Genomic DNA, 115,343 nt, shown 5'->3' with positions numbered 1-115,343 from the left:
TTCGACTCTTTTTTTGACTAATTGAAATATTCATAACTATTCCTAATGCTAAAGACAGTACAATCATACTTGAACCACCATATGAGACAAATGGAAAAGTAACACCTGTGATTGGTAATAGGCCATTCACTGCCCCAATATTAAATAATGTTTCAATTGCCATAAAAGTTCCCACACCATAACAAATTGTCGTTTCATATGGTTTGTTAGATCTAATACCAATTAAAAAGATTCGCAAAACAAGCCATACAATCAAAAGAATCACTACCATAACTCCAATTGCGCCCAATTCCTCACTAATAATAGCGATAATAAAGTCTGTGTATGGTTCGGGCAAATAACCTCTTTTTTGTACACTATTCCCCAGTCCTACACCAAATAGCCCACCGTTACTAATCGCATAATAGGAATTAATCAGTTGTTGACCACTTGTTGATGAGACCTTAAACGGATCATAAAAAGCTGCTAATCTACCATACATATATTCAAATTTGGTTCCCTTCAAAGGATCCCAAAATCTCATTAATTGAACACTAACAATAATTAAACCCAAAATTCCTAACAATTTAATCAACGCTTTGCGATAATTTTTTCCATTTCCAAAATACATAACTATAGCGATAAAAGCATTAATTGAAAAGCCACCTAAATCTGGTTCAATTAACACTAAAGCAAGCAAAATAAACACTAATACGAGCGGTCTCCAATTTGTCCTATTGGCAACATAAGTTTGACTATTTTCATGATTTAATGTAATTTGTGCCATAAATAAAACTAGGTAAAGTTTACATAATTCTGTAGGCTGAAAACTGAATAGTTTAAGATTAATCCAGCCATTTGCTCCGTTAATAGCTGTTGTAAAAAACTTAGCATATAATAGTAATATCATCATTACAAAAAAACTAATAATTATAAAGTTTCTATTTGCCAACTTTCTAGTTGGTACCATCATTGAAAAAATAACGCACCCTACACCCATAACAACGTAAATAAGTTGTTTGGTCAAATACGTATTTGTCGCCGCTCCGGCATACGAAAGATTTATTGAACTTGCTGAATAAACCATAACGGCACCAATACAACATAAAACTATGTAAGGTATAAACAGGTAAAAATCAAAGTATTTCATCTTTTCCATGAACTTTCTCATAATAATCAGAATCTACTCATCCTCTCCTACCGATACATATATATCAGAAAGTAGTTGTTCTAAGTTCTGAATCATTTGATGAGCTTCAGATGCAGTTATCAATCCGCAACGTCTAGCTAAATGGACCTCTTTGGAGAATCCAAATAGTTGAGTGTCCGCAACTTCTTCAAAAGCAGGACACTGAGATAAACACAAAAAGTTACGTTGTTTATTCAATAATTTCTGAATTTTATCGGAATCAGATTGTAACATTTCCAACATATCTGACCTTGAAACAAATTCTTCCAATGTCTCTGCCACCTCCCTAAAACATAAAACAATTATATCATACTAATAATTTTCTTGAAATATTGCAAACATTAATAGTTGTTCATTAACATGCAATTCTCGTGCTTTATTATCCAACCAAAATCATAATTTTTCAATCAATTCACAACAAATAAATTATTAATTACTTTAATTTTTAGTTTTTAAATTCCTAAGCCGTAATTTGGATGAAAATACTGTGTATAATTCTTTGAAATCAAAAAAGACCAAATCAAAAGATAACTTTGACTCGGTCCATTATTTAACTCAATTAATCTTTGCGACTAGCAATTTTCTTTTGTTTAGCAGCCTTTTCACGTGCATTCGTCTCTAGAATTCTCTTACGTAGACGAATACTTTCTGGCGTAATCTCTAACAATTCATCCTCATTCAGGAATTCAAGGGATTCTTCCAGAGTAAAATGCGTTGGCTTCTTTATCGAAGCAGTTTGATCTTTGTTAGATGAACGAACATTCGTCATATTCTTACCTTTAGTAACATTAACTGAAATGTCACGTTCACGTGAACTAGATCCCACAATCATACCTTCATAAATTTCGGTACCGGGATCGACAAAAATCGTACCACGATCTTCTACACCCATGATTGCATAAGTTGTTGCTTTACCACGATTTATTGATACTAAAGCACCATTACGACGCCCTGGTTCCCAATTACGAATAACTGGTTTATATTCAGAAAATGTATGGTTATAAATACCGTATCCACGCGTCATTGAAAGAAATTGTGAATCATATCCAATTAATCCACGAGTAGGAGCAGAAAATGTTAATCTTGTTTGGCCATTAGCATTTGTCTCCATGTTAACCATTTCACCCTTACGCTGTGCCATAGAATCAATAACTGCACCTGAATACTCATCTGGTGTATCAATGATAACATTTTCGTATGGTTCACAAGTTTGTCCGTCAACATCACGATAAATAACTTGTGGACGTGAAACTGCTAATTCAAACCCTTCACGACGCAAAGTCTCAATTAAGATTGATAAATGTAATTCACCACGTCCAGAAACTACCCATGCATCAGGAGAATCAGTATCTTCAACTCGCAATGAAACATCAGTATGCAACTGCATCTTCAAACGATCCTCAAGCTTACGAGCTGTAACAAAGTCCCCTTCTTGCCCAACAAAAGGTGAATCATTAGTTCTAAATGTCATCTGAAGTGTAGGTGGATCAATACGTAGCACTGGTAATGCGTCAACAGCATCAACTGGACAAATTGTTTCACCAACAAAAATGTCTTCCATTCCAGAAACCGCAATCAAATCTCCCGCTTGTGCTTCATTAATTTCTAAGCGCTTCAAACCAAAGAAACCGAATAACTTAGTAACTCGGAAGTTTTTCTTAGAACCATCAAGTTTCAAAACAGTAACTTGATCTCCAACCTTTATTCTTCCGCGGAATACTCGTCCAATACCAATTCGGCCAACAAACTCATTATAATCAAGCATTGAAACTTGGAATTGCAATGGCTCGTCCGAATTGTCAACTGGGGCTGGAATTGTTTCTATAATTGAATTAAAAATAGGATCCATTGTGTGTTCTTGTGTTGATATATCAGAGTCTAACGATGAAGTCCCATTAACAGCAGATGCATAAACAACGGGAAACTCTAATTGATCTTCTTCAGCACCAAGTTCAATAAACAAATCAAGAACTTCATCTACAACTTCTTCTGGTCTAGCGCCTGGGCGATCAATCTTATTAATTACAACAATTGGTGTTAAATGTTGTTCTAATGCCTTTTTCAAAACAAAACGAGTCTGTGGCATCGTTCCTTCAAATGCATCAACAATCAATAAAACGCCATCAACCATCTTCATAATACGTTCAACTTCTCCACCAAAATCAGCATGTCCTGGCGTGTCTAAAATATTAATTTGTTTACCTTTAAATTCAACAGCTGTATTTTTGGAAAGGATTGTGATTCCACGTTCCTTTTCAATTGCGTTCGAGTCTAAAGCACGATCGTCAATTTCAGTATGTTCATCTAAAGTATCCGATTGTTTTAATAACTCATTAACCAAAGTTGTTTTACCATGGTCAACATGGGCAATAATAGCAACATTGCGGATATCATCACGTGTTTTCAAATTTATTTCTTCCCTTCAATTTATGTCTCGACTTGCTAGCTTCATACTCGCACTTTTAATGTCCAATGAAACTATTTCCTTACTTTCATTGATTAGCATAAAAAAACTGTGACCTGAGTCACAGCCCATGACCAGCTAACTCTTTTTTACAAGTTTTGCTATGTCTTTTTGAGCATTCTTAGTAGCTACTAGTACATCACTAGATGTTAACATATTAAGTGACTTCCCGTCAATCGTTTTCACACTCAGGCCTAGTGTTTCTGCTAAAACTTTACCTGCTGCAAAATCCCAAGGACGTAAGTAGGAAACATATCCTACACATTTACCTTCAATAACATGTAAAATCTGAATTCCAGCACTTCCATAAATTCGGGTACCACTACTTTGCAAGGCCACTTTTTGTAAATTGCGAAAATTGTGAATTAAGTATGGTGCCCCAATGCCAATTAAGCCATCTCTTAATGAAGTATTGATTGGGGGAGTTAATCGGTCATTATCACAAAAAACGCCAATATCTGGTCCTCCCCAAAATATTTTATTCCTCATTACATCAAAAATATATCCTCTAACTCCACAACCATTTTCATAGATAGCTATCATAGTAGCAAAATGTTCCTTTTGCTTTACAAAGTTCATTGTACCGTCAATTGGATCTAAATACCATGTCACCCCATTCAAGTCCAAATCATCATTGCTAAACGTTTCTTCACCAATAATAGTTGCCTCTGAATCAAAATGATGAATTTTCTCAATATAAAAATTTTCAATTTCCTTATCTATATTAGTTACCAAATCATTTCTTCCACTTTTGGTCCAAACATCAATTTCATCATTAAGAGCTTTCAGAATTTTCAACCGAGCTTCTTTCATCCATCCCTTCACCATTTTATCCAAATCTGAAAATGACTTATCCAATGTAAATCCCCCCACACTACATCACATTATAAATGTAAAATTTGTTTGTTGTTATTTTGAACAAACTTGGTAGCTTTATATATACTCATTCCTGTTTCTAGGAAAAACTCCTGATCAATTTTTTTCTGATCCATCTTCATTGGCACAACATTCTGATAAGCATTATACTTTTCTAGAAAATCCGCACGGTTGACCTTAGATGTATAAATCAATTCAACTATTTGATAAAAATCAGTTGCTACTATAATTTCTTCAGTGTTCCATTCTGGCAATAAGGGATAATTAAAATTGTTTGGTAATTGCATACTTTTTTACTTCCTCCAGTTATTCTTTCCCCCAATTATACACATACAATTAGGCTAATAATATAAATTACTAATTTGCAAAGAAAATATTTTATAATTGGCCTCAAATAAGTTATACTTACAATGATTAGAAAAAATGGAGGCATTTATTTTGATAACCATGGATAATATTATTCGTGAAGGTAATCCAACATTGCGAGCTCGTGCAAAAACAATTACTTTCCCGATGAATAAGGAACAAAAAGAACTTGCATCTAGCATGATGGAGTTTCTCGAAAATAGTCAAGACCCTGAAATTGCAAAAAAATATAAATTACGTGCTGGGGTTGGTTTAGCAGCACCTCAGGTAGATGTTTCTTTACGCATGACAGCCGTTCTTGTTCCAAATGAAAATGATGAACCAATTTTCAAAAATGTATTGGTTAATCCAACTATTTTAAGTGAATCAGTTCAAATGGCTGCACTCTCAGAAGGAGAAGGATGCCTATCAGTTGATCGAGAGGTCTCCGGATACGTTCCACGCCATGACCGAATTACTCTACGTTGGTATGATTTAGAAGGTAACAAGCACATCGAAAAACTACGTGATTATGTCGCTATTGTTTGTCAACATGAAATTGATCACTTAAATGGTATTCTTTTTTATGACCACATAAATAAAGAAAATCCATTTGAAACAGACCCATCAACAATTTTAATCGGTTAAGATTAAATTCAGAAGTAATGGACCCATACAAAAGATATTTTTGGTGGGTCTTTATTTTGTTACGCTTTTTTTAAAATACGCTTAGTTCATTTTAAATCCACTCTACTAACATCTTTCAAATAATTGATTGTTTTTTCATTGGCTGTATAAGTAATATCAATTTTTAATATTTCATCTTCTTGCCATAAATCTGAAATGACAAAAACAGGAACATCACCAATTGAAATTAAATGGTTTTGTTTTGCGTATTCTTGTAGATACACAAACAGTTTTTCCTTGAATTTATCATCAGCAACCTTATCTTGCATTTTGACCTCATATTCATATGCCATTATTCCACTTCCCCAAACATCCGAAAGTCGCGATGTACTTATTTCAAAACTAATTTTATTCTTTGAAAGTCCGAGCCGTCTAAGAGACTCTGCCAAGGCTGCATCTGTTAATTTTTTATTTGTCTGTTGTAATTTAGTACGTTTTATTTTTCTTACATGTTGAAAAATAAATCCACCTGTGGCAATAATTAAAAAAAATATTATTAAAAAAAATACTGCATTTTGCAATTTTATCACCTTACCTTTAAACCCAATTATAACATGGCAAATGTATGGTGCTATTTCTAAATATTAATTTCAAAAACTAAAGACTCATTTGTATACTTATAATTGAGTATATGCTAAGATAGATGTAATTATTGTGTATACAATCCATGTTCGGAATTACAATTAAAAGAATTACCCTACTGTGTTTTGCTAAAGGCAAGAACAGTAGAATTTAATATATTTAAGGAGTTATTATTTATGATTTACAAAGTATTTTATCAACCAACTATGAAAATTAATCCACGTCGAGAAAACACGCAATCACTTTATGTTGAAGCAGATTCCGAAGTAATTGCAAGAAGTACTGTGGAAGAACAAACAACTTTTAATATCGAATATTTAGAAGAGTTAAGCCCCAAAGCTCTCGAATATGAACAACAAAATCCATCGTTCAAGATAACGGAGTTCAAGAATGAAAAAGCCTAATGTCAAAAACAATGAGACTGCTGTTTTTGCCGTTGGTGGACTAGGTGAAATTGGAAAGAACACATATGGGGTCCAATTTCAAGATGAGATTATTGTGATCGATGCAGGAATTAAATTCCCAGAAGACGAATTACTAGGAATTGATTATGTTATCCCCGATTACCAATACCTTGTTGCAAATCAACAAAAAATTAAAGCTCTTGTTATTACACATGGTCATGAAGATCACATAGGTGGTATTCCTTATTTTTTAAAACAAGTTAATGTTCCTATCTATGCCGGTCCTTTAGCACTTGCACTCATCAAAGGAAAACTCGAAGAACATGGATTGTTAAGAACTACCGAGCTACATGAAATTGATGAGGACACAGTATTAAAGTTCCGCAAAACGAGTGTTTCGTTTTTTAGGACCACTCATTCTATTCCCGATACATTAGGTGTTGCCGTTAAGACACCCAGTGGAACAGTTGTTGTAACTGGTGACTATAAATTTGACTTAACACCAGTAACGAATCAGCCGCCCAACCTACAACGTATGGCTAAATTGGGAAGCGATGGTGTTTTATGTCTGTTATCTGATAGTACTAATGCGGAAATTCCCAACTTTACAAAATCAGAACGATGGGTTGGTAAATCTATTCGTCATATTTTTGAAAAAGTTGAAGGAAGAATTATTTTTGCAACTTTCGCATCTAATATTTCTCGTGTTCAACAAGCTGCTGAAGCTGCGCTTGCTAAGGGACGTAAAATTGCAGTATTTGGGCGCAGTATGGAAGCAGCAATTATTAACGGTCGTGAGTTAGGATATCTTAATATTCCAGATGATGCGCTTGTTGATGCACGTGAAATCAATAGTCTACCTGCTAACAAAGTAATGATTCTTTGTACTGGATCCCAAGGTGAACCAATGGCTGCACTAAGTCGAATTGCTAACGGTACACATCGTCAAGTTGCCATTCAACCCGGTGATACAGTTATTTTTTCAAGTTCTCCTATTCCTGGTAATACCTTGAGTGTTAATCATGTTATTAATGAGCTTGAAGAAGCTGGTGCAGAAGTTATTCATGGTAAAATAAACAACATTCATGCCTCCGGTCATGGTGGCCAAGAAGAACAAAAACTAATGTTGCGTTTAATGAAACCCAAATATTTTGTACCAGTTCATGGTGAATACAGAATGTTGAAAATTCATACTGAATTAGCAGAAAAGTGTGATGTTCCACTTGACCATTCCTTTATTATGGACAATGGTGATGTTTTAGCTTTAACAAAAGACTCTGCACGTATGGCCGGTCATTTTAATGCAAATGATGTCTACATTGATGGATCTGGCATTGGTGACATTGGAAATATTGTGCTCCGGGATCGTAAAGTACTTTCAGAAGAAGGCCTTGTTATCGTAGTTGCTACAATTGACCTTGCCAAAAAAGAAATCCTCGCAGGACCCGATTTATTGTCAAGAGGCTTCATTTATATGCGTGAATCAGGTGAACTAATTGAAAGAGGTAGGAAACGACTTTTCCATGTTATTCGTAAGAATTTAAGTAAAAGTAATTTAAGTGAAGCAATGCTAAAAGATGCCATCATTGATGATTTAAAATCATTTTTATTTGAGCAAACAGAGCGCTATCCAATGATTATCCCAATGCTTGTAATTGTATAGTCATGTTTTGCATCACCTAATAAGCCGATTGTTGTTCTTAAATCAATCGGTTTATTTTTATGAAAAAATAAAGATATCAAGGCCCTAATATTTCGATAAACAGTTATAATATTGAACGTAGGTAAATATACCATTTAGAAAGGAGGATTTATTTTGAAAACCTTTTTCTTCGTTATTGATAATCAACTTCTAAAAATTGATTCCGGCAGTGTTTGGAATAATTTAGAAAGCGAATTGAAAAAGCAATTAATTAAATATGACACTTTAATTATTAATGATTATCAACAAATTGAATACAACTTAAAGAAAAAAGTAGTTTCTGATAATTTAAAAGATTGTGTTGTTGTATCAGTTGGAAATTCTTCTTTTTTTCTCAACGTTCTAGCAAAATTACGTAAAATTAGTCTCTCAGAAATTCCTGTAGCTTTTATTTTGATAAATGAAAAGACAACGTTTTCTACAAAAATTGGAGTATCTACAAATCCTTTAATTGCCCTAAAACAAATTTTAAACACAGTCAGTCCAACTTTATATAATTTAGGTTCTGTTCATAATATGTTAACTTCTGATGAACAAATTTTTACTGATGAACTTGTTATTGGTTTTAACGCTTACGTAACAAGTATCGTAAAAAATTCTAAATTGTATAGTCTTTTTGTGCAATATCACTTGCCTCTTCTTGCTGATTTTTGCGCAATGACTGAGGCATTTATAAATCAAGAAGCTTTTTCAGTTACAACTAGACTCTCGGAAAAATATAACTTTTTTAAAAATGCATTTTCAATACGTGTCAAAAATCTGTCGCTTTTACCTGAAGGTAATTCTTCCAAAATAAATAATCTTCAACTTGAAGTAATTACAAATTTAAATCCATTTTCCTATTGGGTCATTTTTTTAGCACGAAAGTTAAACATTTTCGCTAACTTTCCTTTTATTAGTATTTATAGCCAAAAACAAATTCACTTGGTCATAAATTCCCTCGAGTTCAGTCAAATTGATAATAAACAATTAATTAACAAATTTTATGATGCTCAATTAAAGTCTTTCTCTTATCCTTTTTGGATAGATACTGATAGTGTATCAATTACAGAAAAAACCAATTCGAAAAAATAACACAATGTTTAGTACTGTAAAAAAGGACCAAATCAAAATCTAATTTTGAACTAGTCCTTTTTTATATTCTTGAAATATATGATTCTCAGATTAATGCCACAACTATGGCTTAATTTGCTTCATTCCTATCATTGGATCAATTTTTCCATCATTTATTAATGCTGTTGTCAGAATATATTTTTTTTCATGGTTATTGTATTCTAACTGATCCTCAAAAACACTCTCTTCCACCCCACTATTTTGTTTTTCTTGAGAAAAAATATTTTTTAAACGTTCAACCAGAGTAGTCTTACGATTAACCGCAACTTGTTGAACGCTATTAGAATACGCACTAGTTTCTCCTAATAAAATTAAAAAATTTTTAGCGCGAGTAATTGCAGTATATAATAAATTTCGATTAAGCATTCGGGTATACTGTTGAACCATTGGCAAAATTACCATCTTGAATTCACTACCTTGTGCTTTATGTATTGACATGCAATAAGCTAATCTAATTTTTATCCAATCTTTTCTCTTAAATTCTACCTCATTGCCATCAAAATCAATAATCAAACTTTCTTGATGATCCTTACTTTCTTTACTTGTGATAATTCCAACAATTTCTCCAATATCACCATTAAATACATTATTTTCAGGAGAATTGACCAAATGCAAAATTTTATCCCCTATACGAAAATATTGCTTATTAAATTCAACTTGTTTTTTCCCAGATAAATAAGGATTCAAAATTTCTTGTAACATCTGATTTAGCCTATCAATACCGGCTGGCCCCTTGTACATTGGTGCTAAAACTTGAATATCTCTTACCTTAAATCCTTTTATTACAGCTTTTTGAACAACTTGACGAACAACACCCTCTATTTGATATGGATGACATTCAATAAAAGATCGATCTGATCTTGGAAATTTAAAATCAGTCGGCAAATTACCCTCTTTTATCGCATGCGCCAACGTAATGATTGATGATTCATTTTCTTGACGATAAATAGCTTTCAGTTCTATTTTAGGAATTTCTGAGCAAACCAATAAGTCAGCAAAAATTTGTCCTGGCCCAACCGATGGAAGTTGATCTTTATCACCAACAAAAATAAGTTGCATATTATTTGGAATCGCATCCATCAAAATATCTAGCAATGCTGTGTCCACCATTGACATCTCATCAATAATTAATAAGCTACCTTCCAATTGATTATGCTCATCAATTTCAACCTCGTCTCCGCTATTAAGTCCTAACAAACGATGAATTGTACTTGCCGGAAGACCTGTTGTTTCATTCATTCTCTTTGCAGCTCTACCAGTTGGTGCTGCCAAAATAATTGGAAACTGCTTATTTTTGTATTCATTGATATCAAGTGAAATATCCTTTAAAGCAGCATAAATTGCCACAATTCCATTAATAATAGTTGTTTTCCCTGTCCCTGGTCCACCTGTCAATAAAAAAATTTTTGACTGCAGAGCATCTTTTATAGCTTTAACTTGATCTTTGCCGTAATTGATTCCTAGTTGACTTTCAACTTTCTCTAATAAACTAGTAAAGTTGCTCTCAAAATTATTACCCAGAAACAATTTTTTTTCTTTGATTGTTTTTATTTTTTCTGCTATTCGCCATTCAGATTCATAATACTTACGCAAATAAATTCGTTTTTTTTCCGCAACAATAATACCTTCATTTGCTAATTCTAATAATTGATTAGCCAGCAAGTCTGGTAATAATTCGACCTTCCTACTACTACTTAATAATATCATTGTCTGATCTAAAAGTTGTTTTGCATCTGTATAGGTATCTCCTTTTTCTTGACAAATATCATAAATCCCTTGCAATAATCCAGCTTTAATTCTTTGTGGTGCATCTGCAGCCAACCCAACCTTTTCAGCAATTTGATCCGCTCTTTTAAACCCAATCCCAGCAATTTCGCGTGCCAAACGGTAAGGATCTTCATGTAAAACATCCAATGTTTTTTCGCGATATTTATTGTAAATTGCTGATGCCATTTGACTACCAAAACCAAAGCTATTCAATTCAATTACAATTTGTTGAGTTCCATTATTTGCTTTTAAATTATCTATTAATGACTCCTTTTGTTTATTACTTAGCGAAATTTTGTTTAGAACACTTTCATCCGCTAAAATTTTTGCAATTGCGTCAACTCCAAGCCCCTCCACAATTTTAGTTGCCGTTTTTTGACCAATTCCTACAAATGAATCACTTGCTAGATATGCTATCAAACCATTTTTACTAGAAGGCAGCTCAGTTTGATAATTAAAAACTTGAAATTGCTTCCCATATTTCGGATGTAACACAAGGCTACCTACAAAAAGGTATTCGACTCCTTCAGTAATATCAGCAAAACTCCCAGTTGCCACAATTGTCTCTTCTTGCCAGTCAAAATTATTTTTTGTAATTTTAATTTGAATGACTTTATAAAAAGTTTCGGGACTTTCAAAAAAAATCGCATCTACCTTCCCTAAAACGGATTTTTCTTCATCAAATTTACCTTCTGGTAAAATGCTTTGATTCATTTTTTTGAACCTCCCTTCTTCTTTGCTTGAATAATAAGAGCCTCTTGGATTTCTATTAGCCTTTCTTTCATTTTAAAAAATTTATTTTTATCAATTTGTTTTGCTTTTCCAAAATATACATTATCTTCATTTTCATCTAAAACTAACGCTACCACTCCTCTTTGGAACCATGCATCAAAATCTTTATCGTCCAATACTAAAAATTCGTCAAGATACTTTTTGGCATTTTTAAAATCTCCAAGAGCTATAAAATTTTTTGCAATAAGCAATTTTGAAGAAGTATTTTGTTGCATTTTCTCCGAGACAGTTAGCGCGAATCCCAAAGATTGTTGATATTGTTCTTGGGCATAAAAACACTGTGCAATCATCAGATAACTCTCACTAAGCAATTTTGGTCCTTTAATTTTTCTAAAATATTTCATTGCGTTTGTATATTCATTTGCACTATACAAAACATTTCCCAATCCATAAAATAATAAATCACATTCTTCTACTGATTTAAATCTACTCAATGCCTTAATAAATAATTCTTCTGCCAACTGAAACTCTTTACAATCGGTTAATAAAACACCTAGTTCGTAATACCCTTTAACATCATCTGAATGCAATTCAATTTTCTTTATATTTTGTTTAATTAATTCATCAAGTTTTTTTTCGAGTTCTTCTTTTCTCACAAAATCACTTCCTAAACTGTATCACTTACATCTAATCTACGCTTCAAATAATCGGTTTGATTCCATACTAGGCATCTAAAATTCATTCCATCAGTCGTTTCGAGAATCGTTGTACTTGTATTTGACAAGCCGCCATCTTTTCGTAAATCTTCTAAAGAATATCCTAAAAGGTATCTTATTTCTGCACAAAGAGCAGCACCATGACCTACCACAATTACATTTTCATTGGGATTTTCCTCACAAATCTTTCTAATTGTTGGTGTCATTCTTGCAAATAATTCTGTAAAACTTTCCCCTTTGATATTTTTTGCATTATACAAATTCGGATGATTGCGAAAATTATCTAATTCTTTAGGATACTTCTTTGCAACTTCTGAAAATAACATTCCTTCCATCATACCTAAGTTAAATTCTTCTAAATTTTTATTCGTTTCAACTTCAAGATTTTGTGAAAGATTTTTTGCTAATTCATTTGCTGTTATAATTGCCCGTTTAATGGGACTACTATAGATTTTTGCAAATTTTTCCTTTTTTAAAAAAAGTGCTAGTAACTTTATCTCATTGAAACTTTCAGGTAGTAAGGGGGAATCTCCATTAGCTCCCTGATATCTTCCTTCCAAATTCCAAAAAGTTTTACCATGCCTAACAAAAAATAATTTTGTCATTGACCTTATTCTCCTTTATAAACTTACACTTAATTATGCCATTAATTCTGTGTATTATCATGTTATTAACAAAATAATTTTCATTTTAAAAAAATAAGCTCTCAAACGAAATTATCTTTCTCGATTGAGAGCAGCACTATTTAAAAATTAAAGAATCAAGTTACTTTTTAATTAAACATACTGGAGCACTTCTTTTTTTTGATAAGCATAGTCAATTGTTGCACTACCAAGACATTCAGCACCATCATAAAAAACGACTTCTTGACCTGGTGTAATTGCACGTACTGGTTCATCAAACTCAACATAAACTTTTGAATAATCAGAATTCAAAAAAACTGTTACACCAGTATCCTTTTGGCGATATCTGAACTTAGCGGTACAATGAAACTCCAACCCTCGATCTTCAATAGGTGCAATAAAGCTCACCTTACTACCATCTAAACTGTCAGCATAAAGGCGTTCATTATGGTATCCTTGCCCAACATACAAAGTGTTTGTTGCTAAATCTTTCCCCACAACAAACCACGGATCATTGCTTATACCATCGCCACCAATACCAAGCCCTTTACGTTGACCAATAGTATAATTCATTAGTCCATAATGGTTACCTTTGGTTTCACCATCAAAAGTTTTCATTAAACCTGGTTTTGCTGGTAAAAATTCATTTAAAAATTTGCTAAAATTACGTTCACCAATAAAACAAACACCTGTCGAATCTTTTTTCTTTGCAGTTGCTAAACCGGCTTCTTCAGCAATTTTACGAACCTCTGATTTTTCAAGATTCCCAATCGGAAACATTGCTTTATCAAGTTGTTCTTGTGATAACTGACTCAAAAAATAAGTCTGATCTTTATTTTCATCAGCACCTCTCAGCAAATGAACGTGCCCATCTGTATCTCTTTCAAGTTGTGCATAATGTCCCATTGCAATATAATCAGCATCAAGTTGCATCGCATAATCCAAAAATGCCTTAAATTTAACTTCTTTATTACACATTACATCTGGGTTTGGAGTTCTTCCATTCTTATACTCATCCAAAAAATAAGTAAAAACACCCTCCCAATATTCCTTTTCAAAATTTACGGAATAGTAGGGAATTCCAATTTTGTTTGCAACCTTAGCAACATCTTCATAATCTTCTGTTGCTGTACAAACTCCACTATCAGTAGTATCATCCCAATTTTTCATGAAGACACCGACAACATCATAACCTTGTTGCTTTAGCAAATAGGCAACTACAGATGAGTCAACTCCGCCACTCATGCCAACAACGACACGAGTCTCGCCATTATCTTTCATAATATTTTCACCATCATTTCAATATAGATTCTGAATCTCTACGAGTTGAAGGTCGTATTATTTCAGTAAATTCCATTATATCTATTACGCTATCTTTTGACAAGTTATACTCTTTACATTTCACTTAAAATATCTCTTTGTTCAAGATTATCAAGCAAAAAGTTTAATTGTTCCACATGATCAGAAACAACATTATTATTAAAAATATTAATTTCTTTTAGACCATTTGCACTAGTTACCCCAATTTTAAAAGATTTCAAATCACTACTGATAGTGACTTTTAATTTAATACTTGCACTATAAGGAGAATTTCGATCAAGTGGTCGCTCCAAAACAAACTTCCCACCGTTTGTTTCCATAAACCCAATATCTCTGAGTGTATATTTCTTGATTCCAGAACTCAACTTAAAAGTACGGCTATCCCCTAAAATTTTTGCTTCCGATGTATATGCCATTATTAAACTCCTCCCCAAATTATTTTTTTATAATTTTTACTAATTTTTGAATCAAATAATCAATGTCTTCTGCAGTATTTTCAACACCAAAACTAAAACGTAATGATTCCTCAATTCTTGGGCTATCTTCACCATACATTGCTGTAAGTACATGTGAAGGTTCCACACTTCCCGCAGTACATGCTGAACCTGCTGAAGCTGAAATTCCATTCAAATCAAGGTTTGTTAGTAATGCATCTCTTTTACAACCCTTAAACCAAATATTAATCACATGCTGCAAGTTTTCCCTTGAGACTTCACCATTAATAGCAAAATCAATTCCATTTTTCCTTAGTCCATTAAGCAATTGTTGTTTAAAATTGTAATATTTTACCTGTCTTCTTTCTTTTTCTGGCGTATCAACTAAGCTAACGGCTTTCGCAAATGCAGCAATTGCAGGAATATTTTCAGTTCCTGCCCTTCTTTTTAATTCTTGATCTCCACCCTTCAATAAAGACGGAATAATAACTTTTTCTGAACGATATAAAAATCCGAGAAATTTTGGACCATTTAATTTGTGAGCTGAAGTGGATAATAAATCGATATTATCTTCTTGTACATCTATTTCAACTAATCCATATGCTTGCACTGCGTCCGTATGAAACCATGCATTTGTTTCTTTAACAATCTCACCAATTTCATGTATTGGTAGATAACTCCCAACTTCATTATTACCCATCATTATGGAAACCAAAATTGTATCTGGCCTAAGTGCTTTTTTCAAATCTTCTAGAGAAATCATACCCTTTTCATCAACCGATAAATAAGTTATTTCAAAACCTAATGTTTCTAAATATTCCATTGATTTTAAAACAGCCTCATGTTCAATTGCTGTAGTTATTAAATGCTTCCCAAAGTTTTGTCTAGCTAGAGCAGTCTCAATAATTGCTGTATTATCGCTTTCAGTTCCTCCACTTGTAAAAACAATTTGGTCATCCTTTTTTGCATTGATAGATTTTGCAATCAAATGCCTACTATCATCTAAAACCGCACGTGCTTTTCGACCATAAAAATGTGTACTTGATGCATTTCCAAAAACATTCTTCATTGTCTCAATCATTGTTTCGATAACTGGTGCAGTCATAGGTGTTGTTGCTGCATTATCTAAATAAATATGTTTCACTTTCATCCTCCTACTTTGCTAAGAGGTTTAAAATCATCTGTGCAGACTTCTTACCCGCCTCAATTATAAATTCATCAAACGAGACATTAGCATCTTCATCACCAGTGTCAGACATTGCTCTAATAACTACAAAAGGAATCTTAAATTGAAATGCAACCTGTGCAATTGCTGCTCCTTCCATCTCACAACAAAGTACCTCTGGGTACATGTCTTTAATTTCTCTGATTTTTAACGAAGATGCAACAAATTGGTCCCCTGTCACAATTAAACCTAATCTAACATTTTGTTGGTTCTCTTTAGCTGCTTGTTCAACTTTAACAATCAACTGTTCATCAGCCACAAATTTTTGTGGTTGTTGTGGTAATTGCCCTGGTAGATAACCAAAAGCAGTTACATCAACATCATGATAAGCAACCAAAGTAGACAAAACTACATCTCCTACATGCAAATCATTGCCAATTCCACCAGCAGAACCAGAATTTATCACAACTTCTGCACCAAACTTTGCAATTAAAAGACCTGTTGTCATTCCAGCTTGAACTTTTCCAATCCCAGACTGAACAAGAACAACCTCATTAGGACCAATCTTTCCTTCATAAAAAATAGTCCCAGCTATTTCAGTTTGTTTTGCATCAACCAATTCTTTTTTTAATGCCTTTATTTCTTCATCCATTGCACACAAAATACCATACTTCATTTTTCTACACCATTCCTCTATCAAAAATTTACATATACCATAAAAAGATAAACACAAATAATTGCAACAATTAAACAAACAATCATCCAGTTCAATCTTACCGATAATTTTCTTTTCTTTTCATCCGCCAATTCAGTTTTTAGATTTTTTCTTTGCTGAGCACGACTTGTAACTTCTTCATTGACTAATTCATCATCAAAGCTTTTTTCATTTTTGTCAGCAAAGGAATCTGTTTTCCCTTCTTGCGAATGTCGTCCACCATTTCTTAAAAACTTTTCTTTTAATCCCAAATCAACTTCTCCTTAATTCTTGTAACTCCCATTGCCAAACAGCCATAATTGTTTTACTATCACATATTAATCCAGCTTCAATTTCCTTTTTTGCTTCTGCAAGTGTTAGTTCCACAACGTTCAAAAACTCATCTACATCTTGTGGTAATTTCGTTAAAACAGGTTTTAAATCAGATGCATAATATAAAAACATGTGTTCATCTGCAAATCCTGGTGATGTAAAGAAATCAGCAAGCAAATCTAATTTTCCAGGATGCAATCTAACTTCTTCATTAAGCTCACGAATAGCTGTATTCTCAGGGTTCTTTTCATTGGTTTCTATTTTTCCAGCAGGAATCTCTAAGGTTACTTTCCTCATAGGTTCTCTCCATTGTTTAACAAAAATCATCTTTTTTTCAGCTGTTACGCACATTATGGCTACTGCACCATGATGCCGGACAATTTCCCTTTTAGCCTGTTCACCGTTAGGCAACTCCACAGTCTCTTCTTCGAGATCAATTACTTTACCCTGGTATACTTTTCTTGAATTTACTATTTTTTCTTCATATCTCATAATTATAAATTTCCTACAAAATTTTCATAAGCAGCCTGTTCACTTGTTTCTATCCACTTAACATCCGCAAAATCACCAATCAATGCTTGATCTTGCGATAGCTCAACTTCTGCAGTAAAGGTAGCATTCCCAATTAAAGACATCCAGTAAGATCCATTTTTACGAACATGAACTCTTGTATTAACCATGCCACCAGGGTTTAGCACCTCTATTAAATCATCAAAATTTGTTTGCTCTGGATAAAGTAGTGAATATATTAAAGAAGAGGCAGACATAGCTGTTCCACAGGCATTTGTAAAACCAACACCTCTTTCAAATGTTCTTACAAATATTTTTTTATTGGCAAGTACTTCAACAAAACTAACATTCACACCATCAGGAAAAATCGGATTTTTACCATCGTTCAAATATTTAGCAATTCTTCCTAGCTCAGGCCCCATCAGTTCTTGATGATTAACAAAAGTAATTAGATGTGGATTAGGAACTGCAACAGCTGAAAATTTAAAAGTGGGTGACAATGTTGGTATAATTTCATTGAACAGTTTTTCTTTGACATCAATATTCATCTTTAAATCACTAGCCATAAAACTAACTGGTGAAATTTCTGCATCAAATGCAATTACATCAGGTGCAATATTTTGGGCTTTTTTTACTTCTAAATCTGCATACATAGTTTCTATTTTAAAACTACTGAGATGGTTTTCCTCACTCAAATATCTTGCAACTGTCCTAATACCATTACCGCACATGCTAGCCTCACTACCATCTGCATTAATCACACGCATTTTGCCAACTACCGAATCATCATGACCACTTGTAATATACAAAATCCCATCAGATCCTCCATGTAATCCAGATTTACGATCACATACATACTTGGCGAGCGTCCTTAATTCTTCTTCAGATAATTCCTTATCTAATTGCTTCTCATCCAAAATAAAAAAATCATTTCCCGAACCATGAACTTTCTTCATCTTCATAAGAATATCCTCCTACAACTTATCAATATCTTACAACTATAATAGCAGAATTTATGCGATTTAGTCTTACTAATAGTAATTATTCAAACTTTATTTACAATTTTTCTTATGTCTTACATACTCTTTCTCACGAATGAATGATTTTTATACTTTAAAATACAAAAAAAATAGGCTAAGTTCATAACCTACTTTTCGAATAGATTTAACTTTACTCAACTATTCTTTGATCTATTCCTCTAATCCTTCACTAATGGCTTCTGGAAACCCATTTTTTACAATTGTTGCACAACTCTCACAAAGTGTTGCAAATTGATCATCACTTCCAACATCTTCTTTAATCATTCGGCAACGTGGACATACTTCTCCAGCTGCATGTTCCACAGAAATTGCAATCTCATCTGTATATTTTTCTACATCAGCTGATGCATCTGAAAGAGGCTTAACATCTAATGCTGACACAATCAATGCTTGTCTAACATCAATGTTAACTTTTCCAAGCAATTTAAGAACATTTTCCGAACCATAAAGTGTAACATGTGCCTCAAAAGACTTACCAATTAGCTTTTCGTTACGTGCTTTTTCCAATGCTTTGAAAACTTCAGAACGAATATTCATAAATTCTGCGAAATTTTTTGAAATTTCAGTTTCTTGATTATTATGAATTACTAATGGCATTTCAGATAATTGAGCATATTCTTCAGGTTCTTTTAGATACTCCCAAACTTCTTCAGTTGTATGTGGTAATACAGGGGTCAATAATTTTGTTAATCGAACAACAATATCATATAAAACAGTCTGCATTGATCGACGTTTATGACTGTTTTGTCCCTCAATGTAAACAACATCTTTTGCAATATCCAAATAAAAAGCAGACAAGTCGACAGATACAAAATTAATAAGTTTTTTGTATATATCCATGAAATTATAGGTTGCATAAGCATCCAAAACATCTTTAGTAAATTCATTGATTTTGATTTCCATGTACTGATCTAAGGATTCCATATTGTCAAATGCAACAGAATCAACAGTTGGTTCAAAATCACTCGTATTAGCTAACAAAAAACGTATTGTATTTCTAATTTTTCTGTATGATTCAGAAATTTGTTTAAAACTATCCATGGAAACTCGCACATCTGCAGAAGTATCAACACTTAATACCCACAGACGAATAATTTCTGCTCCCATTTGCTTGATAACCTTTTCAGGAGCAATGGTATTTCCAAGCGACTTACTCATCTTACGTCCTTCCCCGTCAAGTGTAAAACCTTGTGAAAGAACTTGTTTATATGGTGCTTTTCCTGATACAGCAACACTTGTGATTAAACTTGAATTGAACCATCCACGATACTGGTCTGATCCTTCTAAATACATATCACTAGGATAATTTAAGTTCTCGCGTGCTGCTAAAACTCCTTGGTGAGAAGAACCTGAATCAAACCAAACATCCATAATGTCTGTTTCCTTAGTAAATTTACCATTTGGAGAATGTTCGCTTGTAAAACCATCAGGTAATAGCTCTTTTGCTTCTTTTTTGAACCAAATATTTGACCCATTTTTTTCAAATAAATCGGCAACATGATCCACAGTTTCCTTTGTGATAATTGCTTCTCCATCTTCTCCATAAAAAATTGGAAGCGGTACACCCCAAACACGCTGTCTTGAAATTACCCAGTCGCCACGATCACGAATCATATTGTATAAACGTTTTTGTCCCCAATCCGGGAAGAATTTAACATCATCGATTGCAGATAAAATCTCATCACGAATCTTATCTACAGAAGCAAACCATTGCGGAGTAGCTCTGAAAATAATTGGCTTTTTTGTGCGCCAATCAAATGGGTAGCTATGTTCAATAGGCATATATTTAAGTAACAAATTAGAACTTTTTAATTTATCGAGTGAGATTTGATTTGCATCTTCATAAAATACACCTTCAAAATCACTACCTGCCTCAGAAGTCAAATATCCCTTATCATCAACAGGTACAAAAATATCTAACCCATACTGCATACCAACATTAAAATCATCTTCACCAAAACCAGGAGCTGTATGCACAAGACCAGTACCTGAATCTAACGTTACAAAATCACCAATCATAGTAACTAACTTACGCTCTGGAAAGAATGGGTGTTCAGTCAATACATACTCTAAATCAGCACCTTTGACAGTCTTCAACGTTTTATATTCTGTCCAACCAAATCTTTCTGCATTTACCTCAACTAAATCAGTAGCAATTACAAACTTCCGCTTTTCTCCAGAAGGTTGAACAACTGAATAATCAAAGTCTTTATCAACCGTTATTCCTTCAGAACCAGGAATTGTCCAAGGTGTAGTCGTCCATACAACCATATAAGTGTCATCATCTAAAACACCTTTTCCATCAATCACATGCTCGCCGTAAAATGCTGAAGGAGATGTTACATCATGGTATTCAACTTCTGCTTCAGCTAAAGCTGATTCAGACGACCAAGACCAAAAAACAGGTTTTTTCCCTTTATAAATTAAACCACGCTCAGCCATCTTGCCAAACACTCTAACTTCTTGCGCTTCAAAAGTTGGATCCAAAGTTACATACGGATTATCCCATTCACCAGCAACACCTAATCTTTTGAAGTCTTTGCGCTGCTTATCAACTTGTTCAAGAGCAAATTCGCGACATTTTTCCCGAAATTCTGCAACGGACATTGTCTTACGATCAACACCTGCTTTTTTCAATTGTTGCTCAATTGGTAACCCATGAGTATCCCATCCGGGAACATATGGTGATCTAAAACCCATCATTGATTTAGATCTCACAATAAAATCCTTTGAAATTTTATTCATTGCATGTCCCATGTGAATGTTCCCATTAGCATAAGGGGGGCCATCATGTAAAACAAAAGTCGGCTTCCCCTCGTTTAATTTTTGTCTTTTTTCATAAACTTTATTTTCTTCCCAAACATTTTGACGTTCAAGTTCGCGTACAGGCAAATTCCCACGCATCGGAAATTTTGTTTTACCTAAATTCAATGTTTCCTTGATTCTCATGATAATAATCTCCTTTGAATATATTATTTTAAACAAAAAAAGACCTCATCCCAAGGGACGAAATCTTTCGCGGTACCACCCAAATTAAGAAGATACTAAAAAGTATCATTCTATCTCTAATAGCCACTTAACGATTGCTAACCGTATAAACCTACTTTAATTTCAGTTTACATCTAAAAAAGAGGATAAGCACTAAAGAATTGAATGTCAAACTTTCACCATTATATTGACTCGCTGCTTCAGGAACTTCAGTTGCCCTTGTTCTTTTTTATTTAAAATCATCTGTAGAAGATTCTTCATCAAAATGTTGGCCCTCATCATCTTCTGGGAAAATCACTACTGCTTTTTTTTCACTCCCAACACTTTCGTTTGAATCATCTTCTATTTCAATATTCGAAAATGATTGTACTTCCTTTGCAGCATCTTTGTCAAGGTCCGATTCTTTTCTGATTGCTTCTTGAATTTCTTCATAGCTACTTGTATCACCTTGGCGCAAAATTTCGTCCCATTCGCTACCCTTTACAACTTCAAGTTGAGATTCCATCATGACTTGAAGTTTTTGCCTAAATATCCGCGCTTGTTTCTTCAAATCATCTGTTTCAAAAGTTAATCGTTTTGCTTTTTGCGAGGCATTCTCTATAATTTTACGAGCCTTTTCATTTGCCTCATCAACTATATCTTTTGCCTGTTTTTGAGCTTCATGATTAATTATTTCAGCTTCACGTTGAGAATTTGCTTTGACCTTATCAGCAGCTTCTTGTGCCACAATAATTGATTGATTGAGTGAATCTTTTAAATCATTGAAATATTTTAACTTTTCTTCATTCTGCTTCAATCCCTCAGCAAGACGTTCATTTTCTTTAATATTTAATTCGTAATCTTTAATTATTTGATCCAAAAAATCATTTACTTCATCTTGATCGTAACCACGTAATTTAACACGAAATTCTTTGTTATGAATATCCAATGGGGTCAAAGTCATATCCCCAACACCTCCATGTTATGTATTATTTTTTTAAAACATCAACTTCCATACGAATTTTACCTTTTTTTGAAACTCCTTGCAGAGTATTCAGCCTAAATCTCCCATAACCTCTTACTGAAATAATATCATGTTCTGCAATTTCAGCATCAGGCTTTTCAATATTCATCCAATTAAGGGAAATTTTTTTTGACGCAAGTAAATCCTTAACATGCTTTCGCGATAAATTATATACTCCCGCAATCAAAGCATCTAGTCTTAATGAACTCACAGACATTTGTATACCTTGCCATTCATCAACAGCTAAAATAGAATTATTTCTTGCAATCTCTTCTAAATGTACTTTAACTTTTCCAACCTGTTCAATCTGTAATTTAAGAAAATTAACCATTTTTGCAGTCGTCACAAATTGCCATTTTTCTCCATCACTCACAATATCCCCAAGCAAGCTACGGTCAATTCCAACATGCATCAAGGCTCCTAAAATTTGACTATGTTTTAATGTTGCAAATTTAATGGGATACTTTATCCAAACCAAAGCTAGATCAAAATCATCTTCATTAGGAACATAATATTCCGGATAAAAAAGAATTCGCTGCCTTTCAGCTTTTGTAAAAAGGCCATCTGTCTTCATCTTTATTCCAGGTTCAATATTTAATATTGTCTGTGCAATATATACTTCACGCGGATTTAAAAAATTCGTCAAAACCGGACGGTATTCCGTAGAAGCTTGCGAAATAAAACTAATTAGTTCATCAATCACAGGTGTCTCTTCACTTCTAAAATGTTGATATATCAGTTGCTTATCCATCTTAATTACTTACACCAGAGCTAGCAAAAAGCCAAAAAAAGAGGTGAAAATATAGTTAAATCCATTTTGAATAAATTGTAACGCAATTAACCCAACAACTGGTGAAAAGCTAATGCCTCCAATCGTCGGAACAAACCTATCAAATATGGAAAGATAGGGTTCACATAATCTACCTAAAATCTCTGCTAATTTAGATCCTTGTGCAGCTGGAAACCAACTTATTAATACATACACCAACAGTGCTAATGAATATAGTTGAAAAAGTCTGTTAATAATAAACAAAATAATATACATATATAACTCCTTGAATTAATTAAAGTCTGTTTCTGCAAATTCAGCTGTAACATTACCTTCCACAACAAACCCAGCAGGTGTGCACAAAAAAATACGATCTCCAATTCTTTGAATTTCTCCATTGATTGCAAAAACTGTACCTGTTAAAAAATCTACAATTCGTTTTGACTGTTGCTCGTCCATACGCTGAAAGTTAATAACAACTGCTTGATTATTTAGCAAACGAGTGGCTATAGACTTAACATCAGAATAAACTCTTGGTTCAAACAGCGCAATTTTTTTCTCAGCCACCGCGTGCCTCTTTCCATCAATCGAAACAACTTTTTCATTTGAACTACCTTGTGAATATTTTTGATCTTCATATTGAAAATCTTCATCTTCTTCAGACTGATTATCAATCATCCCAAAAAATTTACCAAATTTTTCTCCTAACGCCATTCCTTCACCTCCTAATCATTGTTGAAATTTATTTACGACGGTGACGGAAAAATGGTGGTGTACTTAAGCCATCCTCATCATTTTCATCTTTTTCTTTTTCCGTATCCATTTTGAAAATGTCAAATTTCTTTTTTTCAACATTTCTAAATTCATCTGTCCTAGTATTAGAACTCGGTCTTTCTTCTGATATTTCCCGGCGTAAATCCCAATCCTTCAACGGATCATTACTTTCAGATTCTCTTTTTTTCTCACTATTTTCTGTGTCGCCAACGGTACCACGAATATCTTGATTGATTCTAGTTCTTCTAGTATCTTGCTTTTTTTTATCTATTCCAGTTGCAATAACAGTAACAATTACCGTATCTTCAAGATCTTCGTTAATTGACGTCCCAAAAATAATATTTACATCACTTGTTGCAGCTTGAGCAACTATATCTGAGGCATCCTGAGCTTCAAATAAGCTAAGATCTGGCCCACCTGTAATATTAAGTAATACTTGTTCTGCACCATCAATTGAAACTTCTAATAAAGGTGACGAAATTGCTTTTTTAGTAGCTTCCGCAGTCCGATTTTCCCCATTAGCTGAACCAATCCCCATTAAAGCAGAACCTTGGTTTTCCATAACCGTTTTTACATCTGCAAAGTCTAAGTTAACATATCCTGGTGAAGTGATTAAATCTGAAATTCCTTGAACACCTTGTCTTAAAACATTATCAGCTTCTTTAAAAGCCTCCATCATTGGAGTCTTTTTGTCAACAATCTCAAGCAATCTGTTGTTAGCAATAATTACAAGTGTATCCACATGTTCTTTCATTTGTGCTACACCTTCAGCAGCAAAGCGAGCTCTTTTTGGCCCTTCAAAACTAAATGGTCTTGTAACTACACCAACAGTTAAGGCGCCTTGTTCTTTAGCTACTTTGGCAATAATAGGTGCTGCTCCAGTACCTGTGCCACCACCCATTCCAGCAGTTACAAAAATCATATCAGCCCCTTTAAGAGCCTCAGCAAGTGCTTCTTCGCTTTCTTGTGCAGCCTTGTCACCAACTTCTGGGTTAGATCCTGCACCTAACCCTCGAGTTAGTTTCGGCCCAAGCTGAATTTTTGTCTCTGCTTTAGAACTTTCTAAAGCTTGAACATCTGTATTAGCTACAATAAATTCGACACCTTTAACGTCATCAGCTATCATTCGATTGACAGCATTACCACCAGCGCCACCGACACCAATAACTTTGATTGTTGCTCCTTTGTTTTCATTTGCATCAAGTGAAAATTCCATTGCATTCCCTCCAAATTATTCTCAGTCAAAAAAGGTATTGAAGAAATTTTTAAATCCTTCAAGAGAATTATTCTTTTTTATTTTTTGTTTTTTTGGTTTAATACTTTCATTGTATTCTTCTTTTTCTTGAACTCGATTTTCTTTTAAACTATCAATTTTATCAACACTTGCTATATTGTCGCTTAAAGAAGCCTTAACAACTCTTTCAATTTCACTCTGTTTAGTCATATAACTAACTAATCCAATTGCCTGTGTAAAAGAAGGGTGACGTAACCCCATCTGTTGTGGAATAAATAATTTGATATTTGTTTCAAAAATATCTTCCGCAAGTTCCTTTACTCCAGGTAAAGCAGATACTCCACCTGTAATTACAATTCCTCCCGGAAGTTTTAGTGCATCAATTCCTTGTAAAACGTCACGTAATTTCAAAAAAATTTGTGTCAAACGTGCCTCAATGATTTCACTCAAATACTCTCCACTCACTTGAATCGGTTCTGCTTTTCCAACTACCTCTACTGGAAAAACATCATCTTTTGATGCCAAATAGCTAGCAGCATATCCAAAGTTACGCTTAACCTTCTCGGCATTTTCAAGCGATGTATTTAAAACGACAGAGATATCTTTTGTAACAAATTCCCCGCCTTCTTGATCAACGTATGTATATTTTAACTTGTGATCATGCACCACAGAAGCAGTTGTCTGTCCCCCACCTATATCGATTAAAATAGCTCCAAAATCTTGTTCACCATCGCTAAGTGCTTGTGTTGCAAGTGCTAATGGTGCAACAATTGTATCCTCGACTTCCAATCCTGCTCTTTGAACACACTTAATAGTGTTATGTAGCACAGTTCTTGGCCCAGTATACAAAACACCGTTCATCTCAAGACGAACTCCTACCATCCCCCGCGGATCCTTTATGCCATCAAAACCATCCACTATAAATTCATCGGGTATAACATCAATAATATCTCTTTCTGGTGGAAGTTTCTGAATAAGTGCTGCCTTTGTCACTCGAAATACATCATTACTATCAATTTCCTTAGAATTACCGCTGTCATCACCAACAGCTATCATTCCAGTGCACGGAACAATCTCTAAAAGATTTGCTGGAATACCAATTGTTACTTTCGAAATTTGAATGTTTGCTTTTTGTTCTGCTTGATCAACTGCTTTTTTTATTGCAAACACTGCTCTGTCAATATCTACAATAACTCCCCTACTCAACCCATTAGAGCGCTCACTGCCTACTCCAATAACATTAAGTTGACCTTTGACAAATTCTGCTACGATTACCTTAATCGAAGTAGTTCCAATATCAAGTCCAACGTAAATTCCTGAATTGTCCATTGGTTGAGCTCCCTCCTAAAATCAATAAATAAAAATTTCATTGTCAATATTTTACTCAAACTAACAACTAGAATTTTACCACAACACACTTAATTTATACACTTTTCAACCCTTTTATTGTACTAAATTATTAATTTTTTACTTTAAATTAGTGGAATAAGCTCCAACCTCAAAATCAATTTTAATTTTTCCAGTTGATTTTGCTTTAATTTGTGGATAATATTGCATTTTTTTGGCAAAAGTCGACAAAGTTGCAATAATCTCATTTCCATCATTCATATAAACTTTGATTCTCTCAGGATTAACATTTACTGGTGTGGCATCAATTTCAGATATTCCGTCTAATAAACTAGGAGTCAATCCATTCATCTGAACAGCTAAAAGTTTTATCTCAGAAGAAGATTTAAAATTAGTTAAGATAGGTACGTTCCCTTCTGGTGTTGATCGTTGAACTATTGAAGCACTACCTTTATTGTTTAACGCAAAATAGTTGTTATCTCTTTCTAGATATCCAATAATTTTGGCCTTTACAACTTTTAAAATAACAAGTCTACCAGCTATAGAAACGTTTGTTTGTTTAACTTCACTAACTTTTTTTTCGATTCTCATTGACAGATTTTTCTTTTCTAGGCCAATTTGAAATAGATAGTCATCTTTACCAATATTGCTTGCCTGCCTTATTGCCTTTTGTGTAACCTTGTCAACACCAATCACTTTTACTTCCTTAACCTTACTTATAGGTAATATAAAATAAAGTGAAGCTAGCGTAATAATTCCAAAAACAACGAAATTAATTATTAATTTCTTTTTTAATTTTGATTTGCGTTGTGCAACTAATTTAGGTAACTTAGTTCCTATTCTTTTCTTTTTGCTACTCTTCTTTGAAAAATTTTTTTCTCTTTTTCTTTGTGCCTCTTCCCACGGAGTAAGAGGTTGATTAGTCTTCTTTTTTCCATCAAAAAAAATATTCAATTTGGATTTCATATCAACCTCCAGTTAACCCTATTTGCTAGTAATCAAAGTATTTAGTACTCTTTCAATTCGATCAGATGCATCTGGAATACCAGCTTTTTTAGCATTCATCGCAATTTGAGTTCTTTTTTTGTCATCTTGCATTAAATCATTGACTAAGTCAGCCAATTTTTCCTTATTTAGTGTATCTTCTCTAATCATAACTGCTGCATTAATCTCTGCCAAACTACGTGCATTAAAAGTTTGATGATCATGTGTTACATTTGGACTAGGAATTAAAATTGATGGAATTCCAAGAGCCGTAATCTCGGCAAGACTTGTTGCACCTGAACGACCAACAATTAAATCAGTCTCTGGCAAAATAGATGGCATATCTTGAATATATGGTTTAATAACAATATTTTTCAAATTACTTTTTTTTACATCTTCTTTTATCTTTTCATAATATATGCCACCAGTTACAAAAAGAATTTGATATTCATCAGTCTTAAATAAATCAAGTGCCGCAACTGTTGCATCATTAATTCGCTTAGCTCCACGTGAGCCACCGAATATTAGAACTGTTTTTTTATTTTCCTTCAGTCCTAAGTTGCCAATACGACCTGTTGCCTTGATATTTGCAACCTGTTGAGCACGAGGGTTACCTGTAAAAACAACCTTTTGGCTTGGAAAATCTTTTCTTGCTGCCTCAAAACAAATTCCAATTTTGTCAACAAAATGACTTAAAAATTTATTTGTAACACCTGCAATACTGTTTTGTTCATGTATAAATGTTGGAATGTGCATTTGAGATGCTGCATAAACTACAGCGCCACAAACATACCCTCCAGTTCCAACAACAACATCTGGTTTGAATTCTTTAATTAATTTCTTTGCTTCATGCACACTCTTTAAAAAAAGATAGATTGTCTTAAAATTTTCTAAGGACAATGATCTTTTAAAACCTTGAATTTCAAGCGTTTTAAAATCAATGCCTGCATTAGGAACAATCTTACTTTCGAGCCCACGACTAGTTCCGACATACAAAAAAGAACTATTCTCATCATCTTTTTTTAGAGTATCAATTAATGCTAATGCAGGATATATATGACCCCCGGTACCTCCACCAGATATTAGTAATCGCACTTTTACATCTCCAATTCTTTTTTTAAATCTTCTACTGCATCAATGAACATATCACCGCGTACCTCAAATGTCGGATATTGATCCCAACTTGCACATGCTGGCGAAAGTAAAATAATATCATTCTCATTACTCATTTCATATGCAATTGGAACAGCCAATTTTACATTTTCAGTTTTTATTATTTGTGAAACCCCAGCCTCTCTGGCAACTTTGGCTATTAAATCAGCAGTTTCTCCAAAAAGAATTATACCTTTTACATTTCTAAAATATGGAATAAGTCTCTCAAATGTAAACCCTCGGTCAAGGCCTCCTGCTAACAATACTATCGGATTATTAAATCCAGCTAAGGCTTTTTCAGTTGCTTCAATATTAGTTGCTTTTGAATCATTATAGAACTTCCGATTGTTAATTTTGGTAACAAATTGTGTCCGATGTTTTACACCAGAAAAAGTCTTTAGGACCTCTACAATGTTTTCATTTTCTTGTCCCATTAATTTAGCAACAGCTAGTGCTGCTAGTGCATTTTCAATATTATGGTCTCCAGGAATTTTTATTTCAGATGCTTTCATTATTTTTTCACTTTGATAAAAAAGCCAGCCATTTTTTTCATAAGCCCCATCTTCGCTAGTGCCTTTTCTTGAAAAAGGAATAATTTTAGCTTTGGATTGCTTACTTAAAGTACGCCACTCTTCTGAATCCCAATTAACAATAAAAAAGTCATCTTCGGTTTGATTTTTAGTGATATTCATTTTTGCCTTAATGTAATTATCACGAGTTCCATGATAGTCAGTATGTGCTTCGTAAATATTTGTCAACACAGCAATATGCGGTCTTAGTTTTGTTATTCCCATTAATTGAAAACTAGATAGCTCAGTAACCATAACATCATTTTGTGTTATTTCTTGTGCAACTTGTGTAGCAGGTATCCCAATATTTCCAGCAACATAAGCTTTCCCCGTAGATTTGCCTTGATTTAACATCAATGAAATTAGAGTTGTTGTTGTTGTTTTACCATTTGTACCAGTTACCCCAATCATAGGTGCATCCAAAATTTCGAATGCAAGTTCAGGTTCAGTTATAATCGGAATTTTACGTTTCAGTGCTTCAGCAATCAAAACATTGCTATATGGTATCCCTGGATTTTTTACTATTAAATCAATTCCATTCAAAAGATTAAGTGGATGACTTCCTGTTATGACCTTAATTTGCTCAGCATTTAATTCCTTTAAAACATCTGCAGGAGCATCTTTTAAATCATTAACAATCACATCTGCGCCCAATTTATGGAGAAGTTTTGCAGAATTTACGCCACTCTTTCCTAATCCAACAACAAGCAATTTTTTATTTTCATAATTTGCTATTTTTTTCATAATGAACATCCCTTTTCCACAAAAGTCTAAAGTATCACTATAAGGCTCAAAACACCTGCCACAATCCCTACAATCCAAAATGTTAAATCAATTCGCCACTCACTCCAACCACACAATTCAAAATGATGATGGATAGGACTCATTTTAAAAATTCGTTTGCCTGTTAATTTAAATGAAGCAACTTGTAACATTACACTTGCTGTCTCAATTACAAAAATAATTCCAATCACTAACAAGGATAACTCATGATGTAACAACAACGAAACTGCTGCCAAAGAGCCTCCAAGTGCCAACGAACCCATATCTCCCATAAAAATTTTAGCTGGTTTGTGGTTAAATAACAGAAATCCTATTAAAGCACCAATAACAGCTAAACAAAAGGATAGAATATCACCTTGTTTCTGTGAAAAAGCAATTACTGCATAAACCCCAAAAGCAATAATACCTTGCCCAGCAACTAGCCCATCAATTCCATCTGTAAGATTTACTGCATTTGAAAAACCAACTAACCAGAAAATTACAAAAGCTACGAAAAAAAATCCAATGTTAATTTCATTTCCGAAAAAATGAATAGCTAGAGGAAATTTTTCATGCCAGTATACAAATGTAAAAATAAGTCCGCCGATTATTTGTCCAAGCAATTTTTGCCAAGCTTTTAATCCTTCATTTTGTTTTTTCCATAACTTAATGGAATCATCCCAAAATCCTAATAGTCCATATAATAATAATATAAAACATAGGACTAATAGTTTTGCAGTTATTTGCCCATAAATAATTGGAATAAAAAGCGAGGTTAATAAAATCGCAACGTTAAAAATCAGTCCTCCCATAGTAGGTGTCCCTGATTTTTTTTCATGCCATTTAGGACCTTCTTCTCTAATCATTTGCCCTTGATTTTTTTTATGTGCATAGTTAATAAAGACTGGTAAAAATACTACAGTTATTATAAAACTAGTTAATATGATAAGAATCATTTCTCCTACATTCATTTAATCCATTTGCTCCTTTAACTCAAACGCTTTTTTTACTTCCTCAGCGTCATCAAAATGATATTTTGTCGCACCAATTATTTGATAATCCTCGTGCCCTTTACCCGCAACTAAGATAATATCTCCTGGCTGTGCCATCGAAACCGCAAAATTAATTGCCTCACGTCTATCAATAAAAGTTGGAATTTCTTTCAATTCTGGAATACCTGCCAACATCTCATCAATGATTACTTGTGGATTCTCTGATCTTGGATTATCAGAAGTAAAAATCGCAAAATCACTGTTTTCTACAGCAATCTTCCCCATCTTAGGTCTCTTAAACCTATCTCGGTCCCCACCACATCCAATAATACAAAATACTTTACCTTTTGCAAACTCATTGATTGTTTCAAGTGCATTCAATAATCCATCCGGTGTATGTGAATAATCAACAATCGCAGAAACCTTATTTTGGGAGGTTAATAACTGTAATCTTCCTTTTACACCTGAAAATTGTTCAAGTGCTTTGATTATTTTTTCTGGACTAACACCACATGCATACGCTGCAGCAAATGCTGCCAAAATATTATATACATTAAACATCCCCACCATTTTAACAGTCACGGAATATTTTTTATTGAAAACAGTCAAATCAAAATTAGTTCCTTGCCCATGTATTTCTACGTTTGTTGCACGAATCATTGCATTATTTTTAATTCCATATGTGATAACCTCTGCTGCAGTATCTTCTTCAAGCTGTTTGCTTAAAGAATCATCATTATTTAAAACTGCTACTTTATGATCACCTGAATGTGCATATTTATTACCCAGTTGTGAAAACAAAAGACTTTTAGCATGCGCATATTCAGCCATCGTTTTATGGTAATCTAAATGATCTTCGGTCAAATTTGTAAAAACAGCTACATCAAAATCAATTCCCCATACTCTTCCTTGTACCAAAGCTATTGAAGACACTTCCATTGCAACAGTTGAAACTCCTTTTTCAACCATTTTATTCAAGGTACGTTGTAATGTAATTATATCTGGAGTCGTATTTTTAGTCTTTAAAACCTCATCACCAATTTTTCGATACATTGTACCAATCAGACCCGTATTTTCATTTAAACTACTAAAAATTGCCTCAATAATATGCGTAACTGTGGTCTTTCCATTAGTCCCAGTCACCCCTATCACCCGAAGTGCTTGACTTGATGCTCCATAAAAAAAGCTACTTAAAATAGCCATTGCTCTGTTTGTATTTTGAACATACACAACAGGAATTGTCATGTCAGGCAAGGGTTCTTGTGCAATAATCATTGCTGCGCCATTTTTCTTTGCCTCTTGTACTAATTTATGTCCATCAATTCTTGTACCCTTAATGGCAACAAAAATACTTCCTGCAATAACCTCACGCGTATCTTGTGTCAATAAAGACACCCTAAAGTCTTCAAAAAGTTCTGGCACAATTCTCTTAAATTTTATATTTTCAATCAATTTACTTGCTTGCATAATTTCACCATACTATCCCTATTTAAGCTTCACACTAATATTTTTAATTCCATCCAGTGATTTATTTGCAACTACACTTTGTTGATCCACATATCCAGATCCCTCAATATCAAAATTAATCCCTAATAATTTACCAAGCTTTACAACATCGTTTCTCGACCACCCTGATAGATCAGGCATTAACTTATCCCCATTTGTCAATAGAATAACTCTTTCGCCTGATAAAGAAGTACTACCTGCCGTCTCTGATTGATCAATTATTTTACTACCACTTCCTATTTCAGTTACCAATAATCCCTCACTATTCAACGAATTCTTGATTTTTGTTGAGTTTTTACCAATATAATTTCCAATTGTCACCTGTGTATTACTTGTTATTTGTGTTACATTCTCATCCAAAGCTCTCTTCAAGAGTGGATTAAATACACTAGCTAGCATTTCTCCTGATGTTCCACCTGCAAAAGTTGTTGGCTGTTTCATTGTAATATACAAAATGTATTTAGGATTGTTTGCAGGAGCTACCCCCGCTACTGAAAAAATATAATTCATCTCACCCTTTAAGTACCCAGTTCCTGTACTATCACCAATTTGAGCAGTCCCTGTCTTAACACCAATTCGATACCCATTAATTTTAAAGGCACTCCCTGTTCCATTTGGATTATAGACAACATCTTGCATCATACTCAATACTTTTTTTGCTGTAGACGACTTAATTGGAGTCCCAACAACTTTTTTATTAAATTTATAAACAATTTTACCACTATTTGGATTTACAATTTTTCTGACTAACTGTGGCTTAACCATTTTACCATTATTAGTAATTGCTGAGAATGCTTGAAGCATTTGAAATACTGTAACATTGATTCCTTGTCCGTATGCAGTATTAGCCTGTTCAATTGGATATTTATATTCTATACTTCCTTTGGCTTCGTTTGGAAGACCAGAATCAGTTGACTTTAATAATCCAAAACTCTTAATATATTTTAACCAAGTTTTTGCTCCCATAATTTGTTCTAAATGAGCCATTCCGACATTTGAGGAACGAATAAAAGCATCACGATAAGTTATATTACCCCAACCACTTGTATTCCAATCACTTACCGTTTGGTTATTAATTTTGTATGTTCCTGACTTATAAGTTGCATTTGCATTATAGTTGCCGCTATTAATTGCAGCTGCCATTGTTAATATTTTCATAGTAGACCCAGGTTCAAACCCATCTTCAACTAAGATGTCACGCCACATATCACTCAGCCCAACCTTCGTTTGTGCATTAAAAGTAGGCCTTTGAGTTGCCGCTACAATAGCTCCGGTTTTTGCATCCATTAAAACGGCTGTCATTTCCTTTGGCTGATACTTACTTTGTGCCTGAGACATTAAAGTCTCTAAATAAGTTTGTAATCTTGAATCTAGTGTTGTATATATATTATCTCCATTTCTTGCTTTTTTTGACTTAATTTTAGCACCCGGTATAGGCGTGCCCGTAATATCCTTTTCAAATTTTTTAACGCCATTCACACCTGTTAATAATTTATTATATTGGCTTTCAAGCCCCATTACACCGACTAATTTACCAGCATTATTCTCAGCAATTCCCACTAATTGTGATGCAAATGTTCCATTTGGATATAAACGAGCTTGCGATTGTGTAAAATCAATTCCCTTTATATTAGCAGCTTCAATTTTGTTTTTCGTTTCTAGAGAAATATTTTTTCCTGCTGTTCCAAGCTCTACTTGATAAACATCTTGATTTTCTGGATTCAAAATCTTCTTTACTTGTTCATATGAAATTGAAAGGTTCTTACTCAAAACTTCTGCTGCTCGATCCTTGTCTTTGTTTGCCAAATACTCTCTTTTCCCGAATGCTACAGCTGTTTTTGACAAAACAATATATATTGAATATGTAGATGTATCTTCAGCAATCGGTTGATTATCAGAATCATATATTGTACCACGCTGTGCTTTGATTTCTGTCTTACTTGCATAAAGCCTTTCGACACTTTTTCTCAAGTTAACATGATTAGCCGTCTGAAATATCGCAATATAAAAAAAACGGCCGATAAACATCGCGAAAATAATTGCAACGCTAAAGAAAATCCATCTACCGAATCGCTTTCTATTTTGTTGTCTTCGCTGCGCTGTTTGCCGTCCATTGTTTTTTGTCATTTTGAAACATTCCTTATTGAGTTATCATTCATCGTTAAGCCTGCATCTTGTGCAATCTTCATCAACCTACTTTTACTAGAAAGTTCACTTATATCTTGTTTTGTATTTACATTACTATTTTGTATATTAACAATTTTTTGGTTCAAATTTTGTAGCTCATATTGAGCACCTGAAAGGCTCACTTTAGTCGATATTAAAAAAATGGTCATTGCCATAAAGAGAACGCTTAATGCTACCGCACTTGTTATTTCAAAGCCAGAAAATGGAACCTTTAGGCTTTTATTTTTTGAATCAGTCTTATGTATTGGTACTTCTTGTTCTTTTCTTTTAGGAATTGCATTTATTTGTCTTGCCGCATTATTTTGTACCATTTTCTTCACATCCTTTAAAATTATTTTTTTATTCGCTCAATTATTCTTAGTTTTGCGGAATGAGCACGATGATTATTATTTAATTCCTCTTCACTTGGTAATATTGGTTTACGTGAAATCAGTCTAAATTTTGGTTGATATGCTTCTGGAATTATTGGGAGCCCATGTGGTAAATCTTGAATTTCACTTTTTTCCTTAAATAAGGATTTTACTAGCCGATCTTCTAGCGATTGAAAAGTAATAACACTAATTCTGCCACCAACATTAACTAATTCCAACGCTTCTTCAAGTGACTGTTCAAGTGCACCAAGCTCATCATTGACAGCTATTCTAATTGCCTGAAATACCTTTTTAGCCGGATGACCTCCTGTACGTCTAGCCTTAGCAGGAATTGATTCTTTAATTAATTCAACCAGTTGCCCAGTTGTTTCAATAGTTTCATTTTGCCTTACTTTTTCAATTCTTCGAGCAATTGACTTTGCATATTTTTCCTCACCATATCTGAAAAAAATGCGTACTAGATTTTCATACGACCACTCGTTAACAATTTCTTTAGCAGTCAATTCTTGATTCTGATCCATTCGCATATCAAGTACAGAATCATAGCGATAGCTAAATCCACGTTGTGCGTTATCAAATTGCGGTGATGAAACTCCTAAATCATATAAAAGTCCATCAACACCACTAACCTCTTTGTTCATCAACTCTTTTTTTAGGAATCTAAAATTTGACTTTATAAACACAATTTTTCCAGTTAGTAGCTCCTTTGAAAATTTTTCCTTATTATATGAAATTGCTGTTTGATCTTGATCAAACGCAAATAGTTGTCCACTATTAGAAAGCTTAGAAACAATCAAACTACTGTGTCCACCACCACCTAAAGTACAATCAACATAAGTACCATCAGCCTTAATTGCTAAACCTTCTACTGCTTCATTTAATAAAACAGTTACGTGTTCAAAATCTGCCACAATATACCTCCATCATTAAAGACCAAAATCAATCATATTTTCTGCTATTTCATCAAAATTACTTTCAGCAGTTTCCGAGAAATCATCCCATCGCTTTTCAGACCATATTTCAAATCTATTTGAAACTCCAACCACGACACACTTTTTTTCAAGTAAAGCATGATCGCGCAACGATTTTGGAATGCTAACTCTTCCTTGTTTATCAAATTCACATTCAGTAGCAGCGGAGTAAAAAAATCTTACAAATGCACGGGCATCTTTTTTAGTTAGCGGAAGTTTTTGTAATTTTTCTTGTAAAACAGCCCACTCATTTTCAGGATAACCAAACAAACATCCATCCATTCCACGAGTTATTACAAATACTTCTCCTAAGTCTTCACGAAACTTCGAAGGAATAATTAATCTTCCCTTCTCGTCAATAGCGTGTCGATATTCACCCATAAACATGTAAGACACCTCCTTTGACACTACTGTAACTTGATATTACCACATCCCCCCACTTTAAACCACTTTTTTACCCCTTTTTTCCACTTAATAAATAATTATCTTTTAGTTCCCTTTGGAGCTCCAAAAACACTTTAAAAAAAATAAATATTTGCACAAAAAAAGTAGGTTATTTTTAATAACCCACTTTTTCAATAATCATGCTTCTTAGTACAGCAATAATTATTTTATATTTAACAAAAACATTGGTATAAAAAGACCATATACAGTGATAGAAAAAAAACGGAAATATACTTTGAAGAATACACGATAAATTATTTCACCTTCAACATATGCATATACAATGGTCATCATTATTCCGAGTAACCCTAATCCAAAAGTTAGAAATGGAATAATTGAAAGTTCTAATTGCGTTAAAGATGTTACCAACACACAATACACTACGGGAATAACCATTAGATTATATATTTTTATCTTTTTTCTCATATTTCTAGGTGCCATTTTCTTCATAATCACTAGCACTAGGAAAACAACAACAAGCAATAATAGTTGATAATACCAAATCATCTAATCACCCTTCTTTTAATCTTTAAGCAAAAAGGTATCATGTAAAGCATTCACTGAAACTTCTAAATCATCTTCTTGGACTAACACCCATATTGTTGTATAGCTGTCTGTTGTTTGTAAGATTTTAACGTTATTACTTGCCAATGCAGATACAATTTTTGCAGTAATTCCCGGAGTTCCCATTATCCCAGCACCGACAATTGAAACTTTGGCACAATTTTCTACCAAGGTAAAAGGAATCTTTTTATTTTGCAATAATTCTTTTGCAATCTTTGTTTCTTCATGATTTAAATTAAAAACGACTTTTTCAGGCAAAATATTAATAAAGTCAACACTTAAACGATTATCAGCAAGCAAATTAAAAACTTGGTCTGCGGAGAATTCTTTTGTTAATACACTAAACTGTGTTAGCCCGACTTGATGGGCAATTCCAGTCACACTTCGATAATCTTGAAGAGACAGATTTTTGTCTGAAATCAATGTTCCAAGTTCATCGACATTATCCCAAGTGGAACGAATTCTCAGCGGAACATGGGCTTGTTGTGCTATTTCAACAGCACGAGGATGAATAACTTTTGCTCCTTCATGAGCCATGTTAGCAACCTCTTCATAGCTTACATTCTTCAAAAATTTAGCTTTTTTCACAAGTCTCGGATCACCTGTCATCATTCCCGACACATCTGTAAAAATATCAACTCGTTTAGCCGATAATGCAGCTCCTAGAAGTGCAGCTGAAGTATCACTTCCACCCCTTCCTAAAGTTGCCATGTGACCTTCTCTTGAAAGTCCTTGAAAGCCAGCGACTACAACTACATCATTATTAGAAAATGCTTTATTAATATTGTCAGTTTTAACATCTAAAACTTTAGCATTTTGATAGTCGTTATTTGTCCTGAAGCCTGCATCTGGTCCTGTCATTGCAGTTGCCAAAATACCCTCTTCTTTTAATAATTGGGTAAACACTGCAGTTGAAATAATTTCACCCACAGAAACAATCATGTCTAGCTCCCTTGGCGACAGTTTTGTTCGTTCAGCATCTACAAGATTTAAAAGTGAGTCAGTCGCGTATGGTGCTCCCTTTCTTCCAATTGCAGAAACAACAACCACCACTTTATACCCTTGTTCAATCGCATATTTAACATGTTGTAATGCTTTATGTCTTGCTTGATCATCTTGAACAGATGTTCCGCCAAATTTTTGTACCATAATTTCCATTAAAACTTACTCCATTCCAATCCACTTATTTAATTTATATCATTACAAATAAATGAAATTCTATCATTATGTTTACTCATACAATTATAATTGTTAGTTTATGCAAATTCAATTTGTTTTAAAAAGTTTTTTTATACAAAAATAGAAGCCAGTTTGACACAGTTCACTGTAAAAAGTATAGTATAGATTATATGATGATTATGAAAGGTGAATTTTGTTGTGGCAAAGAAAAAAAAGACTCGCTTTCAAAAAATAACTATGGTAGTTGTTTGGATGATGATTATTGTGACACTAGGCACTTTAATCATGACTGCTATTTTTTCCGTAATGGGATATTAATTTTTTTACTTTTAAGTTGGCTACATTAAAAAAGACATGTTCAAAAATGAACATGTCTTTTTTTGCGCAACTGTTATTGAAAACAAATGAACATACGCAACAAATATGTTGTTTTTTTACAAATCAAATTCCAATATATTCACATATTTTTTTTATCCATTCATCTGTGTTTTCTGTTGGGGCAACTCGGCCATTGATAAGTTGATTTACATAGGGTTTAGACAGCCCAAAATGAGTAGCAATATCAGACTGCGAACTTGGCTTTTTTTTCATTCTCTTATTTTTTTTCAACCCTAACAATATTGCATCCGTTAAATCATAGTCCAAATCAGTTCACTCCAATTCGATAATAAATTAACTAATTTATTTGACGATTAACTATTCTTATTATAAAATCGAACTATTAATATCAAAATAATTTTCCCTAACTAACGTAAATTATCAAACGTAATTCACATTATGTTAATAGATAAATTATACTAACTTATACGTTAGTTTTCAATCTTTTTTCTAACTTTTTAGTTATAATAAACCTAACAGGAGTTTCAAAATGTATACAGTAAAGATAATAAAAGCTCTAGCAAAAGAAAAAAATATGTCTGTTTATGAACTAGAAGAACAATTAGGTTTTGGAAAAAATACAATCTACCAATGGTCACATCGAACTCCTTCTGTTGAAAGGGTTCGAAAGGTCGCTGATTTTTTCGGAGTTTCTTTAGACTATTTATTAGGACGAACCCCTGAAAAGAAAATAAATGAAATTGATTTGGCAAACATCCCCGATGGCGTACTTACATTTGAAGGAAAAGTTATTCCTGATGATGAACTTGCAATAATTCGTCATTTATTGCGTAGCAAGTCTTCTAAGTAATCTAGGGGGAGAACCACCATATGGAAAGATTGTTGGAATTAGCTAAGAAAGAAAAAATACAAGTAATTTGGACAGATAAGTTGTCTCAAACAACTCCACCTGTTGTTTCCATAAAACAACATTGTATCATTATGAACTCGAATTGGAAAAACCATAAACAAACAATTTTTCAATTAGCACACGAAATAGCACATATAATTTATTGCGATCCGACTGATTTATACTTATATAACCGTACCCCTGCTCAGAAATTAAAAATTGAGTCTGCTACAAATAATCGGGCACTTAAACTCATGTTAGAAATTTACGCACTTCCACCTATTACTAATATTAATATCATAAATTTCATGCAAGATTATCAAATTCCGGCTCATCTAGAATCTCATTTATGCTCCCTAATCAAAAATATGTGTTAATTTTAATGTGTTAATTTTAATGTTTTAAAATCAGTTCTCTGCTGGATAATGGAGAAACTCCTTATTCTTTAACATGATTTTAGAATATTTTACATCAGTTTTTTTCTATTTATCTAGCACAAAATGAACGCAAGAATATCACTATACTTCAAATTTATATCTTATATGTAATTATTCAGAAAACAAAAAAAAGCCTTGATATACAAGGCTTTTTTTCTAATCTACTTACTACGACGCTTTTCAGGAATACGTGCTGCTTTACCATGCAAGGCGCGTAAGTAATACAACTTAGCACGACGAACACGGCCTTGGCGAATAACTTCAATCTTATCGACACGTGGTGTATGGATTGGGAATGTACGTTCAACCCCAATACCACTACTAATCTTACGAACAGTATAAGTCTCACTCACACCTTCACCTCGACGTTTGATAACAACCCCTTCAAACATCTGAATACGTTCACGAGTACCTTCAACAATACGTGCATGAACACGTACAGTATCCCCAGGACGGAAATCAGGAATATCGCTACGCAATTGTGATTCTGTAATTTTTTTGATCAATGGATTCATTTTATTTCTTCCTTTCGCCGACATTCTTGTCCATCAACAGCGGAATATCGTTAATTGTGGCATACAGCCAATATAGATGATAACACAGTATCAAGTTAATAACAAGGTACTATTTTTTTAAGTCCTTCACAATTTTCGCTAACATTTTTTCTTGTTCCTTTGTCAATTCCAGTTTCTCCAATAAATCTGGACGGCGCAAAAAAGTCCGTTTTAGTGACTCATATTCTCGCCACTGCGCAATTTTTTGATGATTCCCACTTGTAAGAACTTCGGGAACCTCCATTCCTCTGTATGAAGCTGGTCTTGTATATTGTGGATACTCCAGCAATCCTGTCGAAAATGAATCTCCAATTGCAGAACTGTCATTCCCTAATGTCCCCTGTAATAGCCTTACAGTTGCATCAATAATAACCATTGCTCCAAGTTCACCGCCAGTTAAAATATAGTCACCTAAAGAAATTTCGTCTGTAACTCTTTCTCTAATCCGTTCATCATAACCTTCATAGTGTCCGCATATAAATGTCAAATGTTGTTTTGTAGCCAACTCCTCCGCAACTTTTTGATTAAATTGTCTTCCTGCGGGATCAAGCAAAATTACACTACCCAAATCACCATGTTTTTCTTCTACAAAATCAAGTGCATCAAAAATGGGTTGGGCTTGCAATAACATTCCTGCTCCACCACCATACGGATAGTCATCAACATGTTGTTGCTTATTTTTCGTGAAGTTTCGATAATTCGTAATCTCAACATCAATAATTTCTTTTTCAATTGCTTTACCAATTATTGATTCTTGAAGTGGTCCTTTAAACATTTCTGGAAATAGACTTAAAATATCAACCCTCATTAATCATCCAACCCATCTAGTAACTCTACCAAAACTTTTCCATTTTCAATATCGACCTTCTTTACAACATCATGAATCGCTGGTAGTAACAGGTCTTTTTTTCCGATTCTTCTAACTACCCACACATCATTAGCACCTGGGCTTAAAATCTCAATGACTTGTCCAAGCTCATTTTGGTTTTCATCAACAACCTTAAGTCCTATAATTTGATGATAATAAAAGTTATTTTCTCCAAGTTTTTGCTGTTGCTTTTCATTGATTCCAAGTTTCATTCCTTTGTAACGCTCAACAAGATTAATGTCATTATATCCCTCAAACGTCAATAAATAAAACTGCTTAATTGTTCGAACATCACTTATCTTTAATTCCAGATATTCATTTGGCATCAATAAATATACTATTTTTCCTTTTTGAAAACGTTCTTGTGCAAAATCAGTAATAGTCTTAACTTTGACTTCACCACGTATTCCATGAGTATTTATAATCTGTCCAACTTCATAAAAATCCATTTTTTCACCTCTCAAAAGAAAAATCCCCTAAAATAAAACATCGCTGCTTCATCAAGAGGATTAATGGGTATATAAAATTCTAAAGCAAACAATTGTACTAAATAAATTAACACAATATTCATTTACTAAATCTACAACTACAGATCTTAATTATTTACTAAGCTTTGCATCATGAAATTTCTTCATGACACCATTCTTTGAAAGAATATTGCGTACTGTATCTGAAGGTTGTGCACCATTACCCAACCAGTTTAAAATATTTTCTTCCTTAAGTGTAACACTTTCAGGTTCTGTTAATGGATTGTATGTTCCAACTGTTTCGATGAAACGGCCATCACGTGGAGAACGTGAATCTGCAACAACGATACGGTAAAATGGACGCTTCTTAGAACCCATACGTTTTAAACGAATCTTAACTGACATTAACTACACCTCCTATAACTTTCTTAACGTTAATAATATACCAGTAATTTTGCTCGGTGTAAAGGATTATTTCTTGACAGACAAAATTATTTTTTTCGCTTCTTATTTTTTAATCTTTTAAGTTTCCTTTTTTTATTTTTACGAGCCATTGAATTCATTGACATTTTAGCTAACTTTCCAGATAATCCGTTACCAAACATTCCATCCATTCCTTCAAAGTTTCCTTTTGACACCTTGCTCATCATTTTTTTCATTTCATTAAATTGCTTGATCATACGGTTAACTTCATGTATTGGTCGCCCAGATCCAGCAGCAATCCTTCTCCTACGGCTCGGATTAAATAAATCAGGATTTTCACGTTCTTTATCTGTCATAGAGTAGACAACTGCCTTAATATGATCAATATCTTTTGGATCAACTTTTAAATTCTTAAGAGCAGGATTATTTGCCATTCCAGGAATCATCTTAATAATATCTTCCATTGGCCCCATTTTTTGAACTTGTTCCATTTGATCAATAAAGTCATTAAAGTCAAAACTATTTTCACGCATTTTTTCCTGCATTTGTTGCGCTTTTTTCTCATCAAAATCTTGTTGAGCCTTCTCAATAAGGGTCAACATATCACCCATACCTAAAATACGTGAAGACATACGATCAGGATAAAAGACATCTAAATCTGTCATTTTTTCACCCTGACCAATGAATTTAATAGGTTTACCCGTAACGGCCCTAATAGATAACGCCGCACCACCTCTGGTATCCCCATCAAGTTTTGTTAATACGACCCCTGTTACATCAAGTTGTTCATTAAATCCTTTAGCAACTTCGACTGCGTTTTGACCCGTCATTGCATCAACAGTTAATAATATTTCATTCGGTTGAGCAAGTTCTTTTATTTGAGCTAGCTCATCCATTAAAAGTTCGTCAATTTGCAAACGTCCTGCAGTATCAATCAACACATAATCATTTTTTTTCTCAGCAGCTAAAGCTAACCCTTGTCGAACAATTTCCACCGGCGAAATATCTGTTCCCAATGCAAAAACTGGAATATCAATACTTTTCCCAAGTATTTGCAGTTGATCAATCGCAGCAGGACGGTAAATATCTCCCGCAATCATTAAAGGACGGGCATTTTTTTCACTCTTCAATTTAAGTGCTAATTTACCAAGCGTCGTTGTCTTCCCGGCCCCTTGAAGCCCAACCATCATGATAATAGTAGGTATTTTATCTGATTTATTAAGTTCAACTGCTTCTTCACCCATGACCTTAGTCAATTCATCATTAACAATCTTGACTATTTGTTGTGCGGGAGTCAAACTCTCTAAAACCTCAGCCCCAATTGCACGAGTTCTAACCGTCTTTACAAAGTCTTTAACTACCTGGAAATTTACATCGGCTTCAAGTAATGCAAGACGAATTTCACGCATAACCTCACGCACGTCTGCCTCACTAATCTTACCTTTTTTCCTTAATTTACCAATTGCATTTTGGAGTCTTTCAGTCAATCCTTCAAATGCCAATTAAATCACCAACTTTCATTCTTCTAACAGCTCCAATTGTTCAACTAAGTCTCGTAAAACACTATCATTTGGATACTTACTTTCAACATATTCCAAAAGTTCATCTGTTTTAGTACTCTGTTCTTGAAACTGTTGAAATAGATGTAACTTTTTCTCGTAAGATTCTAGAATCATTTCTGTTCTTCTTATATTATCATAAACTGCTTGACGCGAAATTTGATAATTTTCAGCAATTTCACCCAATGAATAATCATCACGATAATATAAAGCAATATATTCTACTTGCTTACTAGTTAATAATGGTTCATAAAATTCAAACAACGCATTAATTCTGTTTGTTTTTTCAATTGCCATCTCTAATCACCTTTTCAACTAGCTTATTTTTCTTCATTAGGAGTATCTACTAACCCATTAAACAAACCATAAACGAATTCCATAGGTTCAAAGTCACGTAAATCATCCATTTTTTCTCCAAGGCCAACCAACTTAACAGGTAAATGCAATTCATTTCTGATTGCTAACACAATACCACCCTTAGCTGTTCCATCTAACTTAGTCAAAACAATTCCTGTTACTTTTGTCACATCTTTAAATTGTTTGGCTTGCGTCAACGCATTTTGACCAGTTGTTGCATCTAGTGCCAACAGTACTTCTTGTGGAGCTTCCGGTAATTCTCGCGTAATTACTCTTGCAATTTTCCCCAACTCATTCATTAAGTTAACCTTATTTTGAAGACGTCCTGCGGTATCAACCAATAAGATGTCATAATCTTCTTCTTTTGCTTTTTTTACTGCATCAAAGACAACTGCTGCAGGGTCACTCCTTTCAGGTTTACGAACAACTTCAACATCTACACGTCTCCCCCACTCAACCAATTGTTCAATTGCGCCAGCTCTAAATGTGTCCGCAGCAGCTAGCAATACCTTTTTACCTTCTTGTTGATAACGATGTGCTAATTTACCAATGGTCGTTGTCTTTCCAACACCATTAACACCAACAAAAAGAAAAACCGTTGGACCTTCTACAGAAAAATGCAACGTATTATCTTCTTTTTGGCCTTCTTCTTCATATAACGCTACCAATTTTTCAATAATTGCATTTGAAACATCTTTTTTATCTTTAGCATTCCTTAATTTTACTTCTTCTTGCAACTCTTCACTTATCCTAACTGCTGTCTCAAAACCGACATCAGCCTCAATTAACTTTTCTTCCAATTCTTCAAAAAAGTCTTCATCGACACTTCTAAAATTTGCAAAAAGTTCGTTAAGTTTATCACCAAATGTTTTTCGTGATTTTTCAAGTCCTTTTTCATATTTTTGTTCCTCAATGGTCTTAGATTCTTCTTCTTGACCACTAAAGACATGTTTAAGTTTATCAAAAAATCCCATCTTTATCCCCCTTCAGAGATGCCTTCATCAAGCATACTTTCTAATGATACTGAGACTGTTCTAGAAATCCCAGACTCCTGCATTGTAACACCGTATAAGACATCTGCACGAGCCATGGTCCCTTTTCTATGTGTAATAATAATAAATTGTGTTTGATCATGAAAATTTTGTAAATAATTTGAATAACGATCAACATTTGCATCATCTAAGGCCGCCTCAGCCTCATCTAAAATAGAAAAAGGTACTGGCTTAACTTTTAAAATTGAAAACAATAAGGTTAAAGCTGTCAATGCCTTTTCTCCACCAGATAGTAAAGATAACTTCTGTAACTTTTTCCCTGGTGGTTGTGCCATTATTTCTATTCCAGTTGTCAATAAATCGGTTGAATCAGTTAATTTCAAAGCTGCTTTTCCACCGCCAAACATCTGTGGAAAGACTTCCGTAAATGCATCTGCAATACTCTTAAAAGTATTACCAAATCGTACCTTTACCTCATTATCCATTTCCTGCATACTATTTTGCAACTGTTTTTTTGCTTCTAACAAATCATTTTGTTGCAACGATAAAAATTCAAAACGTTCATCAATACGTTTATATTCATCAATAGAACCAATATTTACTGGTCCTAATTCCTGAATACCAAGTTTTAGTAATTTTAACTTTTGCATTACTTTATTCAAATCAGTTTCTTTATTTTCAATTTTTGCTGCTTCAAAAGTTAATTCATAATTTTGCGAAAGCTCACTTAAGTTTTGATCAAGCTTTCCATTCACATGACTTAATTTAATACTTTGTTCGCGTTGCTCGCTGAAATTTACTTCTTGCATTTTATTAACTTTTGTTAACTTAATTTCAATTTCTTGTAACTCTTCGTGGATTGATGCGCGCTTTTCTTTACCGTCTAATAATTTCTTACCCAGTTCTTTTTGTCTTTCATTTATCTGCATAATTTGGCTATTTATCTCATCTGTCCTCAACAAATTAATTTTTTCTTTTTCATTAATTTCGCTAAGGACTTTAGTTGCTTCTTTTATTTCAGATGTATAATGAGAAATTTGATTCTTAGTTTCATTCAATCGAATTTCAAGTGAACCTAATCTCTCCGTAAGGATTGCTAAGCGTTGCTTTAAGTCACTATTTCTTTGTACACTTTGTTCTTTTTGCTGATCCAGTTGTATCAATTGTTTCTTCTTGTCTTCAAATTTTTGTTTGAGCCTATCTATACTCTGACCTAATTCCTGTTGACTTTTAATTATTGATGCGTGGGTTCCATCTAAAGATTTATCCACTACTTCTTCCTTAAAATCACTTTCTTGTAACGCAAGGCTATCTTTTTCATGCTTAATTTGTACTTTCACTGACATAAGTTTTGCTTCAGTATCAGTTTTTTCTTTTTCAACTAATTCGAAGGATGTTGTTATCTTCTGAACTTCGAATTCAACTTGCTCATGCTTTTTTTTCGTCCTAGCACCAAGCACCTCCATTTCTTTCATTTTTTCATTCATCTTTTCAAGATCAATTTCCAGATCTTTAATTTGCTTTTTTTGTTCTATTAATCCACTATTTTGTTGTTTATTGGTACCACCTGTCATTGACCCTCCAGGATTAATGACATCACCCTTTAAAGAAACAATTTTCAGACTATGATTGATTTTTTTAGAGACATTCACTGCAGTATCAATATCTTCAACAATAACCGTTGATCCAAGCAAATAATTCAAAATTGGCTGATTATCCTTAGCACATTTAACTAAAGTATTACCTGTCCCTAATACTCCTGAAATATCCGCTAAAATACTATTTTGATATTCATTAATCTTCCGTTGTCTTACTACATTTCTAGGTAGGAATGTAACTCTTCCTAGACGATTTTTCACTAAATAATCAATGCCATATTTTGCCGCATTCTCATCATCTACTACAATATTTTGCACTTGGCTCCCAAGCGCAATTTCAATTGCGTACGCGATTTTTGATGGAACATCGAGTAACTCTGCAACAGAGCCAATGATTCCTGGAAATTCATTCCTTTTCTGCAGTATTTCCTTTACGCCTCGATAATACCCCGAAAAATTATCCTCAATATTTTTTAAACTATCATGTTGTGCTTGCGCTTTTTGAACAATTTCAAGTGCTTTATACCATTGTTCCTTCTTATGTTGTAAGTCCGCCTGTAAATTTGTAAGTTTATCTTTGGAATTTACAATTTGTTCTTTTAATTTTAAAAATTGACTATTCTTTTTTTCATAAGCAATAGTTAGTTCCTGTTTTTGCTGTTCTAGTTCGAATATTAAATTACGTTGCTTTTCAGTTCTTTTAATAAAAGCATCTTTACTAGCTGCCTGTTTTTGTTGTTCTTTTGCAAGATATACAAGCTGGTTTTTCAACGAGGTTTGTTCTTGCATTTTATCAATAATCTGTTGTCGTAGTTTTTCAATGCTATTTGAAAGTTGAATCTTATCAATACCTTGAGCTCCAGTTACAGCAGCAATTTCTTCTTCCAAAGTCATTCGTTCTTTAGAAAACTCTTGTATCTGCTCTCTTAATTGAGATAATTCAATTTTTAACCCACTTAATTTTTTTTCATTTTGCTCTTTTTGTTGTTTAATTTCTGTAACTTTTTGTAATTGAAAATCCTTTTCCTTTTGAGATACTTCCTTTTTACCACTATAACGTTCCTTTTTCCCTGACAAAAGTGCTGATTCTTCTTGTAAAGCGTCAAGTAACTGATTTAGTTCCTCTTGTTTCTTGTGTAAGGTGCTAATTAACTTTTCAAACGAAACAATCTCTTTTTTATTTCTAGAAATAGTATCTTCTACCCTTGCCATTTCACTTTCAAATTCCGTCTTTTTACCAGTATCTCTGTCAATTTCCAAAACTAATCGATTTAAATTATAATAATCAAAATCTTTTTTCTGTTCTAGATAATCTTTTGCAATACTACTCTGTTTTTTTAATGGCTCTCGCTGTTTTTGAAGTTCAATCACAATATCAGCCACTCTATCTAAATGATCAGCAGTTTCAAAAAGTTCTTGTTGTGCCTTTTGCTTTTCTTTTTTATATTTCAAAACTCCAGCTACTTCTTCAATAATTATCCGTCTTTCTTCAGGCTTACTATTAAAAATTGACTCCACACGTCCTTGAGAAATAATTGAAAATGATTCCCTTCCAAGACCTGTATCCATCATCAAACTAGTTATATCTTTTAAACGAACCGGTTTACCATTCACCAAAAATTCGCTGTCCCCATTGCGATAAATCCTACGAGCAATCACAATTTCATCTTCGTTTATCGGCAAATAGCGATCTTTATTATCAAAAATAATTTCAACTTCGGCTCTATTAAGGGGTGCACGATTACTTGTTCCTGCAAAAATTACATCCTGCATCTTTTCGCCACGCAAATTTTTGGCAGACTGTTCCCCTAAAACCCACCTGATTGCCTCAATTACATTACTTTTCCCACTTCCATTTGGACCGACAACCGCAGTTATGCCATCTTGAAAATTAATTTGCGTTTTATCTGCAAAAGACTTGAAGCCATTGATTATCAGTGACTTTAACTTCATACATCACTGCTCCTTTACTTCTTTACTAAATGTACATTACTTCAGAGTTTTTAATGCAACATTTGCAGCTGCTTGTTCAGCTTCTTTCTTTGAGTGTCCATTACCTTTTCCTAAGACCTTGCCATCTGCACTAACTGTCATAGTATACATTCTATTATGCTCTGGCCCGAGATTTTTAACCTCATCATAGGTAATCGTAACTTCCCCTTTTTCTTGCAATAATTCTTGCAATTCAGTCTTATGATCTAACAAATGATCAAACCAGCCGAGATCTAACTTAGGAAAAACAACTTTAGCAATAAAGGATTCTACTATCTTTTTGCCTTGATCTTGGTACAAGGCACCAATAAAAGCTTCGAAAATGTCACATAATAATGCTGGCCTTTGCCTTGCGTTTGCTTTTTCTTCACCTTTTCCTAATCTAATATATTCATCAAAATTACACTCTTTGGCAAATTTGCTAAAACTATCCTCACACACCATTGCCGCACGTAAGCGTGACAGTTTTCCTTCGGGCATTCCAGGATAACGACGATACAGATATTCAGAGACACATAATTGCATAACAGCATCTCCTAAAAACTCAATTCGCTCATAATATTTAAGATGTTCTCGTGGGTGTTCATTAACGTATGAAGCATGCGTAAATGCCTCATCGAGTAATTCTGCATCTTTAAAATCAATTCCAAAATCCATTTTTAATTTTTGTATTAATCCAATTATCAATTATTGTCTACTCCTTTTTTATTATCACGTTTTATTATACCCTTACAACTCTCTCTAAACAAAATTTGACTAACTAATTTAAAAAAAATAGATTACCAACCAGTCTCTTTTTCTGGCGCAACCTATCTCTTACAAATTCTAACATTTTAATTTTTATTGATGATTTGCAATATATTTTACTGCATCAGCGACAGTATATAATTTTTCTGCATCTTCATCAGGAATTTCAGCAGAAAATGTATCTTCAAGTTCAAGTACAAATTCTACAATATCAATCGAATCTGCATTTAAATCTTTTGAAAAATTCAATTCTGGTGTGATTTTTTCTTCAGCAACATCAAATCGCTCATTAATAATTTTTACTATTTTAGTATAAATTTCTTTTTCTGTCATCGCCTATTCCTCCAAATTATCCACTTTTTTAATTGCTTCTTCTTCGAAATACGCAACTAAATCCGGAATCATCTTTTCTTCTAACATTTTATGAATTTGTTTTAATGTGTAGTAAACAGTCTCACTATCACTTGACCCATGAGCTTTTACAACTGGGGCCTTAACACCAAGCAATACAGCACCACCATATTGAGATTGATTCATTTTATTTTTAAGTTCACCAAAGGTGCTTTTTAACAGCAAAGCACCTAGTTTACCTTTCAAACCACTGTTCATTATTGAGTCCTTCAAAAGATGCAATGTGGCAGAAGCAGTCCCCTCAATTGCTTTTAAGACCGCATTTCCAGTGAATCCATCAGCAACTACCACATCAGCAACATCTTTTAGAATTGCATTTGATTCAACATTGCCCACAAAGTTCAATTCCTTATCAGCTTTTAAAAGTTGGTAAGCTTCCTGTGTAGTTTTACTTCCTTTATGCTCTTCCGTTCCGTTATTTAATAATCCTATTCTTGGGTTTTCGATTCCTCTAATTTTTTGTGCATAATATTTTCCAAGAATTGCATATTGATAAAGATGTTCAGCTTTATTTTCTGCATTTGCCCCACTATCCAAAAGGTTAAAAGCTCCTTGTGCTTTTGAAATCATTGGTAACGTAGATAGTAACCCAGGTCGGCTAATTCCCTTAATTCTTCCTACTATTAATAATCCAGCCGTTAATAACGCCCCAGTATTCCCACACGAAAAAACAGCATCTGCTTGACCCTCTTTAACAGCTTTAGCAGCCAAAACCATAGACGCATTTTTTTTCTGACGAACAGCTCGTACTGGCTCATCATTCATATCTATTTTTTCATCGGTATGAATAATATTAATTCTTGATTCATTTTTTAAAAATTTTCTTATTTCCTTTTCATTACCATAGAGGTTAAACTCGAGATCACTATATTCATTTCGAGCAAGTTCTACCCCTTCAACAACGGTTCTAGGCGCATTATCCCCACCCATAGCATCAACTGCAATTTTCATTAACTTCATCCCTTTTAATCAAATGAATTTTCTAACAGAGTTTGGTTTAAATACTTCATTAGTTCTTCGTTTTCTTTTTTTTGTTTGAAATCCTCAGCACTAACTACCTGATGTGCTTCTTCTTTTGCAATTTGCAATATTCTTAAATCTGCAATTGGGTCTCCTAATTTGAAATCTGGAATTCCAGATTGTTTATTACCCAAAATATCACCTTGTCCTCGAAGCTCTAAATCTTTTTGAGCAATTTCAAAACCGTCATTTGTATTAATCATGACTTGCATCCTAGCAATCCCATATTCATTTTTAGGACTTGCAACTAACAAACAATAGGACTGTTTATCGCCTCGACCAACTCTTCCACGTAATTGGTGCAACTGAGCTAATCCAAATCGATCAGCATCAAGAATAAGCATAATAGTAGCATTTGGCACATCGACACCTACTTCGATAACAGTAGTAGAAACCAGTATATCGATTGCATGTTCCTTAAAGTCTAACATTATATTTTCTTTTTCATTACTATTCATTCTACCATGAAGTAGCCCAACATGATATCTCGAGTCAAAATAATCACTTGTTTTTTTATATATTTCCTCGGCATTTTTTAAGTCCATTACTTCAGACTCTTCAATTAATGGACTTACAATATAAACTTGTGCATGATTCCTTAACTCGCGTTCGATAAATTCAAAAGCTGACATCATTTGATTATCCTTAAGCCACTGCGTTCGAATTGCTTTACGACCTTTTGGTAACTCATTAATTGTTGAAACATCCATCTCTCCATATGTTGTTAACGCTAAGGTTCTGGGAATTGGTGTGGCAGTCATCATTAATACATCCGAGGTACTTCCTTTTTCCCTTAAAATTTGACGCTGTCCAACCCCAAATCGGTGCTGTTCATCAGTCACAACTAATCCTAAATTTTGAAATACAATGTCTGGTTGAATCAAAGCATGTGTTCCAATGACAATGTTAACTACTCCATTATTCAGATTACGTAATAATTCTCTTCTTCGAGCAACTTTAGAAACAGTTGAACTTGTCAATAATGCAACATTCACTCCAAACGGTTCAAATAACTCTGACAATTTTTTAGCATGTTGTTGTGCTAAAATTTCAGTGGGCACCATCATAGCTGCTTGCACACCTGCTGTAACAGCCGCATACATTATAATTGCTGCAACAATTGTTTTCCCAGATCCAACATCCCCTTGCAACAATCTATTCATATGATTTTTTGAATGAAGATCATGACAGATTTCATTGACAACTTTTTTTTGCGCTGTAGTCAATTCAAAAGGTAACTGTGCAATAAAATTTTTTACCTTTTTTAAATCATACTCTATTTTTTTACCTTGATTAATACTTTGATTCTCTTTAATATATTGCAATCTTGCTTGAAATAAAAAGAACTCTTCAAATGTGCCGCTTCGTCGTGCTAATTTAGCAGCTTTTTGATTAGTTGGAAAATGTATCTCTCGAATAACTTCTTTACGAGGCAACAAGCGATATTTTGTCATTATGCTTTGAGGAACTACATCGACAATTACATCAGCATATTCATTATATGCAACTTCAACTATTTTTTTTACTTGGGATTGTTTTAAATCTTTTGAGGAACGATAAACTCCACCCAATTCAGTATTTGCTTCCTGCGAAAGAATTTTGATACCTGCCAAACTTTGTCTCTTATGATTCCATTTGCCATAAACTATCAGATTTTTCCCCAACTCTATTTTGGATTGCAAGTAACTTTGATTGAAGAAAGATACCATAATTACATCATGGTCAATTAAAAATCTAAAATTCAACCGATTTTTTTGGCGCCCAAAACGACTTAATACCGGTTCAGTTGCAACAGTTCCTTTCAATGCTACTTTTTCTTGATCACTAATCTCAGACAATTTACGTGTAGCAAAATCATCATATCTAAATGGGAATGCTGTTAATAAATCTTCAATTGAATTTATTCCTAATTTGTTTAGTGCCGCTACTTTTTTTGGACCAACGCCAGTCAACACAGCAACAGAATCATTTAAATTCTTCGACATTTGCTTCCCTTCTATCCTAATGAATTAAAAATCTGATCAATTCTCAAAAACAGAATTAATCAGATTACAGTACACTTTATTATTCAACAGAAATAAGATATGGATATACTGGTTGATCTCCTTGATGAATTTCAATCTCTAGGTCTTCATCAATATCCAAAATTGCAGATTTAATACTTTCTGCCTGATCAAGTGTTCCTTCTTGCCCCACAATTATTGTGACAATCTCACTATCTCCATCAAGCATCTTTTCAACCATTTGAATAGCAACCGTAACTCTATCAACATTTGTTAATTCGATTTTCCCATCAATAATTCCCATATAATCATCTTTTTTTATCTTGATACCTTCAATCGTAGTATCACGAACAGCAATTGTGACTTGACCGGATTTTACTGAGTCCATTTCATTAGACATATTTTCTACATTTTCTTCTATTTCTTCATCAGGATTAAATGCAATTAATGCCGTCATTCCTTGAGCAATTGTCCTACTAGCCACAACTTCAGCTGGTATATTCACTACTTTTGCAGCTTGTTGTGCAGCTAGAAAAATATTTTTATTGTTTGGTAAAATTATCACTTTTTTTGCTTTTATTTCTTCAATCGCATCCACAATATCCTGCGTACTTGGATTCATTGTCTGACCACCACTCAAAACATAAGTTGCTCCTAAACTTTTGAACAAGTTAGTCAATCCTGCACCAGAAGCTATCGCAATAATTCCGTAATCCCCAACATTTTCTGCTGCAACTACTTCATTTTTGGTTTCTTCATTATCGTGTTCTAAAATTGTTTCATGCTGTAACCGCATATTGTCAACTTTGACTTTGATTAGAGACCCAAAATGTTGCCCATACGTCATTACACTACCAGGTTGTTCAGTATGCACATGAACTTTCACGATTTCTTCATCTGCAACTACAAGAAGTGAATCGCCAATTTCATTTAAATGATTTCTAAATTTTTCGTAATCAAATTCTGAATCAACTAATCTTCCAGCACCAAGTTTAACCATTATTTCAGTACAATATCCGTACTTGATATCCTCAGTATTAAGTTGACTTTGAACACTCTTATGATGTTCAGCGTTAACCATCTCTTCCATTTCTTCAACACTAGGCTGATGAGAATCGTCATTAGCCCGTTCATTACCTGAGAGTGCATCAAAAAAGCCTTCATATACAAAAGTAAGCCCTTGGCCTCCAGAATCAACTACACCAACTTCTTTTAAAACTGGTAGCAAATCCGGAGTGCTTGCGAGTGCTTTTTTAGCAGCTTCGTATGCTGCCTCCATCACAACGACCGTATCATCGCTTTGACTAGCTGCTTTTTTGGCAGCTTTAGCCGCTTCTCTTGCAACCGTTAAAATAGTTCCTTCGGTTGGCTTCATAACTGCTTTGTATGCTGTTTCAACCCCTGTAGTTAATGCAGTAGCTAAATCATTAGCATTTAAACTTTCTTTCTTTTCTGCGCTCTTATAAAACCCTCGAAATATTTGTGATAGAATCACTCCAGAATTACCCCGAGCACCCATTAACAATCCTTTTGCTAAGGAAACAGTCAATGCGCCCACACTACTAGCCGTAGACTCTGAAACATACTTTGCTCCACTAGTAAAAGAAAGACTCATATTCGTTCCGGTATCTCCATCTGGAACAGGAAAAACATTTAACGAGTTTATAAATTCAGCATTATTACTCAATCTCTTTGAACTGACCGCCACCATTTTCCTAAAGTGCGTTTCAGTTATCTCTGTGACTTTCAAATCAATTATCCTCCTTGGCCCCCACAATAACTTAACTACTCTTCAATCACTCGTACACCTTGCACATAAACATTAACTGAATTAGCTGTTATTCCTAGCATGGTTTCCAAATTATATTTAACTTTATCTTGAACATTACGGCAAACTTCAGAAATTTTAGTCCCATAACCAACAATTATATATACATCAACTGCAACTTTATCATCTTCTTGGCGTACAATAACTCCTTTTGAGTAATTGTCGCGCTTTAAAATCTCATTTAAATTGTCTCTTATTTGATTTTTACTTGCCATTCCAACGATTCCAAATATTTCAGTTGCAGCGCCACCAACAACTGTTGCAATTACATCATTGTTGATATCAATGTTGCCAAATTGCGTTCTTATTTTTACAGCCATAAAAAAATAGCCTCCTTAATTTTACACACAATTACTATTGATATTCTATCATAAAATATACCAAATCACTATACCGCATGATTGCCTCGATTTCAATCAAAGTACTTGATTTATCTGCCAAGTTATTTTACTTTACAGAAAATCCTTGCAATCAAACGCTAATTATGATAACTTAATTTAGTGAGTAAGCAGTACGTATGCTTTGAATCCTATCATTAAAGGAGGAAATTATATTGGCAAAAGACTTTATTACTGGCCGCAAAACAACTTTCGGAAAGAAACGTTCACATGCTTTAAACCAAACAAACCGTTCATGGAAACCAAACCTTCAAAAGGTTCGTATCTTGATTGACGGTAAGCCTAAAAGAGTTTGGGTTTCAGCTCGTGCGTTGAAATCTGGCAAAGTTACTCGAGTTTAATAATTTATCATTGTGTATTAAGAATCAAATTGAAGCTAATACACATAAAAAAAGTCTGAGGGAAACCTCAGGCTCTTTTTTTGATAACAAATTGATTCTTTTAAAATTTAATCTTTGCTTTGAATTACACAAACAATTCCAGTTTCAAAGCTAAAACTTCCAGTTTCACCTATAAATTCATTGCTCGCTAACGAGACTGGAAAATTAAAATCTTTCTGACTAAGCTGATACTTCTCGTCTATTAAAGTTAATTTTTTTACAGTCGTCAATGGAACAAATGCCAAATATTTTTTATCTTCTTCTTTTTGGAGCATATAGCTTCCCGGTTTAAAAAAATTTATAGTATTAAAGCGATCAAAAATAAAAATTTTATCCGTGTAATCACAAAAGGGACTACGTAAAACAAAAAATAAATTAGCCAAAAGATGATCGATTCTACCACCAGTTGCCCCAAATATATTTATGCGACTAATTTTTTCAAAACTTTGAAAAATAATTTTAAGTGCAAGTTCTGTATCCGTATCATCTTTTTCTGGCTTTGCTGTATATACCTTTTGACTATTTTGGTTAATTAAATTACGTTCCTCCACAGATGAAGAATCAAAATCTCCAATCGCAATCGTTGGATGAATACCATTTTTTATCAGCCATAATGCACCTCGATCAGCCCCGACCCATACCTTTTTATCAGCATTCTTAAACAAATTACTTGGCCATTCACTGCTAGGTCCACCCACTAATAAATTTATCTCCATTTTAATTAATCCCCCGTAACTTTGTGTAATACCTTAATTTTGTTCATTGGGTTGCTATCATTAAAGATGTAAGAACCTGCAACTGCTACCGTAGCTCCCGCTTTTTGACATTCTTGAATTGTCTGTTCATTAATCCCACCGTCAACTTCAATTTCAAAATCCAATTTTTGCTCTGTCTTAACTTGACTTAATCTTTGAATCTTCCCAATCATATTTGGTAAAAATTTTTGGCCTCCAAAGCCAGGATTAACAGTCATTACTAAAACAGCATCTACAAAAGCTAATATGTCAGTTAGCACTTCAATTGGAGTTCCAGGATTAAGAACAACTTCTGCTTTACAACCTACCTCCTTTATTTTTTGTAAAACACGGTAGATATGCGGTGTTGATTCATAATGAACACCAATAATATCTGCACCAGCTTCAGCCATAGGCACAATATAATCTTCTGGATTCTCAACCATTAAATGACAATCAAAAATTTGATTAGAATATGGTCGAACTGCTTTCAAAATAGGCTCCCCAAATGAAAGATTCGGTACAAAATGACCATCCATTATGTCGATATGCAAATATTCTGCACCGGCTTTTTCCGACATTTCAATATCTTTTCTTAAATTTGCAAAATCTGCACTTAAAATTGATGGTGCAATTTTCATATAATCACCTCATTTTCGATATTTTACTCTTTGATTACTCAATTCTTTTTGAAATTGTTGATAATTTTCATACCTTGTTTTTGCTATTTCCCCGTTATTCACTGCAGCCTTAACATTACATCCAGGTTCATTCAGATGTATGCAACTTCTAAACTTACATCCACTCGCATAACTTTGAAAATCTGGGAAGTATTTTGCAAGCTCTTCTTTTTTCACATCTAATATGTCAAAAGAAGAAAAACCTGGAGTATCTGCAATTAAATTTTCCAAAATCGGCAGTAACGTTGTTTTACGAGTTGTATGTTTCCCACGACTTAACGCCTTTGAAACTTCTCCTGTTTCTAGCTTCAATTCCGGTTTAAGATTATTTAATAATGTTGATTTTCCAGCTCCTGTTTGCCCCATTACAACTATTACCCTATTTTGAATATTATTCAGCAGGGTTATAACTGAATTTAAGCTTGCTAATTGACAATTATATATTTTTTGATAATTAGCCACAATTTGGTTCATTTGCTTTAGCTCTTCATCGGATAATAAATCACTTTTTGAAAAAAACAACAATGGAATTATTCCATTTTTTTCAAGCATCACTAATTGCCTATCTAGTAAATTTGCTGAAAAATTAGGCTCTTTGCAAGCCGTAACAACAATTGCATAATCAATATTAGCGACAGGTGGTCTCACTAATATATTTTTGCGTTCTCTAATTTTTAAAATATATCCTTCAGTCTGATTATCAGCCTTGAACTCTACCCAATCACCGACAAGAGGAGTCTCACCTTTTTTTCTAAAGTTCCCACGCGCTCTCGTTCGATAAGTAATCCCCTCTACGTCAATATCGTAATATCCACTCAGTGATTGTCGAATTTGACCTATTAACAATATCTCACCTTGCCTTTCAAAATTTACACCTAGTTAGTAATATTTGTTTTTTCTGCAATAACCTGGCCATCTCTGACAATTTTATATTTTCCAGTATCTGAACCACTTAGTGTGAAGGGCAGAGTAACACTAGTATCAGAAGAAATCGTAAATTCCTGATAAACATCACTATAATTATGATTATCATCTTGCAAGTATATCTGAACTGTATTCAGTGCACTCGAACTTGAAGAAGAACTCGTTGAACTAGTTGAACTAGTTGAAAGCGATTGATATGGGATAGTAACATTTAAAGAAAAGTTCTTCGCTGCACTACTTTCACTATCTTCTGAACTACTATCCGATTCTGTAGCATTTGTCGCAGATGAGGCATCAACTGAACCTAAAACAACATTTAAAGTATCTCCAACTTTAACTCGTGTATTTGCGGCAGGTTCTTGTGAAATAACTAGTTCTGAATCACTTGAATCAGTAGAAGAACCATTTTCAACATTTAATACTAACCCTAACTCTTGTGCATAATCTTCAACACTTTTTTCAGTATATCCTGTTAAGTCTCTTAGAGTAATAACTTTGGCTCCTGAACTAACGATAAATTTAACAGTAGTTTGTTTCCAGATAACCTTCTTTTTAGCTGCCACGCTTTGCTTTATTATTTCACCTTTTGCAATTGAATCAGAAGCCCTTGTTTCTTTGATAACAGTAACACCTTTATTCTCAAGTAATTGTTTAACTTTTGCATATGATTGACCTTTGTAATTTCCAAAAACATTTTTCTCAGGCCCATTTGAAATCACTAAAGCAACTTTAGAATTTTGTCGTACGGTTGATCCTTGGGTTGGACTAGATAAAATAATTTGTCCTGAATCATATTTACTGCTACTTCGATATTTTATATCACCAATTGTTAATTTCTGCGCCTTCAACGCTGTTTCAGCCTCTGCTTTATTCATCCCTTGTAAGTCAGGAACTGACACATTTTTAGGACTTACAGCTATTGCTACGATAAAAGCAATAAATAGTATCAAAGCTCCTATAATCGAAATCCAAACAATCCATTTTTTCTTCTTACTCCATTTTTTCTTAGCATTTTTTTTCAATGTCTTTTCCATAACATCAGAATCAGATGCTTTCTTGACTTGCTTTTCTTGTATGGGTTCTAAAATTCTAGTCTCATCTTCAACTAGATTTGTTGGCTCCCATTTTTTTTCTCCGTTTCTTGTATACGATAAAGAAGTCTCAATATCATCTTTCATTTTCGAAACTGATTGATAACGATCGATTAAATTTTTTGCAGTTGCCTTCAATACAACATTTTCAAGAGCTTGTGGAATTTGACTATCAATGTCCCTTACAGAAGGCATATCATTTTGAAAATGTTTCAATGCAATTGACACAGCTGTTTCACCCTGATATGGGACTCTACTAGTCAATAATTCAAACAAAATAATTCCTAATGAATAAATATCAGATTGTTTTGTTACTACACTTCCTCTTGCTTGCTCAGGGGAAAGATAATGAACTGATCCCATCAAAGTATTAGTTTGTGTTAGGGAATATTCTGAAGCTGCCAAAGCTATTCCAAAATCAGTTATTTTTACTTGCCCATCTGCATTAATTAAAATATTTTGAGGCTTCAAATCACGGTGAATAATATCATGTGCATGCGCTTCTTCAACTGCTGAAAGCACTTGATCCATAATATTAACCACTTTTTCATATCCAATTGGATAATTTTGGGCTATGTAGCTTTTTAAATCCATCCCTTCAACATATTCCATTACTAAAAATTGTGTCCCATTATCTTCATCAATATCATAGATATTCACAATATTAGGATGTACAAGTTCAGTTAAGGAAATTGCTTCACGTCTAAATCGTCTAATCGCTGCTTCATTATCACGCAAATCAAGGCGCATTAACTTGACGGCAACATCTCTTTTCAAAATTAAATCATAGGCCAGATAGACATTTGCCATACCACCTTCACCTAATGTTTGTACAATCTGATAACGTCCACTAAGTATATATCCCGATTTCATTGCTCATTCCTCCTTTCAGAAGAAGGTGAAGCAAGTAGAAGTGTTATATTATCCTTTCCACCAGCCTCATTTGCTAAAACAATCAAATCCTTACACTTAGTTACAAAAGAGCTTTCATTTGACAATATCTTTTGGATTGTTTGATTATCAACCATGTTGCTAAGTCCATCAGAACAAAGCAACAAAATATCGTTGCTCTCTAGTTTTATTATTTTTTCATCAATATTCGCATTCTCTGAAATTCCTAAGGTTCTAGTAACAATATTTTTTTGCGGATGGTTTTTAGCTTCCTCTGTACTAATCTGTCCACTCTTTAATAATTCATTCACTAAAGAATGGTCCTCAGTGAGTTGCGTTAAATTGCTATCTCGCAGTAAATAGCCTCGACTGTCTCCAATATTTGCAAGCAACACTTCGTCACCAAAAAAAATGGCGCACACTATTGTAGTCCCCATTCCATTCAAATCATCATATTGATTTGAACGCTCAAGAATCAATTTATTTTCTCGTTGTACCTCATTGACTAACCAATTTGCTGCAACATCAATCGACTCAATTGCTGTCTCCTCAAAACGAAAACCTAAATGAGAAACTGCCATTTCCGAAGCAACATCCCCACCTTTATGACCACCAAGCCCATCTGCTACAATGGCAAAACTAATTTCCTTGGTATTTTTGAAAATTCCTACATAATCTTCATTTCTAGGTCTTACCTTGCCAACGTCACTCTTGTATGCAAAATTCATTGGAAATTCACCTCATCTATCTGACTCTTTTCATTCGAGCAATAAAAAAACCATCAGAATTATAATCATCTGGATAAATCGTCAAAGATTTTTCTTCATTGTGTAATTTTAATTTTGTTTCAACCTTTACCTGTTCAAATTCCGTATGTTTTTTTAGGAATTCTGAAATAACTTGTATATTTTCAACGTCCAATATCGTACATGTACTATAAGTCAAATAGCCATCCACTTCAACTAAACTAGAAACATCATCCAATATTTCTAGTTGAACTCTGTGTAAATTAAGTGAATCCTGTTGCTTTTTTTCATATCTAATTTCTGGTTTTCTTCTCATCAACCCAATACCTGAGCATGGAGCATCCACAAGAATTTGTTTAAACGTTTCTGGTTTAAAATGATCCTTAGCTTTACGTGCATCTAGTTGAATTGCTTCAACTTTCCCCTCAAAACCGCACTTTAAAGCATTTTCTTCAATTAACTTGATTTTATGTTTATGGATATCTAACGCCGTTACTTTTCCTGTTTCAAGATAATCAGCAATTTGCATCGTTTTGCCGCCAGGTGCTGCACATGCATCTAACACTAATTCATCACCATTTAATTCCATTGACTCAACGACTAGGCTTGCACTTTCATCTTGAACCATAATTTCACCAGTTTTTAAAAAAGTGGTTTCACTCACATGGCCTTTTGAAACAACTAAACTACTCGCTGCAACTCGACTATTTTCAACCATTAATCCTTTTTTTACTAATTCTTGCTTGGCTTTCTCAATAGTCCATTTTGACTCATTTACTCGAACTGATTGTTTTGGAGCCTCATTCAAAGATTCTAGAATCGAAACTACTTTTTCATTTCCTACTTGTTTTTTTAGTTCCAAGATTATCCAGATAGGAACGCTATATTTTACACTTAAGCGTTCATTTTCATTCTGGATTATTTTTGTATCGCGAACACCTTTACGTAAAATCGCATGTAATAATCCAGTAACAAATTTTCTAGTCCCGTCATGGCCTTTCATTTTTGCAATTTCAATTGCTTCATTAAGCACTGCATGATTAGGTATTTTATCAAGAAATTCCAATTGATATAGTGATACCATTAATAGCTGTTCTACCCAATTGTCTATTTTTTTCCCTCTAACAAAAGGTTCTAGCCAAAATCTAAGTAGCAAAAGATTTTGTAAAACACCATAAACAATATTTGTTGCTAAATTGGCGTCAACTCTTGCTAAATTAGTATTCTTAAGGGCCTGATTAAGCGCCAAATTAGAGTAAGCACCCTTTCCTGAAACTTTCGTCAAAACTTCAACTGCAATTAATCTTGGATTACTACTTTGCTCATTCATCTATTATTATCCTCTGTCCTACCTTTATTCCTTGGCCCTGACCATTCAAAAAGTTACCAATAGTCATTTTGGGCTTACCAGCTGGTTGAATCACATTTACCTCATAAACACTTCCACCAAAAGCAGCAATCTTTAACTGTTTTTTCGCTACTGCTACAACAATACCTGCTTCATATTTTGTTACTTCATTTAATGGATTTATTTCCCAAAATTTAGTTCTTTTCCCTAAAAAGCTTTTAAAATAAGCACCTGGATTAGGGCTAAGTGCCCTGATTTTATAATCTAATTCCAAAGATGTTAACCCTAAAGACAATTCTTCCTGTTTTGCAGATATAACTGGTGCAAATGTAACTTTTTCTTCATCTTGAGGTACACCTGTAATAGTTCCTTCAATTAATTTTGGCAAAGTTTGAAGCAATAAATTTTTCCCCAGAACACTCATTTTATCAAAAATTGTTCCATTATTATCACTTTTTAAAATTGGTAATTCTTCTTGAGCTAGCATCTTCCCAGCATCCATTTTTTTAATCATGTAAATTAAAGTCACTCCGGTTTTTTCCTCACCATTCATAATTGCATATTGAATTGGCGCTCCACCACGATATTTAGGTAACAATGAGCCATGAACATTTACTGCCGCAATTTTTGCTGACTCAATCAACGACATTGGTAAGAATTGTCCAAAAGCAGCTGTTATTATTAAGTCTGGCTTAAGTGCAATTAATTTCTGTAACTCATCACTTTTACCCAATCTGCTTGGTTGGAAAACTGATATTTTATTATTTTCTGCAACTTCTTTAACGGGTGAAATACTGAGAATCCTTTTACGTCCAATATATTTATCAGGCTGCGTTACTACAGCTTTGACTTCATATTTTGCATCAATTATACCTTGAAGTATTGTAGCTGCAAACTTAGGGGTTCCCATAAAAATAACTGATGTCATTTAAATACCTCGCTTCTTTTTGACCTTTTAAATAAAATTAAGTGGCTCTTTATCTATTGAAATTAAAATTCCTTGTTGCTCATCCTTTTGACTTTTCTGCAAAATATTATTTAAAGCCCTATCTAACATTGGTTCATTTTTATACTTAATAATTAACTGATAATAAAATTGATTATTAATACGTAATACAGCTTTAGGTGTTGGGCCCAAAATAATTGATTCTGCTGATAAAGCTGCTTTAAGTTCAGCATAAATTTGATAGATCTTTTTTGCTGCAACCCCTTCTTCTTTTGCATTCGCAGTTACTTGAATCGTATAAAAATATGGGGGATATCCATTTTGATGACGTACTAGCATTTCTTTAATAAAAAATTCTTCATAATTTTGTTTTTTCGCTAATTGCAAAGCATAATGTTCAGGATTGAAGGTTTGGATAATGACTTTTCCTTCTTTTTGTGCTCTCCCTGCTCTACCACTTACCTGTGTTAATAGCTGAAAAGTTCGCTCACTTGCTCTGAAGTCTGCCAACCCGAGCGCTGTATCTGCATTTAAAACACCTACCAAGGTGACATCAGGAAAATCAAGCCCCTTAGCAATCATTTGTGTTCCTAACAAAATGTCGGCTTTTTTATCTCCAAATTGCTTGAGAAATTTCGCATGTGCCCCTTTTTTCCTAGTAGTATCAACATCCATTCTTAAAATACGTACTTCAGGAAATAAATTTTGCAATTCTTGTTCAACTTTTTGTGTTCCAGTACCATAATAACGAATTTTCTTACTACCACAATTAGGACATTTTTGAGGTATTCTCTCTTCATGACCACAATAATGACATTTCATCGAATGGCTGTCCAAGTGAAGTGTTAATGATATATCGCAGTTTGGACATTGTAAAACTTCTCCACAATCGCGGCACATCATAAAAGAAGAATACCCACGCCGATTTAGCATTAATATAATCTGTTCATTCTTCTTTAACCTTATTTGTATCTCCTTTCTTAATTCAAGCGAAAAATCAACATTTTCATCGATTTTTTTTGTTGCTACTCGCATATCAATTAAGCGAACTTCTGGAAGGGGCATCTTGTTAATTCTTTCGCTTAAATGCAGCCATTCATATACTCCTTTTTTTGCTCGTGCTCTTGTCTCTAATGACGGTGTTGCACTTCCCAAAATCAGGGGACAATTGTTCATTTTAGCACGCCATTTAGCAACTTCTCGAGCATGATACCTAGGCATTTTTTCTTGCTTATAGCTTGTTTCATGTTCTTCGTCAATAACGATTATTCCGATATTTTTTAATGGTGCAAAAACAGCAGACCTTGCTCCAACAACAACTTGAGCGTCACCACTTTGGATTCTATGCCATTCATCAAGCCGTTCCCCCTCCGAAAGGCCACTATGTAAGAGGGCAACTTTTGACCCAAATCTTCCAACTACATTTTTAACCATTTGTGGTGTCAATGCAATCTCGGGAACTAGCATAAGCGCTGTTTGGTTATTTTTTAAAGCTTGTGCCATTGCTTGCAAATAAACTTCAGTTTTCCCACTGCCAGTCACACCTTCGAGCAAAAAAGTCATTGCTTTGTTGTCTCTAATCATGCTATTTATCTTGTCAACTACCTCTTCTTGCATAGCTGTAAGTTTCTTAGGTTTAGTTTCTACAAAGTCATATTGCTGATATGGATTTCTTTTTTTTACGATAATTTTGCGAGTCAACCACTTCTTTAATTCTGCCTTTTTTATGACCGAACTAGTGATTCCTAATTTTTTTTCAACAACTACTTGTTCGAGTTGTTTATCTTTCAAATCAACCAAGAAATCAATCAATTTATTTAGACTTACTGCATTTGAACGCAGTTTTTCCTTTTCTTTATGATAGCTTTCTTTGGTCAATTTGTTTAAAATCACTTGTACTTTTTTTTCTGATAGTCCTTCTTTTATCACATATTCAATCCTAATTTTCCCTGCATTTCTAGCTCCCATTAATTTTTTAAACAACATAGGGTCAGTATTAGTTTCCTCTAAAATCCGACTGTTTCCTTTTGAAAAGTAATTTTTTATGATGGGATCAACTTCATTATCTACAAGAACTAATCGTTTATAATACTTTGCACGCATTGCGCTAGGCAGCATAACTTGTAAACAACTTATCAAAAATGCATAGTTTTCATGTGCCATCCATTTAGCTAGCAACATTAGTTCTTTTGATAAAATTGGCTCAACATCAACTAGGGTCACTATTTCCTTTGTTTTTCCAGAGTAATCTGTATCTTCTTTTAAATTAATCACAAAACCCTGAATCAAACGATTACCCTTCCCAAATGGAACATTAACTCGCATACCAACTTGAATCAATTTTTCAAACTTTGTAGGAATCTGATAAATAAATGGCCGATCAGTTTGCATAGCTTGTACATCAACAATTATTTCGGCAAAAGATGTGATTGTAAATCCCTCCTATCCTTTTAAATTAGATCAAAAATCATTTTAGAAATATCATTTTTGTCAGTCTTCGGACTACTAATTATTTTTTTGTTTGGTCGGATAAAAGTAACTTCATTATCATCAGTTCCAAAACCAATATCTTTACGCGAAACATCATTTGCAACTATCATATCTAAGTTTTTCTTAACTAGTTTTTGTTGCGCATTCTTGATTAAGTCTTGCGTTTCAGCAGCGAAACCAACTAATTTTTGCTGCTTTTTTTCTTTGCCTAATTCATTTAAAATATCAATATTTTTTTCTAATCTAAGAACAAGTTCATTTTCATTTTTTTTAATTTTTTGTTTAGCTGGTGTTTTTACATGATAGTCTGCCACAGCAGCAGCCATTATAACTATGTCACTTGTTTCATAATACTTTTTTATAATCTGATACATTTGACCAGTTGTCTTTATTGAAATAAGTTTTGCCCCAGTATCATTAGCAAGGTTTGTAGGCCCACTTATTAATATTACATCAGCACCTCGCTTAACAGCTTCACGTGCAACAGCGTATCCCATCTTACCTGTTGAATGATTTGTAATATACCTGACAGGATCAATCTCTTCAACAGTATGCCCAGCCGTAACTATTACTTTTTTCCCAATTAAATCTTGGACTCTTTCCTGCAAAATATTTGCCTTCAACCACTTAAAAACCACTTCTGGTTCCTGCATACGACCTTTTGCTTCATAACCCTCAGCTAAAAAACCAATACTCGGTTCTAAGACTTTGTAACCATCATTTTCTAATTGTTGCAAATTTCTTTGCATAGCACTATTCTCATACATTACATCGTTCATTGAGGGAACTAAAAATCTAGGACAATTCATTGCAAGCAATGCTGTCGTTGCAAAATCATCTGCAATTCCGTTAGCCAACTTACCAATAACATTTGCAGTTGCCGGAATAATTATTGCAATGTCAGCCCACATTGACAACTCAACATGTTCTACAATTCCAAGTTGTCTTCCTTCATCATAATATACTTCATTGTGACTAATCGTTCTAAAAGTAAGAGGTGTCACAAAAGAAGTTGCCATTTTTGTCATTACAACCTTAACTTCTGCCCCATTCTTAATTAGTTCTCTAACAAAAATAATAGACTTATAGGCTGCAATTCCTCCAGTTACATAAACTACAATGTGCAAATTTTTCAAATGTACCCCTCCTTTTTGCCACCTTTATTGTATCAATAATATTGAAAAAAAAGAACAACAAAAAAGGGCCATTGTCGTTATTGGTTTAATAATGCAATGGTCCTTACTATAATAATTATACTTCTTCTCTTTGGTTAGGATCAATAATCAAATCATCAGCGACTACTTCTTCCAAAGCTCTACCAACATTTTTAACAGATTTATACTCGCTAAGCATTGGAATCGCACCAGCATCCAATTCATGTGCTCTCTTACTTGCCAACATGACTAATGAATACCGCGAATCAATTCTATCTAATAAATCATCAACTGAGGGATATAAAATCATTTTAAAACATCTCCTAACTGTTTTTTATAATCTGGCAAAAAACGTTTAACACGCCATCTTTCGGCCCTAATAATCGTTTTAATTTTTTCAACTGCATTTAAAACTTCATCATTAACAACTGCGTAATCGTAATTTTGCATCATCTCTATCTCATCAACAGCCTTATTCATACGCTTATCAATTGTTGCTAAATCATCAGTTCCACGTTCAACTATTCGATGACGTAACTCCATTAAATCAGGTGGAGTCAAGAAAATAAATAAACCATCCGGACACTTTTCACGCACTTGCATGGCACCATTTACTTCAATCTCAAGAAAAACATCTTTTCCTTGGTCCAACATCTCATTAACATATTTTAGTGGTGTTCCATAATAATTGTCAACATACTGAGCATATTCTAGCATGCCATCATTTTTTATTTCTTGCTCAAATTCATTTTTGGACACAAAATAATAATCTCTTCCATTAATCTCTCCTTCGCGCATCGACCTTGTTGTCATTGAGATTGAATAATGAAATTTATTATCATCTTGCTCAAATATTGCTTTTCTAACCGTTCCTTTACCGACACCCGAAGGGCCAGATAAAACTATCAACATTCCCCGTTTAGACATGGTTACAAAACTCTCCTCTAAAATATTGTATTAAATATATCATGTACTTTTTTTGAAAATAATTCAAGTTTTTCTTAATTAGATTTTTTTAATAAATTATAATTTTTTGACTTGCTTTTTCGAACAAATGTTCTATAATATAAATATCGAACAGGTGTTCTGAAAAAAGGAGGATGTTTTATTATGCTAGAATTAAAGAAAAGTTCCTTACAACAAATTTCGCAATCAATTCAAAAGCAATTTTCCATAAAAAATGAACAGCTACTTAATAGCAATGAGCAAATGCCCGTTTTTCAAATTAGTTTTTTTATTAACCAAGCAATTGAAAAACATAAGTTAATCAGTGTCAGCTACACAGACTATAATAGTCATGTCTATAATTCTATTGGATTCATCTCAAAAAACAAAAAAAACAGCACAATTTTTAAACTTGATGAAATCGGGAATAATTTGTCTCACCTTTTTAACATTTCTCAAATAAAATATATTAAATTAGTCAAAATGTGATTCTACCAATCTTAATAAAGATATATGCAAAAAAGCATTAGCCACATAACCTCAACAACTTAGGTTAGCTAATGCTTTTTTTATTCTAGTACAATTCTAAATATTGATCACGTTCCCATTGTGAAACTTCTTGACGATAAGCACCCCATTCGAGTTTCTTACCTTCAATAAAGTTTTGATATAAATGAGGTCCCATTGCTTTACCAATTACCTCGTCTTTTTCAAGTTCTTTAATTGCATTATGCAATGTTGAAGGAAGATCTGAAATACCATTTGCTTTACGCTCTTCAGCGTCCATCACATAGATATTACGATCAATTGGCTTGGGAGCTTCAATTTTATTGCGCAAACCATCTAATCCAGCTTCAAGAATTGCAGCAATTGCCAAATATGGATTTGCACTTGGATCAACACTACGCAATTCAAGACGTGTTGACATCCCACGTGCAATTGGAACACGAACAAGTGGAGAACGGTTGCGGCCAGACCATGCAACATAAACCGGTGCTTCATATCCTGGTACCAATCGCTTATATGAATTAACAGTTGGGTTTGTAACAGCTGTAAAGCTACGTGCATGTGTCAATAATCCACCTAAGAAGTAACGTGCTTCCTTAGATAATTGCATTCCGTCACTTTCATCATAAAAAGCATTGCCTTCACTGTTAAAGAGTGACATATTGATATGCATCCCTGAACCATTAATGCGATCAAGTGGTTTCGGCATGAAAGTTGCATGTAAGCCATGTTTTCTTGCAACTGTTTTTACAACTAATTTAAATGTCTGAATGTTATCACAAGCTTGAAGAGCATCAGCATATTTAAAATCAATTTCATGTTGCCCAGGAGCTACCTCATGATGAGAAGCTTCAATATCAAATCCCATATTTTCTAGTTCAAGAACAATATCACGACGGCAATTTTCACCTAAGTCGACAGGAGCTAAGTCAAAATAACTCCCCTTATCATTAAGATTCATTGTTGGTTTGCCTGTTTCTGAATCAAGTTTGAACAAGAAAAATTCAGGTTCAGGTCCAATATTGAAATCAGTAAAGCCTAATTGTTTCATTTCATCAAGAACACGAATTAAATTGTTACGTGGATCACCAATAAATGGAGTCCGATCAGCATTGTAAACTTCACAAATAACACGAGCTACTTTTCCATGATCATTTCCCCATGGAAAAATCATCCAAGTTGACAAATCTGGGTATAACCACATGTCACTTTCCTCAATCCTTACAAAACCATCAATTGAAGAACCATCAAACATTAACTTGTTATCCAATAACTTTTCAAGTTGACTAATTGGAACTTCAACATTCTTGATAACACCGTATAAATCTGTGAACATCAAACGTAAAAATTTAACATTTTCGTCTTTAGATATCTTACGAATATCATCCTTTGTATAGTTAGGCTTTACCATCATTAAATCGCTCCCTATTTAAAATTTTAGAAGTTGTTATTATGTTTAAAAGAAAACTCATCCTGCTTGCTAAGACCACTTACAGCAATAAATTCATCACGTAAAATTCGTCGTACATCCTTATCAGTTAGTGGTTTCTCTAACTTAGCTTGCTTTTCTGCCAACTTACGTTCTTTTTCATCATAAATATGTTTAATACCCGCCATATTAATTCCTTCGTCTAAAAAGTCTTTTATTTCAAGTAGGCGATCGATATCATTTAAAGAATACATTCTACGGTTGCCTTCACTACGTTTGGGCATAACCAACTGTTGTTCTTCATAATAACGAATCTGTCGGGCTGACAAATTCGTGAGTTTCATTACAGTACCAATGGGCAAAACAGCAAGCGACCGTCTGAGCTCCTTTTCTTTCATAACAACCCTCCTCTAAGTTACGCCCTTATGATAGCAAGGCACTATACGATTGTCAACGTCAAATGTTATGTTTTCTTACATCTTTTTGTTTTCGAAGAAAGTTTCGCATACTGCGTTACTAATCGCAATTTTTACGTGCGAATAAGTTAATCCTCCTTGGATATATAAAGTAAACGGAGGTCTCAAAGGCCCGTCAGAAGATAGTTCAATTGTTGAACCTTCTGTAAAACTACCAGAAGCCATTATTTCTTCATCTTCATATCCATCCATGTAACTTGGAACAGGATCTACAAATGAATTCACTGGTGAATAATGTTGAATAGCAGCACAAAAAGCAATCATTGCTTCAGGATTTCCAAAGTTTATTGTTTGTACCAAATCTGTTCTAGGATCATTCCATTTAGGTGAGACACTCATTCCCATTCTTTCAAGCAGTGCACTTGCAAAAATTGCACCCTTAATTGCATTTGCGGTTACATTTGGGGCCAGAAAAAAACCTTGAAACATATCACGCATGTGTCCAATTGTCGCTCCTTCGTTCTTACCTGCTCCTGGCACATTAAGTCGATTTCCTGCCTGCTTTATCAAATTCTTCTTTCCTACAATATATGCCCCAGTTTTAACTATCCCTGCTCCAGCATTTTTAAAGAGAGAACCTGCCATCAAATCAGCACCGTATTCCGTTGGTTCATGCATTTCCGAAAATTCACCATAACAATTATCAATAAATATAATCACATTTGGCCTAATTTTTCTTACAAATGCAATCATCTGTTTAATCTTATCAACTGTAAAACTCGCCCGATTAGAATAGCCCCGAGACCGTTGAATTGCGACCATTTTAATACTATCATCTGCTAATAACTTCTTTTTAACATCTTCATAATCAACCTCACCATCATCTAGTAAAGGTGAATAATTAAATTTTATCCCAAATTCTTCCAGTGTCCCTGGTTCATCACCAACTATTCCGACAACATGCTGAATAGTATCATAAGGCATGCCTGTCATATAAAATAAAGTATCATTTGGTCTTAAGACACCAAAAAAAGAAGTTGTAATCGCATGTGTTCCTGAAATTAATTGTGGTCTTACCATTGCATCTTCAGTTTTAAAATAATCTGCATAAATTGCGTCAAGTTTATCCCTTCCAACATCATCGTATCCATAGCCAGTTGACCCAGCAAAGTCTTCTTCCGCAACATGATACTTTCTAAAGCTATTTAATACTTTCATTTGATTAAAAGTAGATTGATTATCAATTTCTTTTATTTTTGGTTCAATTTGTTGTTCAACATCCCTTATTATTTGTTGTAATTTTACTGGTAATTTGTGAGTCCATAATTCCATTACTTTTTATCTCCCTCTATCCAAGAACAAACATCCATTTTTATTTTTTCAACAGCTTTATCATCAGCAATTAAATCATACCACTTAACATTCATTTTATTTCTAAACCATGTTAACTGTCTTTTAGCATAATGTCTCGAATTTTTCTTTATTTCTATTACACCATTGGCTAAACTCTCTTTTTTTTCAATATAACCAAACAACTCTTTATATCCAATACCTCTTCCAGCTTGTAGTTTTAATCCACCCTTTTGATATAACCAGACTGCCTCATTCAATAAACCTTTCTCCATCATTTGATCAACTCTGCGATTAATACGCTCATATAAAACTCGTCTGTCTGTATTCAATCCAATAATCATTGCATCCATTTTTATATCAAATTGATTAGCTTGTTCAGAAAATTTACTACCAGTAGACTCAAACACTTCAAGGGCGCGAATTATTCTCCTGCTATTATTAACTGGAATCTTATCTGCAGCCTTTCTATCAATATCATTCAATTTTTTCCAGAGCGCTTCTTTGCCGTTTTTCACCGCAAATTCTTGCCATTTTTCTCGAATCTTTGAATTTGAAGATATTTGGCTACCCCCAAGTTGATATCCATCTAGCAAAGCTTGTAAATAAAATCCTGTTCCACCTACAATTATTGGCAACTTGCCCTTTGAGCTTATTTTTTTTATCTGTTCTTTTGCATCATGAACAAAATCAGCAACAGTAAAATTCTCACTAACTTCCCTAACATCAATTAAATGATGTATTACATCTTGTCTTTCGCTAGAAGTTGCCTTAGCAGTCCCAATATCAAGTCCACGATACACTTGCATGGAATCACCAGATATAATTTCAGCATTAAACTTTTGCGCTAATTCAATTGAAAGGTCCGTTTTTCCAACTGCTGTAGGTCCCACAATAACAATTACTTTATAAGACAATTAAATTTCTCCTTCCCTTTTTTAAAAAAATAATTATGTACCAATAAACTGGAATTTTAAATTGAAATATCGCATAATAAATGCGTAGTACAAAAAAGGAGGTATTTACCATTGAAACAATTTAATACTGGATTTTTATTAGGTATCGTTACAACAATTAGTGCAGCTGCAGGTTGCTTTTATGCTTTCAAAAAAAGTATTGTTGAACCAATAGAAGCGAAAGAAGAACAAGACGATCAACATCGCCGTCGTGCCATTCGTAAAATGCACTCTGCACATCAAGGTTAATTTCCTTTCATATGATAAAACTATACTACGAAAAAAGGGGCTACAACAAAACGATTGTTTTGTTGCAGCCCCTTTCTCATAGAATTATAAGAGTATTACAAAAATAAACAATCCTACTTCCTACCCTTTATTTTTCCATCCCAATGCTCAAAACCATTTTTTAATAAATAAATTTCTTTATAACCATCTTTATGCAATTTTACAGCAATTCTAGTACTCAAAGATTTACCTTGATCATATAAATATACTGGCATATCTTTTCGAATTGACTCTTTCATAATTTTAAACTGTGTATAAGGAATATTGCGTGCCCCCATTATATGACCAGCATCAAAATTATCCTTATCTCTTAAATCAATAATCTGACCGACGTGCATTCCTTGTCTGAATTCCTTATTTTCTAGTAATGTAGCAAACTTTTTCCCTTGATACCATAAATACAATTGATTTCCAATGATATAAAGTAACACTGCAACAGCTACAATATCAATTACAACCCATATAGACACATTTAGTATCATCAAATTTTGCACCCCTTTTTATTCTAAAACTTATTTGAAACGTAAAGCCAATGAAGCAGCACCTATAACACCCGCCTCATTACCAAGTTGTGCTAACTTAAGTTGCGTAGATTTTCGTACTGTTGGAAATGCAAATTCTAAGAAATATTTCTCTACACGACTTAACAAAAATTCACCAGCTGCTGAAACGCCACCACCAATTACAATATATGAAGGATTCAATAAATTACCAATATTCCCACAAGCTAATCCTAAATAGTAGCAAACACGATCAACAACCATTTTCCCAAGTAAGTCATCTTCTTTTGCTAAATCAAAAACAATTTTAGATGTGATTTCCTGCCCATCGTCTAACATCCTCTTCAATTTAGAGTCTCCTGCGAATTCTTCTGCCAAATCTCGAGCAACACGTACAACACCCGTTGCAGATGCATACGTCTCCAAACATCCATGATTACCACATGTACATAAGTACCCTTTTGGCTGCACTACCATATGACCAATTTCACCAGCCGCTCCAAGTCCATGAAGAAGATTTCCATTAGAAACAAGTCCTCCACCAACACCTGTACCAAGTGTGATAAAAGCTACTTCTTTATCATTTTCTCCTGCACCTTTCCAACGTTCACCTAAAGCTGCAACATTAGCATCATTATCTATTGCAAAAGCTATTTTAGTCTCTTTTTCAACAACTTTTTTTACTTCTTGTAAGGTTTTCCAATTAAGATTATAAGCTCCTGTTACTGTTCCTTCATTTAAATCAACTGTACCTGGAGATCCCATTCCAATTCCAATAAACTGTTCTGGTTCCATTCCATACAAACTTAAATGATGGTTGATTGATTGAACAATATCAGGAACAATATGTGATCCGTCATCAAGAATGTTTGTTTCAAAACTCCATTTTTGTTGAATTTCACCTTTTTCTGTTAAAATAGCAAACTTGATTGTTGTCCCACCTAAATCAATACCAATCAATTTTTTATCCATTACGTACCCCTCCAAAAAGACGATTGCCTAATTATTTTCTTCAATTTTGTGTTCGCGAATCAAAATAAGTTTAGAATTTAGGAATGTTTGTTTATCAATAACACCAGCGCGATACAAATTATCAAGCTCGAGCGCCATCAACTCAATATCCCAGAGTCGCTTACCGACATAAACAAAGATTCCAAATTTCTTTAATAACTGTTGTACGTCGTAAAGTGTCTTCAAAAAAACATCTCCAATTAATTATAATAGAAAAATTTAATTTTTTAAACCCAAAGTGAGCATCATAATACATAGAAATGCTAATGCAAAGATACTAACAATTTTTTTTGCAGTCGGAATCCTGCCAATGCGCGGTACACCAACGCAATAGCCCATTAAAAATCCTCCTACTAAGCCACCAATATGCCCTGCTAAATCAACGTTACCATAAACACTAAACGCAATATTCAATATTACCAATACCAAAAATTGTTTTGCAATTATTTTTATATATGGATTATCATTAAATGATTCACCCAACATCAGGTAAATTCCAAAAAGTCCAAATAAAGCAGTACTTGCTCCAGCAGATAAAGAATTGGGATTGAATGCAAAACTTGCAAGATTACCAGTAATTCCACTAACTAGATATACTGTTAAAAATCGATATCTTCCAAGGATACTCTCTAGCTGAATTCCTACAAAATACAGAGTTACCATATTTAAAACAATATGTTCAAAGCCGATATGTAAAAACATCGCTGTGAATAATCGCCACCATTGTCCAGCTAAAATTAAGGAATTTACTTTAGCACCAAATTCGACTAATACGCTAAGATTTTCACTGCCACCAGCAATTGTCATTAATAAAAATACCAACACATTAACTGCCAACAAGCTATACGTAGCTACAGGTTTTTTTTCTATCATAATTTACCTTCACAACCTCAATATTTTTCTTACTCGCACATCACTTTTTTCAATTGGCCAACATTCTTTCTCATAAAAGCGTGTATTTTCTACAAGACTAATTGTCATCCCTTTATAGTCGCTCAAATAGCGATCAAAATAGCCACCGCCAAATCCAAGACGATCTCCTTTTGCTGAAAACGCTAATCCTGGTACAACAATTAAATCTATTTCACTTTTAGGAATCTCTAATTGCTTATTTTCAGCTTCCAAAATTCCAAAAGTACTCCTAATAATTTTTGTAGATGGTGTCAATGATACAAATTTCATTTTTTTGTATGGTAAAGTTACCGGAATACATACTTTTTTATCTTCTAGCCATGCCTGCAAAATAATTGGCTTTGTGTCAATCTCAATATCATTACTTAAAGTTAATCCAATAACAGTTGAGTCAATCCACTCAGTACTAGCAAACAACATTTTGTAAAGCATTAACTCGTCTAACTCTTTTTGCCATTTATGCTTTTGATGTTCCAAAAATGTCAATTGTCTTTTTCTAAATGTCCCTTTTTCGTCATTCATCACGTCTTAGAATCCCCCGACTGTAGCATAACAAAAAACAACAGGAAAAGTTCCTGTTGTTATTTTGTTTCGCGATGTAATGTTACCTTGTTATCACGTGGACAGAATTTATTCAATTCCAAGCGATCTGGATTATTACGCTTATTTTTACTTGATAAATATGTCCTTTCATGACATTCAGTACATTCCATTGTAATGTGTACACGCATACTCTAAACCTCCAAACTACGACATCATTTCAAAAAGCAATTAAGCCTCTAACGTAAACATGATACCATCTTTTACAAAATCATGCTAGTATTTTTTCGAAAAATGTTAAGGAAATTACCTTGACAGTCTAATTTGAAGTATAGCCATCACTTGATTGTACATCCTTCCAATAAGCCTCATATATACTATGCATAGATAGCATATTAATAGAATCCTCTTCTGACATTCCTGGAAAGGCAATTGCAATGACTACTTGTGGGTTCTTTGCAGGAGCATATGAAACCCCACTTAACGTAGTTGTTTCATTTGTTCCATAATATGTCTGTGCAGTTCCTGTTTTAGCTACAACTTGTGGATTCAAATCTTCTAATTTTGTACCTGTTCTCATAGAATTAGATCCATGAACTACCTTCCAAAATCCATCTTTAACAACATTCCATTCATCACTTGTTGCACTGACAACATTTAAAACATTTGGTGTGAATTGATATTTTATTCTCCCTAAAGTTCCGTTCTTATTTGTACCACGAATAGCTTGTAAAATATGTGGTTGCAATCGATATCCTCCATTTGCAACTGTCGACATATATTGTGCTAGCTGGATTGTAGTATATGAATCATAATTACCAAATGATAAATCAAGTGCTTTACCAATATCACTTTGTTTGGATGGTCCTTCATAACCAGCTGCTTCACCAGGAATATCAACCCCCGTCTTAACCCCTAAACCGAACTGATTAAAATATCCCCGTAACTTACTAAATATAGAAGTGGACATATTCAATGCTGCATTTTCACTATATTGAAAACCAGCTTCCTTCATTGCAAGTTGCATCATATATGAGTTCGATGAAATCTCTAATGCATCTGATGCAGTTAATTGCAAATCATCATTTCCTGAAGCATTGAACCATGAAGATTTACTAGGTGTATCCTTCAACTTAATAGGCTGATCAGTAAACGTATTACTTGTTGGTGTGATTGCACCTGACATTAATCCACCCATGACAGTTGCACCCTTTACAACAGATCCCATAACAAAGGATTGATTTATTGTTCCAAGCGCGTTTTCAGTAATTTTCCCAGTTTTGATATCGCGACTTACACCAGCCAGTGCATAAATTGCTCCTGTATTTGGATTCATGACAACAGCATATGCTCCTGGTATATACGGATTACTACCGGCTACGCTTTTAACAGCACTCTTCATAATATTTTGCACATCTTGTTGGAATTTTTCATTAATTGTTAGAACAATATTGTCACCTTTTTGACCACCGTAAGTTTTTATTTCCTTGGTTATTTTGTTATTCTGTGTTTCCAGTGTTGTTACGGACTTAGTTCCCTTCAAAACATTCTCATATTGAGATTCAATATAACTTGATCCAACACTGTCATCTCTTGCATACCCTTCAGCAAGAAGCTCACTTAGCTGGTCACTTGGAAGTCCTTGTTTTCTATTTGTAACTGTCCCGATAACACTTTTTACCGAACTACCATTTGGATAACTTCTTGACCAACTTGTTCCTATCTTTATCCCTGGCATTTCAGATAAATTTTCTCCAACCTGTGCCATCTCACGATCACTAACACCTTCATACTTTAAATAGACAGTCGAAAGAGAATATGCACCACTCATTTTTGAATAAACAACAGCCGCTTGTTTTTGTTTATTCGTAAAGTTGGATGTTAGTTTATGTTTTTTTACATATGCAGTTTCATCTTTATAGGTCTCAGTTCCATCTAAATTCGAAAAATTCGAAATTTGTTTTTTCAAACTAGCATCAACTGCTTTTAGATTTTGTTCATTTCCAAGATAATAATCGATTTTTATTGAGTTAGTTAATGTCGAAGTATCTATTTTCACATATTTGACTAGCTCATTAGCTATTTGATACATTTGCTTTGATGTAACGGACAATGGTTTCGTATAAGTAATTGCTCGTGCAGCACTATTTGAAACTAACACTTTACCGGTTGAGTCATAAATCATACCTCTTTGAACATTACCAGTTTCAGTTTGAGTATCCGTACTACTTACCTCTGATTCAAATTTATTTCCGTTAACAATTTGAAGATACGCTAATTGCCAAATCAATGCAGCAAATAACAAAAAAACAATCACAAAAAGAAAATTTAATCTAAACGGCGTCTGTGATTTATTCATTTGCTTTTTTTTACTATTTTTTCTAAGAAACTTCAATATTTTCCCCTCACAATTAAAATAATTGTCTTTTTTTAAAAGACTCACAACATAATAATTCTTCTTTTAATGTTACCATAAATTACGTTTAATACTTTGAGAAACATCTAAACTTTAATAAAAAATACATGCTTTTTTCAACTTTGATTTTAAGGATGTATTATAATAAGTTAGTACATAAATTATTATTAGGAGTTTAGTATGAAAATAAGATTAACACACTTTGTTCGTAGTCACTATCCTTTATTACTTAGTTTTTTCTTACCCGTTTTACTAATGGGCGGATATTTTATTTCACAAGGGATGTTCCCATTTGGAAAAAGCAGCTTACTCACTGTCGACTTAGGTCAGCAATATATAGATTTCTTTGCTTACTTTAGAAGGACACTTCTAACAAATCCAAGTGGATTTTTCTATTCTTTCTCTAAAGAAATTGGTGGCAATATGATTGGTGAATGGGCATATTACTTAATGAGCCCTTTCAACTTAATCTTGCTGATATTTCCAGAAAAATTCTTAGCTGCCGGTGTGATGTTAATCACCCTGTTAAAATATGGCTGTGCAGGCCTATCTTTTGGCTACTTCTTAAAAAAAATGCGTACACAATCAGGATTAGCAATAGTAACATTTGCAACCTCTTATTCAATGATGGGATGGTTTATTGCAAATCAACTAAACTTACTTTGGTTAGATGCAACTATTTTTTTACCACTAATTATTCTTCAGTTTTATAACTCATTGATTGGGAAGAAAAGTTGGCCATACATTATTTTGTTAGCAATTATGTTAATCGATAATTATTATATGGGCTACATGATTTGCCTTTTTTTAATACTTTTCTTTTTATGGTTTTTATTTTCATCAAAGCGAAGTTTCAAAAAAATTGTGCAACTAACTTTTCGTTCTATCATAAACTCAGTTATTGCAGTCGCCTTATCAATGATTATTTTGTTACCCACTCTTACATCATTAGCTAGTAGTAAGGGACAGTATACCCAAAATACTGTAAGCTTTAAATTCGAATATGCTCCACTTAAAATACTCTCAAAATTCATAATTGGATCTTTTAATTTTCAACAAATGCCTTCAGGCTATCCCAACATTTTTATTGGTTCTATTTTCCTGATTGGTTTTATTCTCTATTTTATTGATTCGAAAATAAAAATACGTGAAAGAATTTTATCCTTTTTAATAAGTATTTTTCTTGTACTATCTTTATGCTACGAACCTTTGGATTTACTTTGGCATGGTTGGCAATTCCCAGTTTGGTACCCTTATCGTTTTTCGTACATTGTAAGTTTCTGGATGCTTTTTCTAGCAAGTCGTACACTTAAAAATTTTATAAATATTCGTCCTTGGAAAATTTGGCTAAGCTTTGCCATCTATTCTGGAATCATTGCCTACAGTTTTTCAAACGAAAAAAAATTTTCCTACATTTCAAATGAAACATTGATTTTTACGGCTATCTTTGCAACCCTCACGCTTGCCGTCTTGGCCGTTTCAGCTAATTCAAAATATAACAAACTTAAAATTTTTCTACTATGCTTGATTAGTACTGTAGAAATTGCGATGAATGCCTATATTTCACTAGGCAATCTAAGCTATCTTACTCAAAAAGATTATGCAACACCTACAAAGTCACTTATAACAGATAGTAATTACTTAAATAATTTGAAAGACTCTGCTTACCGTACTGGTCAAACATACAGTCGAACCAAAAACGACGGACTCGCAAATAATTTGAATACCGGTTCTTATTTTAGTTCTGCCCTAGAAAAAAGTATCCCTGATTTTTATGGAATGATTGGTAATCCAGATGGTGACAACTATGTAACATATTCAAATGGCACAATTATTAGCGATGCTTTATTAAACATGAAGTATTTTATAACACCAATTAACGGTGCTTTATTAAAAAATGGGCAACCACTATCTGCACTTACTGAAAAGCCTGACTTATCACGTTATAAAATAATCAAACAAACAAAATTAACACAAATCTACAAAAATAATAATGCACTTGGGTATGCCTACTTAGCAAATAAACAACTTAAAAAACTTGCTATTTTTTATGACAACCCTATTGAATATCAAACTCAATGGTTAAATGATTCTGTTGGTACAAAAAATTCGAAATATTTTGAGGCACAAAACTTTAATGAAGTTGTCTTTCAAAATGTTGCACAATCTACTAAGCTAACAGATACGATTTTCAAAAAGAAAAATTTTGCAAAAACTGCCCAGATTATTTTTAAATTTACACCACAAACAAACGATTCTTACTATTTAACTCTTGGCTCTTCATTTGATTCAGACAACGTTTCTTTGTACCTTAATAATCAACCGTTAAATCAATATGGCACATTCAGGCATACCGTTGTTGTAAACATTGCAAATCATTCAAAAAACCAAGAAGTTATTTTAACTGCACGTTTTAAAAAATCTTCCTTATGGCTAAATAATTTTGTACTCTACAAAATGAACAATAAACTTGTACAAAATAATATTTCTCAAATCAAAAAACGTAATGTCACTTTAAAACAAATTTCCTCCCGTAAATTGACTGGTACCTATAATGCTAAGTCTAATCATCTTTTAGCAACTACTATTCCTTACAGTTCAGGTTGGACTTTACGTGTTGATGGGAAAAAAATTCATACATTCAAAATACAAAATACTTTTCTTGCTGCTAACGTTGCAAAAGGCTCTCATAAAATTACATTAGCCTATACTCCTCCTTATTTCATATTAGGAATGGTAATTACAATTATTGCTACACTTGTTTTGATAATAATAATTTTGTTTGAGTCTAAGAAAAAATTCAGATTCTATAATAATTGAAAAAAATAATGAGCCAAATCAATCTAGTTTTGATTTGGCTCATTATTTTTTTCATCAAGTATAATTTATGAATTAGCTTTTTGGAACATTTTTAAAATTAAGCATAACTCAAAATTTGCATTATATATGTGTTTTAAAACTATCCTTTTAAATCAATCTTTTATGTTCTTTTTATATTCAATAGCCTCACTATCACTACAGTAAACAAAATGACCTGTCCTAATTTCTCTAAATTCAGGCTTTTCTATTGAATAGTCATGCATATTAGGATTATAAATAATATTCTTCCGACTTCTTGCAATCTGAGGATCTGGAATCGGAATCGCTGAAAGCAAAGATTTAGTATATGGATGAATTGGATTTTTGAATAATTCTTCTGTTTCAGCTAATTCAAGAATCTTTCCTGCTCTAATAACTGCAATCCTATCCGAAATATAACGTACAACTGATAAATCATGGGCTACAAAAAGAAATGTTACACCTTGTTCACGTTGGAATTTCTTCAAAAGATTTAATACTTGTGCACGAATTGACATATCCAATGCTGAAATTGGCTCATCAGCAACTACTAAATCCGGATTCATAATTAGGGCACGTGCAATTCCGATACGTTGTCTTTGACCACCAGAAAATTCATGTGGGTAACGATACAATTGCTCAGGAAGTAAGCCAACTGCTTCCAACATTTCCCTTACTTTATTAAGACGTTCATCTTCAGTTTTAAAAAGTTTATAGTTGTATAAGCCTTCCGAAATAATATAATCTACCGTTGCTCTTTCATTTAACGACGCAGAAGGATCTTGAAAAATCATTTGAATTTTTCTTTCAATCTGAAATTTCTCTTTACTTGAAATTTTACCATTAATCTGCTTACCTTCAAAAATAATCTCACCCTTACTAGTAGGATTTATTCCTAAGACAGCACGACCAATTGTAGTTTTACCCGAACCAGACTCGCCAACTAGCGAAAAAATTTCTCCTTTGAAAATATCAAAGTTAACATCTTGAACTGCCACAAACTTCGATTTGCCACTTCCAAATGTAATCTCTAAATCCTTAATAGAAAGAAGAGTTTCTCTATTAGCATTGTTCATTTTTTCAATCTCCTCTATTTATTAATTATCTTCCTTGGTCATTTCGATCATATGCTGATGAAGATTTTGAATTAATTCAGGCTTTTCAACTTTTGGAGCTCTTTTATCTAGCAACCATGTTTTAGCATAATGCGTATCGGTTACTTTAAACATTGGTGGTTCTGCCTTAAAATCAACTCCCATTGCATATTGATTCCTAGGGGCAAAAGCATCCCCTTCTATTTTCTTATACAGTGACGGAGGCGTTCCTGGAATTGATTTTAAATCTTCGCCTTTTCTAGCAAGCTGTGGAAGTGAAGATAATAAACTCCAAGTATAAGGATGTCTTGAGTCATAAAAGATTTCCTCACACGTGCCAATTTCTACAATTCTACCTGAATACATTACTGCAATTCGATCGGCAATCGATGCAACAACACCCAAATCATGAGTGATGAAAATAATTGTAAACTGGTATTCTTGTTGCAAGTCTTTAATTAGGTCCAAAATTTGAGCCTGAATTGTTACATCGAGAGCTGTTGTTGGTTCATCACAAATTAAAACCTCAGGGCGGCAAGCAAGTGCAATTGCAATAACAATTCTTTGCCGCATTCCTCCAGAATATTCAAAGGGATATTCATTGTAGCGTTTTTCAGCATTAGGGATTCCTGTTTTTTTCATTAAATCAATTGCAATTTTTTTTGCTTCTTTTTTTGTTTTTCCTTGATGTTTTACTACAACTTCAGAAATTTGCGACCCGATTGTATGAATTGGATCCAAAGAGGTCATAGGATCTTGAAAGATTGTTGCAATTTCCTTCCCTCTAATTTTAGTCCACTGCTTATTTAATTTTAAATCACTAAGTCTTGAGTTTTTGTAATCAACCGTTCCTTGAGAGATACGTCCATTAGTTTCAAGCATCCCAGTAAATGTTTTTGTTAAAACAGATTTACCAGAGCCCGATTCTCCAACAATTGCAAGTGTTTCATGTTCTCTTAGATCAAGTGAAATATCATGAATCGCTTCAATTTCACTTCCACGCACCCTAAAACTAACATTTAAGTTTTTTACTTCTAAAATATTTCCTTCACTTACCATAGTCTGGCCTCCATCAATTTTTTTCTACAAATGTGTTCTTGGATCTGACGCATCTGCTAAGCGTTGCCCAATTATATAAAGAGAAATTGTAATTAACGCTAAAACAAGAACTGGTAACCAGAACAAGTATGGATAGGAAGTCATGTATGGAGAATATTGTGAAATTAAACGTCCTAAAGAAGGCACATTTTGACTTAATCCCACTCCTAAGAATGACAGAAATACTTCATAAGAAATGAAGGATGGTAAAGACATAGATACATCTGTCACAATTACTGACGTCAAATAAGGTAATATATTTCTAAAAATGATACGTTTTGTCGGTGTCCCTAAAGTACGCGAAGCAACATTATATTCACGTTCTCGCATAATCATGACCTGAACACGCATAAAGTAAGCAGTTCCTATCCAAGAGGTACACGTCATTGCAAAAATCAAATTCCAGAAACCATTTCCAAAGGAATAAGACAAAACAATAATAATTAACAATGATGGAACATTTGCAATAACATTATAGATTTCAAGCATTAAACGATCTATTTTTTTTGAAATTCCCCAAACAGCACCAACGATAACCCCAATAATTTCAGTAATCAATGAAGCAATAACCCCAATTGAAATTGAAGTTCTTGCCCCAGCCCAAATCGCGTCAAACAAGGAATTGCCGTTAGCATCTGTCCCAAACCAATATTTTGCACTTGGCCAATTATACCTAGCTTTAAAATCATTAATGTTACCAACACTTTCAAGATTATAACCGCTAAACAATGGTTGGATAAATGCCATAAGAAATATTACAAGCATTAATAACAACATAAAAATTGTAATTTTACTAAAGAAAAATTTTTTTGCTACCGATCCCCAATAAGAATATTTTGGAGTATCAATTTTTTCATTTTCTTTGCTATTTAAGGAGACGACAGCAAAATCATCCTCAGACACATTAGCGATAGGTACTATTGTATCTATCTCATAAATTTTAGATTGATTTGTTTTTTCTTGCATTTCGATTTTACTCGTCTCCTTTCGTTGATAACTTAATTCTAGGATCGACAATTACCATCAAAATGTCGCCCAATAATACAGATAAAACTCCAATTGTCGTAAAGATGAATACAAGACCGATTACAATTGAGTTATTGTGAGACAAGATTGCATCAGGTAACATTTTCCCCATACCAGGCATTGCAAAAATATTTTCAGTGATTGTAGCACCTTCAATTAACCCAATAATCATCCCTGGAATATTCTGAACAATCGGAATGGAGGCATTTTTAAAAATATGTTTGCGATAAATTTCATTATCTGTCAAGCCCTTGCTACGGGCAAACTTAACATAGTCAGACTGTTGTTGGTCAATCATATATCTTCTAAACCAAATAACTAATCCCGAAACAGAAAGTAACCCCAAAATTACTGTCGGCATTACCCAAGAATTAAAATTACTTGCACCTAAAGTTGGAAACGAATCTGGTAATCCAAACAATTGAGCACCAATATATCTAAATGCATAGATAAAGGCCAAACTTGGAATAGCAATTAACAATGTTACAATTCCAGTGCCAATTTTATCGAATAGCTTTCCTTTAAACCTTGCCATAAAGAATGCCATCGGAATTGAAATCGCATAAGAAATAATTAAAGCAAAGAATCCGGCCCTAAACGAAGTTCCAATCATTGAAGGATCTTGATAGTTTTGATCTAAATTAGTATATGAATCTTTGTAGCGATCATAATCGAAGGCATTTCTATGTTCCTTTGATTGGTATTGCCTTGTATAAACATTATCAGCTGAATTAATTATGTCACCATGTCCCAAATCATATTTCTTCGAAACCGTTGCACCCTGTCTGCCAGAAATAACATCTAATACTGAAGTCCCACTAAATGTTGGATAAGATGTTCCTAGATCAAAATGGATAATGTTTTGATGTATAAATGGAAATAAACTATTGAAATATATCTGATAACGATATTTCGTTCCAGACCCAACCAAAGCCCATCCAACCCATTTATCATTTTCAATTTTGAGATATCGTTTCAAATGTGGGTTACTCTTATCTTTTACACTCCAAGGTGTATCGACTTTTATGAGATTGCCATAAAAGCGTCCAAGTCTTTCCCATAAAGGTAAGTCACGAATTGCATAGTATCTTTTGCTACTAGGATATGATTTAATCTTAAATCCATGTTTTTTTGCCCATTTGTTCAATATATCAAAATTCTTTTTGCTATGATTGCCTGTGACATTCGAATTATGTGTTTCTTTTTGTACTTTACTAAGCAGTGTTTTTGTATCGTAATAATCAAGATAATTCATTTTGTGATATGCATTTTCTTTATAATCTAACAATTTGTCTGGACTGGAGGCTAATTTTTGAATTAAAGGATCCTGACTAAACACATCACGTTTGGGAATAAGAGAGTAGATTATTATATAAGTTATTGTGGTCACTAAAAAAATGCTAAGTAGTGATCGTAATACACGAAAAAATAGATATTTTTTCAAGCGAAGAATCCTCCTTCAAAGTAATATTATAAAAAAGCACTTAATTTATTATTGTTTTTTCATAAATCTTTATATAAATAATAGAAGTGGCGCAACTTATCATTGCTCCACTTCCATCATTATTAAGTTGAAATAAAAGTAGTGATTATGCAATTACTTTTTTATCTTATCTACTTAATTACTCTCTGATTTAGAAATTTTAGCTCTTTCTTTGTTCCAAGCAACTTTTGCTTTATTATATTGAGCAGTTGTAACTGGTTTTGATTGGAGTTTCATAAATTTGTACTTTGAACCACCTAAACCTGTAGTCCCATACGCACCTGAGAATGGAACAACTTTAGTTACAGAAGGAGTTCCGCCATCTGAATAAACAGGAATTTGGATACCACTATCTAATAATGCAGCAGATGCCTTTGCAAACAATTCATTACGTTTATTAACATCACTTGTTTCCGCTTCTGCAGCATCAACTAATGAAGCATACTTATCTAATCCAACCTCTTTTGCAACCGTTGCAGATTCTGCATCTCCAGCTGTCAAACCAATTGTGGATAACATTGAACCTGATTCTGGGTTATAGATATCAAGATAAGTCGATGGATCTTCATAATCTGGGCCCCAGCCTGATGCATTACTAATATCAAAGTCAGATTGTGCCCCTGTTGTAGCTTCATACGTTCCTGCCAAATATTTATCTTGAGAAAGTAATTGGATATCAATTTGAACATTGTCCTTGCCAAGTACACTTTCAATTGATTTCTTGAATGATTTGGCTTGGTCGATTCCAGTCTGATCTTTTTCACTTTCAGGTATATCTAACTTAATTGGAAGAGAAACACCTTCAGCTTCTAATGCTTTTTTAGCTTCTGCCATTAATGCTTTAGCTTTTGAAGGATTATATGTTCCATCTTGACCATCAGCTAAGTTTACTTTTGATAAAGGACTTGAAATTGCTGTCAAGTCTTTTTCTACAGCAACATTGTAATCTTTACCATCAACTGTTGCAAAGGTAGGTGGTATTAACTCATTACGTAATGACTTAGTAGCCCCAGCTTCACCAACATTTTGTGCATTGTAATCAGTCTTATTAAATGCAAATTGAACGGCTAATCTAAAGTCCTTATTCAAAATTGCCTTCTTTGTATCATCTTTTTCCTTAGATGTTGTCTTTGAAGTTGCATCGTAGTTCTTACGATTCAAGTTAAATGTAAAGTTGTAAGTTGTTGATCCAGGCATTGACCAAACAATATCTTTCTTATTGTTCTTTTCAACTTCCTTGTAGCCCGCTGAATTAGGATATACACGAGCAGAAGTATTAGTACCACTCTTAAATGCTTTATATAAACTATCAGGGTTTGACATATCGTTATAAGTCAACTTGATATCCTTAATATGAACATTCTTCTTATCCCAATAAGCTTTATTCGCAGTCATTTCAATTACCGATTTCGAAGTAAAGTTCTTTAATATATATCCACCATTATAGAGAATACCATTAGGTTTCATCTTACCAAAGTTGCTTCCTGATTCTTTTAAGAATTTTGCATTAACTGGGAACATAACCCCATATGTTAACTTAGAATTCCAATAAGGTTCCGCTTGATTTAAATTATATTGTAATTTATATTTTCCAATGGCTTTAACTCCGACCTTTGAAAAATCCTTTGTTTTACCATTAACATAATCATTCAAACCGACAATTGAATCCTGTACTACATACAATGTTTCAGACTTAGCTGCAACAGCATGTTTTAAACCAGTTACAAAATCTTGGGCGGTAACAGTTCCATATGTATTGCCTTCACTGTCTACCCACTTGACACCTTTACGAATATTGTAAGTGTAAGTCTTACCTCCGTTGCTTACCTTATATGATGTTGCCAAATCTGGCTTAAGATTGCCATATTTGTCATTTTCCATCAAACCATCGACAAAGTTTGCAAAATAATCACTGTTTGTTTGTCGCGAAGATACAGTGTAATCAAGCGTAGTTGGATCAGTTGTATAAACATAATTATAAGTGCTGGTGTTCGCCTTTCCATCGCTCGCTGAACTGCTTTTACTACCACATGCCGCTAGTACTAGCCCACAGGTTAAGATAGTTAAAGCTAAACCTACTCGTTTTAACTTCATATTCTATTGCCTCCCCAAAACATTAATAATTCTTAAAAAGAACTAAGGAGAATTATAATAAGATTAAATTAAAATGTCAAATCGGAATTTTAATTTCTGCAAGTTCCTTCTTAATTTTACTTTATTTAAACTCGTTTGCCTTTTCTATTTGTAAGTAATTTTTTGATTTTTTGTTTTAAAACAAAAAAAAACAAATAATACTGCATAAATTACCTCTTAATTCAATTCATTAGCTACCTTAAAAATAATGGCATATTGCGGTTAAAATTATTTTTTTTGCAAGTATCTTAAAGAAATCATACTAATTATAACTAATAAAGCTGGTATCAAAATTGTTCTCATTCCCAAAAAAATACTAAACACTCCAATTAATGCTGCTCCAAATGCAAAACTCACCATGATAATGAAAGTGTCTCTAGCCTTCTTTAGATTTTCTATATTTCTGAATTTTAGACTATCATATAAATTTTCCATCAATGTCCTTAAATTACCAGTCATCATCAGCGGTGTGAAAGCCTTCCCTTTCAAGACCCTAAATTCTTGTAATTCTGCTGCTGCTGCAATTGATAATAATATGCTAGATACATAATTAGGTACTACATTGCTAATCAAAGACACAGCAACTAATAATATAAATTCAAAAAATAAAATAATATATCGTCGTAAATTAGCCTGTTCTTCTTTATATTTATGTTGTATTTCTCTTACTACGACTGTGCCTACCGAAAAAGCAATAATAGAGCTTATATATCTAATTGCTTGCTTGAATTGTAGGTGTCCCAATTGAATTCCTAACAAAGTTAAATTACCAGTCTGTAGTCCTGCAAAAACTTCTCCATGAAAAATATATGAATATGCGTCAATTCCTCCTGCTATCATGGTCAAAATTGCTGCAAAATAAATGCTTTCATGTATTCGATGGTTTTTCATCTATTCTCTCCTAAATTATAAATTTTATTTATACATTATATTATAATTTTTACTATTAGCACAATATCTAATTTTTTCAAACAAAAATTGATAATAGTTGAAAACTACTCATCATATCTCAATTAAAATATTATTATAATCTTGTTTATTAATGAATATTATTATTAATTAGAGTATAATGTTTCTAATTTAATGTAAGGGGAATTATACTCATGAAAATTCTTTGGAAAAATCAAATAGTTGAACGAGATACCGTAAAAATTGACATTGAAGACCGTGCCTATCAATATGGCGATGGTCTATATGAAGCTATTCGGATTTATCATTCTGAAATGTTTATGTTTGATGAACATTTTGATCGTCTCGCGCGCTGTGCTAAAGAAATCCGGTTAGAACTTCCTTTTTCTCGTAATGAACTAAAGGAAAATCTTGAAAAACTTATTGCGCTTGAAAAAATAACTGAAGGTGAAGCTTATCTTCAAGTTTCTCGTGGCATTAAATCCCCACGTAACCACTTGATTCCTCTTCCAGGAACTGTTGAAGCAATATTGACAGCCAATGTTATCCCTATAAAACGAGATATCGAAAGTCAAGAAAAGGGACATACAGCTTGTATTGTTGAAGATCAAAGGTGGTTACACTGTAACATCAAATCTTTGAGCCTTCTCGGTAATGTACTTTCATTAAATGAAGCAGTTGAGCAAGGATATGATGATGCCTTACTCGTACGGAATGGCTTTTTTACCGAAGCCTCTGCATCAAACTTATGGTTTGTAATCGATGGCAAATTATATACGCATGAAGATGGAAATCTTGTATTACCTGGAATCACTAAGATGAAGCTTCGTGAAATTGCAAGAGAATTGGATATACAGATTATTGAAAAAGCTGTTCCAGTTACAAAACTTGATCAAATTGAAGAATGCTTTGCTTCTAATTCGATTCATGAGGTTACTCCAATTGTCTCAATTAACGAAATTCCTGTTAAAGACGGTAAACGTGGCCCAATTACAAAACTTCTTTTAGAGAAATATATTGAAGCTACTATCTAACTGTAAACAAGATAACCGACAATTAAAGTGCAACATATTATCAATGAATACAAAAAACTAGGCCAAAAATTAAATTTGACCTAGTCTTTTTTTCGGATAATTATGTTACAAAAATAAAAACTATCCACCTAGCTAAAGTTTAAGCAAGAATTACCACTTCTCAATCATAAAATTAAATTCTTCTTTGTTTTTTCCTGTATCGTTAGCTTCAGCTTGACTAACTAGCTCATACATATCAGAAAACAACTTTTTTTGAGCACCATATGATAATTTAGGCGTGCTGAATATTCCTCCAGAACGAATTAAGTAGTTAGGATCTTCTTGAAACTTAGTCATTTCATTTGTCGCAGTATCCAAAAACATTTGCATTCGATACAAAAACATCTTTACAAATTCTTCTTTGTGGGATGCAACCCATTGTGATGACATACTAATTCCATCCAATTGTGAATTATTATAGTCTGCTGAAATTTCACTATGATCATTCAGTTTATAACTTGAATAATAATACTCCTGTAAATTTTTAATTTGTTCTGTCCTCACGACTTCAAGTAAATCAAGTTCAACCAATTTTTTTACTGGATAATATAGCTGACTAGTTACAATGCCTGTTTTTTCAGAAATTCCTTTAATATTGCACCCTTTTTTTATATTAGTAGCCTTAATAATTTTAATATTTTTTTCATCCGCGAAAACCTTTGCTAACTGTGAAAAAGTATTTGAACTCATTATAATCACCTCACACTTAATAATAAACTATTGACAAAATCTTACCAAGCATTTATATTTTTGTTAATCGTTAAAATTAATTTTAACGTAAAATAAATATTATTTGATAGAGGGTATTTATTAATGCAGAAAAAATATGTCACTTTAATTACAAACAAAGAATCAAATATTCAAATTATGAAAGATATCATTAGTAATCTTGTTAGTTCACTAACCGGAAACATGTTTTCATTTTCTCTTGGTTTGATGCTTTTAAATACAACCCATTCTCCTTTAAGCTTTGGGCTAGAGATGATTGTCATGCCACTTACTAATTTATTGTTTGTTGTACCTATTGGTAATTTAGTTGACTCATTCAATCGGAAGAAAATTATCCTAATTAGCTTAATTGTACGAATTTTTGCCTTAATAACTTTATTTTCAACAATCAATTCTTTTAAAAATAATTACCTCTTTATCCCAATCACGCTTTTTGTAGTAGTTAATACAATGTGTAGTAGTATCAATTCAACCGCATATTCGGCTGCTGTTCACGAACTAGTAAATGAAAATCATATTCAAAAACTCAGTTCGTTCACCCAAGCAGCTAATTCTCTTTCAGCAATTATCGCTCCACCCCTTGGAATGGGAGTATATGCATTACTAGGTTTTAAGACAATGATTTCCCTCGAGGTTTTTGCCACTACTTTTTCTTTAGTGATTGTACTAACTATGCATTTTCATCAAGTCTCTTCACAAAAAGTTAAAAATAGTACTATTATCACAGCAAAGTCAAACGTTTCTATGCAGTTTAAGAAATTTTTACTTGGATTCGAATATATACGCAAACAAAAAATAATAATGGAAACGATTATTATTGGGACTTTTGTCAATTTCTTCTTTACATCTTTAACAATTGGTATGCCCTATATCATAATAAATGAACTTCATTTAAGAAATGGCCCCGTTAGCTTTCTTGAAAGTGGTAATTCACTTGGGATGTTACTTGGTAGCTTAGTAATTAGCATTATTCCAGATAATATTTCATTAAAAACTAAATTATTCGGTTCTTTAATTCCAAGCTTACTATCTTTCATTGGCTTAGGAATATCGTTTATTCTGCTTAAAAACTACCTTATGATTAGTATAGTAGGTACTATATTAATGTTTTGTATTGGTTTTTCATTAATCTTATTAAATATCGCTACTCAAGTCTACCTACAAAAAAATGTTCCCACGGCATTGTTGGGGCGCGTAATGTCCTCAATTATGACAATCAATACTTCAATTATGCCAATTGGAACATTAGTTTTTAGTCTGCTTTTCGATAAAATCAATAACGGCGCACTCTTGCTAATAATCAATGGAATAATAATGATAGTCTATAGCCTTTGGCGACTTTTTAAAATCAAAGGAGCTAATTTGGACAATCTTTGATTATGCCGTCAATATATTCTCAATTTGTTGAATCATTGACCTACCTTGTGCATCAGATATTCCCTTATTCAGCATCAAAATCATACTATTATGTTTAACATTGTCTGCATAGTAAAAGTCAAAATATCCATTATCAACTCCATCTGCTCTTTGTCCAGTTGGAGAATAGTAATATCCACCCGAATATGCTTCTAATCGATTTCTAGTTAACTGATTTAATGCCGCACTTGAAAGTAGTCTGTTGTTTTGTAGAGCACTCACAAATTTAAAATATTCAATAGGTGTTGTATAGAGATTACCACAACCAAGTTCGCTAGATACCAATTCATAAGACATAGCGTGTAAAACTCCATTACTTCCATAATTATAAGTCTTTGCAGCATTATTAATTATGCTATTATCTAATTCAGAGGTTTTTTTTAATTTTAATGGAGCTATTATGTTCTCATTAAGTATTTCAGCATATGATTTCCCTGTTACTTTGGTAATTATTCCCGCTAGTAGCGTATAGTTAGCATTTGAATAGTTCCAATACATTTTACCAGTTGACTTTAAATGATGAATAGTCCATTCAACCGCACTCGCATCACTTGTTAACATTACCTTGGGTGCGGTTTCACCCATTTGGATTCCTGAAGTATGATCTAGAAGTTCACGAATTGTTATTTTTGTTGAATATTTGATTTCAGGGTAAAACTGACTAAGTTTTGTGGTCATAGATATTTTTTTTTCATCAATTAGCATCTGAATTAATGTTGCAGTGTATCCCTTTTGCAATGAAGCTAACATATAATCTGTTGTAGCCGAATTCTTTTCTCTCTTTGTATAATTTGCATAACCTGCAGATATGCTCTTTGGCCCTTTTAAATGACCACTTTGATATACCAGCGTTCCCCATACTTTGTCCTTCTTAAAAATGTCGCTTAGCTGTTCTTGTTTACCAATTTCTTTCTTTTCAATTATATTTCTTATGATATTTTTTTCGCTAATTTTACTTGGCTTTAAAAATAAAAATCCCATGCCTATTATGAAAGCAACAAATGTTATCAAAAAAAATTTATTTTTTTTCATCTTTGCTCTTCCTCTTTTTCTTCAGTAAATTGAATAAAGATTTTACAATATATCCAAACCACATAAATAAACTAATTACAATAAATGAATTCTCAATAAAATTTTCTTTTATCTTCAAAACTACTTTATTGGTCCCCTTACTTACAAAAAATTTCATCGTACCTCGCCTTGAGGTATTAATCACTTCTTTTTTATTATTCACACTTAACTGATAATTGATTCCTCTATAATAAATAATCGGTATATCTACAGTTTGTTTTTTTTCACTATTTAAATAAAAAGTCAATTTATTATTTTCAAATTTAGTATTCGTTAATTTATTTTGTGTTTGATCTTCAAAATAAATTACTCTTCTTTGAATTGATACTTTATGCGCAAATGCACTTTTAGTGTAATAATCAGTATTATCAGAGGAGTTTCTAAATTTTCCAAAATACTTTGAAAATGCTGCACTTGTAATTGAGTAATTTTTGCTATTTTCTTGCTGGTATGAATTTGTTATTAATTGATCACTTTGACTTTTCTGATAAAAAGTATAAAATTCTGCACTTAGACTAGGAAGTGATAACATAATTAAAATGCCGTATATGTATCTGTTTTTAATTTTTTTCTGTAGGACTTCTTTTGCGATTTCATCTACAAGCCACGAACCAACAACTGCCATAAAAAAGCCCGAAACACCTAATAATCTCCAAGGAAATTGAATAATAGCTATTGGTGTCTTTTGTAAAAGATACCATGGAAATAATGAAGTTGTTAATAATGCAGTAATACACATAAACAAAAAAGAATATTTATATACTATCGGCATTTTTCGCAATTTTAAAAACCCACCAATAACAATGATTATTAGTATTACACCTAAACTTCTATTGAGTTGGTTATTTGCACTTTCGCTTATAAAAGTTCCTAAACTTGCTAATTCACCGCCAGGACTAACCATTAAATTATACCTTGTTGGAAAATGAATATGGTTTCTTAAAGTTAATAAAACAAGTGGGTAAATAGTAAAAAGAATCTGTAACGAAAATAATCCAATCCCTTTTGCAATATTAAACGATGTTTCAAGCAAAAAATTTTTTCTTGCAATGGCAATAATAAGCATCACAATTGCCACTGCAACTAAGAAAAGTGTTGCTAAAATATGAGAATAAGCAACTAAACTTAATCCGACTACTGCCCAATTATAATTTTTTCCATCTTCAAAAAAAATATTAAAAAACCCGTAGATAGCAATCGGATAAAAAATTAATGCTAACCATTCGCCTAGATCAAAGCGAATAAATAAATCTGTTAAATGATATATTGACAAATTATAAATCAGCGCAAAACTTGCACTTTGCAATATATTCTTACTAAATTTGAACATTGCTAAATAAGCTGTCAAGAATCCTATATAGGTAAAAAAGACTAGCCCAGCATATAATGCAAAAACCGGATTAAAAAAGATAAATCGAAAAAAAACAAATGGTAACAACGTAACCATCGGATAAAAGGATTGAACCATATCACCAACATTTTTAAAGTCTTTAAAACTTGGCATCATTAAAATTGAGTTATTATTCATAATTGCTTGGTATAAACCATTAATTCGATCTACATGAAACTTTAAATCATCCGCATCATAAAGGATTCCTCTATGCGAAAAAATATAGATACTCAAAATTGATAATACAAAAAAGAATAGCTGCAAACCTAACCAAGGATATCTTTTTTCTAATCTTCCTAGCAAAATAGTAGCCCCTCTCAACAACTTTTAGCAATTCAATTTTATCATTTACCACTTCAAAAATTTTGTTTTCAAACTAAAATTAATTGATTTTTAGACTAATCTACCTTTTTTTAAGAATTTTACTTCAAAAAAAAAGCCCTTTTTCAGGCTTGTCAACTACTCTACAATTTTAAAATATAATTATTCGTGTTATCAGGTTTCTGGAAACCAAATATTAATCTCTTTCTTAGCAGAGATTTCTTTATCAGAACTATGAACGATATTCCTAAGATTCCCATCTTCCCACTCACATCCAAAATCTCCTCGAATAGTCCCAGGTGCTGCCAATGTTGGATTTGTTTTTCCTGCCATATTGTGAAATGCTTCAATAATATTAATCCCACTCGCAACAATCGCAACAATTGGTCCTTCTTTCATGTATGATTCGATTTCACTAAAATACGGTTTGTCTACTTTGTCTATGTAATGTTGTTTCAACTGTTCATCAGTTGCTAACGTCACTTTTAATTTTTCAATTTTATAACCTTTGCGTTCAATTCTCGTGATAATTTCACCTATATGACCTGCAGAAACTCCATCGGGCTTAATAAGAATCAAAGTTCTTTCCATTGCCATTTTCATTCCTCCAAACAATCTTGTGGTAATTCATTATTCTAATTTTTACGCGTAAAATTTAAAAATGCAAGCCTTTACCATACTAAATCAAATAGTACACTATATTGTTTTGCGAACAAGTGTCACCAATTGTTCAACAATATCAGAATTAACCTCTTCAAAATCATTTTTATGCACACCCTCATGATAACCATAAGATACCTGTAATCCACTTGTTGTTGGATCTGTCTTAAAAGCCTTGCAACTTGCATGTAACTGTGTAACACCTGTGAATGCTATTAATTCTTGTACATTCTCAACTTTAATCCCACTACCAGCTAAAATTTCAATTTTTGTGCCATAGTTTGACTGCAACTTCTTAATTAACTGCTTCCCATCTACTGCATTTTCTTGCTGTCCACTAGTTAAAACACGTGTAATCTTATATTTTATTAGTTGTTCTATTGCAGTAGTTGTATCAATTGTGCAATCGAAAGCACGATGAAAAACAGACTCTTTACGATACTTTCTTATAAGTTCTCCCATTTTAATAAGCTGGTTTAGATTAATTGAATAGTCTAAATTCAAACAGCCAAATGCAATCCCATCGGCACCACTGACAAGTAACTCTTCGGCTTCACATAACATTTGTTTAAATTCCACTTGATTATAATAAAACCCTGCTGGCCGTGGTCTAACCATACAAATCACTTTTAAATCTGTATTTTTTTTGATTAATCTAAGGCTAGAAACACTTGGTGTCAATCCACCCAAATATAGAGCACTATTTAATTCAATTCTTTTTGCGCCCCCGACATATGCATTAAGTGCATCTTGATAACTTCCACAACAAACTTCGAAAATTTCTTCCAACTCCTTTTGACTTTTTACAATTAAAATCTTTTTGAAAAGAAAAAACTATCGATATCAATAAACTCAAAGTTTTGAAAACTACTCACTAAACATTAAAAAATTATACGTAACAACTTTTTGTTTTACTCAATTGCAAAAAATATTAATTGTTGGGTGCCCAATGGTTAATTGGACCAAATTTATGCCCAACAGAAATTTCACTCCCTATAGCCATGTTGACATAGTCCTTTGCAGTTCGAATTGCTTCTTCAATCCCTTTTTCCTTGCCTATTTCAGCTGCAATACACGCTGACAAAGAATCTCCGGTTCCATTAATATGGGTTGTGTGATGATAGGGCGCACTTAACCAAAAACTCTTTCCAGACTCTAAAAGGACAAAGTCACAAACTTTTTTTTGTGTCTCATCTTGATGATAACCCTTCGCTACAACATTTTTTGCACCCATATCTTGAAGTTTATGTGCTGCAACTTCTAAGTCATCATCATTTTTAATCTTCATTCCCGTCAATTTTTCTGATTCATAAAAGTTAGGAGTAATCACAGTTGCTATGGGTACCAATAATCTTCGTAAAGTTTCAAATGCACTCTCTTCTAATAACATATTCCCATGCTTTGTCATGATAACAGGATCTACAATCAAAGGTCCAAAATCATATTTTTGATAATTCTCAACTACATTTTTTATTAGTGCCGAATCTGCCAACATTCCAGTTTTAGTTGCTTTAACTTTAAAATCCTCAGCAATATCTGCAAATTCCTGATTAATAAAATCTTGTGGTAAAGAAACACTTGCATGGATTCCATAAGAATTTCCTGCCACACATGCGGTCATTACAGATATACCGTATACCTTTCGTGTGAAAAAAGTATGCAAGTCTGCTTGCATCCCTGCGCTACCATCGCTATCTGAACCCGCGATAGTCATTACCTGTGGATATTCATTTACCATAAAAATCATCTCTTCCAAAAAAATTATCCAATATGTGGTTGTCCACTTGAAGCACTAGTTCCTCCATCAACAGTTAATATAGTTCCTGTAATGTATGTGGCATCCCCTGACGACAAAAATAAAACCGCAGGAGCTACATCTTCAGGTCTACCCGGCCTACCTAAAGCAATTCGATTTATAAAAGGTTGCAATTCCTTTTCAGTATTCCCTATTCCTAATGTCATTTCAGTTTTGGTAAATGCAGGAGCTACCGCATTTACCCGGATACCATCTGTTCCCCAATCAAGCGCAATTGAGCGTACAAATCCGTTTATTGCATGTTTAGTAGCATTGTAAGCTGATTGTCCCCAATCTCCAAAGCTTCCTGAAACTGACGAAGTTGCGACCAGATTTCCCTTTGATTTGAGTAATTCAGGATAGACTGCCTGTGCAAGATAAACAAATGCATCAATATTAATTGATCGAATTTTTTCCCAATCGGAAAGTAACATATCTTGAATTTCACCATTAACTAAGACAGCAGCATTATTTACGACAACATCAATTTTCCCAAAATGTTTGACGGCACTTTCGACAATTTTAACTGAATTTTCTGGGATTGAAATATCCTTAGCAATAATTAAGTAGCGTTCTTTTTCATACCCACTAACAGTCTCTAATAATGCACTCTCTCTTCTGCCAACAATCACAACATTGGCCCCATTATCAAGATAAGCCTTTGTTATCGCACGACCAATTCCACTGCCAGCGCCTGTAATTAAAACCGTTTTTTTGGAAAAATCATATTTGTTTTTCGTCATTTCTAATTACCTCTTTTTATAAAATATTGTTTATTATTACTTTTTCTTATTTTCATTCAATATAGCATAATTCAAAATAACCATACTCAAAAACGCAACAAGATTCATAAAAAAGGTAACCGACAAAAGTTTTCCAGTATAAATTTCTAAAGCCAAACTTATACCTGTTGTAATAAGCGGAACTAATAATAAAAAATATTCGACTTTAGTCATTAACTTTTATCCCTTCTATATCAAAACTCAGTGATTATTTTTTTATCTAACTTCTCAATTAGGGCAACCACTAAATCAACTGTATTTTTGAAATCCTCATAAGCAACTATTGTATGATGTGTATGTTCGTAACGAACTGGTATTCCAATACAAATTGTAGGAACACCTTCATACACTAGTAGTTCACTAGCATTCACGCCACCACCCGTACGCACAGCTCTTGTATAAGGAATTTTATTTTCTTGTGCTGTATCAACAGCTAATTTTTGAAATGCAGGTGTCGCAATAAAAGTTGTATCCATATCGCGTAACATTGGACCCCTTTTCATCCCAGTCTGAATAAGCCACTCTGGAGTGAAAGTATCATCTGCAGGACAACCATCTAAACAAATTGCAATGTCTGGCTTAATATTGCGAACAGTGACCTTAGCACCCCGACAACCTACCTCTTCTTGAGCAGCCAATGCACCAACAACATTCACTCCTAATTTTTCATTTTTTTGTGTAATTTTCTCGATTGCACTTAAAACAACAGCTGTTCCAATACGATTATCAAATGCTTTGCCCATCATAACATCAAGCTTTTCGTTATATTCCCACTTTACATCAGGAACTACCGGACAACCCGTGCCAATTTTTAATAACTCAATTGTCTCTTGCGCCGAAACTGTTCCAAAGTCAATTACTAAGTTAGCAATTTCTATAGGCTGCTTACGTTCTGCAGCTGACATATAATGAGGTGGTTTTGTTGCAATTATTCCAGATATCCACTCACCATTTCGATTCTTTATCTTAACTCGCTCTGCAGTAACATTGGCTGGAACCCACCCTCCAACAGTCACAAAAGATGCCGTTCCATTGGGCTTAATAGCCTGAATCATAAATCCAACTTCATCTAAATGTGCATCTAACATTAAAGTTGGCCGACTATCATCAGCTTGTGGTCGTACGTAAGTATTACACATGGTATCTTTTGATACTGTAGCAAATGGCCTACCATATTCTTGTACAATCTCTGATACATCATGTTCAAACCCAGAAACTCCATAAGCATTTGATAATTTCTCAATAAGATTTAATTCCTGTTTTTTTGTCAAAGAAGACACTCCCCTTAGCTATTTTCAAATCTTTTTGTTAACTTACTTTCACTATAATTGCTTAGTTCATTATAATGTAACCCGTACTGGGAACAAATAATCAATAACTGATCAAAACAATCAGCTAATTCTTCCTTGAGATTATCAATTCTTTCATCACCAGTTAATGGCTTATCACCCGGATGATCTCTCCCATTTAATTCAATTGTTCGAATCGCACGCGAGAGTTCTCCGACTTCTTCATTTAGAAATACTAATCGGTTCATTGGTGAAAAGTGATACCAATTTCTCCCTTTATAAAAATCAACTAACCAGTCTTGATGTTCATTAATTGTCATGTTCCCAACCCCCTAGTGTACCTACTAATTATTATTTAGAATTATGTACTTTACAAATTCAATAAAAATTTACGTGTATTTTACTATAATCAATTTTACATTTGGCTTCAACAAGTTATTTTTAGCCTAACAAATTGGAGGATGAATCAAGTTAATAACTTTTGACTCTCCTCCATTTCTTGCAATATAACATTAAATTAAATCAATCAACTCATATTTCATCTATTGAGCGCAAATGTCTTTTTGAAATTTCTTTAACCTTATTCACTCTTCTAATATATTTTTCTTGGTTCAAAAATTCTGTTTTCATCCATACATCAACTATATCTAATGCAATTGCAGAGCCAATAATTTTCCCACCCAAGCATAAAACATTGCTGTCAGTATGTTGACGAGCAAGTTTTGCGCAAAATGGATCTTGACATACAACTGCATCCACACCTAAAATTCGATTAGCAATCATTGCACTACCATATCCTACTCCATCAATGAAAATACCACGATCAGCATTTTTCTTTGCTACTTCAAGTGAAGCAGGATATACATAATCTGATAAGTCAACAGCATCGCTATTAAATGGGCCTAAGTCATTTACCTCGTGTCCCAAAGAAGTTAAAAATTCACTAATTTCTTTTTTTAAAGCTACACCAGCATGATCACTTGCTAAAACTATTTTCAATATCATCTCTCCTTAAAAATCTAATAATAAGATATAAATTGATTATACAACACAAAAAAAATTATGTTACCTTGATTCTTTATTTTTCATCAGCTCAACTGCAAATTTTTAGAATTGCTAAATGTTTCGACTTGCTTCTACCAAAATATTTTTAAGTTTGCTTGATTTTAAATAGTTAATAGCATCTTCAATTTTAAGCAATACAATCTTATCAACTTCTAGTTCTTGGATGACCAAATTTTTAATATCAAAATCCAATTCTTTGCTAAACCAGATTGTGATCCAGTCCTTGTTAATATTTTGAAAAAAACAGTCTTCCTGACTAAATTTTGTTGTCAAACCCAATTCTTCTTCAAGTTCCCTTTGAATTGCATTAACGGCTGTCTCACCACTAAGCACAGATCCTCCTGCTGATTCTTGCCATTGACCTGGATTATTTAGTTTTGTCATTGACCTTTTTTGTAGTAATACATTCCCATCTTTGTCAAATAAAAAAACACCAACTACTAGATGAAATTCACCATCTTCTAAAACTTCTCTTCTTTTCCTAATACCAATTTTTCTAAGGGCTTTATCATATATATCCCAATTTTCGTCAAAATTATCACTATATATATTCTCATTCATTTTATTTTCCCCTTTCTCCATCAAACCCAATACTTTTTTTTAATGACATTATCAATGGTAATAAAATTAAATGCGCACTAAAAATCATAATAAACAGTATATTATAACTATACTGTGAAATTATATATCCACCCATTAACGGGCCCAGCGACCTTCCTAGCGATCCAGCAGTACTACTTACCGATTGAATTGATGCACGATTTGAATCATTGGCATATCTATTTAGAAGTGCTGGTAATGTCGTTAATGCGAGAATGTCACCTATTGAAAGAGCTGTTATACCCAAAATAAAGCGCCAATAAGTTGTCGCATTTAAAATCAGCAAATATGACAATGCAAACATCAAGACACCTAAAATAACCCGTTTTTTTTCGCTTTTGAAACTTGACTTAAATAACGGACGCATAAGCGGTTGAAAAATTATAATCTCCAATGTCGAAATTGTGAACAAAAAACTATATTTTTGCACAGATATACCCTTACTTAACATTAGTACTGATATATTGCTATTCCACTGCTCATATCCAATCCAAACAATAATAACTGTCAGACAAATTATGCCAAGACTAACTAATGATTTTTCATCTCTTCCGATTTTTCCGATGGAATCCTTTTTTGTCTTACGTTTTTGTTCAATCGGCTTAAAATAAAAAATAATCATGATTATCGTAATAATAAATAGGAACATAGAGCTTAAAAAAACTGCCCTAATCCCAATTGAAAATAAAATTCCAGATAAAAAAGTTGAAACTCCCATTCCTACATTTGCTAGCCAATAAGCATTTGTAAAAATAGCGTTATCCTTTTTTTGTAAATATGCAATATAACCATTAACAGCTGAATTCAAAATTCCTAATCCCAATCCATAAAAAACTACAATAAAAGCATATAGTGGCCATATTGGATACAACGCAATTATTGCCAAAGAACCTATTACAATAATCCCACCTAGATAATGAGTCCCCTTTACTCTCCATCGATCTAATAAAAAGCCACCCAAAAGATTTCCTAGCACCATTGCAATTGAAAAACCCATCAAAACATACCCTGCAACCACCAAGCTTTGTTTTAACTTTTCATGAATAAAAAGTGTTGTAATCGGCATAATTAATCCAATTCCCATATTAACAAACATACTCGCAAGTAAAACGACCCTATTTTTCAAAAAATCACACCAACCTAAATAATTATTTTAATTTAAACTTCACGTTAACGTTATTACTGACAAAAAATTAATTTAATATATCCTAATTCATATAAATAAAACAGTGTAAAAATCATATTTATTTCCTATAGTAATTCAAATTTATTCATATTTTATTCACTTAATTCATCTATGCTTTTTGTAAGCATTAACGCATATGAAAGTGGGATGGACACATTGAAAAGAAGAAAGAAAAGAAGAAAATTAAAACTAGGAAAAGTACTTCTTATTCTAATAATCTCAATCATTTTGATTATTCTTTTTATCAGACAAAGTCAACAAGATGGACTTGCTAAAAAACCAAGTGGTTCAATAGACAATGTAAACCAGAAAAAAACAACTACTAATTCTAACAATGCAGTAAAACTAGCTGCAGAAAAATATAAAATCAAAAAAAAGTTACAAGCTTATTTAGACAAAGTCACAGCTGACAAAACAGCAAGCGTTAGCTTTTACAATCTTTCTCCTGAAAAAAACAGTAGTGCAGAAAATGCATCAAATTCTACCTTATACACAGAAGGAAACCTCGCAGTTTCAGCAAATGCATCGACGCCAGCCATTTCAGCAAGCACCTACAAGTTGTTTATAACTGCATATTTGTTTAATGAGGCAAAAAATAACAACTTCACATGGAACACATCATCCATAGACGGTTTTTATAATATGATTGTCTATAGTCAAAATGACTTTGCGGAAACTGAACTAGCAACCTATGGTTTATCCAGTATAAATAATTTTATTAAAAGCCAAAATTGGTATTCTCCAGTTTTCACTAACTCAAATGATGCAACAACGACTGCTAAAAGTCTCGAAGAGCTATTGCTACAATTATATCATGGTACAGGTGCGTTTAGTAATTCCACTAATCGAGCAAAATTATTAAGTTTAATGGGCAAACAGGTCTATCGCACAGGAATACCAACCGGAGCTGCAGAAGCAATGAAAGGAACAACTGTTACTGACAAAGTTGGCTTCTTAAACGACGTAAATAATGATGCTGGTATCGTTACCCTACCAAATGGTCAAAGGTATATATTGGTTATAATGACTCACGGTCATAATCAAAGTGGTTTTAGTGGGTTTCCAAGAATTGCCACAATTACAAAAAAAGTTCAATCCATTGTATATGGAAATTGAACTTAAATTACTTCAATTATTATGTATTAGACATGCATCTAATAACATTCTAAAGTTCCCTTTTTTTGAAGTCATTAACACTAAATAATAACTAATTATCCGAAAAACAGATTCACACATGATAATTAAATTAATATAATCAATGAAAAATTAACTGTCTATCGAAAAGATATAATCCGCATTCCTAGAGCCGTAATAGCATTTTTAACAGCTGGTATATACTAACTTGTTAATATTCTTATCTATCGAAATTATTTTTTCAAATACTCCTCTTTAGAAAATTCAGTATCATCATATTTACCATATGAGCCATAAAATTTATTATATCTCTTCTTGATCTTTTTAAATAAATAAATCGTAATTGCCTTAATAAAACAATATATTGGGATTCCAAAAATCACACCAATAATCCCTAACATATCTCCCATTACTAATAAAACTAATAAAACCGTAATAGGATGTAACTGTAAGTTATTTCCCATGATTTTAGGAACAATAAACTGACCATGCAAAAATTGAACTACAAACCAAATAATCACAAAAATAACTGCACTCATGAATGACGACTGAAAAGCAATAATCAATCCCGGTATAAATGCTACAAATGATCCAACATATGGAATAATACTTAAAACACCTGCAATCAAAGCCAGTGTCCCTGCATATTTGAGACCCATTAAAATAAAACATGGCCAGTATAAGATGCCCAATATAGCTGAAACAACAATTTGACCCTTTAAATATCCACCAATCTGTTGATTAACAATTTTAGTGAACTCTGTAAAGTCTCTTCGAAAAATTGGAGGTATAATTTTCTTAGTTGTTTTAAAAAACTTTTCTTTATCTTGCAACAAAAAAAACGCAATTATTGGTCCAGTTACAATTGCTAATAGCAAAGTTGAAATTACAGAGAAAACCCCTCCAAAGCTTTTTGCTCCATTTTGCAAATAATTTTCTGTAAATTTGCTAATTTTTGAACTTGATAAATTAAATGAGTCTTTTAATTGATTTAACTCAGCCTTGTAAGGAAAGTTAGTCGTTAAACTTTCAGTTTTCTTTTCAAATCCTTGTAAAATATTAGGAAATTGTTTTACTAAATCAATTGCCTGATTACGCGCAGCAATAATTAATTCGACTCCTCCAAATACCAACAATGCTAAAATTACAATATAAATTAAGATAATAACCCACGTACGTTTAACATACTTTTCCAAAAATTTGACAAGTGGATTTAATAAATAATATAAAATTAACCCCACAACGACTGGTGGCATAATCGTTGAAAACATTACGACAATTGGTTGGAATATAAATGTTACTTTACTATACATATAAATAATTATTGCTAACAATCCCAAAACGAAAAGTGTAAATATCAGGCTTTTACCCCCTAAAAATCTGATCCATCTATTATTTTCCATTAATATCCTCCCAAGTTATTAATAACATGGTCTTAATTATACTAGGTTAAAAAAAAATAAGTTAGTATTTAACATTATCTCAATTCTTAGTCATTCGATTAGTTATTATATTTTTGAATAATTTTTCATCAACATTTCCACCAGAAATGATTGCAACAATTGATTTTCCCCCAATTTTTTTACCATACTTCCTAATTGCCGCAATTGTTGTACAACTTCCAGGTTCTGCAATTATTTTTTCCTGTAATGCCATAAAAGACACCGCTTCTACAATATCTTCTTCATCAACTGCTATCAAGTCATCTACATATTTAGGTAGCATTTCGTAACTTAATTTCCCAACTCCACCAACAAGAGACTCACAAATCGAGTCTTCAGTAGGATATTCTTTATAAAAAATTCTATCTTCAATAGATTTTATCATTGCAGGACATGCCGCCGTTTGTACACCAATTATTCTAATCCTAGGATTAATACTTTTAGCCGCAACAGCAATGCCAGTAATTAAACTACCACCACCGATCGGAACAACAATCGTATCTAGCTTAGGAAGTTGTTCCAATAGCTCTAATGAAATAGTCCCTTGTCCACTATATATTAAAGGATCGTCATAATATGAATCAATGTAAACAAAATCATGTTCTTTTACATATCGCATTCCTTTAACATGTGCCTCATCATAATTTCTACCCATTTTGATTACATCTCCACCAAATTTCTCAATTTTTTCTATTTTATTTGATGGTGTATTCGTTGGAACAATAATTATAATCTTTTTAATTCCTAGAATCATTCCTGCATATGCTGTTGCAATTCCATGGTTTCCTGAAGAAATTGTAATCACACCTTGTTCTTTTTCTGAAATTGTTAAACTTAGTATCTTATTCAAAGCACCTCGAATTTTAAAACTTCTAACAGGCTGCATTGACTCCAATTTAAAAAAATATTTTTTGCCAGTATTATTTAAAAAAAGCGAATCAACGACTGGTGTTTCCCTCAGATACGGCTTAATTTTATCAAATGCTCTTTGAACATCATATAAATCAAATTTTTCCATCTAATCATATCCCTTCTTAGTCCGGTTGAAAAAACACCTCGAATATTACATTAAAATATTGATAATTTATTTTGCTTTATTGAATTATGCAAAAAAGATTCCAAAAGGTAGGCTAAGAGGCCAACCCTTGGGAATCTAATCTCACTTTATTATGATTCATTTTGAAGAAAATATTCCTAAAACACCAATGCATAATGCAATGATGGTCGATCCAACTGCTACCACGAAAGAAGTTACACCACCAACTGCCACCACTTGGAAGGAAATTCCCCACGAAAGACTAAGTAATAAAACAAACATGATAATTAATGCAATAATTGAAAGCATAATTAAAAAATTTTGAACTACTGACATTTTAGCAAACTCCCTTCTAAAATCATTTTTACTAGTTAAACTCATTATAACAAACTATACCTGATAATTCTTCAATCGATATTTTTTTAACTTCCAATCTTTGTTTTCTTCAATCATTATCCAAATAAAGGTACCCAAACTAATTATAATTCCACTTTCTAATCCTGGAGTTTTATATTTCAATTCGATTTGGTTGACTCCCTTTGCTAATGAAACTCCAATCAAAGAATTTAAAACTTTATGTGTTTTTATTAGATGTCCATTTCGATACGCTTTCCAACCAGAATTATAAGGTATACTAAACACCAGTAACTTTTTTCTACTATCTTCTATTCTAATTTTACTTGTTAACATTATTTTGTCTTTTTGATATTTGAAACTAGGCGTCTTTTCTGTGACATTGTATAACTTATTGAGATTGAGTATTCTAAAATACTTTGTTTTTAAACTTTTTTTACTAAAATACGGCTCATTAATAGTATATCTATGATTTTTTACTACATAACCTATTCTATATATCTTTTTGCCTCCTTTTTCATAATATAAAATCCCACTTGTCGTTGCCTTTATATTCAAAGCTTTTTCTTCTTGATAACTTCTCAAATCTGATACATTTCGAAATAAAGAGTTCTTTCCTCCAATCATCTGATTTGCAAGAAATTCTTGATTTTGCCAAATTGTGTGCCTTCGTGAATTATATCCAATTGCCTTTTCAGAAAACAAAAAAGTGTTCCCTTTAAAGTATTTATTATTAACTACTTTAAGCTTATTATTCTTTCGAATCATTCGATATTTAATTGCAAGCAAAGTGTTGGAAAGTTCTGTGCCTCCTTTTGCACTAATTCTTCGTTCATTTTTACTATAATATCCTAACGAATTTAAAGAACGTCTCACCGCTTTATCTAAAGTTGAGGCATAAGAACTCACCCCGTTAAAATTAAAAAGTAGTCCATCATTATATCCATTATATTTATGTGTATACGCACTTGTTAATAAATTTCCGTCTTCAGTAATTCTTTCAAAAATTCCTCGGTCTTTTTCGTTAATTCTTCGAGTTAATGTTGTAACACTGTCATACACTTTTTCATAATTAGCTTGATTTCCTAACTGCATTTTACTCATTGCACCATAAAAATTAAGTGTAAGTTCAATTAAAGTCAATAATATTAAAATATTTTTGTTTTTTTGTCGTAATGCCCTGTACATCAAAACTGACATTACTATTGTTGTCAATGCTAATAAATGGTGACTTGAGTCAATTGTCCAACTAACTACAAAAAGCGGCAAAAAAATGATTTCTGTCCTATATAACAATTTTTTTTCAGTTTCCTCAAAACCGGATTTCCATTTTTTGGCGGCAATCATAATACATACGAATGAAAAAAAGAATGAATTTCTATATGGAAATCCAGCAGGCCTATTCATCATATGCCAAATTGTATTAAATGGTAAAAACCACATCGACAAAAAGAGAATTACAAGTAGCATCGTATCCGCTCTTCGGCATCTTTCACAAATTCTTTTATCTCTCAAATAAAGTATTACCAGAAAAATTACTAAGCTACCTACAAAAATTGTTGGTCCATGTACCAACCGTTGATTAAAATTATTACTAGCAATTCCTAGTTGATTGAAAAATGATAACCCAAATTGTGGGAGTGGTATAAACCAATACCATTTAATTGCCGTTTTCGCGGTCTCTTGCATCCCAACAAACGTTGGAAATAACAAAAATGACATTAAAAGTGTAACTTGCAATAATGTCTTAATATAATTGATTATTCTAATCCTATAGTTTCGCCAATAATTTTTATATAGATCCACAACAAAATAACAACAACTAAACAAAACCGTCATGTATCCCAAATAATAGTTTGAAACAATTGTCATTACTAAAGAAAAAATTAGTAACTTTCTTTTTCCTTCATCAAAAAATCTAGTCATCCCAACAACAACTAATGGTAACCATATCATCGCATCTAACCACATAATATTATAAAAATTCATTGCAACAAACCCACTAAGCGAGTAAACCGTTGAAAACAGCCATGATTGTGCAAATACATTATTAGTTTTTCTAAGACAGTAATCAAATGTTACTGACATTAACCCTATCTTAAAAAAAATCAAAATACTAATCATGGTTGGTATATATTTGGCTTTAGAAAAAAGAAGAATCGAATTTAGTGGGCTTAACAAATAATAAGAAACCAGTGGTGCTGAATTATCTCCTAAACCAAGAGAGGTCCAATAAAAGTTCAAATGTCCATGCAATAATTGATCTCTAAGTGACGTTAAAAATGGAATATATTGTGTACCTAAATCACTCACCAATAAATTTCTATTACCAAAAGGACTAATCTTATAACTAACCCAAATAATACTCAATATAACTATTGGAACAAAAAAAGATTTTAGATAGTTCTTATATGAATTTAATATATTAGTCATTAGCAAACTTTCCCTACTTTTTATTAGAACCAATAGTACATTTCAATTGTTTTATTTTAATAAAAAATTTGTAAAGATTTTGGAAAATTAATTATGCAACCTATAAAATTTGATTACTAACATTTCACATTTCAACTTCAATTCATTAACTAGTCTCTTTTGTACAAAGACAACAGTTCACCTAATATTGTCTTGACTTACTAAATTAGGAGTTGAATCAACATATAAATTGATTCAACTCCCAACTTGTTTTCCCTAAATAGGCAATCTAATTAAACAGATATTAAGATATTACAATTAAAAAGCTCTAATGTACTTGCCCCGTATAAGTTCCCGCGTGAACATGTCTAAAATCAAATGTGCTTAATTCTGACATCTTAATGACCCGTGTTACACCGTATGCTAGCATCAAATTCAAGTTATCAATGTCATCGTCAGGAACAACCATGACTGACTGTTTTCCAATTCCTTTGGCATAGCCCAACTCAAACGCCCCACCATCATCAGGAAAACTAGGTAAATAAAGCATCAAACATAAATCGGAGCCAATAATTCCTTCGATGTCTGAGTTAAACGTACGTGCTTGCCATTCAACGTCATGTAATAATTCTGGATGATCAGCAACATCAAGCCCTTTATATTGAAAATCAAGTGGGAAATGAGAATATTTTCTTGAAATACTAGGATTTGCTTCAATCGCGGCCAAACCATTCTTTAAGTGTTCACGTTGTGCTTCATTAAACCATGAACATCCAATATAAACCCTCATAGGCGGCACTGGAAAATCAGTGACATCTTCACCCATTGCAAATGCATTATTGAACTGTGTCATCTAAAAACTCCTCATAATAATGTATATTTAAATTATATTAAATTTATTCTATCATACTTTATCAAACAATAAAGAACACAATCCTTTTTTATTAGCCGTTTATTTCCATATCGGTCTCGTTGCTATTAATTTCCTTTGTTCTAAGCAAAAATATTGCACCAAGTATAAATAAAACAACTAAACTGGCTATGCCAAGTTGGGAGTGTCCCGTTAATTGTGTTGTAATTGAAAATAACAATGGACCTATTACAGCTGAAAACTTTCCAAAAATATTATAGAAACCAAAAAATTCGTTTGCTTGATTTTTAGGTATTATTCTAGCAAAATATGAGCGGCTCAAAGCCTGGATTCCGCCTTGTGATGAACCTACTAAAATCCCTAAAATCCAAAAATCTAATACTGTTTTCATAAAAATTGCATAAATACAAATCATCGTATAAACAAAAATTGCAAATAATAATACTTTTTTTGTACCAAACTTCCGTGCCATTTTTCCATAAACTATCGTACAAGGGAATGCTACAACATTCAATACAAGGAGTATCAATAATAAACTGTTTGTACTTACACCCATGTCTACTCCAAAAGCTGTTGACATCGTAATGATTGTATCTACACCATCGATAAAAAAGAAATAGGCAATCATAAAAATTACAACTTGCTTGTAATGTCTTATCTTTTTCATTGTCTTAAAAATTCTATGAATGCTCTCTTTGACTGGATTAGGCACTGGCTGAACTCCAAAATTTTGATGTACATTTTTCAAAAAAGGGAGCGAAAATATAATCCACCAAACGGCTGTGAGTGAAAAAGAAATTCTAATTGCCGTTGTTGAGCTAACCAAATTAAACCCGGAAGTAACTATGAGAATCATGACCACTATAAATAAACTAGCACTACCAATATAACCTATTCCAAATCCATAGGACGAAACCATATCGTTACGGTTATTCTGAGTAATATCTGTTATGAATGCATCGTAAAATAAATTAGCAGCTTGATAACCAAAATGAGACAAAGTATATATAACTAGTAGCCATTGCCACTGTGACGTAGGAACAAAAGTCAATCCCACCGTCATAACCGCACCAATTAGGAACGACCAAGTAAAATATTTCTTCTTGTTGCCCATATAATCTCCCATTGTTCCAAATATTGGAGCTAATATAGAAATTATTAACGTTGAAAAAGAACTAACATACCCCCAGTAAGCAGTTGTATCTTGTTCAGATATCCCTGCATTACCAGCTACATACTTAAAATAAACGGGTAAAACAGCTGTCACAATAATTAAGGAATAAGCGGAATTAGCACAGTCATAAAGCATCCAACTCTTCTCTTCTTTTGTAAATCGCAATAATATCATCCTCTCTTATATCTAATTTAATTCTACAGATATATTTAGACAGATTTGTTTTAAAGAGGTAAACAATTTGTCATTTTTGCGTAAAGACTTTTATCACAGTTCGTCTTTTTAATTTAAAAAAAGGTTATGCACATTGAGTTATTGATGAGCTAACGTTATAATTAATAAAGCAATCTTAGCCAACGGAGAAATCAATTATGAATAAAAAAATATCCATTATAGTACCTTGTTTTAATGAACAAGAGTCAATTCCATTATTTTATGCAGCAGTTAACAAGCTTACTTCGAAATTACGCGATTATACATTAGACTTTGTTTTTATTGATGATGGCTCTCGAGATAATACCCTCATAGAACTACAAACTTTAAATCGCAAGAATCCTGAAAATGTTCACTTTGTCTCATTTTCAAGAAATTTTGGTAAAGAAGCTGCCTTATATGCTGGCCTCCAAACAGCAACTGGAGATTTAGTAGCTGTTATGGACGTAGATTTACAAGATCCACCAGAGCAATTACCATTGATGTTGTCTGGAATTTTAGATGAAGGTTATGACATCGTTGGAACTCGTCGAATAAATAGAAAAGGTGAACCTGCTATTCGATCGTTTTTCTCAATTATTTTTTATAAACTAATGAGTAAAATTTCAGATGTACCAATGATTCAAGGGGTAAGAGACTATCGCTTAATGACTCGCAAAGTTGTTAATTCTATTCTTGGAATGAGTGAATATAATCGTTTTTCAAAAGGTTTATTTAATTGGATTGGTTTTAAAACTAAGTATTTGGAATATGAAAATCGAGATCGAGTTGCTGGCAATACTTCTTGGTCTTTTTGGAAGCTATTTCGCTATTCAATTGAAGGAATTGTTAATTTCTCAGAAGTTCCCTTGCTCATAGCTTCCTTTGTTGGTTTTTTTACTTTTATATTATCTATTTTATTCATGCTTTTTATCATCATTCGTAAATTACTTTACGGAGATAGTGTTGATGGTTGGGCTTCCTTGGTTACTATTATTGTGGGGCTTGGTGGACTCCAGCTACTTTGTTTAGGCATTGTGGGAAAATATATTGGTAATATTTATTTAGAGGTAAAGCACCGTCCCTTATTTATTATCAAAGAAAAAAAATAGATTCGAAGGACTAGATTATGATTAATATTAAAAAGAAGTCAGCTTTCCCATTAGTTTTAGCTTTTTTCGTACCAATTTTTCTCTTATTAATTATGTATTATCATGCACAAATTTTTCCATTTGGTACAAAATCAATTATTATAGGCGATCTTTCTAACCAATACGTTGCACTTATGGCATACTTTCATAATAATTTTTTCAATCCAAGTAGTTTTTTTTATTCATACAAAATTGCTCTTGGTGGAAATTTTTTTCCTGTATTCACTTACTACCTATCTTCACCCGTTAATTTACTTTCACTTTTATTCCCAGTAAAAGATATTATTTCCTTTTTTACCATAAATCTTTTATTCAACAGCGGTTTAATGAGTTTATCTATGTATTTATTTCTCACAAAATCAAGTTGGATTAACAAAAACATAAATATTCTTCAAAAAAATAATTATTTCATAACCATCGCCTTTAGCACTTCTTTTTCATTATCGCTATTTTACATTAACTATGCACATTGTTTCATGTGGTTTGATGCAATTGCTCTCTTACCAATCGTTGTTTTAGGCTTGGATAGACTTTTCTATAAAAATAAAACCAGCTTATACTGGATTAGTTTTACAGTGTTGCTTTTTACAAATTATTATATTGGTTTTATTACTACCATTTTTTTAGCATTATTAACATTATATTTTGCGTCTCTCTCTTATTTTGAATGTACTAAGAATTTGAAAAGAATAGTCTACACAATGTTTAAAATTTTTGTATATACCGGATTATCGCTGATAACATCATTAGTTATTTTTATTCCTAGTTGGATAGCTCAAAAATCAGTTTATCAGGCTCCTATTACATTTAATTTTTCACCTTTATACAAACCAATAGATGTTTTAGCTACTCTATTCCCTAAAGTTGGTATTACTAATGGTCCTATACTTTACTCCAGTATCCTGGTTCTTTTATTTATTCCAGCATATTTCTTTTTAAAAAATATTACTCAGTCTGAAAAAATAATTACTGGTATCTTTATTTTAGGATTGCTAATTTCTACATGGATAAATACTTTTTACATGGTTTGGCATGCTTTTACAATGCCAAATGGATACCCTAGTAGGGAATCTTTTGTTATTGTTTTTTTCTTTGTTGCAATTGCTTTTAGAAGTTTCAAAAAAAATTTTGGTACTGATTTTTCAGCAATAAATAAAGGATTTTGGATATGTATTTTATTATTATTCTTTTTTAATTACTTTACAACTTACCTTTCAAGCCAATTATCACTTGTAATAATATTATTTCTAATTGTATATTTCCTGAATTCTATTTTAATTTTATATAAGAAAAAAGAGAAAAAAATATTTTCTTCAATAATGTTACTTCTAATAATTTGTTTGGAAATAATTTTTACAAACTATCATACTCTTAAGAATCAATCACTTAATTCAACTGAAACTACAAGTTTTTCTAAAATTGTTACATCGACATCCAGCATTTTTTCTAAAATCTCTAAATCAGACAATAATTTTTATCGTAGTGCAACAACATTTCAAATAAATCCTAATGATCCTTTACTTCTTAACTACAATGGAGTACAAAATTATTTATCTCAGCAGCCTACAAATGAAACCAATTTTTTATCAGCTGCCGGATACTTTCAAAAACATTCCTGGATTCGTTGGAGTACTTATAATAATGGTTCCACTTTACCTATGGATAGTTTGCTTGGTATTAAGTACGTTATTAGTAATACCAGTTCTTCGTTTAGCAACTACATTAATAAAACACATAGCATTAGTTCCTTTAATACTACTTCACCAAATTATCTAAATAATATTTCATTCAAAAAAAATAATTTCACTGTTTTCAAAAATACTTCAGCATTCCCTATAGCCTTTAAAACTACCAAGGCTGTTACGGGCTTAAAGTTTAGTTATTCATCCGAGTCAAATCCATTTACCATACAAAATAGAATATTCAAAACTTTATCACCTAATAATAAAAACGTGTTTATAAAACAACTTGTGAGTGAACAACAACAAAAAGATAAAGTTATTCTTAATATTACTTCTTCCAGAACTGGTAATGTTTATCTGTATATACCTTCAAATATGGATAATAATCCGGTAAATAGTATTAATATTTCAGTCAATCATAAATTTGTTACCACAGCATTTGGGAAATATTTATATGGAGAAAATGGGATTATTAGCTTAGGAAATTTCAAAAAAAATTCAAGTATTTCTGTTATAATTTCAGGGAAAAATGTCAATTCTCAGTTTTCGACAACACCTTTTATTTCCATTGAGAATCAGCATGTTTTTGAAAAAATAAGAGATTATTCTGTAAAGAACAGCCATATTAAAAATTTAAAAGTTAACAATACTAATATTATTTTAAACACCACCACATATTCTAAAAAAAATACCATCACTTTAACCGTTCCTTATAGTAAAGGCTGGAGAGCTTCCGTAGATGGAAAAACTACAAAAATCCATAAGTCATTAGGTGATCTGATGTCATTGAACGTAAAAAAAGGTAATCATACGATTAGGCTAAACTATTCAGTTCCTGGCTTGTCACTAAGTTTAATAATTTCAATACTTTCCCTTTTATTTTTATTGATTCTAACATGCATAATAAAATTTTAAAAACCAAAAAATCAAACTTCAAAAGTTAGGAATCTCACATTTGAAGTTTGATTTTTTTCTCAAAACAACTTAACCCTTGATAATTAACTTGTTTTATCTATAAGACAGTCCATGATTTTTATCATAATTCAAAAGATAGCGACTTTATCAATCCATCAAGTTATTAAAAAAATCAACATCTTTTTGATACCCTACAACTAGTAGACTATCTCCCAAAATAAGAGCATCACTTGGTGCAGGTGAAATATCAATTTTTTTCTCATGCCTAATTGCTATAACATTCAAAGCGTATTTCTTTCTGAACTCTAACGATGCCAATGACGCACCAACAAAAGAATTCTTTGTTATTTTTATCTCTGCCACCTTTATATCTGAGGACAAATCAAGATAATCCAACATATTTTTTGATAGAAGATTTTTCCCAATTCGTGTTCCCATATCGCGTTCTGGATGAACAACTTTTGTGGCCCCTAACTTTGTTAAAACTCTTGCATGATATTCATTTTGTGCTTTAGCCGTAACGTACTTAACTCCAAGCTCTTTAACCATCAATGTAACAAGTATACTTGCTTGAATATCTTCACCTATTGCAATCACCACATGATCAAAGTTACGAATACCTATCGCTTTAAGTGTACTTTCATCTTGAGCATCTGCGATAATAGCTTGCGTTGCAACATCCTTAAAAACATTGATTCTTGATTCATCCTTATCAATCACTAAAACCTCAGCTCCAGCATCTATCAAAGTCTGGCAAACACTCGATCCAAACCTTCCTAAACCAATTACTGCAAAAGTTTGCTTAATCATAATTTACTACTATCTCCTTAGACTATTAAAATTTTACTAAAAACACTCTTATATACGATTAAAAATTTTAAACAAAAAAGCCAGATCAATTATTTTGACCTAACTCTTCTCTTAACTTCTAATATCTTGACTTACTTATTATTAATAGTTCATCAAACTTAAAATATCATAATCCTTAATTTTGTTTCGTCCCTTTAGTGCATCA

114 protein-coding genes (2 of these 114 only partly in view) are annotated in these 115,343 nt (G+C 33.0%); 16 read left to right on the top strand and 98 right to left on the bottom strand.

What is annotated here, in order from left to right:
- The 5 genes from FC80_RS04710 to FC80_RS04690 all read right to left on the bottom strand — a co-directional run.
- On the bottom strand, positions 1-1,138 hold the 5' portion of the coding sequence (locus tag FC80_RS04710; protein WP_235807237.1) for an FtsW/RodA/SpoVE family cell cycle protein. Its footprint begins 8 nt before the window's first position; only the first 1,138 of its 1,146 coding nucleotides appear in the window; its start codon is at positions 1,136-1,138; the stop codon falls past the left edge of the window.
- A 24-nt stretch (positions 1,139-1,162) separates the two neighbouring features.
- A complete protein-coding gene (locus tag FC80_RS04705; RefSeq protein ID WP_057828977.1) occupies positions 1,163-1,438 on the bottom strand; it encodes a DUF1507 family protein in 276 nt (91 codons plus the stop codon).
- Between the two features lie 289 nt (positions 1,439-1,727).
- Positions 1,728-3,575 (bottom strand): translational GTPase TypA, encoded by a 1,848-nt coding sequence (typA, locus tag FC80_RS04700; RefSeq protein ID WP_057828976.1) that lies wholly within the window; start codon positions 3,573-3,575, stop codon positions 1,728-1,730.
- 135 nt (positions 3,576-3,710) lie between these two features.
- Positions 3,711-4,490, bottom strand: coding sequence for an inositol monophosphatase family protein (locus FC80_RS04695; RefSeq protein ID WP_057828975.1), 780 nt, complete (start codon positions 4,488-4,490; stop codon positions 3,711-3,713).
- A gap of 26 nt (positions 4,491-4,516) precedes the next feature.
- Positions 4,517-4,795, bottom strand: coding sequence for a UPF0223 family protein (locus FC80_RS04690; RefSeq protein ID WP_057828974.1), 279 nt, complete (start codon positions 4,793-4,795; stop codon positions 4,517-4,519).
- Positions 4,796-4,946: 151 nt separating this feature from the next.
- On the opposite strand from FC80_RS04690, the gene def reads away from it, so the two are divergent.
- The gene (gene def, locus FC80_RS04685; protein WP_057828973.1) at positions 4,947-5,501 is read left to right on the top strand and encodes a peptide deformylase; all 555 of its coding nucleotides are present in this window, start codon (positions 4,947-4,949) and stop codon (positions 5,499-5,501) included.
- 86 nt (positions 5,502-5,587) lie between these two features.
- On the opposite strand, the gene FC80_RS04680 is transcribed toward def, so the two are convergent.
- A complete protein-coding gene (locus FC80_RS04680; protein WP_057828972.1) occupies positions 5,588-6,061 on the bottom strand; it encodes a hypothetical protein in 474 nt (157 codons plus the stop codon).
- Between the two features lie 237 nt (positions 6,062-6,298).
- Here FC80_RS04680 and FC80_RS04675 point away from each other — a divergent pair, with 237 nt between their 5' ends.
- The 3 genes from FC80_RS04675 (at position 6,299) to FC80_RS04665 (ending at position 9,302) form a co-directional block, all read left to right on the top strand.
- Complete coding sequence (locus FC80_RS04675) at positions 6,299-6,526, top strand: DNA-directed RNA polymerase subunit epsilon (RefSeq protein WP_057828971.1); 228 nt, start codon at positions 6,299-6,301, stop codon at positions 6,524-6,526.
- Positions 6,513-8,189 (top strand): ribonuclease J1, encoded by a 1,677-nt coding sequence (gene rnjA / locus FC80_RS04670; protein WP_057828970.1) that lies wholly within the window; start codon positions 6,513-6,515, stop codon positions 8,187-8,189. Before FC80_RS04675 ends, rnjA begins: the two co-directional genes overlap by 14 nt.
- 153 nt (positions 8,190-8,342) lie before the next feature.
- Positions 8,343-9,302, top strand: a complete 960-nt coding sequence (locus tag FC80_RS04665) for a hypothetical protein (protein ID WP_057828969.1) — start codon at positions 8,343-8,345, stop codon at positions 9,300-9,302.
- Between the two features lie 102 nt (positions 9,303-9,404).
- Here the strand turns inward: FC80_RS04665 and recD2 are convergent, their stop codons facing one another.
- From recD2 to dapG, 28 genes are all read right to left on the bottom strand, one after another.
- Positions 9,405-11,822, bottom strand: coding sequence for an SF1B family DNA helicase RecD2 (gene recD2, locus FC80_RS04660; RefSeq protein ID WP_057828968.1), 2,418 nt, complete (start codon positions 11,820-11,822; stop codon positions 9,405-9,407).
- Positions 11,819-12,496 carry a tetratricopeptide repeat protein gene (locus FC80_RS04655; RefSeq protein WP_057828967.1) on the bottom strand — a complete coding sequence of 226 codons (678 nt, stop codon included), beginning with the start codon at positions 12,494-12,496 and terminating at the stop codon, positions 11,819-11,821. Before FC80_RS04655 ends, recD2 begins: the two co-directional genes overlap by 4 nt.
- 11 nt (positions 12,497-12,507) lie before the next feature.
- Positions 12,508-13,161 (bottom strand): histidine phosphatase family protein, encoded by a 654-nt coding sequence (locus tag FC80_RS04650; protein ID WP_057828966.1) that lies wholly within the window; start codon positions 13,159-13,161, stop codon positions 12,508-12,510.
- 171 nt (positions 13,162-13,332) lie between these two features.
- Complete coding sequence (gene mnmA / locus FC80_RS04645; protein WP_057828965.1) at positions 13,333-14,460, bottom strand: tRNA 2-thiouridine(34) synthase MnmA; 1,128 nt, start codon at positions 14,458-14,460, stop codon at positions 13,333-13,335.
- 113 nt (positions 14,461-14,573) lie between these two features.
- Complete coding sequence (locus tag FC80_RS04640; RefSeq protein WP_057828964.1) at positions 14,574-14,915, bottom strand: DUF1831 domain-containing protein; 342 nt, start codon at positions 14,913-14,915, stop codon at positions 14,574-14,576.
- Between the two features lie 19 nt (positions 14,916-14,934).
- Entirely contained in the window at positions 14,935-16,077 is a 1,143-nt protein-coding gene (locus tag FC80_RS04635) for a cysteine desulfurase family protein (RefSeq protein WP_057828963.1), read from the bottom strand.
- A 10-nt stretch (positions 16,078-16,087) separates the two neighbouring features.
- Positions 16,088-16,774, bottom strand: a complete 687-nt coding sequence (locus FC80_RS04630; RefSeq protein WP_057828962.1) for a 5'-methylthioadenosine/adenosylhomocysteine nucleosidase — start codon at positions 16,772-16,774, stop codon at positions 16,088-16,090.
- A gap of 20 nt (positions 16,775-16,794) precedes the next feature.
- Positions 16,795-17,064, bottom strand: a complete 270-nt coding sequence (locus FC80_RS04625; protein ID WP_057828961.1) for a hypothetical protein — start codon at positions 17,062-17,064, stop codon at positions 16,795-16,797.
- 1 nt (position 17,065) lies between these two features.
- Positions 17,066-17,617: an NUDIX hydrolase gene (locus tag FC80_RS04620; RefSeq protein WP_057828960.1), complete on the bottom strand. Its 552-nt coding sequence runs from the start codon at positions 17,615-17,617 to the stop codon at positions 17,066-17,068.
- A 2-nt stretch (positions 17,618-17,619) separates the two neighbouring features.
- The gene (gene dapF / locus FC80_RS04615) at positions 17,620-18,597 is read right to left on the bottom strand and encodes a diaminopimelate epimerase (protein WP_057828959.1); all 978 of its coding nucleotides are present in this window, start codon (positions 18,595-18,597) and stop codon (positions 17,620-17,622) included.
- A 228-nt stretch (positions 18,598-18,825) separates the two neighbouring features.
- Positions 18,826-21,624, bottom strand: coding sequence for an isoleucine--tRNA ligase (gene ileS, locus FC80_RS04610; protein ID WP_057828958.1), 2,799 nt, complete (start codon positions 21,622-21,624; stop codon positions 18,826-18,828).
- A 268-nt stretch (positions 21,625-21,892) separates the two neighbouring features.
- Positions 21,893-22,606 (bottom strand): DivIVA domain-containing protein, encoded by a 714-nt coding sequence (locus FC80_RS04605; protein WP_057828957.1) that lies wholly within the window; start codon positions 22,604-22,606, stop codon positions 21,893-21,895.
- Positions 22,607-22,631: 25 nt separating this feature from the next.
- Entirely contained in the window at positions 22,632-23,417 is a 786-nt protein-coding gene (locus FC80_RS04600; RefSeq protein WP_057828956.1) for a YlmH family RNA-binding protein, read from the bottom strand.
- Positions 23,418-23,426: 9 nt separating this feature from the next.
- Complete coding sequence (locus FC80_RS04595) at positions 23,427-23,711, bottom strand: YggT family protein (RefSeq protein WP_420806306.1); 285 nt, start codon at positions 23,709-23,711, stop codon at positions 23,427-23,429.
- A gap of 15 nt (positions 23,712-23,726) precedes the next feature.
- The gene (locus tag FC80_RS04590) at positions 23,727-24,149 is read right to left on the bottom strand and encodes a cell division protein SepF (RefSeq protein ID WP_057828955.1); all 423 of its coding nucleotides are present in this window, start codon (positions 24,147-24,149) and stop codon (positions 23,727-23,729) included.
- A 28-nt stretch (positions 24,150-24,177) separates the two neighbouring features.
- Positions 24,178-25,425: a cell division protein FtsZ gene (ftsZ, locus tag FC80_RS04585; protein WP_057828954.1), complete on the bottom strand. Its 1,248-nt coding sequence runs from the start codon at positions 25,423-25,425 to the stop codon at positions 24,178-24,180.
- 21 nt (positions 25,426-25,446) lie between these two features.
- Positions 25,447-26,772 (bottom strand): cell division protein FtsA, encoded by a 1,326-nt coding sequence (gene ftsA, locus FC80_RS04580; RefSeq protein WP_057828953.1) that lies wholly within the window; start codon positions 26,770-26,772, stop codon positions 25,447-25,449.
- Positions 26,773-26,910: 138 nt separating this feature from the next.
- Positions 26,911-27,756: a cell division protein FtsQ/DivIB gene (locus tag FC80_RS04575; protein WP_057828952.1), complete on the bottom strand. Its 846-nt coding sequence runs from the start codon at positions 27,754-27,756 to the stop codon at positions 26,911-26,913.
- An 18-nt stretch (positions 27,757-27,774) separates the two neighbouring features.
- Positions 27,775-28,869 (bottom strand): undecaprenyldiphospho-muramoylpentapeptide beta-N-acetylglucosaminyltransferase, encoded by a 1,095-nt coding sequence (gene murG, locus FC80_RS04570; protein WP_057828951.1) that lies wholly within the window; start codon positions 28,867-28,869, stop codon positions 27,775-27,777.
- Between the two features lie 2 nt (positions 28,870-28,871).
- Positions 28,872-30,239 carry a UDP-N-acetylmuramoyl-L-alanine--D-glutamate ligase gene (murD, locus tag FC80_RS04565; RefSeq protein WP_057828950.1) on the bottom strand — a complete coding sequence of 456 codons (1,368 nt, stop codon included), beginning with the start codon at positions 30,237-30,239 and terminating at the stop codon, positions 28,872-28,874.
- Positions 30,240-30,265: 26 nt separating this feature from the next.
- Positions 30,266-31,228, bottom strand: coding sequence for a phospho-N-acetylmuramoyl-pentapeptide-transferase (gene mraY / locus FC80_RS04560; RefSeq protein ID WP_057828949.1), 963 nt, complete (start codon positions 31,226-31,228; stop codon positions 30,266-30,268).
- Positions 31,229-32,716, bottom strand: coding sequence for a UDP-N-acetylmuramoyl-L-alanyl-D-glutamate--2,6-diaminopimelate ligase (locus tag FC80_RS04555; protein ID WP_057828948.1), 1,488 nt, complete (start codon positions 32,714-32,716; stop codon positions 31,229-31,231). It lies immediately after the preceding gene.
- Between the two features lie 18 nt (positions 32,717-32,734).
- Positions 32,735-34,882, bottom strand: coding sequence for a penicillin-binding protein (locus tag FC80_RS04550; RefSeq protein WP_057828947.1), 2,148 nt, complete (start codon positions 34,880-34,882; stop codon positions 32,735-32,737).
- The gene (gene ftsL / locus FC80_RS04545; RefSeq protein WP_057828946.1) at positions 34,879-35,253 is read right to left on the bottom strand and encodes a cell division protein FtsL; all 375 of its coding nucleotides are present in this window, start codon (positions 35,251-35,253) and stop codon (positions 34,879-34,881) included. The genes FC80_RS04550 and ftsL overlap by 4 nt, the downstream gene beginning before the upstream one ends.
- A 20-nt stretch (positions 35,254-35,273) precedes the next feature.
- A complete protein-coding gene (rsmH, locus tag FC80_RS04540; protein ID WP_057828945.1) occupies positions 35,274-36,224 on the bottom strand; it encodes a 16S rRNA (cytosine(1402)-N(4))-methyltransferase RsmH in 951 nt (316 codons plus the stop codon).
- A 15-nt stretch (positions 36,225-36,239) separates the two neighbouring features.
- Entirely contained in the window at positions 36,240-36,671 is a 432-nt protein-coding gene (gene mraZ / locus FC80_RS04535) for a division/cell wall cluster transcriptional repressor MraZ (protein ID WP_057828944.1), read from the bottom strand.
- Between the two features lie 219 nt (positions 36,672-36,890).
- A complete protein-coding gene (locus tag FC80_RS04530; RefSeq protein WP_057828943.1) occupies positions 36,891-37,235 on the bottom strand; it encodes a DUF3397 family protein in 345 nt (114 codons plus the stop codon).
- Between the two features lie 15 nt (positions 37,236-37,250).
- Positions 37,251-38,450 carry an aspartate kinase gene (gene dapG, locus FC80_RS04525; RefSeq protein WP_057828942.1) on the bottom strand — a complete coding sequence of 400 codons (1,200 nt, stop codon included), beginning with the start codon at positions 38,448-38,450 and terminating at the stop codon, positions 37,251-37,253.
- Positions 38,451-38,669: 219 nt separating this feature from the next.
- Here dapG and FC80_RS09380 point away from each other — a divergent pair, with 219 nt between their 5' ends.
- A complete protein-coding gene (locus tag FC80_RS09380; RefSeq protein WP_083486926.1) occupies positions 38,670-38,789 on the top strand; it encodes a DUF4044 domain-containing protein in 120 nt (39 codons plus the stop codon).
- A 123-nt stretch (positions 38,790-38,912) separates the two neighbouring features.
- On the opposite strand, the gene FC80_RS04520 is transcribed toward FC80_RS09380, so the two are convergent.
- On the bottom strand, positions 38,913-39,116 hold the full coding sequence (locus tag FC80_RS04520) for a helix-turn-helix domain-containing protein (RefSeq protein ID WP_057828941.1): 204 nt from the start codon (positions 39,114-39,116) through the stop codon (positions 38,913-38,915).
- A 223-nt stretch (positions 39,117-39,339) separates the two neighbouring features.
- Here FC80_RS04520 and FC80_RS04515 point away from each other — a divergent pair, with 223 nt between their 5' ends.
- Together FC80_RS04515 and FC80_RS04510 are read left to right on the top strand one after the other, a co-directional pair.
- A complete protein-coding gene (locus FC80_RS04515) occupies positions 39,340-39,660 on the top strand; it encodes a helix-turn-helix domain-containing protein (RefSeq protein WP_057828940.1) in 321 nt (106 codons plus the stop codon).
- Between the two features lie 20 nt (positions 39,661-39,680).
- Positions 39,681-40,076, top strand: coding sequence for an ImmA/IrrE family metallo-endopeptidase (locus FC80_RS04510; protein WP_057828939.1), 396 nt, complete (start codon positions 39,681-39,683; stop codon positions 40,074-40,076).
- Between the two features lie 221 nt (positions 40,077-40,297).
- Here the strand turns inward: FC80_RS04510 and rplS are convergent, their stop codons facing one another.
- The 14 genes from rplS to FC80_RS04440 form a co-directional block, all read right to left on the bottom strand.
- Positions 40,298-40,651, bottom strand: a complete 354-nt coding sequence (rplS, locus tag FC80_RS04505; RefSeq protein ID WP_057828938.1) for a 50S ribosomal protein L19 — start codon at positions 40,649-40,651, stop codon at positions 40,298-40,300.
- Between the two features lie 109 nt (positions 40,652-40,760).
- On the bottom strand, positions 40,761-41,498 hold the full coding sequence (gene trmD / locus FC80_RS04500; RefSeq protein WP_057828937.1) for a tRNA (guanosine(37)-N1)-methyltransferase TrmD: 738 nt from the start codon (positions 41,496-41,498) through the stop codon (positions 40,761-40,763).
- Positions 41,498-42,007: a ribosome maturation factor RimM gene (gene rimM, locus FC80_RS04495; protein WP_057829344.1), complete on the bottom strand. Its 510-nt coding sequence runs from the start codon at positions 42,005-42,007 to the stop codon at positions 41,498-41,500. The genes trmD and rimM overlap by 1 nt, the downstream gene beginning before the upstream one ends.
- A 150-nt stretch (positions 42,008-42,157) precedes the next feature.
- Positions 42,158-42,430: a 30S ribosomal protein S16 gene (rpsP, locus tag FC80_RS04490; protein WP_057828936.1), complete on the bottom strand. Its 273-nt coding sequence runs from the start codon at positions 42,428-42,430 to the stop codon at positions 42,158-42,160.
- A gap of 86 nt (positions 42,431-42,516) precedes the next feature.
- Complete coding sequence (ffh, locus tag FC80_RS04485; protein WP_057828935.1) at positions 42,517-43,950, bottom strand: signal recognition particle protein; 1,434 nt, start codon at positions 43,948-43,950, stop codon at positions 42,517-42,519.
- Positions 43,951-43,965: 15 nt separating this feature from the next.
- On the bottom strand, positions 43,966-44,304 hold the full coding sequence (locus FC80_RS04480; protein ID WP_057828934.1) for a putative DNA-binding protein: 339 nt from the start codon (positions 44,302-44,304) through the stop codon (positions 43,966-43,968).
- A 23-nt stretch (positions 44,305-44,327) separates the two neighbouring features.
- Positions 44,328-45,338: a signal recognition particle-docking protein FtsY gene (ftsY, locus tag FC80_RS04475; protein ID WP_057828933.1), complete on the bottom strand. Its 1,011-nt coding sequence runs from the start codon at positions 45,336-45,338 to the stop codon at positions 44,328-44,330.
- Between the two features lie 2 nt (positions 45,339-45,340).
- A complete protein-coding gene (smc, locus tag FC80_RS04470) occupies positions 45,341-48,907 on the bottom strand; it encodes a chromosome segregation protein SMC (protein WP_057828932.1) in 3,567 nt (1,188 codons plus the stop codon).
- A gap of 36 nt (positions 48,908-48,943) precedes the next feature.
- Positions 48,944-49,633: a ribonuclease III gene (gene rnc, locus FC80_RS04465; protein WP_057828931.1), complete on the bottom strand. Its 690-nt coding sequence runs from the start codon at positions 49,631-49,633 to the stop codon at positions 48,944-48,946.
- Positions 49,634-49,786: 153 nt separating this feature from the next.
- Positions 49,787-50,026, bottom strand: coding sequence for an acyl carrier protein (acpP, locus tag FC80_RS04460; RefSeq protein ID WP_057828930.1), 240 nt, complete (start codon positions 50,024-50,026; stop codon positions 49,787-49,789).
- Positions 50,027-50,029: 3 nt separating this feature from the next.
- Complete coding sequence (gene plsX / locus FC80_RS04455) at positions 50,030-51,055, bottom strand: phosphate acyltransferase PlsX (RefSeq protein WP_057828929.1); 1,026 nt, start codon at positions 51,053-51,055, stop codon at positions 50,030-50,032.
- A gap of 14 nt (positions 51,056-51,069) precedes the next feature.
- Positions 51,070-53,109 carry an ATP-dependent DNA helicase RecG gene (gene recG, locus FC80_RS04450; protein WP_057828928.1) on the bottom strand — a complete coding sequence of 680 codons (2,040 nt, stop codon included), beginning with the start codon at positions 53,107-53,109 and terminating at the stop codon, positions 51,070-51,072.
- Positions 53,110-53,188: 79 nt separating this feature from the next.
- A complete protein-coding gene (locus FC80_RS04445; protein ID WP_057828927.1) occupies positions 53,189-54,877 on the bottom strand; it encodes a DAK2 domain-containing protein in 1,689 nt (562 codons plus the stop codon).
- Between the two features lie 35 nt (positions 54,878-54,912).
- On the bottom strand, positions 54,913-55,275 hold the full coding sequence (locus tag FC80_RS04440; RefSeq protein ID WP_057828926.1) for an Asp23/Gls24 family envelope stress response protein: 363 nt from the start codon (positions 55,273-55,275) through the stop codon (positions 54,913-54,915).
- 233 nt (positions 55,276-55,508) lie between these two features.
- Between FC80_RS04440 and rpmB the strand changes: the two genes are divergently transcribed.
- A complete protein-coding gene (rpmB, locus tag FC80_RS04435) occupies positions 55,509-55,694 on the top strand; it encodes a 50S ribosomal protein L28 (protein WP_057828925.1) in 186 nt (61 codons plus the stop codon).
- Positions 55,695-55,801: 107 nt separating this feature from the next.
- On the opposite strand, the gene FC80_RS04430 is transcribed toward rpmB, so the two are convergent.
- From FC80_RS04430 to gmk, 11 genes are all read right to left on the bottom strand, one after another.
- Positions 55,802-56,449: a thiamine diphosphokinase gene (locus tag FC80_RS04430; protein ID WP_057828924.1), complete on the bottom strand. Its 648-nt coding sequence runs from the start codon at positions 56,447-56,449 to the stop codon at positions 55,802-55,804.
- A 5-nt stretch (positions 56,450-56,454) separates the two neighbouring features.
- Positions 56,455-57,108, bottom strand: a complete 654-nt coding sequence (rpe, locus tag FC80_RS04425) for a ribulose-phosphate 3-epimerase (RefSeq protein ID WP_057828923.1) — start codon at positions 57,106-57,108, stop codon at positions 56,455-56,457.
- A gap of 9 nt (positions 57,109-57,117) precedes the next feature.
- On the bottom strand, positions 57,118-57,993 hold the full coding sequence (gene rsgA / locus FC80_RS04420; protein WP_057828922.1) for a ribosome small subunit-dependent GTPase A: 876 nt from the start codon (positions 57,991-57,993) through the stop codon (positions 57,118-57,120).
- Positions 57,994-58,022: 29 nt separating this feature from the next.
- Complete coding sequence (gene pknB, locus FC80_RS04415; protein WP_057828921.1) at positions 58,023-60,035, bottom strand: Stk1 family PASTA domain-containing Ser/Thr kinase; 2,013 nt, start codon at positions 60,033-60,035, stop codon at positions 58,023-58,025.
- Positions 60,032-60,781, bottom strand: a complete 750-nt coding sequence (locus FC80_RS04410; protein ID WP_057828920.1) for a Stp1/IreP family PP2C-type Ser/Thr phosphatase — start codon at positions 60,779-60,781, stop codon at positions 60,032-60,034. The genes pknB and FC80_RS04410 overlap by 4 nt, the downstream gene beginning before the upstream one ends.
- Before the next feature lie 16 nt (positions 60,782-60,797).
- The gene (gene rsmB, locus FC80_RS04405) at positions 60,798-62,129 is read right to left on the bottom strand and encodes a 16S rRNA (cytosine(967)-C(5))-methyltransferase RsmB (RefSeq protein ID WP_057828919.1); all 1,332 of its coding nucleotides are present in this window, start codon (positions 62,127-62,129) and stop codon (positions 60,798-60,800) included.
- Positions 62,122-63,075, bottom strand: coding sequence for a methionyl-tRNA formyltransferase (gene fmt, locus FC80_RS04400; RefSeq protein WP_057828918.1), 954 nt, complete (start codon positions 63,073-63,075; stop codon positions 62,122-62,124). The genes rsmB and fmt overlap by 8 nt, the downstream gene beginning before the upstream one ends.
- A gap of 27 nt (positions 63,076-63,102) precedes the next feature.
- Entirely contained in the window at positions 63,103-65,523 is a 2,421-nt protein-coding gene (gene priA / locus FC80_RS04395) for a primosomal protein N' (protein WP_083486925.1), read from the bottom strand.
- Between the two features lie 20 nt (positions 65,524-65,543).
- Entirely contained in the window at positions 65,544-66,719 is a 1,176-nt protein-coding gene (gene coaBC / locus FC80_RS04390; protein WP_057828916.1) for a bifunctional phosphopantothenoylcysteine decarboxylase/phosphopantothenate--cysteine ligase CoaBC, read from the bottom strand.
- A 115-nt stretch (positions 66,720-66,834) separates the two neighbouring features.
- Positions 66,835-67,047 carry a DNA-directed RNA polymerase subunit omega gene (gene rpoZ, locus FC80_RS04385; protein ID WP_057828915.1) on the bottom strand — a complete coding sequence of 71 codons (213 nt, stop codon included), beginning with the start codon at positions 67,045-67,047 and terminating at the stop codon, positions 66,835-66,837.
- Positions 67,044-67,664, bottom strand: coding sequence for a guanylate kinase (gene gmk / locus FC80_RS04380; RefSeq protein WP_057828914.1), 621 nt, complete (start codon positions 67,662-67,664; stop codon positions 67,044-67,046). Before gmk ends, rpoZ begins: the two co-directional genes overlap by 4 nt.
- Before the next feature lie 183 nt (positions 67,665-67,847).
- On the opposite strand from gmk, the gene FC80_RS04375 reads away from it, so the two are divergent.
- Complete coding sequence (locus FC80_RS04375; protein ID WP_057828913.1) at positions 67,848-68,171, top strand: hypothetical protein; 324 nt, start codon at positions 67,848-67,850, stop codon at positions 68,169-68,171.
- Positions 68,172-68,256: 85 nt separating this feature from the next.
- On the opposite strand, the gene glnA is transcribed toward FC80_RS04375, so the two are convergent.
- The 4 genes from glnA to miaA form a co-directional block, all read right to left on the bottom strand.
- On the bottom strand, positions 68,257-69,600 hold the full coding sequence (gene glnA / locus FC80_RS04370) for a type I glutamate--ammonia ligase (RefSeq protein ID WP_057829343.1): 1,344 nt from the start codon (positions 69,598-69,600) through the stop codon (positions 68,257-68,259).
- A 26-nt stretch (positions 69,601-69,626) separates the two neighbouring features.
- Positions 69,627-70,016 (bottom strand): MerR family transcriptional regulator, encoded by a 390-nt coding sequence (locus tag FC80_RS04365; RefSeq protein WP_057828912.1) that lies wholly within the window; start codon positions 70,014-70,016, stop codon positions 69,627-69,629.
- Between the two features lie 75 nt (positions 70,017-70,091).
- The gene (locus tag FC80_RS04360) at positions 70,092-71,366 is read right to left on the bottom strand and encodes a methionine gamma-lyase family protein (protein ID WP_057828911.1); all 1,275 of its coding nucleotides are present in this window, start codon (positions 71,364-71,366) and stop codon (positions 70,092-70,094) included.
- On the bottom strand, positions 71,366-72,301 hold the full coding sequence (gene miaA, locus FC80_RS04355) for a tRNA (adenosine(37)-N6)-dimethylallyltransferase MiaA (protein ID WP_057828910.1): 936 nt from the start codon (positions 72,299-72,301) through the stop codon (positions 71,366-71,368). The genes FC80_RS04360 and miaA overlap by 1 nt, the downstream gene beginning before the upstream one ends.
- A 111-nt stretch (positions 72,302-72,412) precedes the next feature.
- Here miaA and FC80_RS09375 point away from each other — a divergent pair, with 111 nt between their 5' ends.
- Complete coding sequence (locus FC80_RS09375) at positions 72,413-72,589, top strand: DUF3042 family protein (protein ID WP_083486924.1); 177 nt, start codon at positions 72,413-72,415, stop codon at positions 72,587-72,589.
- Positions 72,590-72,702: 113 nt separating this feature from the next.
- Here FC80_RS09375 and FC80_RS04350 read toward each other — a convergent pair whose 3' ends face one another.
- The 7 genes from FC80_RS04350 to FC80_RS04320 all read right to left on the bottom strand — a co-directional run bounded on the left by FC80_RS04350 (position 72,703) and on the right by FC80_RS04320 (position 77,986).
- Positions 72,703-73,098: a rhodanese-like domain-containing protein gene (locus FC80_RS04350; protein ID WP_187327436.1), complete on the bottom strand. Its 396-nt coding sequence runs from the start codon at positions 73,096-73,098 to the stop codon at positions 72,703-72,705.
- Positions 73,099-73,140: 42 nt separating this feature from the next.
- A complete protein-coding gene (locus FC80_RS04345) occupies positions 73,141-74,100 on the bottom strand; it encodes an ROK family glucokinase (protein ID WP_057828908.1) in 960 nt (319 codons plus the stop codon).
- Between the two features lie 27 nt (positions 74,101-74,127).
- Positions 74,128-74,325, bottom strand: coding sequence for a YqgQ family protein (locus tag FC80_RS04340; protein WP_057828907.1), 198 nt, complete (start codon positions 74,323-74,325; stop codon positions 74,128-74,130).
- Between the two features lie 33 nt (positions 74,326-74,358).
- Positions 74,359-75,012: a rhomboid family intramembrane serine protease gene (locus tag FC80_RS04335; RefSeq protein WP_057828906.1), complete on the bottom strand. Its 654-nt coding sequence runs from the start codon at positions 75,010-75,012 to the stop codon at positions 74,359-74,361.
- Positions 75,013-75,021: 9 nt separating this feature from the next.
- Positions 75,022-75,573, bottom strand: coding sequence for a 5-formyltetrahydrofolate cyclo-ligase (locus FC80_RS04330; RefSeq protein ID WP_057828905.1), 552 nt, complete (start codon positions 75,571-75,573; stop codon positions 75,022-75,024).
- Between the two features lie 59 nt (positions 75,574-75,632).
- Complete coding sequence (gene rpmG / locus FC80_RS04325) at positions 75,633-75,782, bottom strand: 50S ribosomal protein L33 (protein ID WP_003690623.1); 150 nt, start codon at positions 75,780-75,782, stop codon at positions 75,633-75,635.
- A 128-nt stretch (positions 75,783-75,910) separates the two neighbouring features.
- Entirely contained in the window at positions 75,911-77,986 is a 2,076-nt protein-coding gene (locus tag FC80_RS04320) for a peptidoglycan D,D-transpeptidase FtsI family protein (protein WP_057828904.1), read from the bottom strand.
- Between the two features lie 201 nt (positions 77,987-78,187).
- Between FC80_RS04320 and FC80_RS04315 the strand changes: the two genes are divergently transcribed.
- Positions 78,188-80,827: a YfhO family protein gene (locus FC80_RS04315; protein ID WP_057828903.1), complete on the top strand. Its 2,640-nt coding sequence runs from the start codon at positions 78,188-78,190 to the stop codon at positions 80,825-80,827.
- 152 nt (positions 80,828-80,979) lie between these two features.
- Here FC80_RS04315 and FC80_RS04310 read toward each other — a convergent pair whose 3' ends face one another.
- The 6 genes from FC80_RS04310 to FC80_RS04285 form a co-directional block, all read right to left on the bottom strand.
- Entirely contained in the window at positions 80,980-81,921 is a 942-nt protein-coding gene (locus FC80_RS04310; RefSeq protein ID WP_057828902.1) for an ATP-binding cassette domain-containing protein, read from the bottom strand.
- Positions 81,922-81,942: 21 nt separating this feature from the next.
- Entirely contained in the window at positions 81,943-82,998 is a 1,056-nt protein-coding gene (locus FC80_RS04305) for an ABC transporter ATP-binding protein (RefSeq protein WP_057828901.1), read from the bottom strand.
- Between the two features lie 24 nt (positions 82,999-83,022).
- Positions 83,023-84,003 (bottom strand): oligopeptide ABC transporter permease OppC, encoded by a 981-nt coding sequence (gene oppC, locus FC80_RS04300; protein WP_083486923.1) that lies wholly within the window; start codon positions 84,001-84,003, stop codon positions 83,023-83,025.
- A 7-nt stretch (positions 84,004-84,010) separates the two neighbouring features.
- Positions 84,011-85,507: an ABC transporter permease gene (locus tag FC80_RS04295; RefSeq protein ID WP_057828900.1), complete on the bottom strand. Its 1,497-nt coding sequence runs from the start codon at positions 85,505-85,507 to the stop codon at positions 84,011-84,013.
- Between the two features lie 174 nt (positions 85,508-85,681).
- The gene (locus FC80_RS04290; protein ID WP_057828899.1) at positions 85,682-87,640 is read right to left on the bottom strand and encodes a peptide ABC transporter substrate-binding protein; all 1,959 of its coding nucleotides are present in this window, start codon (positions 87,638-87,640) and stop codon (positions 85,682-85,684) included.
- A gap of 267 nt (positions 87,641-87,907) precedes the next feature.
- Entirely contained in the window at positions 87,908-88,570 is a 663-nt protein-coding gene (locus FC80_RS04285) for a YoaK family protein (protein ID WP_057828898.1), read from the bottom strand.
- Between the two features lie 212 nt (positions 88,571-88,782).
- Between FC80_RS04285 and dat the strand changes: the two genes are divergently transcribed.
- Positions 88,783-89,622, top strand: coding sequence for a D-amino-acid transaminase (gene dat, locus FC80_RS04280; RefSeq protein WP_057828897.1), 840 nt, complete (start codon positions 88,783-88,785; stop codon positions 89,620-89,622).
- Positions 89,623-89,772: 150 nt separating this feature from the next.
- Here the strand turns inward: dat and FC80_RS04275 are convergent, their stop codons facing one another.
- The gene (locus FC80_RS04275) at positions 89,773-90,351 is read right to left on the bottom strand and encodes a winged helix-turn-helix domain-containing protein (protein ID WP_057828896.1); all 579 of its coding nucleotides are present in this window, start codon (positions 90,349-90,351) and stop codon (positions 89,773-89,775) included.
- Positions 90,352-90,474: 123 nt separating this feature from the next.
- Here FC80_RS04275 and FC80_RS04270 point away from each other — a divergent pair, with 123 nt between their 5' ends.
- Complete coding sequence (locus FC80_RS04270; protein WP_057828895.1) at positions 90,475-91,767, top strand: MFS transporter; 1,293 nt, start codon at positions 90,475-90,477, stop codon at positions 91,765-91,767.
- Here FC80_RS04270 and FC80_RS04265 read toward each other — a convergent pair whose 3' ends face one another.
- From FC80_RS04265 to FC80_RS04215, 12 genes are all read right to left on the bottom strand, one after another.
- On the bottom strand, positions 91,768-92,838 hold the full coding sequence (locus tag FC80_RS04265) for a serine hydrolase domain-containing protein (protein WP_057828894.1): 1,071 nt from the start codon (positions 92,836-92,838) through the stop codon (positions 91,768-91,770).
- A complete protein-coding gene (locus tag FC80_RS04260; protein ID WP_057828893.1) occupies positions 92,825-94,570 on the bottom strand; it encodes a hypothetical protein in 1,746 nt (581 codons plus the stop codon). The genes FC80_RS04265 and FC80_RS04260 overlap by 14 nt, the downstream gene beginning before the upstream one ends.
- A 192-nt stretch (positions 94,571-94,762) precedes the next feature.
- Positions 94,763-95,185: a nucleoside-diphosphate kinase gene (ndk, locus tag FC80_RS04255; RefSeq protein ID WP_057828892.1), complete on the bottom strand. Its 423-nt coding sequence runs from the start codon at positions 95,183-95,185 to the stop codon at positions 94,763-94,765.
- Between the two features lie 99 nt (positions 95,186-95,284).
- Positions 95,285-96,037, bottom strand: coding sequence for a copper homeostasis protein CutC (locus FC80_RS04250; RefSeq protein WP_057828891.1), 753 nt, complete (start codon positions 96,035-96,037; stop codon positions 95,285-95,287).
- 142 nt (positions 96,038-96,179) lie between these two features.
- Positions 96,180-96,986 carry a bifunctional hydroxymethylpyrimidine kinase/phosphomethylpyrimidine kinase gene (gene thiD, locus FC80_RS04245; RefSeq protein WP_057828890.1) on the bottom strand — a complete coding sequence of 269 codons (807 nt, stop codon included), beginning with the start codon at positions 96,984-96,986 and terminating at the stop codon, positions 96,180-96,182.
- A 23-nt stretch (positions 96,987-97,009) separates the two neighbouring features.
- Positions 97,010-97,786 carry a meso-2,3-butanediol dehydrogenase gene (budC, locus tag FC80_RS04240; protein WP_057828889.1) on the bottom strand — a complete coding sequence of 259 codons (777 nt, stop codon included), beginning with the start codon at positions 97,784-97,786 and terminating at the stop codon, positions 97,010-97,012.
- A gap of 36 nt (positions 97,787-97,822) precedes the next feature.
- Positions 97,823-97,999 carry a hypothetical protein gene (locus tag FC80_RS09485; protein WP_157055590.1) on the bottom strand — a complete coding sequence of 59 codons (177 nt, stop codon included), beginning with the start codon at positions 97,997-97,999 and terminating at the stop codon, positions 97,823-97,825.
- A 20-nt stretch (positions 98,000-98,019) separates the two neighbouring features.
- On the bottom strand, positions 98,020-99,096 hold the full coding sequence (locus FC80_RS04235) for a M42 family metallopeptidase (RefSeq protein ID WP_057828888.1): 1,077 nt from the start codon (positions 99,094-99,096) through the stop codon (positions 98,020-98,022).
- Positions 99,097-99,110: 14 nt separating this feature from the next.
- Positions 99,111-99,434, bottom strand: a complete 324-nt coding sequence (locus FC80_RS04230) for a MazG nucleotide pyrophosphohydrolase domain-containing protein (protein ID WP_057828887.1) — start codon at positions 99,432-99,434, stop codon at positions 99,111-99,113.
- Positions 99,435-99,645: 211 nt separating this feature from the next.
- On the bottom strand, positions 99,646-100,113 hold the full coding sequence (locus FC80_RS04225; RefSeq protein ID WP_057828886.1) for an RpiB/LacA/LacB family sugar-phosphate isomerase: 468 nt from the start codon (positions 100,111-100,113) through the stop codon (positions 99,646-99,648).
- A gap of 117 nt (positions 100,114-100,230) precedes the next feature.
- Positions 100,231-100,740, bottom strand: coding sequence for an NUDIX domain-containing protein (locus tag FC80_RS04220; RefSeq protein WP_057828885.1), 510 nt, complete (start codon positions 100,738-100,740; stop codon positions 100,231-100,233).
- Between the two features lies 1 nt (position 100,741).
- A complete protein-coding gene (locus tag FC80_RS04215) occupies positions 100,742-101,905 on the bottom strand; it encodes an MFS transporter (protein WP_057828884.1) in 1,164 nt (387 codons plus the stop codon).
- Between the two features lie 216 nt (positions 101,906-102,121).
- Here FC80_RS04215 and FC80_RS04210 point away from each other — a divergent pair, with 216 nt between their 5' ends.
- On the top strand, positions 102,122-103,081 hold the full coding sequence (locus tag FC80_RS04210) for a serine hydrolase (protein WP_235807236.1): 960 nt from the start codon (positions 102,122-102,124) through the stop codon (positions 103,079-103,081).
- A gap of 251 nt (positions 103,082-103,332) precedes the next feature.
- Here the strand turns inward: FC80_RS04210 and FC80_RS04205 are convergent, their stop codons facing one another.
- From FC80_RS04205 to FC80_RS04180, 6 genes are all read right to left on the bottom strand, one after another.
- Positions 103,333-104,502 carry an AI-2E family transporter gene (locus tag FC80_RS04205; RefSeq protein WP_057828882.1) on the bottom strand — a complete coding sequence of 390 codons (1,170 nt, stop codon included), beginning with the start codon at positions 104,500-104,502 and terminating at the stop codon, positions 103,333-103,335.
- Positions 104,503-104,581: 79 nt separating this feature from the next.
- Positions 104,582-105,559 (bottom strand): threonine ammonia-lyase, encoded by a 978-nt coding sequence (locus tag FC80_RS04200; RefSeq protein WP_057828881.1) that lies wholly within the window; start codon positions 105,557-105,559, stop codon positions 104,582-104,584.
- 156 nt (positions 105,560-105,715) lie between these two features.
- Positions 105,716-105,913: a hypothetical protein gene (locus tag FC80_RS04195; RefSeq protein WP_057828880.1), complete on the bottom strand. Its 198-nt coding sequence runs from the start codon at positions 105,911-105,913 to the stop codon at positions 105,716-105,718.
- 54 nt (positions 105,914-105,967) lie between these two features.
- Complete coding sequence (locus tag FC80_RS04190; RefSeq protein ID WP_057828879.1) at positions 105,968-108,364, bottom strand: YfhO family protein; 2,397 nt, start codon at positions 108,362-108,364, stop codon at positions 105,968-105,970.
- Between the two features lie 307 nt (positions 108,365-108,671).
- Positions 108,672-109,196, bottom strand: coding sequence for a nucleoside 2-deoxyribosyltransferase (locus tag FC80_RS04185; protein ID WP_057828878.1), 525 nt, complete (start codon positions 109,194-109,196; stop codon positions 108,672-108,674).
- A gap of 91 nt (positions 109,197-109,287) precedes the next feature.
- Complete coding sequence (locus FC80_RS04180; protein WP_157055588.1) at positions 109,288-110,553, bottom strand: MFS transporter; 1,266 nt, start codon at positions 110,551-110,553, stop codon at positions 109,288-109,290.
- A 206-nt stretch (positions 110,554-110,759) separates the two neighbouring features.
- Between FC80_RS04180 and FC80_RS04175 the strand changes: the two genes are divergently transcribed.
- Complete coding sequence (locus FC80_RS04175; protein WP_057828876.1) at positions 110,760-111,692, top strand: glycosyltransferase family 2 protein; 933 nt, start codon at positions 110,760-110,762, stop codon at positions 111,690-111,692.
- Positions 111,693-111,709: 17 nt separating this feature from the next.
- Positions 111,710-114,328 carry a YfhO family protein gene (locus FC80_RS04170; protein WP_057828875.1) on the top strand — a complete coding sequence of 873 codons (2,619 nt, stop codon included), beginning with the start codon at positions 111,710-111,712 and terminating at the stop codon, positions 114,326-114,328.
- A 147-nt stretch (positions 114,329-114,475) separates the two neighbouring features.
- On the opposite strand, the gene FC80_RS04165 is transcribed toward FC80_RS04170, so the two are convergent.
- Complete coding sequence (locus FC80_RS04165; RefSeq protein ID WP_057829341.1) at positions 114,476-115,135, bottom strand: potassium channel family protein; 660 nt, start codon at positions 115,133-115,135, stop codon at positions 114,476-114,478.
- Between the two features lie 144 nt (positions 115,136-115,279).
- Positions 115,280-115,343, bottom strand: the 3' portion of a protein-coding gene (locus tag FC80_RS04160; protein ID WP_057828874.1) for an adenine phosphoribosyltransferase. The gene runs 455 nt beyond the window's last position; only the last 64 of its 519 coding nucleotides appear in the window; its start codon lies off the right edge, out of view; its stop codon occupies positions 115,280-115,282.

The organism is Liquorilactobacillus cacaonum DSM 21116 (assembly GCF_001436735.1).
Taxonomy (GTDB): domain Bacteria; phylum Bacillota; class Bacilli; order Lactobacillales; family Lactobacillaceae; genus Liquorilactobacillus; species Liquorilactobacillus cacaonum.
The sequence above is the reverse complement of the archived record's forward strand: the minus strand, read 5'-3'. Positions and strand labels throughout refer to the sequence as shown.

Excerpts from the sequence above, each read along its gene's own strand:
- FC80_RS04690 (WP_057828974.1), bottom strand. The coding sequence starts at position 4,795 with ATGCAATTACCAAACAATTTTAATTATCCCTTATTGCCAGAATGGAAC.
- FC80_RS04675 (WP_057828971.1), top strand. The coding sequence starts at position 6,299 with ATGATTTACAAAGTATTTTATCAACCAACTATGAAAATTAATCCACGT.
- rnjA (WP_057828970.1), top strand. The coding sequence starts at position 6,513 with ATGAAAAAGCCTAATGTCAAAAACAATGAGACTGCTGTTTTTGCCGTT.
- recD2 (WP_057828968.1), bottom strand. The coding sequence starts at position 11,822 with ATGAATCAAAGCATTTTACCAGAAGGTAAATTTGATGAAGAAAAATCC.
- FC80_RS04650 (WP_057828966.1), bottom strand. The coding sequence starts at position 13,161 with ATGACAAAATTATTTTTTGTTAGGCATGGTAAAACTTTTTGGAATTTG.
- mnmA (WP_057828965.1), bottom strand. The coding sequence starts at position 14,460 with ATGAAAGATAATGGCGAGACTCGTGTCGTTGTTGGCATGAGTGGCGGA.
- FC80_RS04640 (WP_057828964.1), bottom strand. The coding sequence starts at position 14,915 with ATGGCATATACATCGGAAGCAAAAATTTTAGGGGATAGCCGTACTTTT.
- FC80_RS04630 (WP_057828962.1), bottom strand. The coding sequence starts at position 16,774 with ATGAAGTATGGTATTTTGTGTGCAATGGATGAAGAAATAAAGGCATTA.
- FC80_RS04620 (WP_057828960.1), bottom strand. The coding sequence starts at position 17,617 with ATGAGATATGAAGAAAAAATAGTAAATTCAAGAAAAGTATACCAGGGT.
- dapF (WP_057828959.1), bottom strand. The coding sequence starts at position 18,597 with ATGAAGATGAAGAAAGTTCATGGTTCGGGAAATGATTTTTTTATTTTG.
- ileS (WP_057828958.1), bottom strand. The coding sequence starts at position 21,624 with ATGAGAATCAAGGAAACATTGAATTTAGGTAAAACAAAATTTCCGATG.
- FC80_RS04605 (WP_057828957.1), bottom strand. The coding sequence starts at position 22,606 with ATGACTTTGACCCCATTGGATATTCATAACAAAGAATTTCGTGTTAAA.
- FC80_RS04600 (WP_057828956.1), bottom strand. The coding sequence starts at position 23,417 with ATGGATAAGCAACTGATATATCAACATTTTAGAAGTGAAGAGACACCT.
- FC80_RS04595 (WP_420806306.1), bottom strand. The coding sequence starts at position 23,711 with ATGTATATTATTTTGTTTATTATTAACAGACTTTTTCAACTATATTCA.
- FC80_RS04590 (WP_057828955.1), bottom strand. The coding sequence starts at position 24,149 with ATGGCGTTAGGAGAAAAATTTGGTAAATTTTTTGGGATGATTGATAAT.
- ftsZ (WP_057828954.1), bottom strand. The coding sequence starts at position 25,425 with ATGGAATTTTCACTTGATGCAAATGAAAACAAAGGAGCAACAATCAAA.
- ftsA (WP_057828953.1), bottom strand. The coding sequence starts at position 26,772 with ATGGACAATTCAGGAATTTACGTTGGACTTGATATTGGAACTACTTCG.
- FC80_RS04575 (WP_057828952.1), bottom strand. The coding sequence starts at position 27,756 with ATGAAATCCAAATTGAATATTTTTTTTGATGGAAAAAAGAAGACTAAT.
- murD (WP_057828950.1), bottom strand. The coding sequence starts at position 30,239 with ATGAAAAAAATAGCAAATTATGAAAATAAAAAATTGCTTGTTGTTGGA.
- mraY (WP_057828949.1), bottom strand. The coding sequence starts at position 31,228 with ATGAATGTAGGAGAAATGATTCTTATCATATTAACTAGTTTTATAATA.
- FC80_RS04555 (WP_057828948.1), bottom strand. The coding sequence starts at position 32,716 with ATGCAAGCAAGTAAATTGATTGAAAATATAAAATTTAAGAGAATTGTG.
- FC80_RS04550 (WP_057828947.1), bottom strand. The coding sequence starts at position 34,882 with ATGACAAAAAACAATGGACGGCAAACAGCGCAGCGAAGACAACAAAAT.
- ftsL (WP_057828946.1), bottom strand. The coding sequence starts at position 35,253 with ATGGTACAAAATAATGCGGCAAGACAAATAAATGCAATTCCTAAAAGA.
- mraZ (WP_057828944.1), bottom strand. The coding sequence starts at position 36,671 with ATGTTTATGGGTGAATATCGACACGCTATTGACGAGAAGGGAAGATTA.
- FC80_RS04530 (WP_057828943.1), bottom strand. The coding sequence starts at position 37,235 with ATGATTTGGTATTATCAACTATTATTGCTTGTTGTTGTTTTCCTAGTG.
- dapG (WP_057828942.1), bottom strand. The coding sequence starts at position 38,450 with ATGGAAATTATGGTACAAAAATTTGGCGGAACATCTGTTCAAGATGAT.
- FC80_RS04515 (WP_057828940.1), top strand. The coding sequence starts at position 39,340 with ATGTATACAGTAAAGATAATAAAAGCTCTAGCAAAAGAAAAAAATATG.
- FC80_RS04510 (WP_057828939.1), top strand. The coding sequence starts at position 39,681 with ATGGAAAGATTGTTGGAATTAGCTAAGAAAGAAAAAATACAAGTAATT.
- rplS (WP_057828938.1), bottom strand. The coding sequence starts at position 40,651 with ATGAATCCATTGATCAAAAAAATTACAGAATCACAATTGCGTAGCGAT.
- trmD (WP_057828937.1), bottom strand. The coding sequence starts at position 41,498 with ATGAGGGTTGATATTTTAAGTCTATTTCCAGAAATGTTTAAAGGACCA.
- rimM (WP_057829344.1), bottom strand. The coding sequence starts at position 42,007 with ATGGATTTTTATGAAGTTGGACAGATTATAAATACTCATGGAATACGT.
- rpsP (WP_057828936.1), bottom strand. The coding sequence starts at position 42,430 with ATGTCAGTTAAGATTCGTTTAAAACGTATGGGTTCTAAGAAGCGTCCA.
- FC80_RS04480 (WP_057828934.1), bottom strand. The coding sequence starts at position 44,304 with ATGGCAATTGAAAAAACAAACAGAATTAATGCGTTGTTTGAATTTTAT.
- ftsY (WP_057828933.1), bottom strand. The coding sequence starts at position 45,338 with ATGGGATTTTTTGATAAACTTAAACATGTCTTTAGTGGTCAAGAAGAA.
- smc (WP_057828932.1), bottom strand. The coding sequence starts at position 48,907 with ATGAAGTTAAAGTCACTGATAATCAATGGCTTCAAGTCTTTTGCAGAT.
- acpP (WP_057828930.1), bottom strand. The coding sequence starts at position 50,026 with ATGACAGAAAAAGAAATTTATACTAAAATAGTAAAAATTATTAATGAG.
- plsX (WP_057828929.1), bottom strand. The coding sequence starts at position 51,055 with ATGAAAATTGCAGTTGATGCTATGGGTGGGGATAATGCGCCTAGAACC.
- recG (WP_057828928.1), bottom strand. The coding sequence starts at position 53,109 with ATGTCGAAGAATTTAAATGATTCTGTTGCTGTGTTGACTGGCGTTGGT.
- FC80_RS04440 (WP_057828926.1), bottom strand. The coding sequence starts at position 55,275 with ATGGCTGTAAAAATAAGAACGCAATTTGGCAACATTGATATCAACAAT.
- FC80_RS04430 (WP_057828924.1), bottom strand. The coding sequence starts at position 56,449 with ATGGAGATAAATTTATTAGTGGGTGGACCTAGCAGTGAATGGCCAAGT.
- rpe (WP_057828923.1), bottom strand. The coding sequence starts at position 57,108 with ATGAAAATTGCACCATCAATTTTAAGTGCAGATTTTGCAAATTTAAGA.
- pknB (WP_057828921.1), bottom strand. The coding sequence starts at position 60,035 with ATGAAATCGGGATATATACTTAGTGGACGTTATCAGATTGTACAAACA.
- FC80_RS04410 (WP_057828920.1), bottom strand. The coding sequence starts at position 60,781 with ATGAATTTTGCATACAAGAGTGACGTTGGCAAGGTAAGACCTAGAAAT.
- rsmB (WP_057828919.1), bottom strand. The coding sequence starts at position 62,129 with ATGAATGAGCAAAGTAGTAATCCAAGATTAATTGCAGTTGAAGTTTTG.
- fmt (WP_057828918.1), bottom strand. The coding sequence starts at position 63,075 with ATGACATCAGTTATTTTTATGGGAACCCCTAAGTTTGCAGCTACAATA.
- rpoZ (WP_057828915.1), bottom strand. The coding sequence starts at position 67,047 with ATGATTTTATATCCCTCAGTTGATGATTTATTAGATAGAATTGATTCG.
- gmk (WP_057828914.1), bottom strand. The coding sequence starts at position 67,664 with ATGTCTAAACGGGGAATGTTGATAGTTTTATCTGGCCCTTCGGGTGTC.
- FC80_RS04375 (WP_057828913.1), top strand. The coding sequence starts at position 67,848 with ATGCTAGAATTAAAGAAAAGTTCCTTACAACAAATTTCGCAATCAATT.
- glnA (WP_057829343.1), bottom strand. The coding sequence starts at position 69,600 with ATGGTAAAGCCTAACTATACAAAGGATGATATTCGTAAGATATCTAAA.
- FC80_RS04365 (WP_057828912.1), bottom strand. The coding sequence starts at position 70,016 with ATGAAAGAAAAGGAGCTCAGACGGTCGCTTGCTGTTTTGCCCATTGGT.
- FC80_RS04360 (WP_057828911.1), bottom strand. The coding sequence starts at position 71,366 with ATGGAATTATGGACTCACAAATTACCAGTAAAATTACAACAAATAATA.
- FC80_RS04345 (WP_057828908.1), bottom strand. The coding sequence starts at position 74,100 with ATGGATAAAAAATTGATTGGTATTGATTTAGGTGGGACAACAATCAAG.
- FC80_RS04335 (WP_057828906.1), bottom strand. The coding sequence starts at position 75,012 with ATGATAGAAAAAAAACCTGTAGCTACGTATAGCTTGTTGGCAGTTAAT.
- FC80_RS04330 (WP_057828905.1), bottom strand. The coding sequence starts at position 75,573 with ATGAATGACGAAAAAGGGACATTTAGAAAAAGACAATTGACATTTTTG.
- rpmG (WP_003690623.1), bottom strand. The coding sequence starts at position 75,782 with ATGCGTGTACACATTACAATGGAATGTACTGAATGTCATGAAAGGACA.
- FC80_RS04315 (WP_057828903.1), top strand. The coding sequence starts at position 78,188 with ATGAAAATAAGATTAACACACTTTGTTCGTAGTCACTATCCTTTATTA.
- FC80_RS04310 (WP_057828902.1), bottom strand. The coding sequence starts at position 81,921 with ATGAACAATGCTAATAGAGAAACTCTTCTTTCTATTAAGGATTTAGAG.
- FC80_RS04305 (WP_057828901.1), bottom strand. The coding sequence starts at position 82,998 with ATGGTAAGTGAAGGAAATATTTTAGAAGTAAAAAACTTAAATGTTAGT.
- oppC (WP_083486923.1), bottom strand. The coding sequence starts at position 84,003 with ATGCAAGAAAAAACAAATCAATCTAAAATTTATGAGATAGATACAATA.
- FC80_RS04290 (WP_057828899.1), bottom strand. The coding sequence starts at position 87,640 with ATGAAGTTAAAACGAGTAGGTTTAGCTTTAACTATCTTAACCTGTGGG.
- FC80_RS04285 (WP_057828898.1), bottom strand. The coding sequence starts at position 88,570 with ATGAAAAACCATCGAATACATGAAAGCATTTATTTTGCAGCAATTTTG.
- dat (WP_057828897.1), top strand. The coding sequence starts at position 88,783 with ATGAAAATTCTTTGGAAAAATCAAATAGTTGAACGAGATACCGTAAAA.
- FC80_RS04275 (WP_057828896.1), bottom strand. The coding sequence starts at position 90,351 with ATGAGTTCAAATACTTTTTCACAGTTAGCAAAGGTTTTCGCGGATGAA.
- FC80_RS04270 (WP_057828895.1), top strand. The coding sequence starts at position 90,475 with ATGCAGAAAAAATATGTCACTTTAATTACAAACAAAGAATCAAATATT.
- FC80_RS04265 (WP_057828894.1), bottom strand. The coding sequence starts at position 92,838 with ATGAAAAAAAATAAATTTTTTTTGATAACATTTGTTGCTTTCATAATA.
- ndk (WP_057828892.1), bottom strand. The coding sequence starts at position 95,185 with ATGGCAATGGAAAGAACTTTGATTCTTATTAAGCCCGATGGAGTTTCT.
- thiD (WP_057828890.1), bottom strand. The coding sequence starts at position 96,986 with ATGGTAAATGAATATCCACAGGTAATGACTATCGCGGGTTCAGATAGC.
- budC (WP_057828889.1), bottom strand. The coding sequence starts at position 97,786 with ATGACGAAAAACAAATATGATTTTTCCAAAAAAACGGTTTTAATTACA.
- FC80_RS09485 (WP_157055590.1), bottom strand. The coding sequence starts at position 97,999 with ATGACTAAAGTCGAATATTTTTTATTATTAGTTCCGCTTATTACAACA.
- FC80_RS04230 (WP_057828887.1), bottom strand. The coding sequence starts at position 99,434 with ATGACAATTAATGAACATCAAGACTGGTTAGTTGATTTTTATAAAGGG.
- FC80_RS04220 (WP_057828885.1), bottom strand. The coding sequence starts at position 100,740 with ATGAATGAGAATATATATAGTGATAATTTTGACGAAAATTGGGATATA.
- FC80_RS04205 (WP_057828882.1), bottom strand. The coding sequence starts at position 104,502 with ATGGAAAATAATAGATGGATCAGATTTTTAGGGGGTAAAAGCCTGATA.
- FC80_RS04200 (WP_057828881.1), bottom strand. The coding sequence starts at position 105,559 with ATGGAAAAATTTGATTTATATGATGTTCAAAGAGCATTTGATAAAATT.
- FC80_RS04195 (WP_057828880.1), bottom strand. The coding sequence starts at position 105,913 with ATGTCAGTAGTTCAAAATTTTTTAATTATGCTTTCAATTATTGCATTA.
- FC80_RS04190 (WP_057828879.1), bottom strand. The coding sequence starts at position 108,364 with ATGACTAATATATTAAATTCATATAAGAACTATCTAAAATCTTTTTTT.
- FC80_RS04185 (WP_057828878.1), bottom strand. The coding sequence starts at position 109,196 with ATGACACAGTTCAATAATGCATTTGCAATGGGTGAAGATGTCACTGAT.
- FC80_RS04175 (WP_057828876.1), top strand. The coding sequence starts at position 110,760 with ATGAATAAAAAAATATCCATTATAGTACCTTGTTTTAATGAACAAGAG.
- FC80_RS04170 (WP_057828875.1), top strand. The coding sequence starts at position 111,710 with ATGATTAATATTAAAAAGAAGTCAGCTTTCCCATTAGTTTTAGCTTTT.